This is a genomic window from Streptococcus taonis, assembly GCF_029948085.1.
GTDB classification, from domain to species: domain Bacteria; phylum Bacillota; class Bacilli; order Lactobacillales; family Streptococcaceae; genus Streptococcus; species Streptococcus taonis.
Window position 1 is genome coordinate 1 of record NZ_JARZZP010000011.1, and the last position, 84,053, is coordinate 84,053.

Annotated in this window: 78 protein-coding genes, 2 tRNA genes and 3 pseudogenes; 7 read left to right on the forward strand and 76 right to left on the reverse strand. The window is 39.4% G+C overall.

Annotation, left to right across the window (positions count from 1 at the left end; translation table 11 throughout):
• Positions 1 to 208: 208 nt before the first annotated feature.
• The 13 genes from QEZ38_RS06840 to QEZ38_RS06900 form a co-directional block, all read right to left on the reverse strand.
• Complete coding sequence (locus tag QEZ38_RS06840) at positions 209 to 628, reverse strand: F0F1 ATP synthase subunit epsilon (protein ID WP_049503620.1); 420 nt, start codon at positions 626 to 628, stop codon at positions 209 to 211.
• Positions 629 to 638: 10 nt separating this feature from the next.
• Positions 639 to 2,045 (reverse strand): F0F1 ATP synthase subunit beta, encoded by a 1,407-nt coding sequence (gene atpD, locus QEZ38_RS06845; protein WP_000094353.1) that lies wholly within the window; start codon positions 2,043 to 2,045, stop codon positions 639 to 641.
• A gap of 81 nt (positions 2,046 to 2,126) precedes the next feature.
• Complete coding sequence (locus QEZ38_RS06850) at positions 2,127 to 3,005, reverse strand: F0F1 ATP synthase subunit gamma (RefSeq protein WP_045763457.1); 879 nt, start codon at positions 3,003 to 3,005, stop codon at positions 2,127 to 2,129.
• 15 nt (positions 3,006 to 3,020) lie between these two features.
• Positions 3,021 to 4,526 carry a F0F1 ATP synthase subunit alpha gene (gene atpA, locus QEZ38_RS06855; protein WP_049503616.1) on the reverse strand — a complete coding sequence of 502 codons (1,506 nt, stop codon included), beginning with the start codon at positions 4,524 to 4,526 and terminating at the stop codon, positions 3,021 to 3,023.
• A gap of 14 nt (positions 4,527 to 4,540) precedes the next feature.
• Positions 4,541 to 5,077, reverse strand: coding sequence for a F0F1 ATP synthase subunit delta (locus QEZ38_RS06860; protein WP_281335426.1), 537 nt, complete (start codon positions 5,075 to 5,077; stop codon positions 4,541 to 4,543).
• Positions 5,077 to 5,571, reverse strand: coding sequence for a F0F1 ATP synthase subunit B (gene atpF / locus QEZ38_RS06865; protein WP_281335427.1), 495 nt, complete (start codon positions 5,569 to 5,571; stop codon positions 5,077 to 5,079). The genes QEZ38_RS06860 and atpF overlap by 1 nt, the downstream gene beginning before the upstream one ends.
• A 13-nt stretch (positions 5,572 to 5,584) precedes the next feature.
• Positions 5,585 to 6,298 carry a F0F1 ATP synthase subunit A gene (gene atpB / locus QEZ38_RS06870; RefSeq protein WP_000392856.1) on the reverse strand — a complete coding sequence of 238 codons (714 nt, stop codon included), beginning with the start codon at positions 6,296 to 6,298 and terminating at the stop codon, positions 5,585 to 5,587.
• 34 nt (positions 6,299 to 6,332) lie between these two features.
• Positions 6,333 to 6,533: a F0F1 ATP synthase subunit C gene (locus QEZ38_RS06875; protein WP_001054552.1), complete on the reverse strand. Its 201-nt coding sequence runs from the start codon at positions 6,531 to 6,533 to the stop codon at positions 6,333 to 6,335.
• A 211-nt stretch (positions 6,534 to 6,744) separates the two neighbouring features.
• The gene (locus QEZ38_RS06880) at positions 6,745 to 7,056 is read right to left on the reverse strand and encodes a CHY zinc finger protein (RefSeq protein WP_281335428.1); all 312 of its coding nucleotides are present in this window, start codon (positions 7,054 to 7,056) and stop codon (positions 6,745 to 6,747) included.
• 13 nt (positions 7,057 to 7,069) lie between these two features.
• Positions 7,070 to 8,356, reverse strand: coding sequence for a peptidase U32 family protein (locus QEZ38_RS06885; RefSeq protein ID WP_000169115.1), 1,287 nt, complete (start codon positions 8,354 to 8,356; stop codon positions 7,070 to 7,072).
• A gap of 125 nt (positions 8,357 to 8,481) precedes the next feature.
• Positions 8,482 to 10,692: a ComEC/Rec2 family competence protein gene (locus QEZ38_RS06890; RefSeq protein ID WP_281335429.1), complete on the reverse strand. Its 2,211-nt coding sequence runs from the start codon at positions 10,690 to 10,692 to the stop codon at positions 8,482 to 8,484.
• Positions 10,676 to 11,317 carry a helix-hairpin-helix domain-containing protein gene (locus QEZ38_RS06895; protein WP_281335430.1) on the reverse strand — a complete coding sequence of 214 codons (642 nt, stop codon included), beginning with the start codon at positions 11,315 to 11,317 and terminating at the stop codon, positions 10,676 to 10,678. Before QEZ38_RS06895 ends, QEZ38_RS06890 begins: the two co-directional genes overlap by 17 nt.
• Before the next feature lie 65 nt (positions 11,318 to 11,382).
• Positions 11,383 to 11,952, reverse strand: coding sequence for a GNAT family N-acetyltransferase (locus tag QEZ38_RS06900; RefSeq protein ID WP_281335431.1), 570 nt, complete (start codon positions 11,950 to 11,952; stop codon positions 11,383 to 11,385).
• Positions 11,953 to 12,120: 168 nt separating this feature from the next.
• On the opposite strand from QEZ38_RS06900, the gene ald reads away from it, so the two are divergent.
• Positions 12,121 to 13,233, forward strand: coding sequence for an alanine dehydrogenase (ald, locus tag QEZ38_RS06905; protein ID WP_281335432.1), 1,113 nt, complete (start codon positions 12,121 to 12,123; stop codon positions 13,231 to 13,233).
• 346 nt (positions 13,234 to 13,579) lie between these two features.
• Here the strand turns inward: ald and QEZ38_RS06910 are convergent, their stop codons facing one another.
• The gene (locus QEZ38_RS06910) at positions 13,580 to 20,158 is read right to left on the reverse strand and encodes a S8 family peptidase (protein ID WP_281335433.1); all 6,579 of its coding nucleotides are present in this window, start codon (positions 20,156 to 20,158) and stop codon (positions 13,580 to 13,582) included.
• A gap of 272 nt (positions 20,159 to 20,430) precedes the next feature.
• Here QEZ38_RS06910 and QEZ38_RS06915 point away from each other — a divergent pair.
• Positions 20,431 to 21,409, forward strand: a pseudogene (locus QEZ38_RS06915) (transposase).
• On the opposite strand, the gene QEZ38_RS06920 reads toward QEZ38_RS06915, so the two are convergent.
• The 15 genes from QEZ38_RS06920 to QEZ38_RS06990 form a co-directional block, all read right to left on the reverse strand.
• Positions 21,375 to 22,361 (reverse strand): PhoH family protein, encoded by a 987-nt coding sequence (locus QEZ38_RS06920; RefSeq protein WP_281335434.1) that lies wholly within the window; start codon positions 22,359 to 22,361, stop codon positions 21,375 to 21,377. The pseudogene QEZ38_RS06915 and the gene QEZ38_RS06920 sit on opposite strands and share 35 nt — an antisense overlap.
• A gap of 154 nt (positions 22,362 to 22,515) precedes the next feature.
• Positions 22,516 to 22,731 carry a YozE family protein gene (locus QEZ38_RS06925; RefSeq protein WP_001232087.1) on the reverse strand — a complete coding sequence of 72 codons (216 nt, stop codon included), beginning with the start codon at positions 22,729 to 22,731 and terminating at the stop codon, positions 22,516 to 22,518.
• 7 nt (positions 22,732 to 22,738) lie between these two features.
• Entirely contained in the window at positions 22,739 to 23,593 is an 855-nt protein-coding gene (cvfB, locus tag QEZ38_RS06930) for an RNA-binding virulence regulatory protein CvfB (RefSeq protein WP_281335435.1), read from the reverse strand.
• A 60-nt stretch (positions 23,594 to 23,653) separates the two neighbouring features.
• Complete coding sequence (frr, locus tag QEZ38_RS06935) at positions 23,654 to 24,211, reverse strand: ribosome recycling factor (protein ID WP_001262232.1); 558 nt, start codon at positions 24,209 to 24,211, stop codon at positions 23,654 to 23,656.
• A 9-nt stretch (positions 24,212 to 24,220) separates the two neighbouring features.
• Positions 24,221 to 24,955 carry a UMP kinase gene (gene pyrH, locus QEZ38_RS06940; protein ID WP_000433488.1) on the reverse strand — a complete coding sequence of 245 codons (735 nt, stop codon included), beginning with the start codon at positions 24,953 to 24,955 and terminating at the stop codon, positions 24,221 to 24,223.
• An 86-nt stretch (positions 24,956 to 25,041) separates the two neighbouring features.
• Positions 25,042 to 26,376: a methylenetetrahydrofolate--tRNA-(uracil(54)-C(5))-methyltransferase (FADH(2)-oxidizing) TrmFO gene (gene trmFO / locus QEZ38_RS06945; protein ID WP_281335436.1), complete on the reverse strand. Its 1,335-nt coding sequence runs from the start codon at positions 26,374 to 26,376 to the stop codon at positions 25,042 to 25,044.
• Positions 26,377 to 26,510: 134 nt separating this feature from the next.
• On the reverse strand, positions 26,511 to 27,389 hold the full coding sequence (gene rsmI / locus QEZ38_RS06950; protein WP_281335437.1) for a 16S rRNA (cytidine(1402)-2'-O)-methyltransferase: 879 nt from the start codon (positions 27,387 to 27,389) through the stop codon (positions 26,511 to 26,513).
• A 2-nt stretch (positions 27,390 to 27,391) separates the two neighbouring features.
• Entirely contained in the window at positions 27,392 to 27,709 is a 318-nt protein-coding gene (gene yabA / locus QEZ38_RS06955) for a DNA replication initiation control protein YabA (RefSeq protein ID WP_001034369.1), read from the reverse strand.
• Between the two features lie 24 nt (positions 27,710 to 27,733).
• Positions 27,734 to 28,630 (reverse strand): DNA polymerase III subunit delta', encoded by an 897-nt coding sequence (locus QEZ38_RS06960; protein ID WP_153224999.1) that lies wholly within the window; start codon positions 28,628 to 28,630, stop codon positions 27,734 to 27,736.
• The gene (gene tmk / locus QEZ38_RS06965; protein WP_045763718.1) at positions 28,627 to 29,265 is read right to left on the reverse strand and encodes a dTMP kinase; all 639 of its coding nucleotides are present in this window, start codon (positions 29,263 to 29,265) and stop codon (positions 28,627 to 28,629) included. Before tmk ends, QEZ38_RS06960 begins: the two co-directional genes overlap by 4 nt.
• Before the next feature lie 119 nt (positions 29,266 to 29,384).
• Complete coding sequence (gene proC / locus QEZ38_RS06970; RefSeq protein WP_281335438.1) at positions 29,385 to 30,182, reverse strand: pyrroline-5-carboxylate reductase; 798 nt, start codon at positions 30,180 to 30,182, stop codon at positions 29,385 to 29,387.
• A gap of 3 nt (positions 30,183 to 30,185) precedes the next feature.
• Positions 30,186 to 31,448, reverse strand: a complete 1,263-nt coding sequence (locus tag QEZ38_RS06975; protein WP_281335439.1) for a glutamate-5-semialdehyde dehydrogenase — start codon at positions 31,446 to 31,448, stop codon at positions 30,186 to 30,188.
• Positions 31,449 to 31,457: 9 nt separating this feature from the next.
• Complete coding sequence (gene proB, locus QEZ38_RS06980) at positions 31,458 to 32,567, reverse strand: glutamate 5-kinase (protein ID WP_075231254.1); 1,110 nt, start codon at positions 32,565 to 32,567, stop codon at positions 31,458 to 31,460.
• A 157-nt stretch (positions 32,568 to 32,724) separates the two neighbouring features.
• Positions 32,725 to 33,921: an elongation factor Tu gene (gene tuf / locus QEZ38_RS06985; RefSeq protein WP_001040718.1), complete on the reverse strand. Its 1,197-nt coding sequence runs from the start codon at positions 33,919 to 33,921 to the stop codon at positions 32,725 to 32,727.
• Between the two features lie 411 nt (positions 33,922 to 34,332).
• The gene (locus tag QEZ38_RS06990) at positions 34,333 to 35,442 is read right to left on the reverse strand and encodes an AI-2E family transporter (protein WP_075231255.1); all 1,110 of its coding nucleotides are present in this window, start codon (positions 35,440 to 35,442) and stop codon (positions 34,333 to 34,335) included.
• Between the two features lie 105 nt (positions 35,443 to 35,547).
• On the opposite strand from QEZ38_RS06990, the gene pbp3 reads away from it, so the two are divergent.
• Positions 35,548 to 36,789: a D-alanyl-D-alanine carboxypeptidase PBP3 gene (gene pbp3, locus QEZ38_RS06995; RefSeq protein ID WP_281335440.1), complete on the forward strand. Its 1,242-nt coding sequence runs from the start codon at positions 35,548 to 35,550 to the stop codon at positions 36,787 to 36,789.
• Positions 36,790 to 36,825: 36 nt separating this feature from the next.
• Here pbp3 and QEZ38_RS07000 read toward each other — a convergent pair whose 3' ends face one another.
• The 26 genes and pseudogenes from QEZ38_RS07000 to QEZ38_RS07125 form a co-directional block, all read right to left on the reverse strand.
• On the reverse strand, positions 36,826 to 38,223 hold the full coding sequence (locus tag QEZ38_RS07000; protein ID WP_281335441.1) for an APC family permease: 1,398 nt from the start codon (positions 38,221 to 38,223) through the stop codon (positions 36,826 to 36,828).
• Between the two features lie 282 nt (positions 38,224 to 38,505).
• Complete coding sequence (gene sufB / locus QEZ38_RS07005) at positions 38,506 to 39,918, reverse strand: Fe-S cluster assembly protein SufB (protein WP_000797053.1); 1,413 nt, start codon at positions 39,916 to 39,918, stop codon at positions 38,506 to 38,508.
• A 57-nt stretch (positions 39,919 to 39,975) separates the two neighbouring features.
• On the reverse strand, positions 39,976 to 40,416 hold the full coding sequence (gene sufU / locus QEZ38_RS07010) for a Fe-S cluster assembly sulfur transfer protein SufU (protein ID WP_281335442.1): 441 nt from the start codon (positions 40,414 to 40,416) through the stop codon (positions 39,976 to 39,978).
• Positions 40,403 to 41,629, reverse strand: a complete 1,227-nt coding sequence (locus QEZ38_RS07015; protein WP_281335443.1) for a cysteine desulfurase — start codon at positions 41,627 to 41,629, stop codon at positions 40,403 to 40,405. The genes sufU and QEZ38_RS07015 overlap by 14 nt, the downstream gene beginning before the upstream one ends.
• A 10-nt stretch (positions 41,630 to 41,639) precedes the next feature.
• Positions 41,640 to 42,902 carry a Fe-S cluster assembly protein SufD gene (sufD, locus tag QEZ38_RS07020; protein ID WP_281335444.1) on the reverse strand — a complete coding sequence of 421 codons (1,263 nt, stop codon included), beginning with the start codon at positions 42,900 to 42,902 and terminating at the stop codon, positions 41,640 to 41,642.
• Between the two features lie 27 nt (positions 42,903 to 42,929).
• The gene (gene sufC / locus QEZ38_RS07025; RefSeq protein ID WP_000114489.1) at positions 42,930 to 43,700 is read right to left on the reverse strand and encodes a Fe-S cluster assembly ATPase SufC; all 771 of its coding nucleotides are present in this window, start codon (positions 43,698 to 43,700) and stop codon (positions 42,930 to 42,932) included.
• A 153-nt stretch (positions 43,701 to 43,853) separates the two neighbouring features.
• Positions 43,854 to 44,048 carry a DUF3272 family protein gene (locus QEZ38_RS07030; protein ID WP_281335445.1) on the reverse strand — a complete coding sequence of 65 codons (195 nt, stop codon included), beginning with the start codon at positions 44,046 to 44,048 and terminating at the stop codon, positions 43,854 to 43,856.
• Between the two features lie 22 nt (positions 44,049 to 44,070).
• Positions 44,071 to 45,726: a DNA polymerase III subunit gamma/tau gene (gene dnaX / locus QEZ38_RS07035; RefSeq protein WP_281335446.1), complete on the reverse strand. Its 1,656-nt coding sequence runs from the start codon at positions 45,724 to 45,726 to the stop codon at positions 44,071 to 44,073.
• The gene (locus QEZ38_RS07040) at positions 45,726 to 46,223 is read right to left on the reverse strand and encodes a GAF domain-containing protein (protein ID WP_281335447.1); all 498 of its coding nucleotides are present in this window, start codon (positions 46,221 to 46,223) and stop codon (positions 45,726 to 45,728) included. Before QEZ38_RS07040 ends, dnaX begins: the two co-directional genes overlap by 1 nt.
• A gap of 85 nt (positions 46,224 to 46,308) precedes the next feature.
• Complete coding sequence (rpsA, locus tag QEZ38_RS07045) at positions 46,309 to 47,511, reverse strand: 30S ribosomal protein S1 (protein ID WP_001001618.1); 1,203 nt, start codon at positions 47,509 to 47,511, stop codon at positions 46,309 to 46,311.
• 163 nt (positions 47,512 to 47,674) lie between these two features.
• Positions 47,675 to 47,746, reverse strand: a tRNA-Gln gene (locus QEZ38_RS07050).
• Positions 47,747 to 47,755: 9 nt separating this feature from the next.
• Positions 47,756 to 47,836: transfer RNA gene (locus QEZ38_RS07055), tRNA-Tyr, on the reverse strand.
• A 49-nt stretch (positions 47,837 to 47,885) separates the two neighbouring features.
• The gene (locus QEZ38_RS07060) at positions 47,886 to 48,116 is read right to left on the reverse strand and encodes a DUF2969 domain-containing protein (protein ID WP_000037108.1); all 231 of its coding nucleotides are present in this window, start codon (positions 48,114 to 48,116) and stop codon (positions 47,886 to 47,888) included.
• Positions 48,117 to 48,250: 134 nt separating this feature from the next.
• A complete protein-coding gene (gene pcp, locus QEZ38_RS07065) occupies positions 48,251 to 48,895 on the reverse strand; it encodes a pyroglutamyl-peptidase I (RefSeq protein WP_281335448.1) in 645 nt (214 codons plus the stop codon).
• A gap of 13 nt (positions 48,896 to 48,908) precedes the next feature.
• Complete coding sequence (locus tag QEZ38_RS07070; protein WP_281335449.1) at positions 48,909 to 49,832, reverse strand: DUF979 domain-containing protein; 924 nt, start codon at positions 49,830 to 49,832, stop codon at positions 48,909 to 48,911.
• Complete coding sequence (locus QEZ38_RS07075; protein ID WP_281335450.1) at positions 49,829 to 50,518, reverse strand: DUF969 domain-containing protein; 690 nt, start codon at positions 50,516 to 50,518, stop codon at positions 49,829 to 49,831. Before QEZ38_RS07075 ends, QEZ38_RS07070 begins: the two co-directional genes overlap by 4 nt.
• A gap of 34 nt (positions 50,519 to 50,552) precedes the next feature.
• Positions 50,553 to 52,520, reverse strand: a complete 1,968-nt coding sequence (locus QEZ38_RS07080; RefSeq protein WP_281335451.1) for a peptide ABC transporter substrate-binding protein — start codon at positions 52,518 to 52,520, stop codon at positions 50,553 to 50,555.
• Positions 52,521 to 52,541: 21 nt separating this feature from the next.
• Positions 52,542 to 53,564: a branched-chain amino acid aminotransferase gene (locus QEZ38_RS07085; protein WP_281335452.1), complete on the reverse strand. Its 1,023-nt coding sequence runs from the start codon at positions 53,562 to 53,564 to the stop codon at positions 52,542 to 52,544.
• A gap of 124 nt (positions 53,565 to 53,688) precedes the next feature.
• Positions 53,689 to 56,166 carry a DNA topoisomerase IV subunit A gene (parC, locus tag QEZ38_RS07090; RefSeq protein ID WP_281335453.1) on the reverse strand — a complete coding sequence of 826 codons (2,478 nt, stop codon included), beginning with the start codon at positions 56,164 to 56,166 and terminating at the stop codon, positions 53,689 to 53,691.
• A 186-nt stretch (positions 56,167 to 56,352) separates the two neighbouring features.
• Positions 56,353 to 57,171, reverse strand: a complete 819-nt coding sequence (locus QEZ38_RS07095) for an aminoglycoside 6-adenylyltransferase (protein WP_281335454.1) — start codon at positions 57,169 to 57,171, stop codon at positions 56,353 to 56,355.
• Positions 57,172 to 57,187: 16 nt separating this feature from the next.
• Positions 57,188 to 57,511 (reverse strand): annotated as a pseudogene (locus QEZ38_RS07100) (GNAT family N-acetyltransferase); the annotation flags it as partial.
• A 186-nt stretch (positions 57,512 to 57,697) separates the two neighbouring features.
• Positions 57,698 to 58,624, reverse strand: coding sequence for a hypothetical protein (locus QEZ38_RS07105; RefSeq protein WP_281335456.1), 927 nt, complete (start codon positions 58,622 to 58,624; stop codon positions 57,698 to 57,700).
• 14 nt (positions 58,625 to 58,638) lie between these two features.
• On the reverse strand, positions 58,639 to 60,582 hold the full coding sequence (parE, locus tag QEZ38_RS07110) for a DNA topoisomerase IV subunit B (RefSeq protein ID WP_281335457.1): 1,944 nt from the start codon (positions 60,580 to 60,582) through the stop codon (positions 58,639 to 58,641).
• 147 nt (positions 60,583 to 60,729) lie between these two features.
• Entirely contained in the window at positions 60,730 to 61,572 is an 843-nt protein-coding gene (locus QEZ38_RS07115) for an amino acid ABC transporter substrate-binding protein (protein WP_075231943.1), read from the reverse strand.
• A 9-nt stretch (positions 61,573 to 61,581) separates the two neighbouring features.
• On the reverse strand, positions 61,582 to 62,211 hold the full coding sequence (locus QEZ38_RS07120; RefSeq protein WP_075231944.1) for an amino acid ABC transporter ATP-binding protein: 630 nt from the start codon (positions 62,209 to 62,211) through the stop codon (positions 61,582 to 61,584).
• 10 nt (positions 62,212 to 62,221) lie between these two features.
• Positions 62,222 to 62,863: an amino acid ABC transporter permease gene (locus QEZ38_RS07125; protein WP_153224835.1), complete on the reverse strand. Its 642-nt coding sequence runs from the start codon at positions 62,861 to 62,863 to the stop codon at positions 62,222 to 62,224.
• A gap of 215 nt (positions 62,864 to 63,078) precedes the next feature.
• Here QEZ38_RS07125 and plsY point away from each other — a divergent pair, with 215 nt between their 5' ends.
• Positions 63,079 to 63,720, forward strand: a complete 642-nt coding sequence (gene plsY, locus QEZ38_RS07130) for a glycerol-3-phosphate 1-O-acyltransferase PlsY (RefSeq protein ID WP_281335458.1) — start codon at positions 63,079 to 63,081, stop codon at positions 63,718 to 63,720.
• A gap of 30 nt (positions 63,721 to 63,750) precedes the next feature.
• Here the strand turns inward: plsY and QEZ38_RS07135 are convergent, their stop codons facing one another.
• The 10 genes from QEZ38_RS07135 to QEZ38_RS07180 form a co-directional block, all read right to left on the reverse strand.
• Positions 63,751 to 64,707: an ABC transporter permease gene (locus QEZ38_RS07135; RefSeq protein ID WP_049509105.1), complete on the reverse strand. Its 957-nt coding sequence runs from the start codon at positions 64,705 to 64,707 to the stop codon at positions 63,751 to 63,753.
• Between the two features lie 2 nt (positions 64,708 to 64,709).
• Positions 64,710 to 65,768, reverse strand: a complete 1,059-nt coding sequence (locus QEZ38_RS07140) for an ABC transporter permease (protein ID WP_070888684.1) — start codon at positions 65,766 to 65,768, stop codon at positions 64,710 to 64,712.
• Positions 65,768 to 67,297: an ABC transporter ATP-binding protein gene (locus QEZ38_RS07145; protein WP_281335459.1), complete on the reverse strand. Its 1,530-nt coding sequence runs from the start codon at positions 67,295 to 67,297 to the stop codon at positions 65,768 to 65,770. Before QEZ38_RS07145 ends, QEZ38_RS07140 begins: the two co-directional genes overlap by 1 nt.
• 141 nt (positions 67,298 to 67,438) lie before the next feature.
• The gene (locus QEZ38_RS07150; RefSeq protein ID WP_045763743.1) at positions 67,439 to 68,494 is read right to left on the reverse strand and encodes a BMP family lipoprotein; all 1,056 of its coding nucleotides are present in this window, start codon (positions 68,492 to 68,494) and stop codon (positions 67,439 to 67,441) included.
• Between the two features lie 94 nt (positions 68,495 to 68,588).
• On the reverse strand, positions 68,589 to 68,978 hold the full coding sequence (locus QEZ38_RS07155; RefSeq protein ID WP_248035447.1) for a cytidine deaminase: 390 nt from the start codon (positions 68,976 to 68,978) through the stop codon (positions 68,589 to 68,591).
• Positions 68,965 to 69,627 carry a deoxyribose-phosphate aldolase gene (deoC, locus tag QEZ38_RS07160; protein WP_281335460.1) on the reverse strand — a complete coding sequence of 221 codons (663 nt, stop codon included), beginning with the start codon at positions 69,625 to 69,627 and terminating at the stop codon, positions 68,965 to 68,967. Before deoC ends, QEZ38_RS07155 begins: the two co-directional genes overlap by 14 nt.
• 17 nt (positions 69,628 to 69,644) lie before the next feature.
• Complete coding sequence (locus QEZ38_RS07165; protein WP_281335461.1) at positions 69,645 to 70,928, reverse strand: pyrimidine-nucleoside phosphorylase; 1,284 nt, start codon at positions 70,926 to 70,928, stop codon at positions 69,645 to 69,647.
• On the reverse strand, positions 70,925 to 71,515 hold the full coding sequence (locus QEZ38_RS07170; protein ID WP_281335462.1) for a class I SAM-dependent methyltransferase: 591 nt from the start codon (positions 71,513 to 71,515) through the stop codon (positions 70,925 to 70,927). The genes QEZ38_RS07165 and QEZ38_RS07170 overlap by 4 nt, the downstream gene beginning before the upstream one ends.
• A 107-nt stretch (positions 71,516 to 71,622) precedes the next feature.
• Positions 71,623 to 71,901, reverse strand: a complete 279-nt coding sequence (locus tag QEZ38_RS07175) for a 1,4-dihydroxy-2-naphthoate prenyltransferase (protein ID WP_281335463.1) — start codon at positions 71,899 to 71,901, stop codon at positions 71,623 to 71,625.
• Positions 71,902 to 72,070: 169 nt separating this feature from the next.
• Positions 72,071 to 72,475 carry a hypothetical protein gene (locus tag QEZ38_RS07180; RefSeq protein WP_281335464.1) on the reverse strand — a complete coding sequence of 135 codons (405 nt, stop codon included), beginning with the start codon at positions 72,473 to 72,475 and terminating at the stop codon, positions 72,071 to 72,073.
• A gap of 200 nt (positions 72,476 to 72,675) precedes the next feature.
• Between QEZ38_RS07180 and coaA the strand changes: the two genes are divergently transcribed.
• The 3 genes from coaA (at position 72,676) to QEZ38_RS07195 (ending at position 74,475) form a co-directional block, all read left to right on the forward strand.
• Positions 72,676 to 73,596, forward strand: a complete 921-nt coding sequence (gene coaA, locus QEZ38_RS07185) for a type I pantothenate kinase (RefSeq protein WP_281335465.1) — start codon at positions 72,676 to 72,678, stop codon at positions 73,594 to 73,596.
• 52 nt (positions 73,597 to 73,648) lie between these two features.
• Positions 73,649 to 73,897 (forward strand): 30S ribosomal protein S20, encoded by a 249-nt coding sequence (gene rpsT / locus QEZ38_RS07190; RefSeq protein ID WP_029689628.1) that lies wholly within the window; start codon positions 73,649 to 73,651, stop codon positions 73,895 to 73,897.
• Positions 73,898 to 73,962: 65 nt separating this feature from the next.
• Positions 73,963 to 74,475: a DNA topology modulation protein gene (locus QEZ38_RS07195; RefSeq protein ID WP_281335466.1), complete on the forward strand. Its 513-nt coding sequence runs from the start codon at positions 73,963 to 73,965 to the stop codon at positions 74,473 to 74,475.
• A gap of 193 nt (positions 74,476 to 74,668) precedes the next feature.
• Here the strand turns inward: QEZ38_RS07195 and QEZ38_RS07200 are convergent, their stop codons facing one another.
• From QEZ38_RS07200 to QEZ38_RS07250, 11 genes and pseudogenes are all read right to left on the reverse strand, one after another.
• Positions 74,669 to 75,430 (reverse strand): NAD-dependent protein deacylase, encoded by a 762-nt coding sequence (locus tag QEZ38_RS07200; RefSeq protein ID WP_153224823.1) that lies wholly within the window; start codon positions 75,428 to 75,430, stop codon positions 74,669 to 74,671.
• Between the two features lie 231 nt (positions 75,431 to 75,661).
• Complete coding sequence (gene deoD, locus QEZ38_RS07205) at positions 75,662 to 76,372, reverse strand: purine-nucleoside phosphorylase (protein WP_153224822.1); 711 nt, start codon at positions 76,370 to 76,372, stop codon at positions 75,662 to 75,664.
• Between the two features lie 328 nt (positions 76,373 to 76,700).
• Positions 76,701 to 77,414, reverse strand: coding sequence for a LemA family protein (locus QEZ38_RS07210; protein ID WP_075231958.1), 714 nt, complete (start codon positions 77,412 to 77,414; stop codon positions 76,701 to 76,703).
• Positions 77,415 to 77,426: 12 nt separating this feature from the next.
• Positions 77,427 to 78,236: a purine-nucleoside phosphorylase gene (locus QEZ38_RS07215; protein WP_281335467.1), complete on the reverse strand. Its 810-nt coding sequence runs from the start codon at positions 78,234 to 78,236 to the stop codon at positions 77,427 to 77,429.
• Positions 78,236 to 78,793: a DUF1697 domain-containing protein gene (locus QEZ38_RS07220; protein WP_281335468.1), complete on the reverse strand. Its 558-nt coding sequence runs from the start codon at positions 78,791 to 78,793 to the stop codon at positions 78,236 to 78,238. The genes QEZ38_RS07215 and QEZ38_RS07220 overlap by 1 nt, the downstream gene beginning before the upstream one ends.
• Position 78,794: 1 nt before the next feature.
• Positions 78,795 to 80,006, reverse strand: coding sequence for a phosphopentomutase (locus QEZ38_RS07225; RefSeq protein ID WP_281335469.1), 1,212 nt, complete (start codon positions 80,004 to 80,006; stop codon positions 78,795 to 78,797).
• Between the two features lie 28 nt (positions 80,007 to 80,034).
• The gene (rpiA, locus tag QEZ38_RS07230) at positions 80,035 to 80,718 is read right to left on the reverse strand and encodes a ribose-5-phosphate isomerase RpiA (RefSeq protein WP_061862936.1); all 684 of its coding nucleotides are present in this window, start codon (positions 80,716 to 80,718) and stop codon (positions 80,035 to 80,037) included.
• A 105-nt stretch (positions 80,719 to 80,823) separates the two neighbouring features.
• Positions 80,824 to 81,753, reverse strand: a complete 930-nt coding sequence (locus tag QEZ38_RS07235; protein ID WP_281335470.1) for a peptidase U32 family protein — start codon at positions 81,751 to 81,753, stop codon at positions 80,824 to 80,826.
• 126 nt (positions 81,754 to 81,879) lie between these two features.
• Positions 81,880 to 82,560: an ABC transporter ATP-binding protein gene (locus QEZ38_RS07240; protein ID WP_248035475.1), complete on the reverse strand. Its 681-nt coding sequence runs from the start codon at positions 82,558 to 82,560 to the stop codon at positions 81,880 to 81,882.
• A gap of 13 nt (positions 82,561 to 82,573) precedes the next feature.
• Complete coding sequence (locus QEZ38_RS07245; RefSeq protein WP_281335471.1) at positions 82,574 to 83,629, reverse strand: ABC transporter permease; 1,056 nt, start codon at positions 83,627 to 83,629, stop codon at positions 82,574 to 82,576.
• 325 nt (positions 83,630 to 83,954) lie between these two features.
• Positions 83,955 to 84,053, reverse strand: a pseudogene (locus QEZ38_RS07250) (transposase); the annotation flags it as partial.

An 84,053-nucleotide genomic window follows, 5' to 3' on the forward strand; every position in this document is an offset into this window, starting at 1 on the left:
GGCTTCCGGAACTTTGAAAACTTTAAAACTAGAATCCTCATTGCTTTGAACATCAAAAAGGAGAGAACCATGTTGGTCCTCTCCAGGTTATAACTTTTCATCAACCCACTACAGTTGACAAAGAGCCGTTATAACTTTTTATCAACCCACTACAGTTGACAAAGAGCCCATAAAAAATGAACTTGATTCTCAAATCAAGTTCATTTTTTTATAGTTTATTTCCGACATTGATTCGGTTAATAGCACGTTGTAATGCAATCTTAGCACGACGCTCTTGGTCAATCAAGTGTTTGTCTTGTGCTTCTTCGATTTCACGTTCTGCACGAAGTTTGGCACGTTCTGCACGGCTAATATCGATATCACGAGCACGCTCAGCTGAGTCTGCAATAATGGTAATGACATCATTAGCAATCTCAATGATTCCTCCGTTTACTGCTATCCAGTTGACATGAGAATCATCATCAATACGTTTGACTTTAACTTCATCAACTGCTAATACCGCAATCATATTTTGATGTCGTGGCAAGATCCCCATCTCACCATCCAGAGTTCGAACCGATACAAAGCTGGCATGGTGATCATAGACGAGGCCATCTGGTGTCACGATCTGGACAGTTAACTGAGCCATAGATCACCTCTTAAAATCCCATTTTTTCAGCCTTAGCGATAACATCTTCGATTGAACCTACTCCACGGAAGGCATCTTCTGGGAGATGATCGTGTTTTCCGTCAAGAATTTCCTTAAATCCACGAACTGTTTCAGCTACTGGAACATAAGAACCTGGTTGACCAGTAAATTGTTCCGCAACGTTGAAGTTTTGTGAAAGGAAGAACTGAATACGACGGGCACGAGCAACCAAAGTCTTTTCTTCATCAGAAAGTTCATCCATACCAAGGATGGCAATGATATCTTGCAACTCATGGTAACGTTGAAGAACACGTTTAACCTCAGCCGCAACTGCGTAGTGCTCTTCTCCAACAATTTCAGGTGCCAAAGCACGAGAGCTTGAAGCAAGTGGATCAACGGCTGGGTAGATACCTAATTGAACCAATTTACGTTCCAAGTTGGTTGTAGAATCCAAGTGAGCGAAAGCTGTTGCTGGCGCTGGGTCAGTATAGTCATCCGCTGGCACGTAGATAGCCTGGATAGAGGTTACAGAACCTTTCTTAGTTGAAGTGATACGTTCTTGCAATTGACCCATTTCTGTTGCGAGGGTTGGTTGGTAACCAACGGCTGATGGCATACGACCCAAAAGGGCAGATACTTCTGAACCAGCTTGTGTGAAACGGAAAATGTTGTCAATAAAGAGAAGAACGTCTTGGCCTTCTACATCACGGAAATATTCAGCGATTGTCAAACCAGTAAGGGCAACACGCATACGTGCTCCTGGTGGTTCATTCATCTGACCAAATACCATGGCCGTTTTCTCGATAACGCCTGATTCTTTCATTTCCCAGTAGAGGTCGTTCCCTTCACGAGTACGTTCTCCAACACCAGTAAATACTGAGATACCACCGTGTTCTTGGGCAATGTTATGGATCAATTCTTGGATCAAGACAGTCTTACCAACTCCGGCACCACCAAAGAGCCCGACCTTACCACCTTTAAGATATGGGGCAAGAAGGTCGATAACCTTAATCCCTGTTTCGAGGATTTCTGAAGAGGTAGACAACTCATCAAAAGTAGGTGCTTTTTTATGAATTGGCTGGCGCTCTGCGTCTTCTCCAAAAGGAGCTTCCAAGTCAATGGTATCTCCCAAAACGTTGAAGACACGTCCCAAGGTTTCTTTACCTACTGGTACAGAGATTGGACGACCAGTGTCCAATACTTCCATTCCACGAGTTAAACCATCTGTTGATTCCATGGCGATGGTACGAATCATACCATCTCCCAACTCTAAGGCTACTTCAAGGACGATTTTTGTTTTCTTTTCGTCATTTTTGTAGACGACAAGTGCATTGTTAATCTCAGGAAGTTTTTCCCCTGCTGCAAACAAAACGTCTACAACGGGTCCGATAACCTGAGCAATTTTACCTGAACTCATCTCCTTCTCCTATTCTATATAAGATACTATCGGTTCCTAGTTTTGCTAGGTCCTAAGTTCATTTATTTGAGCAGGATGGCTTTATTCTAAAGCGCTAGCTCCTGCCACGATTTCTGTGATTTCTTGTGTAATCGCCGCCTGTCTGGCACGGTTATACTGAATGGTCAAATCATTAATCACTTTTTTAGCATTATCAGTCGCTGTTTGCATGGCTGTCATACCTGCAGCATTTTCAGCTGTCTTGGCATCAATAATAGCACCATAAATCATACTTTCTGCAAACTGTGGTAACAATTGATCCAAGATTTCTTCACGACTTGTTTCAAGGTCAAAGGTCAAGCTATAGTTATCATCTGCTTCATTTGGATCCAAGTCCACGATTGGAAGCATCTGCTCTACACGCATTTGACTTGTCAATGTATTCACGTGGTGGTTGTAGCAAACGTAGAGCTCATCAAAAAGTTCATTTTGATACATTTCAATCGTTTTTGTGATAATCTTACGAACTTCATCAAAGCTTGGTTGACTTGCAAGTCCACGCAATTCATAGATTGGCTGAATACCGCGTGATTTGAAGAAATCGGCTCCCATACCACCGATACAAATGACCTCAAAGTCATCACCTGAAGGATGGTATTCTTGCTGGATTTCCATGACAGCTTTTAAGATTGAAGAATTATATCCTCCAACAAGACCACGGTCAGATGTAATGACGATATAGCCTGTTTTTTTGACGGGGCGACTGATCAACATAGGGTTAGTTGATCCGCCTGCACCATCTCCGTGGAGGATGTCTGTAACTAGTTTACGCACTTTTTGTGCATACACTTGGAAGTTACGAGCTGCTTCTTCAGAACGACCTAACTTAGCTGCAGAAACCATCTGCATCGCGTTAGTAATTTGACTAGTATTTTTTGTTGAGGCGATTTTTGTTTTAATATCATTTAGAGATACTGCCATCTGACACCTCTATTCTTATTGGAAGCTTGATTGATTGAGAAACTCAGTAATCGCAGCATCCAAGACTGCTTCATCTGGCAAGTCTTTTGTTTCACGAATGGTTTCCAAAATTTCAGGATGTTGAGCATCAAAGAACATATGGAACTCTTCTTCGAAACGAACGATATCGTCTACAGGAATTGTATCCAAGAAACCATGTGTCAAAGCATAGAGAATAGTAACTTGTTTCTCAACAGGTAATGGTTTGTGAACAGGTTGTTTCAATACTTCTACAGTACGACGACCACGGTTCAATTTAGCCTGAGTAGCCGCATCCAAGTCAGAACCAAATTTAGTGAAGGCTTCCAACTCACGGTATGAAGCAAGGTCGATACGGAGTGTACCAGCAACTTTCTTCATGGCTTTAATCTGAGCAGAACCACCAACACGCGATACAGAAGAACCCGCATCAATAGCTGGACGGATACCTGCATTAAAGAGACTATCACTTAGGAAGATTTGTCCATCCGTAATAGAGATTACGTTTGTAGCGATATAGGCTGAGATATCTCCGGCTTGTGTCTCAATAAACGGAAGGGCTGTGATAGATCCACCACCCAATTCATCCGAAACTTTAGCTGAACGCTCAAGTAGACGGCTATGAAGGTAGAATACATCCCCTGGGAAGGCTTCACGACCTGGCGGACGACGGAGCAAGAGAGAAAGTTCACGATAAGCTACCGCTTGTTTAGATAAGTCATCATAAACGATCAAGACATGCTTACCTTGGTACATAAATTCTTCGGCCATAGCAACCCCTGCATAAGGTGCAAGGAAAAGCAATGGAGAAGGTTGTGAAGCTGACGCTGTCACAACGATTGTGTAATCCAAGGCTCCATACTGGCGAAGTGTTTCTACTTGTGTACGAACTGTTGATTCTTTTTGACCAATCGCTACATAGATACAAATCATATCTTGACCTTTTTGGTTCAAGATTGCATCGATAGCGATGGTAGTTTTCCCTGTTTGACGGTCACCGATAATCAACTCACGTTGTCCACGACCGATTGGAACAAGGGCATCAATAGCTTTCAAACCAGTTTGCAATGGTTGTGATACTGATTTACGTTGCATAACACCAGGAGCTGGTGCTTCAACTGGACGAGTTTTGTTTGTGTCGATTGGACCAAGTCCATCTACTGGACGACCAAGTGGATCCACGACACGTCCAATCAAGCTATCACCAACTGGAACTTCCATGATTTTTCCTGTACGACGAATGGTATCGCCTTCGCGGATATCTGTAAAGTCTCCAAGGATGATAATACCAACATCTGTTGATTCTAAGTTTTGCGCCATACCATAAGAGCCGTTTTCAAAAATCAACAACTCTCCACTCATGGCATTTTCTAGGCCATGAGCACGCGCAATTCCGTCACCGATGTAGGTTACAACACCAGTTTCAGTCACATCAAAATTGGGTTTGAAATTTTCAATTTGTTGCTTAATTAAAGCGCTGATTTCTTGTGCGTTAATTGCCAAAAGAACACCACTTTCTATTTCAAATTTTCCTTAACAACTTTAAGTTGTTGTTTAATACTAACATCAATTGTCTTGTGATTGGCGATAATAACAAAACCACCGATTAAACTATCGTCGATTTCTTCTTTAATGCTACGCACTTTTAAAGACATCTTTTTCTCGATAATTGGAAGCAAACGGTCTTTTTGTTCATCCGTTAGAGGATGAGCAGACATAATCGTTACTTCAAAACGATTGGTTTCTCTCTCAAGACGGTTTAAACAATCTACAATCACATCATAAAAAAGATTTGATCGATGATTGTACAACAGAACTTGAATGAAGTTTTGTAATAATGGCGATGCAGAATCTTGGAAATAACTGACTGTTTTTTCCTTGTCAGACTCATCCACATCCACCTGAGCCAAAAAAGAAGGCAAGTCTGTTTCTTCAGCGACTTGCTTAATCTGGGTCAAGTCTGAGAAGATAGAATCTTCTTCTCCTTTTTCAATCACCAATTGGACAAAAGGCATGCTGTATTTTTCAATTACCTTTACTGTCTTTTTGTCCATTAAGCTTCTCCTAGCTGATCGATATACTGATCAATGAGTTCTTTATGGGCATGACCGTCAAGGTTTTGTGAGATGATTTTCCCAGCTAGACTAACTGTCAAATCTGCTACCTCACCTTTAACGCTTTGTAAAGCCTCAGCTTTGTTTTGCGCAATTTCTTGGTTAGCTTTTTCTTTCAAGCGACCAGCTTCTAGCTTAGCTTCAGCTAGAATATCTGATTTGCTCTTTTCAGCTGTCTCCTTGGCATTCTCGATGATAGTTTTAGCTTCGCTTCGGCTACCTGCTAATTCATCTTCACGCTTTTGAGCAAGAGTTTCTGCTTTTTGACGAGCTTGTTCAGCACCATCAATATCAGAAGCGATCTTTTCAGCGCGTTCTTCGAAGACACTTGTCAAGTTTGACCATGCGTATTTTTTGACTAAGACGATCAAAAGGATAAAAGAGCCAGCAATTAAAATAAAGTTACCAATCAATTCACCTACTGTTACGTGCATCATTTACTCCTTTCTACTCTTCATCATTAATTTTATTTCCTAGATACATAGAAGACAAGACTGTGAATACATAGGCCTGAACACAGGAAATAAACACAGAAAATGCCGTCCAGACAAGATTGGTAACAAATGCGACTGGATACCAATAAAGTGCCTGATGAGAGAGAGTAATAAGCAAGCTTGCCATCACTTCTCCGGCAAAGATATTCCCGAACACCCGCAAAGCAAGTGATAGGAAATTCGTGACTTCTTCAAGGAGATTCATCGGTGTCATGAAACCTGGGGTTACAAAACCTTTTAGATATTTTTTAACACCGCGACGACGAATTCCTTCAATATGGGTCATCAGGATAATTCCGAATGACAAGGCCAAGTCAAACTGGAGATTTGCTGTTGGCGATGTCCAAAGGTTTGTCCCATCTGTAGTTTGAAGTTTTGCCATCAAACCAAGATTATTTGCGATAACCATAAAAAGAAATAAACACAAGTAAAAGAGTGAGTAATCTTTCATGTACCGTGAACCTACGTTGGGTTCCGTAAATCCGACTACAAAGTCATAGAGATACTCGAGTACATTTTGCTTTCCTTTGGGTTTTACAGTCATATTACGACTTGCCCAATAGATAAAGCCAAAAATAAGTGCCACAGACAACAAAGTCAATGCTGTCAAGGTTAAATCAAAGGTAACAGGACCAATATTGATGGTTGGATTGATACTTTCTTCCATCTAGAATCCTCCCTTTTCCATTTTATACTTCTCTTTATTTGATGATAAATGAAAATACGAGAGTTACAAAGAATGTTCCTTCGATAAAGGCAATCCCCATGATCATCAAACTACGCAATTGAGGGATGATATCTGGTTGGCGTGCTGCAGATTTGAACAAACCGTTCATCAAAAATCCTTCTGCAAGAGATACACCCATACAGGCAAGACATAGACCGAAAAATGTTAAATTCATGACGAATTCTCCTTTTTTAAATTAAATTTACTTCCCTAGTTTAGTCCTAAAATTTGCTTTTGTCAACTTTTTACTAGCATTGAAAGCGTTTCTAATCATTTATTTCTATTTTTACGATTTTCAAGACAATTATATAGAAAATTTTAATGTCTTTTCTGATTATTTTTCTGAAAAGAAAAATCCAAGTTTGGAAACCTGGATTTATCGTTCTTTATTTGAAATAATGGGAATGGTGACTCTGGCAAGCTGGATTAAATGCAGCATTACAATATGGACAGCTACTTTTCTTTGAATATTCCTCATAAGTTAGGGTTTTCTTACAGGAACCACATAAGCTAGGTTTATTCTGTTTAAGTCTTAAAGGGTAGGGAGAAAATGTGTGCTCCTCTAGCGCATTGTGACACTGATAACAGGCATAGTATTTCTTACACTCATTACACTGGAGTGCTACGATATCTTTATCACTATGGTAATGAACACATCTGCTTTCATCATCTACTAGTAATCCATGAGCTTGAACCATTGACTTTCCTTATCTAGGCACGAACTGTAACGCTGGTTCCATCTTCTTTGTAAAGATTGATCAAGCCTTCTTTCAAAGCACGGACCATATCACCTGCTTGTACTGGTTGTGGAACCTTGATGGTCAAGAGTTCCATTGGGTTTGGTGCACGGTCAATCTTGTTACCTTTGGCATCATGAAGGTCTTCGATATAAGTTTCAAAATGGCGGAAACCTGGGCCATAAAACTCAACTTGGTCTCCTTCGTTGATAACGTTACGTTGGCGAATAGTTGCTGTTTGCGTTGCATCATCATAAGCTACTACTTCAGCAACAAACTTGTATTCTGGAATCTTACGACGAGCACCGAATAGTTGTTCGTTTTCAGATGGTGTTCCGTAATAGAAACCTGTAGCCAATTCACGTTGGGCAACCTTCCACATTTCATCAATCAAGTCTTGCTTGATAGCTTCAAACTTTTCAGGACTTTCAAGGTAGGCATCAACGGCAGCTTTGTAGCAGTTTGTCACTGTTGAAACATAGTGGATAGACTTCATACGACCTTCAATTTTAAGACTGTCCACACCATTTTCAATCATATCTGGAATATGGTCAATCATAGACATATCAACCGCAGACATGGAGAATTCTTCAGGAATTTCTCCCTTGAGGCTCTTACGTTCTTTACCAAATGGCATATCGTAAAGGTCATATTTCCAACGGCAAGATTGTGAACATCCACCACGGTTAGCGTCACGCATACTCATATGGTTAGAAAGGGTACAACGGCCAGAATATGAGATACACATAGCTCCATGTACAAAAGCTTCAATCTCAACGTCTGTACGTTTGCGAATTTCTGCCAATTCTTCCATAGAAACCTCACGCGCCAAAACGACACGAGTCAATCCAAGTTCTTTCCAGAATTCAAGAGTTTCATAGTTGGTCGCACTAGCTTGTGTTGAAAGGTGGATTTCAAGTCCTGGTGCTTCTGTTGCTGCAATCATGATTAAGGCAGGGTCAGAAACGATAACCGCTGCAATCCCAATATCACGCAACTTACGGAACCATTCTCCGGCACCTTCTTCATTCCCCTCGTGCATAACCATATTAGCAGCTACATAAACTTTAGCGCCATACTTAGCCGCAAACTGAACTCCTTCTTCCATTTGTTCGAAAGTGAAGTTTCCCGCACGGCTACGTAGACCATAGGCCTGACCACCGATAAAGACAGCATCTGCTCCGTATTGAACAGCTACTTTTAGTTTTTCTAGTGTTCCTGCAGGTGATAGAACCTCAGGACGTTTCAAAGTTTTTGTCATTTTTTCTCCTATTTACAATATAAAAGTTTGACACCAATCTTAACTATTTTATAGTAAACAGGGTTCAAAATCAAGCCTTGAATGATTGTTTAGACAATTTTAATGTTTAGTTTTCTATGAAAACGTTATTGAACAGTTTCAACATTCCAAGTAGTCCATCCCTTGAAACGAATGGCGCCCTTTTGATTCGTTTGGTATATCGAATTCCCAAGTTCTTGGTTACTTTCCCCATTTTTTTCTTTGAATTTTTTCTTCTTGTCTACCGAAATGACCGTGATTTTAGCTTGTAAAGTTTTGAAGACTTCTACATCTCTCTTTTTCTTCGATGCTTGCTGATGACTTATCACTACATCTGCATGGAGTTTTGGATAAGACTTGGTTAAGAACTTCTCCTCTATATTTCCAGTAACTAGAAAGGTTTGGTTTAGTAACTTTCCATACAAGACCATTGAGTCCTTTTCATCACTATTTTGGCTAGTGATTACTTCTAAACTATTCCCAAAAATAGGTAACTGCTGTCCTGTTTTGATAGCCCCTACCTTGACTTTGCTCTCCTTCAGCTTATCCATAAATTCTCTCTTAGATAAAGTTTCTTCAGTTACTAGAATCTCTCCAAGATTGAAGGCTTTACTAATTTCTAACACATGATCTAGTTGCATAGGTTCACTTTTCGTTAAAACAAGCTGATCAATCTTGGCCACTCCTCGACTTTTCAGATAAGGGATTAAACTACGTTTGGCATTGCTGGTAATAGCTTTCTCCTGCCAGACTTCTTTCTTTTCAACTGCTAGCTTTTCACCAACATCCAGTAGTATGGTCTTTCCTGCCATGTCTCTTAGGAAAATGCTTCGCCCCTGTTCCATATCTAGGACTGTGATTTCATTTTCTAGTGGATGCTTGGTTACTAAAAAGAATGAGATAGCAACTATGACAAGCATAGATAGTTTTTTCACATTCTTTCGATAGTCGTAGATGAGAGCTAAAGTAATCAAAAGAAGGATTAAAATCCAAAGACTCGGCTGACCAAAAACAAGAGGCCTCGTAGATAGCTGAGAAATATAGCGTATGATGTTTTCTAACCATTCAAAGAGAAAGTTGAACTGGGTGATGGGATATATAAATGACAGACAGAAGAGAATCGATAAAAGTGGCAATAGGACCATGTCAAACAAGAATGAAAAGACAAATGTCAAGAGAATGGACCACGGTTGAAATTCTGAAAAATAAAAAGATAGAATTGGCAGAATTCCCAAGGAAATAATACAACTCTCCCTAACCAGTCCTTTTATCCCTACTACTTCCTCACCAGTCATTGTCAGGATAAAGGCATAAGCACAGGAAAGAACTCCCCCAGCAGTTAAGAAAAAGTTCGGCATGATAAGAAATAGAATAAGAATCGTTAAAGCAAAATTATCCAGTGACTTAAAGCCATGCTGAGCCAATAGCTTTTGGAGGAGACTACGAATAACAGAGGCTGAAAATCCTGTCAAACCTGCATAGGCTAAGGAGAAGGGATAGGCTAGCCATTTGAACTTCTCTTGCGTCAAGCCCAATCGCAAGAGTGACTTTTTAAAAGCATTCATGAAAAATCCAACCTGCATTCCTGACAAAGCAAAAAGGTGAATAATCCCTAGACTTGAGTAGAGTTCATTCATTTCCTCAAAATCTGTGTCCAAATGCCCCAATAAAAGACCTGTCATATAATTGCGCATGGGATCGGGAAAATTCCTTTTTATCCAGACAACTGCTTTTCTCCGCAAACTTGATAGATTTTCTCCAATATCCCAACTGGAAATTTGCTTTAATTCCACAATTTCGGATATGGTCATAGTCTGATAAATTCCTTGTGTTTTGAGATAGTTTCGATAATCAAAACCCGCAAAATTACTGGCTCCTTGAGGACTAGCTAGCTTGCCTTTCACAACCATTTCATGTAGTTCAGATAAATCTTGAAATTTTTCCTTTTCAACTTCTGACTGGAGTTTATAATAGACCTGAAAGAGTCTGCCCTCAGCCTTGCCACGAAAAGATAAGCTATCACCATTTACTTTGATGGTATCCGATAATATTCTCACTGTATCAACCGTGTCTACAAGATTCCGACTGGCTTCTTCTTGCTGCCATTTTTGAAATAAAAACCAACTCCCAAATATGCTGCAAATCAAGAGGATCTTAGTCACAGTTTTCCATGGAAATTGGAAAAAGAGGCAGACTAGTAAAAAGACAAAGCCCAAAAGTGCTAGAAAGCTTGCTGAAAAGATTGCATAGTAGAGCCATAGCAAAAGAAAACTGAGATAGATTTTTGGAATTGGAAAGCGACTAATCCACTGTAACATACTCTTTTAACTTTTCTATCGTTTTTGCACCAATACCAGAAACCTTTTTGAGCTCATCTACTGACTTAAACTTACCGTTGGAATCACGATGGTCGATAATATCTTGAGCACGTTTAGCACCTAAACCTTTGACTTGTTTCAGTTCCTCTAAACTGGCTTTATTAAGATTGACTTTCTTATTTTCTTTGGTGTTGGAAGCATTTGACTGTGCCTCTTGACTAGTAGCTTCTTCCTTAGTCGGAACATAGACAAGTGCTTCGTCACTAATTCTCTGGGCAAGATTGATAGACTTACTGTCTGCATTATCTGTCAAGCCACCAGCTTTTTGAACAGCATCATTGATTCGACTTCCAACTGGTAAATCATAGATTCCAGGTGATTTAACAGCGCCTTTGACATCGACAGTAATTAGATCTTGCTCCACAACGTCTTCCTTCTGATTTTTATCTTCTTTTTCATCCGTCGAATCCTTTGGAACAGTGGTAACTTCTGTTTGCACCTTTGTTTCTTTAGCAGGTGTCTGAGCGACTGGTTTTAGGAGGAAAAATCCACCCAAGACTAAACCCAAACTAACACAGATAACGATGATTTTATATTCTTTAATTTTCTCAATAAGTTCTTCCATATTTTCTCCTCTCTTAGCTTATTCGTAAGAGAAAGAAAAAACAGCTGAAAAATCTTTTCAACTGCTTACTTATTTGCAAAATAATCTTCCTTGGTTAAAATGTAATGTACACGTGTTACAATTCGTCCTGGTTCTTTATAGTCCATTCTAGCATATGGTTCTTCGTGGGAGAAGTGCATACCTGATTTCTTCATGACTTTTCCTGACGCAGGATTATCCTTATCGTGAAGGGCCGTCAACTTATTCATCCCAATCTTTTCAAAAGCCAGTTCAATTACAGCTCTGTTGGCTTCTGTCGTCAAACCTTGATTCCAATATTTTTGATGGATAATGTAACCAATGGCTGCCTTCTTAAGAACAGTATCCATCTTGTGCAGATCAATGGTTCCGATAAATTCTCCAGTACTTTTTAGTTCAATTCCCCATCGTCCCAATGGATTGGCTAGATAAAACTGGGCAATATTGTTCTTAGTTTCCTCCAGACTTTGATTGGTTGGAAAAGTGTAGCGCGTATTTTCTTTATTTGAAGCATACTCAAACATGGCTTCTGCATCATCGAGCGTTACTGGTCTAAGTACTAAGCGTTCAGTTTCGATGATTGGATGCTTAGCTAGTTTGATAAATAGTGATTCCATGATTGCACCTCCCAAAATAGGTTGCTAAAAGAATAACATAAAAGAAATAGGTTTACAAGTTTTTCTTGCAATTTAAAGCGGTTTCATATACAATAAAGTCATCACAAAAACTCTGAAGAATGATGTGATACATAAATTGAAACAGCGTAATAGAAAGTGAGTTATCCTATGCTAATTGGAATTCCAAAGGAAATTAAAAATAATGAAAATCGTGTTGCTCTGACACCTGCTGGTGTACAGAGTCTTGTTGGTCGTGGCCACCGTGTCCTCATCGAAACAAATGCTGGTCTTGGATCTGGCTTTGCTGATGCTGACTATGAAAAGCAAGGAGCTGAAATTGTCGCAACTGCTGCTGAAGCCTGGGCTGCAGAATTGGTTGTTAAAGTCAAGGAACCCCTTGCTAGTGAGTACCAGTTCTTGCGTGAGGATTTACTTCTCTTCACCTACTTGCACATGGCTGCCGCTCCAGAATTGGCAGATGCAATGCTTGCAGCTAAAACAACGGGTGTTGCTTATGAGACTGTCCGTGATACTCAAGGACAACTTCCACTTCTCGTTCCAATGAGTGAGGTTGCAGGTCGTATGGCTGTCCAAATTGGAGCCCACTTTTTGACTAAACAAGCTGGTGGTTCAGGAGTTCTACTCGGTGGTGTTCCTGGTGTTCCTAAAGGAAAAGTAACCATCATCGGTGGTGGTGTGGTTGGTACTCACGCAGCTCGTATCGCTCTTGGTCTGGGAGCTCAAGTAACTATTCTTGATATCAGCGCTAAGCGCCTCTCTGTCCTAGAAGATGTCTTTGGTCACCAAATCCAAACACTCATGTCTAACCCATTTAATATCGAAGCAAGTGTACGTGAAGCAGACGTTGTGATCGGTGCAGTATTGATTCCTGGTGCCAAAGCACCAAAATTGGTAACAGATGAAATGGTACAACAAATGCGTCCTGGTTCTGTTATTGTTGACGTTGCTGTTGACCAAGGTGGTGTTATAGCGACAGCTGACCGTGTGACAACTCACGATGAACCAGTCTATGAAAAACACGGTGTTCTTCACTATGCCGTTGCTAACATTCCTGGAGCAGTTGCTCGCACATCTACGATTGCCCTTACAAATGTGACTCTTCCTTATATAGAAGCCTTGGCAGGTAAAGGATTTAAGAAAGCTATCCTTGAAGACGCAGGCTTGCTTGAAGGTGTAACAACCTATCAAGGATACCTCACCAGCCAACCAGTTGCAGAAGGCTTGGATCGTGACTTCACTTCAATCAGTGAACTTGTCTAAAATAATTTATAAATTTAAACTACAAAAATAGAATGCTACGTAAAAACTAGCTTCTAAATCTCAAAAACGAGCATTTCCGTTCTTGGAGATGCTCGTTTTCTGATGTCATGGTTTATAATTTAAATTTTGATAGACTCTATTTGCTAATCAATATTGTCAATACTAACCCTTTCAATCAATTCATTAGTTATCAAAACTAAGTTCATTAATAAATCCAAAAAGAGTACCAATAGTAAAGTAAACTAAATAATTGAATTATTGAGTTATAAATGGCTATTTTCACAAAATTGTTTCATCATCACACTATCTCAATACATAAACCATTTTTTCATCCATAGCTTTGGTCTTAATCTTGATCTTTTTTCTTCAATCCAAGAAATGCACCTAAGGTAAACATTATTCCAGCAATGAATGGTGTAAAACCTTCTCTAACTGTTCCGGTTTTTGGCAATCTATCAGAATTGTTAGTATCCGATTTACTATCGATATTGGTATGTTTATTAGCTATATTCTCTGGTTCATTAAGATAAACTTCCTTCTTATTTTCAAAGTTTTTATCATTTTTATCAGGAACTGGAGCTGTAACATCCTTAGTTGAATCAGATCTTTGACTTTCATCTAATTGACTATAATTTACTTGTACAGGAACTGTAGTTTTGATATCTTTAGTTGAATCAGATTTGTGTGAATGATTTTCTCTTTGTAAATCCTCTTTTCTGTGACTTTCATCTAATTGATTATTATTTGCTTGCACCTTATCTTTCTTTTTCGATAAATCAAAAGTAGGTTTATTCTCCTCTTCCTTTTTCTCCTCTATTTTCTTGAATACAGGTTTTATAAGGGTATCTTTTGATAGATTAATAACATAGCCAGCGTCTTTTTTCCCTTCGAAACCAGAAATTTCCCAGCCATCAAATTGATAGCCTTCTTCTAATTCACCCTTATAGACAGGTAAAATGAAATCTTCTTCCGCCACTATCGTTGAACTCATTTCTTTTCCATTTTGAATGGTCACAGTTACTGTATGAGGTTTTAGTTCGCTTACCTCTCCCGTATCTTTGTTTAAAATGAATTCTTTTACGGTCGTATTTCTTGCAAAATCTTTTACAAGAATCTTAATGTTTAGTGTCTTATCTGTTATTTGTTTAATATCATCAAATGATTTGTATTCTTTTCCATTTACATAAATATGTTTGTCTTGAATCTCACCATCGAATCTATTATTTCTTTTATCATTGATGTTAAAGACTACAGATTTTCCGTCAGCATATTCGATACTAGTATTTCCCTTAGGATCAATGTTTACTTCTGGTTTTACATTATCATATAAAAATTGATAGTGTACTCCAACCGCTTTCGCATTCAAATCGCTATAGCCAGTTTGAAGATAAACATTTCCATCCATATCTGTTACCTTATCTGGGAATCCGTTTGCTTTATAGTCTTTCATTCCCCAGTCCATGATGTCACCGTCTTTAACATTGAGCTTAATGTTAAAATCTCTAGTGTTATCAATGTGTAAATCTCCGTAGATTAAATAATTATCTACAACCGATTCATTAACTCTCAACTCCCAGTTAAAACCACCCTTATCAGAAATCTTACCTCTTAAATAGAATTCTGGATTTCGTACATAAATTTTATTAAATTTAGATGGATTAAAGTAGTTCTTGTCCATTGAAAGATTTACTGGTTTTGCATCAATAAATAACGTAGAGCCATCTTCTTTTATAGCTTCTACATTGGACTTATCCTCTCCTGTGTACTCTTTACCATCCTTACCAAATAATACAAGTTTAGAAGAATCTGTCACAAGATTTCCATCTTTATCGATTGCTTCCCCTTTATCATTCATTTTAAATGTAAACACTTGATACCTTACAATGTTAAAGCCGTCCAAAGCCGACATTAATACGGATTGAGTACTTCTTCCATCTTCAACATTTCTACTATCAGCATAAATTATTTTTTCTGATAGGACTCTTAGATTAGGATTGGTCTTTTGGATTTTTGCTATATCTTCCTTATTATAGACTCCATTTCCTTCTAACATATCCGTTTTTCCAGGATTATAGGTAGTCACTTTTAGTGCATAGCCTTTTCTCAGAATGATATTATCCTTTAATAGATATTGTTGTTTTTCTGAATCAGAATAGATTTTACCAGATTCCATGTCCGTTAAATTGTTTGGTTTATTTTTTGAAAGATCTCCTTCTCCTAATTCTATTACATTCCCATAACTTGATGCATAGGGATATTCTGTTTTAGTTTCCTTATTTTTTTCAGGCATTCTAATCTTCGTTTCAGCTTTTATCTGATCATCATCTTTAACAAAGAATCTCATATCTCCTGCAAAAGCTAATCCATCCACAATATCATTAATATTAGCGTATAAATCAAATGTCATCGTTTTTGAGTGGGAATCATACTTGGTCGTTTTGATTTCTATAGATTTATAGTTATTTCCATAATATACCTTAGCATTTTTAGAAACATTACTGATCTTTCCAAGAATTTCAAAGTGTCCATCTTTAGACGGGCTTAGAACACCATAAATTTTTGATTTGATTTCGTCAAGCTTTTCAGTTTCATATTCTAATTCACTACCATCGTCATAAGCAATGATATTTCCCTTATCATCGTATTTATAATCGTATTCTTCTGTCCTCTTACCAGTTTCACTTGTAAAGTCATCAACTTCTCTAAATTTCTTTTTAATGAGTTTCTTTAAGTCTTTGCTTTCAAAATCTCTAATTGTTGAAATAGTTTTATGAATAGTCAAGCTAGATTTTTCTTCGATAGACTCTTCATTTTCTTGATGATGATGTTCTACCTCAGTTGTATCTTTTTTAAGATTATCCTCTTTTCTATTTTCTAAATTTTTAAATTTAGATTCGGAAATCTCGCCAAGTTTTTGGTATTTAGATGAATCTTGATCAGGATCTACTAAATAATAGGAAATCATCCCCTTTTCATCAGCATGATCAGCAAATTTAATTCTATGAATCTTTGTGAAATTGCTAGAACCATCTAATGCAATGACTTCAATGATTTTTCCTCTTAAATCTCCTGCACCATTAATTTCATAAATGGTATTTCCGTCTTTGTCAAGTTTCCTATTTCTTCCTTGACCCTCACCTGCGTAAGTTACTTCAAGATTTTTCTCAACCTCTCCATCTTCATTAACCAGAGCGGCGCCAGCATACCAAACTTCGTTTGCAATCTCGTCAAATTTTTCAGGATGTTCTTTCTGATCTCTCGCAAATAGAGTTTCATTCTTGTATTGCTCTTTTACCTTGTGATAAGTATCCTTTGTAATCAACTTAATTTTTTCAGGATTTGAAAAATCAATTGAAACAATCTTAGGAGCTGTGTTATCAATTTTTACAGGAATATAGGAAACCTGCCATGGGTAATCCTTGGTTAATCTATATTTAAATTTATAGAAATATTGACCTTCTGCAATCGGTTCAAATTGACCTCTTATCCTAGTAGCTGGATCTTTGGTATCCTTGATTTCTGGTGCATTTTCTTCTTTCCCTCTAGGATTATAAATGAGTCCATCCCATTTCAAGTCGCCCCAAACTTTTAGCTTAGAAGATTTGATTCCCTTTGCATCATTTCTTTTAGAGTTTAAAATTCCTTTAACAAAGTGTTCTCTCGAAATGACTTTTAAGTCTCTTTGATTTTCTCCCTCTTTATTTGTATTTACTATTGAAATCATTCCTTCTTCTGCACTTCTTAATACAAGTGGAGAAGGTGTTAATCCTCTCTCAAGTTGAGCATCTTGAGGATTTCCATTTGAATCTAAAGGATAAATTTTAGCAATATTAGAACCACTTGATGATGGTGCGTTGATCCCTTCGTTATTGAAAGCAAATAATTCTGGATTTTGATCTAGGGATGTTGTATTTTTATCTTTTCTATTTTGTATAACTCCTGCTGGATTAAATTTATCTATACCATGTTCTCCACCAATCCCCTTATTTAAGGTTCCTGGAATTTTTGGTTTACCATCATCATCATAACCTTCCATTGTTTTTGATTTTGAACCTTCTTCCCAGGCCCATTTATCAAGGATTGGTTCGTGGTTCCAATTTCCAGCAAACCCCATTAGAGGCATCGATAAAGAAGGTTGGAAATTTGTTTTCTTCCCATTGGAGTTTAGAGCTTCCATTTCTTCCACTGACTCAAAATGAATAAATGATTCTACAAATTTATTTTTATTTTTAGCCTCTCCAACGTTTATAACCGCATTTAAATCAAAGCTAGAATTTGGGCCTATAGTGAAAGTGTCATGCTCAAATGTAATATTTGCATCTTTTACTTTCTCTGGGTGAATTTCTGGAACAATTTGCTTACCATCTGGAGATTTTTCATCTTTGTATGTTTCATCCAGTTTTAGTCTATCAGTTAGAGCATCTGTAGTTACTGCTGATGCTGAAACTTTAAAGGTTAAAGGTCTGTTTGATGTATTGTGAAGCTTAATTGTAAAGTATTTTTTATCTCCTTTTATTTCTTTAAGAGAAACAGAACCATAAGAGTTTACCAAACCTTTAGAATCCGTGTTTTTGAAAGTCGCTACAACTTCATTTCTCAAAGCATTGGCAACATTAATTAGACCTGCTCCCTGTTGTCTAGGTGATGCAAAGTATTGACTTTTTTCTTTCCAAGAAGTCGCATCCATCATAGGCCGTGCAGTATTTTGTAGGGCTATTTTTGTAAGACTTGTAAGGTCTATTTTGTCATCTCCCTTAAGATTTTTCAAGGCAGGTCTTTCAAGCATTTCCTTTAACTTTGGTCTAATCAAAACAGTAGAAGCTGCCACGATTGGAGTTGCCATACTAGTCCCTGACATATAACCATAAGTTGATTTCCCATTAATGACATTGAGAGTGGATTTAATATTTTTACCTGGTGCTGAGACATCAGGCTTTAAAAGTAAATCTGTTCTCGGTCCCCAAGATGTGGATCCTGCTGGAACGATGATATCTTCTTTATACAATTCTTTGTCTGTGTCAGGTGCAAACTTAAAGTCAATCTCTTTTTCGTCACCTACATTCGGTTTATTAGAATTATAGCTGGCCATATCAATTGGATAGTATTGCTCCAATTTATCTTTGAAATCTTCCTTACTATTTCTTTTTATCTCAGTTTTTTTATCAGGATTAATCATGTTCCATAGCTTTACACCATCATCTCCTGAAATTGAAAATACTTGACTAGTAGTTCCTTCATCCTCCTCATATCCCATAGCTGGAAGCTCTGTCCAATTATCTCTATTGTAGTAATTTACAGTATTTACAACCATAATGCCACGTGCGCCCTTATCCGTAGCTCGTTTAAAAGCATCTTTTAAATCCTTGGTATAAATTCTATCCATTACTGCAATTTTGCCTCTAAGATCCAATCCTATCAAATCTTGGTCTTGACCCTTGCCTATATATACAAATTTCAATTTATCAGGAGCTTTTGAACCGTCTTCATTTGTTGTGATTTTATTCTTATCGAAAAAGGCCCCTATATTTCTGTATTTAAAATTTTCTCCACCTATATTGACTTTATCAAACTCAACTGTCTGATTTTTAGCAGAAGCGACCGCTATCGCATCTTCATGTGCTGCAGTTCGCGTTACATTTCCAGTATCTGTCATTTTCAGATTATTATTTGCCACTAAATCCCATGAAGAACTTGAAGCAGAAGTCGCATAGTTACCCGTAGCTACAACCATTGGAATGCCTGCTTTTCTTAACGCTCTAATAGCTTCCCAATATTTCTCACCTACAAGACCTGTTCCTGTAAAGCCAGATGATACCGAAACAACATCGACATTGTGTTTGATCGAATCTTCAATAGCATGAAACATTGTTTCATCTCCTGCGAAGCCAGATCCTGCGTCAGAGTACATTTTATAAGAGAAGATCTGTGCATTAGGAGCAATTCCATCTATGCCGTTAAAGTTTTTAATATCTTTTTCAGTATCATTTCCCGCAAGAATCCCTGCAATATGCATTCCATGTGGATCAAAATAATCGCTTCCATCATCAGCTTTTTCTACAGTAATTTTACCACCATTATAATAATTGAACGCATGAGGGATTTTATCACTCAACCAGAAATTTTTATCAGTACCTTTTAAGTCTTCTTTTTTAAATCTCATTGAGCCTTTAGCATCATCATCAATCCTCATGGCCTTATGCCTATAATCTGTCCCGGTATCGATATTTGAAATGACCATACCTCTACCATCAAAATTTTTACCAAATGGAGCATTGATAGACTTTAGGTAATCAATTGCCTCTTCAACTCCAATTTCCTTCCTAGCATGATTCATCATTGGCTGGACTTTTTGTGATCGTTCAACCGATGAGATACCTTCTATTAGTTTAATTTTGTCCAGATTATCTGGAGTTGTTTCTATTGCAACACCATTAAAAACCGTATCATAAGTATATAAAACGTTTGTATCCTTAAGATTGGATAATTCCTTGATTGCTTTTTCTCCAGATTCTTTATCTTTAAATTCAGCAATATAGACAAGTTTATCCTCTTTTTTGGGACTTTCTGGGTCTTTACTTGCAGACGAGTCCGCTTTATCTCCTTGGGATTGATTGGAATCTTCTTTGATTGTTGCTTCTTCATTGCTAGTTTTATTATCAATCTCAGGATTTTTACTAACAACTTCTTTTGCCTCAATAACTGTTGTTTTCTTCTCTTCAGTATCCTTTGAAGTTTCTATAGCATTATGAATATTTCCATGTTTTTCTTTATTTTCTGCTTCCTTATCTACTACAACTTTTTCTGTATCAGAGATATTTAAAGCATCTTCAGAGCTAGATATGTCTGCTAAAACTACCTCATTAGGGACATATGCTGCTAAAATAACTGCAGCTGTGGTTAGTGACAATACTGTACTTTTTTTCATTTTAATTCCTTACATATTTATTTAACTTCCGATAGATAGAAAACTTTAACTTTGCTAGCCTTTGTTATAAAAAGTTTTATGAAGTATTATCTAGGAAATAGAGTAGTACATTTATATATAATTGTTAGCTCTCTGAAAAATAGTATATCAATTAAAAAAATTTAAGTCAAGAAAAAATTAACATACATTAATTTTTTTATTAACATGTGTTAATTTTATAGAACCCAAAGCTTTCGTGGTTAACTGGAATACATTATAAATACATTCACACCATCAAAAGTAGTAGCAATCAAGTTGAACCACTACTAAAACCACCAAAAACTCAGTTAAGTTTGGAAGTGAATCTTGCCTACGATATTCCATCAACTCACGAAGCGAGAATGATTAGCCCATTTGTTGACAATATCCCTTAGTCAAGTATTACTGAAATAGACCTCTCACACTGGCCGCCCTGCCTTTCATCCAACCATGCTCATGAAGATGACCATATTCGCTTATGGTCGTCAAGTGTTCTTTGGACGTAAAATCGTTCAAATGAACGAAGAAGTCATTCCCATGAAATGGTTGAGCCAAGATACCTATGTTAGCTATAAAACGATTAATAACTTCCGCTCCAGTAAACATGCCAACAACCTAATCAAAATTGACTAAAAAGTACTAAACGAGCACAGATACGCCAATGAACTGGGAATATCTTGAGGACACGGACCAGTTTATAAATCCCGACGACCTAGTTTATTCCTTTAAGAACTACTCTAGTCAAACCGATAAGTATGATTTTCAACGTGATTTCAAGATTTATGAGGCGGATAAAGTTCAAGACACTCCTGAGTTAGAACAGTTGGCTAAAACAGATAGTGGGAATCAGAAACAAATCCATTATAATCCAACTTGGAATTGCTTTAAGGAACTCCTTACGCAAACATTACATAGTGAAGAAGGCTCTCAAATTTACGCCAAACGGAAAATTGATGTTGAACCCGTTTTTGGTAGTTTTCGGCGTGCGCAGAGTGCATGTCAGAGGCAAACAAGCCGTCTCAATAGAGATAGCATTCATCTTCATGAGCATGAATCACACCAAATTAGCAAAGCATCTAGCATCTAAAACGTCCACCTATTCAAAAACCACACAGTGTTTCTTTCAGCTTGATTGTATTCAAGACTGAAATCACTGTGTGGTTTTATTGGAGAGCTAGTTTTTGCCCAACCTTTCTCTTTATTCTGTTTCTTCTTCACTTTCTTCAGCTTTGACAGGTAGAGGTTCATAGGCTCTAATAATCTGAGCAACGACTGGATGGCGAACCACATCCTTGGCTGAGAAATGAACAAAGTCAATCTGATGAATGTTCTTGAGTTTTTCTTGGGCATCAATCAAACCAGACTTTACATTACGCGGTAGGTCAATCTGACTAATATCCCCATTGACAATCATCTTAGAATTAAATCCAAGGCGTGTCAAGAACATCTTCATCTGCATGATGGTCGTATTTTGCGCCTCATCGAGAATGACAAAGGCATCATCCAAGGTTCGTCCACGCATGTAAGCAAGGGGTGCAATCTCAATAATTTCACGTTCCATGAGACGGGTTGTTTGATCCTTCCCAAGAATCTGGTACAAGGCATCATAAACTGGACGAAGATAAGGATCTACCTTTTCTTTCAAATCACCAGGTAGAAATCCTAGGCTCTCTCCTGCTTCTACTGCTGGACGTGTCAGTATGATTCGCTTGACTTGTCCACGCTTGAGGGCTGTTACGGCCAAAGTCACTGCTAAGAAGGTCTTACCTGTTCCTGCCGGCCCAATACCAAAGGTCACATCGTGTTGCTTGACACTATCCACATAAAGCTTTTGACCCAGGGTCTTAACACGGATGGGCTTACCTGTATTATCCTTGATAATTTCTTCTTCATAAAGGGCGACAAACTTATCGATTTCATTATTCTTAACCATTGTAATGGCTGTCACCACATCCGGAGTTCCAACAGTCATTCCACGATTGACCAAGACCATCAAGGCTTGGATAACTTGGCGGGCTTCCTCACAAGCAGGCTCTTCACCCAAAACCTGCACAATCTCCGTACGAGCATGAATCACCACATCGAGCTCTTCTTCCATCAAACGAAGATGGCGCTCATTGGAACCAAAAAGATGAAACAGGTCATCTGGATGACTCAGTTGAATGTCAATTGAATGTTCCTTCAAATAAAGAACCTCTCTAACTCTTTTAATTTTATATAATGTTTCGTTTGCTTTTAGTAGTTAAAAAGTCGATTAGGACCTAGTAAAAGTTAAACTGAATGACTATATTATAGCAAAGAGGCTGAGAAATTACTATTCCCAACCCCATCTAGTGGTCTTAATGTTCTAGATATTCTTGCCAAATTCGATCAAAGTCTCCCATATTAAAGGAAAAGCTAGCATGTTCCTCTAAGAAACGACTGACTTGATCGAAATCATCTGTATGCTTTGGGAAGGCAGACTCCTCAAAAGCCAAATCCGCTAAAATTGCTTTGGGACTATTGCTTTTAGGATTGCGCTCGGTCATCAGCCAAGTATAAAATGATTTTCTCATAAGCCTCCTAAATCAACTCTGTGCCGAACTGATCTTGCTTGATTTTGCCAGCCTTCATCAAACCACCGAGTGCTTTTTTAAACTGACCTTTTGAAATACCGAAAGTAGCCTTGATATCATCTGGTGATGACTTATCATTCAAGGTCATGAAGCCACCATTGCTTTCCAAATAAGTCAAGATCATCTGCGCATCATTTTCCAACATCTCAAAAGAGCGTGGTTTTAAAGAGAGATTAAGCGTTCGGTCAACCTCACGGAAACCAATGACACGCGCATCTAGCACTTGGCCCAAACGTGGTTCTGCATAGCGCTCACTTGGATGGATAAATCCAAGCATGTTGTTCTCAGGTAAATAGACAAAGGTTCCTGATAATTTGAGACGGTAAACAATGGCAGGCCAATTTTGATTCTGCATGTTATTGTAGGCAGGACGTGCCAATCGTTGGAAATCTTCCTGATAAGCTAAGATTCCCCAGATACGGTCCTTCTTATCCACTTCTAGACGAATATAAAGTCGATCACCTTTCTTTGGCCAGAGCTCTTTAAGTTCAGGAAGAACATCTAGTGACACAACGATTTCCTTGTCAGGAAGTCCTGTATCGACAAAAACCCCAAGGTCCTTACGAACCTCTGTTACGGTTCCCCAACCAAATTGTTCCTGAGTTGCAGTCACTTCTGTAGTAGTGAGGCGCAATTTTTGCTTCATATCTGTGTAAGCAAAACCTTTGACCGTATCACCAACTGTATGCTGACCTTCTTCTTTAGCTAGGGCATATGTTTGACCATCCTTTTGAACAAAGTAAAAACGGTCATTTTCATCGATGATGAGTCCAACGATAAAATTTGCAAGATTTGTATTCATATTTCCTTCTTTCGAATAAAACTCAGCCAGCAATGCCAACTGAGTTTTTCTGTTTATTTCTTAGACTTCCAAGATTTCTTTTTCTTTGTTGGCAGTCATTTCGTCGATGTGTTTAACAGCATCGTCTGTTGCTTTTTGAATATCTTTTTCAAGAGTCTTCAATTCGTCTTCAGTGATTTCTTTTGCTTTTTCTTGTTTCTTAGCTTCGTCCATAGCATCACGACGGATATTACGGATAGCAACTTTAGCATTCTCACCCACTTTTTTCACTTCTTTAGCAAGGTCGCGACGAGTTTCTTCTGTGAGAGCTGGGATTACCAAGCGAATAACAGAACCATCGTTAGCTGGTGTGATACCTAGGTCTGAAGCATTCAAAGCACGTTCGATGTCTTTCAAAGATGATTTGTCAAATGGTGTTACCAACAAGACACGCGCTTCTGGGATTGTGATAGAAGCAATTTGGTTAAGTGGTGTTTCAACACCATAGTACTCAACGTGGATGCGGTCAAGCAAGCTAGCATTAGCACGGCCAGCACGAATACTTCCAAACTCACGAGCAAGTGAGTGGTGAGATTGGGTCATTCTCTCTTTTGCTTTTTCTACGATTGCGTTTGCCATAATGATTTCTTATTCCTTTTCTTCGATATTATTTGAAACTGTAGTTCCGATATTTTCACCAAATACAACACGTTTAATATTTCCTGGTTGGTTCATGTTGAAAACAACCAAGTCAATATCATTGTCCATTGAAAGTGTTGAAGCTGTTGAGTCCATGATACGGAGACCTTTATTAATGACGTCACGGTGAGTCAACTCTTCAAATTTAACAGCTGTCTTATCTTTTTTAGGATCAGCATTGTAGACACCATCAACCCCATTCTTAGCCATCAAGATAGCGTCCGCTTCAATCTCAGCTGCACGAAGAGCCGCTGTTGTATCTGTTGAGAAGTATGGTGAACCAATTCCCGCACCAAAGATAACAATGCGTCCTTTTTCAAGATGACGAAGGGCACGACCACGAACGTAAGGTTCTGCTACTTGTTGCATGGCAATGGCTGTTTGAACACGTGTATCCACACCAACTTGTTGCAATGAATCTGCCATCACAAGAGCATTCATAACGGTTCCAAGCATTCCTGTATAGTCTGCTTGTACACGATCCATTCCAGCTTCTGCTGCAGGTTCTCCACGCCAGAGATTTCCTCCACCAATAACAAGGGCAATCTCAATACCTAAGTTATGTACTTCTTGAATTTCTTGAGCCATTGCTTGAACTGTTTTAATATCAATTCCGACACCACGTTCGCCAGCAAGGGCCTCACCTGATAACTTAATCAAAATACGTTTATATTTGGGTTCCACCTGACTTCGCTCCTTTATTTTATTCAAACTATTTTATCACATTTTTTGAGAATTTTATAGTCTCATGAGTTATTCTTTTGAAAATTTTAAACGGATAAATAGTTTTCCAAATCAGCCAAGGCACGCTCTGCAATTTTTTCATAACGAGCCTTCTTATCACGAATGCGGTCGCCTTCCAATTCCTTGATAATTCCGAAATTGACGTTCATTGGTTGGAAGTGTTTACTGTCAGCATGGGTGATGTAATGGGCTAGACTTCCAATTGCAGTCGTTTCTGGGAAAATAGCAGGACTTTCTCCCTTGAAAAGACGAGCTGCGTTAATACCAGCTACTAGACCTGATGCCGCTGACTCAACATAGCCTTCCACACCCGTCATCTGACCAGCAAAGAATAGATTTGGCTGTTTCTTAGAACGATAAGTCTGCTCAAGAAGATTTGGTGAATCCATGTACGAATTACGGTGCATAACACCATAGCGAACAAACTCAGCGTTTTCAAGACCTGGAATCATTTGGAAGACACGCTTCTGCTCTCCCCATTTGAGGTGAGTTTGGAAACCAACGATGTTATAAAGACTACCTGCTGCATTATCTTGACGAAGTTGAACGACTGCATAAGGTGTTTTAAAGTCACCATCGCGTGGTCCTTCGTAATCATCTGGATACTCTAGGCCAACTGGTTTCATAGGACCATAGAGCATAGTTTTGATACCACGTTTGGCCATGACTTCAATCGGCATACAACCTTCAAAGTACTTTTCTTTTTCAAAAGAGTTAAGAGGTGCTTCTTCTGCATTAACCAAGGCTTCATGGAAATCCATAAACTCTTGCTTGGTCATCGGAGCATTGAGATAGGCAGCTTCTCCCTTATCATAACGAGATTTGAGATAAACCTTGTTCATATCGATTGTATTGACATCCACAATAGGCGCTGCAGCATCGTAAAAATAAAAACCGTCACCGCCATTAAGAGCGTGAATTTTCTCAGCAAGAGCATCACTAGTCAAAGGACCAGTCGCTACAACTGTAATAGCATCCGTTGGCAATTCTGTAATTTCGTCACGAACGACCTCAATCAAGGGATGGTTGGCAATCTTTTCAGTAACCATTTGAGAAAAACCGTCACGGTCCACCGCAAGGGCCCCACCTGCAGGAACACGTGTAGCTTCTGCTGATTCCAAGATAACAGAACCCAAGCGACGCATTTCTTCCTTGAGAAGACCAACAGCATTGGTCAAAGCATCTCCACGAAGAGAATTAGAACAAACTAACTCAGCAAAATTGTCTGTTTTGTGCTGGGGTGTAGGCTTGACACCACGCATTTCATAAAGTTTAACTGGAATACCACGTTCTGCAATTTGGTAGGCTGCTTCAGACCCTGCCAAACCTGCTCCGATAACATTGATATAAGATTGAGACACGACACTAATACCTCTTTGGGTGGAACCTAAGTTCATATCAAAACAAGGCACTAACTTGTTTAACACCCACAAATCTTTCTAATTTTTTCTTCTACTAGTATAACAAAAAAAGGGAAGAAGGCAAACTTCCCTGTTTAGTCATTGGATTGATTGTCTTCCCATTCGTGATAAGCAGCGTAGAGCTGACTTTTGTTCCACTGATAAATCTTCGCAACTTCCTTAATGGCTTGATTTTTCTTCATGCCTTGCTGGATACGTTCTTGGATTTCTGAGAACAAGTCCTCTTCATCCTTATCCTCTACTTCTTGACTAGCTCCTTCTACAATGAGAAGACACTCGCCCTTAAGTGGTGTTTCAGAAATACTTTCTAGTAGCTCTGAAATCTTTCCTCGTTGGTATTCTTCATAGATTTTGGTCAATTCACGAACCAAGACCACCGAGCGATCACCATAGACTTCTAGCATATTCTCCAGTGTATCTGCTACACGGTGAGGAGATTCATAGAAAATCTGAGTTTCTGGATAAGCTTTTTTCGCTTCGAAAAACTGCTTTTGTTGACCTGACTTTCGTGGTAGAAAACCATAAAAGATGTGGGGTTGGGGTGCCAAGCCACTAGCAATCAAGGCAGAAATCCCTGCACTAGCTCCTGGAACTGTGACAACTGCGATATCTTCTCTAATGGCAGCCTTGACCAAATCATGACCCGGGTCAGAAATACTAGGCATCCCTGCATCAGATACTTGGGCAAGATTTTGACCTTGTTTCAACAAACCAATCAAATCAGGAATTTTTTCCTTGGCATTATGTTCGTGAAAACTGATTTGCTTGGTTGAGATCTCAAAATGCTTGAGCAAAAGTCCCGTATTACGAGTGTCTTCTGCCGCAATCCAGTCGACCTCTTTCAAGGTCTGAATGGCGCGAAAAGTCATATCATCTAGATTACCAATTGGCGTTGCGACTAGATAAAGCTTGCCATAGGGAGATTGTCCCTTAAAACTCTTTTGAATCTGCATACTTACTCCCTAAACAACAGTTCATCACAGAACATACATTCTGCATCTTGCTCTCGACGTTGGCCATAAAAGTCACGGCAAACATGAAAACCGTCCTCATAAATGCGACGGACATTTTCCCTCACATGTTTCGTTTTGGCTGGAGCTGTCTCCTCAACCTCTCCCAAACGTTCTCTCAGTTTATCATTTTCTAAACGAAGAGCTGTATTTTCCTCTACCAGACTCTTGAGATTTTTCTTGATAGCTTCGACGTCTGCCAAGGTTACCAACAATTGCTGTGAAAAGTCATCTAAAGCATCAAATAATTCTTTTTTATTCATTACAGCCCTTTCTATAATCTATCTTTACTTTAAATTTTTTTGTAAAACGAGGTATTCCAAAGCGTTTTGAAAGCTAACATTGGCCCGCCACATTTTACGAGTTTGGACGAAATTTTGCAAAATATTTCGAGCTGAAACATTGAGAATCTCTTGACCAGCTAGTACCTCTAAAATCCTGAGCACTTGATCTTGCTTTTCTTTATCATCAGCCAAACTCGTTAATTTTGCAACTTGCAAATAGGATTCTTTTTTATGGGCTAAAAGCCAAGAAAAGAGGCGTTCACTTTCATCTACTAGTGTCCAAAATCCTGCTTGATGGACAAGCTTATCAGCCTCTGCCTGCGATTGACTAAACTGAGCCAATAGCTTAGCTTTATTTTTTACTAAACCAGCCTCTTCAAGCTGTGACATTAAAGTAGAGACTTGCTTCTTAAATTGGAAAATCTGTGTCCGACTTCGAATTGTTGGTAACATCTGTTCCTCATCATCGGTCAAAAAGAAAATATAAATCTCACTTTGTGGCTCTTCAATAACCTTCAAGAGTGAATTTGCAGCATTCACATGCATTTTTTCTGCTTGTTCGATAATAAAGACCTGACGTTGATTTTCAATACCAGACTGGGAAAATTGACCAACTAATTCTCGAATACGCTCCGTCTTAATGACTTGATTCAGAGGTTTAATTATGGTCACATCAGGAAACTCTTCCTGCTCAATCAATTTACAATTCCGACATTTTTCACAAGGAAAAATACCAGTTTTCTCACTACAAAAGAGACTTTTAGACAAGAAAAGGGCCATCTCTAAACTTCCAAAATTACCTGAAAAAAGATAGGCGTGATTGAGTTGTCCTTGCTCCAAGATATGAACAAAACGTTCAAATTGTAGAGGTTGACAAGCTCTTAATTGCTCTTGTTTCATCTCCTTAATCCCATCCTGTCAAAAAGTAGCTGCTGCGTATTTTCAATCACTTGATCAAGTGGTAGGCTAGCATCGATTTTTTCGATGCGATTTCCTTCTCTTTCAATAAGAGAAAGGTAACCTTGACGAACTTTTCGGTGTAGATCCAGACCTTCCATGTCCAAACGATTGACTTCCCGATTACTGTTGGCAGCAATACGTGCCAGGCCCTCTTCGACCTCAATATCAAAATAAAGAGTTAAATCAGGTTTCAGTCCATCAGTCGCAAACTGATTAAGCCAATCAATGGCATCGATATCTAAACCACGCCCAAAGCCCTGATAAGCAACCGAACTATCAATAAATCGATCCATGATAACCAGTTTTCCAGCTGCAAGTGCTGGTAAGACCTTTTCCACCAAGTGTTGTCGACGACTAGCAATATAGAGGAGAAGCTCAGTCTTAGGATCCATTTCAGTATGACTAGGATCTAGGATAACTTCGCGAATTTTTTCTCCAATTAAGACCCCACCTGGTTCACGGGTTGTTAAAACTTCTACTCCCCTATCCTCTAGTACAGGGATTAGGGCTTCAAGAACGCTTGTTTTTCCTGCTCCCTCTGGTCCCTCAAGAGAGACTAAAAATCCTTTTGACATGTCTGACTCATTTCTATTTTTCTCTCTTCTATTCTATCAAAAAAATGGGGATTTGTGAAAAGCTTTTTTCATTTCCTTCTTTGTAAGAAAAAAAGAGGGTGAGTTTTAACACTCACCTCTTATTTACCTAATTCTTGAGTTTTTTTGTAGGCTTGGTTGACAGCATCCATAACGGTTCCTCTAAAAGCATGTTCTTCTAGACTTGCTACACCAGCAATGGTCGAACCTCCAGGGCTGCAAACTTGGTCTTTTAAGACTCCAGGATGTTGCTGACTTTCTAGTACCATTTGACCTGCACCAACTACTGTTTGAGCCGCCATTTTCAGAGCCATTTCTCGTGGCAATCCTGTCTGAACACCTGCATCCGCCAAGGCTTCGATAAATAGATAGACAAAGGCTGGTCCACAGCCTGCAAGCCCTGTTGCTGCATCTATTAAAGCATCGCTTAATTCAACTAACTGGCCAGCCTTGGCTAACAGTTGACAAAATAGTTCATTGTCTTCTGGATGACAATTTGCAGACAAGGCATAACTAATCACTCCTTGCCCAATAGCAACAGGGGTATTAGGCATAATACGAATAATCCTATGGTGACTTGGAAGAAGACTAGCAAGTTTTTCCAAGGTCAAACCAGCAGCCATGGAAATCAAAAGAAGACTTTCTCGTTTCTCAAGGACTGGCTGATATTGAGAAAGCAGTTCTGAGAACTGTGCTGGTTTAACTCCTAGAAAAATCACATCTGCTTCTGCAAAGATTTCGTCATTGCTAGAAGCCAGACCACCATAATTGGCAATAAAAGCATCCACCTTAGCTTGACTACGATTAGCAAGGAGAATCTGATGACTAGTTTTTGCCTGCAAGACTACCTTAGCTAAACTAGCACCCATATTTCCCAAACCTATAAATCCAATCTTCATCTCTTACTCCCTTATCTGTCCGTCACCAGTAACTACATACTTATAGCTAGTCAATTCTTTTAAGCCCATTGGACCACGCGCATGCAGTTTCTGAGTAGAAATCCCCATTTCACAACCAAGACCAAATTGGCCACCATCGGTGAAACGAGTTGAAGCATTGACATAAACCGCTGCCGAGTCCACTTGATCTGTAAAGTAAGTTATAGCATCAGCATTTTCTGTCACAATAGCATCCGAATGATGGGTACTGTGGGCTTCAATATGGGCAACCGCTTCTTCTAAACTGCTCACGACCTTAACCGCTAGGATATAGTCTAAAAACTCGGTGTCAAAGTCTTGTGGCTCTGCTGCTATACCTGAAATAAATTGACTAGCTTTTTCATCTAAACGGAATTGAAGCGGTTCAAGACCAGCTTCCTTTCGATCGGCAACCAAAACTTGCTCCAAGCGAGGAAGGAAGCTTGCCGCCTTGTCTTGATGAACAAGCAGCACTTCCATGGCATTGCAGACTGAAGGACGACTAGTTTTAGCGTTGTTTATGATCGATAGAGCCTTATCGTCGTCTGCGTCCTTATCGACATAAACATGAACAATCCCTGTCCCTGTCTCGATAACGGGTACAATAGCATTCTCAACCACTGCATTGATTAAGCCAGCCCCTCCACGAGGAATGAGAAGGTCTAGATAGCCCTTGGCCTTCATCATAGCATAGCTACTTTCACGGCTAGTATCTTCCACCAGTTGGATCACATCAGGATGAATGGTCGTTGTCTCCAAGCCCTTCTTCAAGGCTTTAACAATAGCATGGGCAGTTTGATAGGCATCCTTCCCACTACGAAGAACAACCGCATTTCCACTCTTGAGAGCCAAAGCAGCCGCATCAGATGTCACATTTGGACGGCTTTCATAGATAATGCCAATAACCCCCATAGCCACCCGTTTCTTGGTAATAACCAAGCCATTTTCAAGCTGACTCGTTTCTAAAACTTCACCGATTGGATCTGGTAAAGCAACCACTTCACGAATCCCTCTTGCCATTGCTTCAATACGTCCTGCATCCAAATAAAGACGATCCAACATAACATCTGAGATTTTTCCCTTGGCCGCTTCCATATCGAGGGCATTGGCCGCTAAAATCTCCTCAGTAGCAGCCACTAAGTGATCAGCCATGGCTAGCAAGGCTTGATTTTTCACATCTTCACTAGCTGTGTTGATTGATTTTTTAACAGCCTGTACCTGTTCAAATTGTTCTTGTGTACTTACCATAGTTTACCTCTAAAATTCTGTAAAGAGTAGTTGGATTTCAGGAGTAATGGAAATCCAGTCATCACGGTGAATCAGGACTCCCTTGGCTTTTTGAGAACGAAGGACATCTTTCAGCCCCGATGCACCTAGTTGTACTCTACCTTTTCCAAGTGATTTTCCAGTTTCCTTATCAAAAACAGTAACAATATCGCCATAAGAAAAGTTGCTCTCAACATCTACAACCCCTGATAAAAGGAGACTCTTTCCATGTTGAGAGAGGGCTTCTGCCGCCCCTTTATCAACCCAAATTGCTCCCTGACTTTTGGCATAAAAGGCCAGCCACTGCTTCTGGGTACGAAGTCCCTTTTCCTGTGCAACAAAGTAAGAACCATCCAAAGTCTTCTCTGCCGCCTCTATCATAGCATCAGCTTTCAAGGATGAACAAATATAAACCGGTACTCCTGACTCTGTCGCAATGGTCGCTGCCTTTATCTTAGTCAGCATTCCACCAGTTCCATTAGATGATCCTGATCCACCAGCCATATCAATAATTTCACGATTGATGGTCTCAATTCTCTCCAGACGTTTAGCTCTTGGATCCGAGTTAGGATTACCAGTATAAAGACCGTCTACATCTGTTAAGAGGACCAAAAGATCTGCCTGCACCATTGCTGCAACCTGGGCACTAAGTGTATCATTATCTCCGACCTTGAGCTCATCAATAACGACACTGTCATTTTCATTGATAATAGGAATCGCACCACGATTAAGCAGGACTGACAAAGCTTGATGGGCATTTTTATAACGTCGCTTATCGACAAAATCATCCTGAGTTAGCAAGATTTGCGCTGAAACAATCTGTCTTAAGAGCAAATTGGTTGTATATTCTTCCAGAAGCAATCCTTGACCAACCGCTGCTGAAGCTTGCTTATCCGCAATCTTGGTCGGTCGTTTTTTAAATCCTAAGGCTCCAAAACCTGCTGCAACAGCCCCAGAAGATACCAAAATCAGCTCATGACCTGCTTCATGCAGCATTGCAAGCTGTTGTGTGATAGCTTTTACTTTACTGCGAGATAAACTTCCATCTTTATGTGTCAAGGATGAAGTTCCAACTTTAAATACGATACGCTTGTACTTCATATTTTTCTCCAAATTTAATATTTAACCATTTTACCATGATTTTATGAAATTGTAAAAAAGTAACTCTCTCACTTTTGATCACAAAAAAAGAACCTTGCATAGCAAGATTCTTTTAGTGTCTGACTTAAATAATTGTTCTTCTGGGAACTAAATCGAATTAAGCTTCGATTTCTGTAACCATACCTGAACCAACAGTACGTCCACCCTCACGGATAGAGAATGTAGTACCTTGTTCTACGGCGATTGGGTGGATCAACTCAACGTCGATTGTCACGTTATCACCAGGCATTACCATTTCAGTACCTGCTGGAAGTTCGATTGAACCTGTAACGTCAGTAGTACGGAAGTAGAATTGTGGACGGTAGTTGTTGAAGAATGGAGTGTGACGTCCACCTTCTTCTTTAGTAAGGATGTAAACTTCACCTTTGAATTTAGTGTGTGGGTTGATTGAACCTGGTTTAGCGATAACTTGTCCACGTTCGATTTCGTCACGTTGAACACCACGAAGAAGGACACCTACGTTGTCTCCTGCAAGACCTTCGTCAAGTTGTTTACGGAACATTTCAACACCAGTAACAACTGCTTTTTTAGTTTCTTCTTTGATACCAACGATTTCGATTTCGTCGTTGACACGAACAGTACCACGGTCGATACGTCCTGAAGCAACTGTACCACGTCCAGTGATTGAGAATACGTCTTCGACTGGAAGAAGCAATGGTTTGTCAGTGTCACGTTCTGGTTCTGGAATGTACTCATCAACAGTGTTCATCAATTCCATGATGATGTCTTCGTATTTAGAGTCACCTTCAAGAGCTTTAAGAGCTGAACCTTGGATAACTGGAAGATCGTCACCTGGGAAGTCGTATTCTGAAAGAAGGTCACGGATTTCCATTTCAACCAATTCAAGCAATTCTTCGTCGTCAACCAAGTCGATCTTGTTCATGAAGACGATAAGGTGTTTAACACCAACCTGACGTGAAAGAAGGATGTGCTCACGAGTTTGTGGCATTGGTCCATCAGTTGAAGCTACTACAAGGATAGCTCCGTCCATTTGAGCGGCACCAGTGATCATGTTTTTAACGTAGTCCGCGTGTCCTGGAGCGTCGATGTGAGCGTAGTGACGTTTTTCAGTTTCGTACTCAACGTGCGCAGTGTTGATTGTGATACCGCGTTCGCGTTCTTCTGGAGCAGCATCGATAGACGCATAGTCTTTAGGTTGGTTAACTGCTGAAGGCAAGCGACGTGCCAAAACAGTTGTGATAGCTGCAGTTAGGGTAGTTTTCCCGTGGTCAACGTGTCCGATAGTACCAATGTTAACGTGTGGTTTACTACGATCGTATTTTTCTTTTGCCATTTGAGTAAAAGCCTCCAATAAAATATATTTTATAGATAGACAGTAGGCAATACAGTCTAACTTTCCTTACTATTTTATCAAATTTCAGCTAAATTGCAAGTGTTTTACAAAGTTTTTGTGAATTATTCTTATTCTTGCTCTACTTCCTCTACCAATTGATTTAAAATATCTATAAATAGGCTTATTTTCACAAAAAGCGATAGACCATAAATCAATAACCCAAGTCTGAATTTCCTATATTCAGCCCCGAAAGACTTCAATCATTCAGTTGTTTGTAAAAAAATATGTATTGAAAAATTAAAGTTTCATCATAAGAGATTTGAGAGTTTAAAACCAATAAAAAGTTTGATCAACTACAGCGCCAAAGATACAATGATCAAAAAAAGGTCGGGATTTTTTATCCCGACATCTTTATTCTGATAGATGTTTCTTAACTTCTTGTGCTTCCTTATGATTTTCATACAGTCGCGCTAAGAATTTAGCAATCTCTTTTAAAATGGAATAGGTTGGAACAGCAACAATCATCCCAATCACACCATAAATATTACTTGATAATAAAAGCAAGACTAAAATAGTAATCGGGTGAACCTTCATAACTCCACCCACGATACGTGGATATAAAATATTTCCATCAACTTGCTGAATAATCAACATATAAATGACAGCAATAATCATTTTATGAGGATCGGTGAAGAGATTTGAGATAATCATTGGAATCAAGCCAATGCTTGGTCCTACATACGGAATCAAATTAGCCAATCCAGAAAAAATGGCGAAGACCAAGGCATATCTTAGACCAATCACACTATAACCGATAAAAGCTAAACATCCAATAATAACTGCATCTATAGACACTCCACTAATGTAACGAGAAATAGTTGTATTTAGGTTTGTCAATAAACCAGATATGTTCAATTTATCTCGTTTTAATATAGTTCTTTCTAGCATGGGTAAAAATTTATGCCCATCAAGTAATAAGTAAATCAAGAAAACTGGTGTCATGATGATAATCAATACAGTGCTTACGAGTGCAGATAGAACACTTCCAACACTATTTGTCACACTGTTCAAGATATTTTGCAAAATATCAACATAAGAGAGGTTCAGTTGCTGAATAGTTTGTTGGATATCTAGATTTTGCTGGGCTGGATGTTTTGATAACTCAATGACTAAATCTTGAAGACGACCGTAAATGTTTTGACTCGAGTAAATTAAGCTACTTAACTGATTAATCAAAATCGGCAGCAGATAAACAAAACTAAGTACGAGTGCACAAACTAAGGCACAAAGGGTTAACAAAATCCCAATGATTCGATTGATTTTACATTCCTTCTCTAAAAAGATAACAATTGGGTTGGTTAGATAATACAAAAATCCTCCCAGTAAAAAAGGAATCATGATTGTATTTGCAACACTGACAAAGGGTGTAATAATAGCACCCATTTCTTTCCATAGATAGAAAATTAAGGTTATTAGTAGAATTTCAGTTGTCCAGAAGAATAGTTTGTTTCTCCGAAACATAGGCCACCTCCTCTTTTCCCTATTTTACCATATTTCAAAAAAGATTGATAGCCTTCATCATAAAAACAAGAATATTTTTTGTCTTTATGATAGAATAAAGTTACTATGAAGAAATTATTTTTAACATTAATCACGCTTATTTCATTTGGTTCTGCTACTACTGTTTTTGCTCAGGATTTTGATGTCGCAGCAAAACATGCCATCGCTGTTGAGGCTAACAGTGGTAAGATTTTGTATGAAAAAGATGCGACCCAACCGGTTGAAATTGCCTCTATCAGTAAACTACTTACCGTTTACCTAGTATATGAAGCTCTAGAGCAAGGCAAAATCACTCTTTCTACTCCTGTAGAAATCTCAGATTATCCTTACCAGCTCACTACTAATTCTGAAGCGAGTAACGTTCCTATGGAAGCTCGTAACTACACAGTTGAGGAATTGCTAGAAGCGACTTTGGTATCTAGCGCTAACAGTGCTGCTATCGCTTTAGCTGAAAAAATTGCCGGTTCTGAGAAGAACTTTGTAGATATGATGAAGGCCAAACTAGAAGAATGGGGAATCCAAGATGCTACACTCGTCAACACAACCGGCCTCAACAATGAAACTCTCGGCGCTAATATCTATCCTGGTTCTAAGAAAGATGATGAAAACAAATTAAGTGCTTATGATGTAGCTATCGTAGCTCGTAATCTGATTCTCAAGTATCCTCAGGTCTTAGAAATCACTAAGAAGCCTTCTTCTACTTTCGCTGGCATGACCATTAATTCTACCAACTATATGTTGGAGGGAATGCCTGCCTACCGTGGTGGTGTTGACGGACTTAAGACTGGTACGACTGATAAGGCTGGAGCATCCTTTGTAGGTACTACAGTCGAAAAAGGAATGCGCATCATTACTGTTGTTTTAAACGCTAACAACCAAGATACCAATCCATATGCACGCTTTACAGCTACTTCTTCTCTTTTAGATTATATTTCTTCAAACTTTGCTCTCCAGACAATCGTCAAGCAGGGTGAAAGTTATGAGGATAGTAAAAGTCCTGTCTTAGATGGTAAAGATGATAGTGTTACAGCAGTCGCAAAAGAAGATATCAAGATCGTACAACGTCTAGGCAGTCGAGCTCAATCAACTATCAACTATACCGCTGATACTACTGAACATACTGCACCACTTGAAGCAGGAACAGTGGTTGGGCACCTCACTTATGAAGATAAAGATCTAGTTGGTCAAGGATACATTACAACTGACAAACCTAGTTTTGAGATGGTCGCAGAAAAAAATGTCGAAAAAGCCTTCTTCTTAAAAGTTTGGTGGAATCGCTTCGTTCGTTTTGTTAACGAGAAGTTATAAAAAATCGAAAAATCGCGAATTTCGCGATTTTTTTCTTTATTCATTTTTAGCTACAGTCGAATGGTTATATCCATAAACAAAGTAAATAATAACGCCTATTAATAAAGCTAGTCCAAATGCCATCCATGTTTCAAGGGTATATTGAAGCATAAATGAAAGGCAAATCAGAATAGACAAGATTGGTAAAAAAGGAACCAGAGGAGTTTTAAATTCTCCCTCTTTTGGCATCCCCTTATCTTTTCTCAATTTGATGATCCCATAGGCTAGGAGAATAAGATAGGCTAAGGTGCAGATATTGAGAAAGGCTGCAATACTTGCAAGTGGAAAGATCCCAGCTGCAATTGCTGAAACAACACCAGTTAAGATAGTTGCATTCTTAGGGACACGACTGGTCTTAGTCACTTGTTTGAAACTCTGAGGCATGAGCCCATCACGTGCCAAACTATAAATCATTCGAGACAAGGCGTAAGTCATGGAAATACATACCGTAATCAAAGTAAAAATAGCAACGAGAGAAACGTAATTAGCTGCCCAACCAATACCAATACTTCTAAGAGCAAAAGCCACTGCATCATCAACATTGAGCTTGCTATAATGAACGATACCTGTCAATATCAAGGTAACCAAGGCATACAGAATGGTTACAATGGTTAAGGATAAAACAATCCCACGTGGAATATTCTTTTGTGGACTTTGAATTTCATCAACTGCCATAGAAATGGACTCAAACCCTAAGAATCCAAAGAACATGAGTGAAGCACCTGCCATAATTCCAGTGCTTCCACCATAAATTTGACCAAAACCAAATGGTGCAAAATCTGACCAATTTTCAGGTTTAATGTACCAAATTCCAACTAGGATAAATAAAGCAAGAGCAGAAAATTTTAAAACAACAAGAATAGAATTAAAACGAAGAGCTGCTTTCGAATTTAAAAGTACAACGCCTGTAACAAGTAGAATTACTAAAATTGGTAAAAAATCGATATAAGTACCATGTTTAGGATTAAAAGTTCCATTTAAGGCTTGTGGCAAGGAAATTCCATAATGGCTAAGCAAACCCTTAAAATAGGCCGCCCAACCAGAAGCAACACCTGAAACTGCTGTCATAAATTCCATAATGGTTAACCAACCAGCTATCCAGGCTGGAAATTCTCCCAAAATTGCATATAAATAACTATATGCTCCACCCGTTGCAGGAACACGAGAAGCAAATTCTGCAAAAAAGAGAGCAGATAAGGATACACAGATAGCAGAAATTACAATCGATACCACAAGGGCAGGTCCTGCTAGTGTTGCTGCAGCTGTTCCTGTAATGGTAAAAATACCTGTTCCCACCATAGCACCAATTCCCAAAAGAATTAAATCCCATAATTTCAAATGGCGGTGCATTTCCGTTTTACCTAGACTAACGTCTTTGGTTCTAAAAATATTCATATTTCATCCCCCACTTTATGTGATTGTATTATTTTACCATACAAAAGACTTTTTGTGAATATTTATAAGTATCTTTCGTCAAAAAAACTGAGAGTGGGACAGAAATCGGTAATTCGTTAGAATTCGATTTCGTCGTCCCACCTCCGCACAGTTGAGTAGGGCTGTAAAAGCTGATGAAATCAGCGAAGTAGAGCCCACTCAACCACTGCGTCTTGCTCGACAATCCAAAGACAATTGAGAGGCTAGGACTTTTGTCCCAGCCTCAGTTTCTGTTCATAAAGTTTATCCGACTGATCCTTCCATCTCGTAGCTAATCAAGCGGTTGAGCTCAACTGCATATTCCATTGGAAGTTCTTTTGTGAAGGGCTCTACAAATCCCATGACAATCATCTCTGTTGCCTCAGATTCTGACAATCCACGGCTCATGAGGTAATAGAGTTGTTCTTCAGAAATCTTAGATACCTTGGCTTCGTGCTCCAAAGCAACTTGCGAGTTATGAATTTCATTAAATGGAATAGTATCTGATGCTGACAGGTCATCCATGATAATAGTATCACACTCAATGTGAGAAACAGATTTCTTAGAGTTCTTATTAAAGGTCACTTGTCCACGGTAGTCAACCTTTCCTCCGCCTTTGGCGATGGATTTAGATACGATAGACGAGCTTGTATGTGGAGCATTGTGGATCATCTTAGCACCAGTATCTTGGTGTTGCCCTGCATTAGCAAAGGCAATCGAAAGCATAGTTCCACGTGCTCCTTCTCCATCAAGGTAAACAGATGGATATTTCATGGTTGTTTTGGCACCTAAGTTTCCATCAATCCACTCAACAGTCGCATCTTTCAAGGCCTTGGCACGTTTGGTTACCAAGTTATAAACGTTATCAGACCAGTTTTGGATGGTTGTATAACGCATGTAAGCTCCGTCCAAGGCAAAGATTTCTACAATGGCAGCATGCAAACTGTTACTTGAATAAGTTGGCGCTGTACATCCTTCTACGTAGTGGACACTTGCACCCTCATCAACGATAATCAAGGTACGTTCAAACTGACCTGTATTTTCGTTGTTGATACGGAAGTAAGTTTGAAGTGGGATATCTACCTTGACCCCTTTTGGTACGTAAATAAAGGTTCCACCCGACCATACTGCTGAGTTGAGGGCTGCCAACTTGTTATCTGTCGGCGGTACCAACTTGGCAAAGTATTGTTTAAACAAGTCTGGGTATTCCTTGAGGGCAGAATCCGTATCTGTAAAGATAATCCCCAATTTCTGGAACTCTTCCTTCATGTTGTGATAAACGACTTCTGACTCATACTGGGCAGAGGCCCCAGCTAGATAAGCACGCTCAGCTTCTGGAATCCCGATACGTTCAAATGTTTCCTTAATCTTTTCAGGAACTTCATCCCAAGAACGGGCTGGTTTATCAGATGGTTTTTGGTAATAGATCAGGTCATCAAAATCAATCTCTGACAAGTCTGCTCCCCAAGTTTGCATGGGCATTTTTTTGAAGGTTTCATAAGACTTCAAACGGAATTCTAACATCCACTCAGGTTCTCCCTTTGCAGCTGATAGTTCACGAATGACATCTTCATTCAATCCTTTTCCTGTCGATAGGACAGGCTCTACATCGTCATGGAAACCAAATTTATATTCACCAAGATCAATTGGTTTTGGTTCTACTCTTTCTTCAGCCATAATATCCTTTCTTTCATTCTTCATTACTTATGATTAATAAAACAAAGAAACTTTGTCTTATTTGTTTTCTTGGTCTTCAATTGTTTTTTTAAGGGCATTCCAAGCTAGGGTTGCGCATTTAATTCGTTGCGGAAATTTGGCAACTCCTGACAAGAAAGCTGCATCTCCAAGTTGATCTTGACGCTCATTCTTTTGACCTTGCACCATTTCAGAAAAGATGGTTGCAAGCTCTAGGATTTCTTGCTTGGTCTTTCCTAAGACTGCATCTGTCATCATACTAGCAGAGGCAGTTGAAATCGTACAACCAGAGTTTAGAAAAGCGATATCTTCCAAACGATCATCTGCATCAAACTTGACAGAGAGATTAATCACATCACCACAGGTTGGATTGTTGAGACTGATTTGTTCAGCGTCTTCTAACTTCCCTTGGTGATGGGGATTTTTCGAATGGTCCGCTACCACTGCCATATAAAGGCTATCTAGTTTAGAAAGTGCCATTGAAAAACTCCTTTGTCTTTAGTAAGGCATCGACTAGCTTGTCGCAGTCTGCCTTGGTATTATAGATATAAAAACTTGCACGAGCTGTTGCTGGAACGTCCAAATACTGGAGCAAAGGTTGAGCGCAATGGTGACCCGCTCGAACTGCTACTCCTTCATAATCCAGAGCAGTCGCAAGGTCATGAGGATGAAGGTCTCCTAGGTTAAAGGCAATGACACCTGAACGTTGAGCCAAATCTTGCGAACCGTAAATGGTCAAACCTTCAATTGCCTGTAATTTTGGAAAGACATATGCGATCAATTCTTGTTCATGGGCTTCAATCGCATCCATACCAATCTTTTCAAGATAATCCACGGCAGCTGCAAGTCCGATCGCTCCTGCCATATTAGGAGTTCCAGCCTCAAATTTCCAAGGTAATTCCTTCCAGCTTGCAGATTGTTCATAAACGAAATCAATCATCTCGCCACCAAACTCCACCGGTGACATTTGTTCCAGATACTTTTCTTTGCCATAAAGAACACCGATGCCTGTCGGACCAGCCATCTTGTGACCTGAGAAAGCAAAGAAATCTACATCCAAGTCCTGGACATCAATCTTCATATGCGGTGTAGACTGAGCACCATCTACAACCATAATAGCTCCAACTTTATGAGCCATTTGCGTGATTTCTTTGATAGGATTGACCACTCCAAGAACGTTGGAAGCATGTGCTAGTGAAACGAACTTAACCTTATCCGTCAATTTAGATCGCAAGTCATCCATATCCAGAGCGCCATCTTTGAGATAGACATAGACAAGCTCTGCCCCAGTCTTGCGACAAGCTTCCTGCCATGGAATTATATTGGAATGGTGTTCCATGACAGAAATCAAAACTTGGTCTCCCTCAGTCAAGATTTCCTCAGCGAAGCGTGCCACCCAGTTGAGACTGGTTGTGGTACCTCTAGTAAAGAGGACTTCCTTGGTAGAGCCTGCATTGATGAACTTACGAATAGTTTCACGAGCAGCTTCATAGGATGCTGTCGCTCGTTCTGCCAAAGTGTGAACTCCACGGTGAACATTGGCATTGTCCTGCTCATAGTAGTGATTAATGGCTTCCAGAACTGCTAGTGGTTTTTGTGTCGTCGCAGCATTATCCAGATAGACCAAAGGCTCGTCGTTGACAATCTGGTCTAAAATTGGAAAATCCTTACGAATCACTTCTACATCTAACATAGGCTTCCCCTTAGCGTTTTGACAATTTTTCTTCAATAGTTGCAATCATTTCATCGCGAACTTCTTTGACTGGAATCTCAACGATAACAGATCCAAGAAAACCACGAACAACTAAGCGCTCTGCAGTTGCCTTGTCCAAGCCACGGCTCATGAGGTAGTACATATCTTCTGGATCTACTTGTCCGATAGAAGCCGCGTGACCCGCAGTAACATCATTTTCATCAATCAAGAGAATTGGGTTGGCATCTGAACGCGCTTGGTCAGAAAGCATGAGAACACGGCTCTCTTGTTGGGCATCTGCTCCCTTAGCTCCTTTGATGATGTGACCGATACCATTGAAGGTCAAAGTTGCTTTTTCAAGGATAACCCCATGTTGTAGGATATTTCCGATTGAGTTGCAACCATAGTTAGTCACTCGTGTATCAATCCCTTGTACCTGACGACCACTTGATAGGGCAACGACCTTAAGATCTGCATGGCTACCATTACCAATCAAGTCACTATCAAAGTCTGCAACGACGTTTCCTTCGTTCATGACACCGATAGCCCAGTCAATATTTGCATCGTTGCCCAATTTACCACGGCGGCTAATGTAGGCTGTAACATTTTCGCCTAGACGGTCAATCGCTGCAAACTTCACTTGCGCGCCAGAACGAGCGATGACTTCTACTGTGATATTGGCAGTTGCCTTAGCACTACCTTGGCCACGTGACTCAAGACGTTCAAGGTAGCTAATCTTACTATTCTTACCCGCGATAATAAGGATATGCTTGTTAAACGGCACATCGCTATCGCTGTCTTGGTAGAAAATACCTTCGATTGGTTCTGTGATTTCTACGTTATCAGGAATGTAGAGAACAGCACCACTGTTAAAGTATGCTGTATGGTAGGCCGCCAACTTGTCATCATCATATTTAACAGATGACATGAAGAATTCCTCAATAAGCTCTGGAATTTCTTCTAAAGCTGAATGGAAGTCTGTAAAGACCACCCCTTGCTCAGACAATTCAACTGGAATTTGCTCAAAAACTGTTTGTGTTCCTACTTGAACCAATTTTAAGTGATTATCTAGAGCTGTGAAATCCGGAACATTTGCTGATGGCTCATTTTTTGTAATCGTTCCGTCACCCAGATTCCAACGGTGGAATTTGACACGCTCAATAACTGGTAATTCCAAAGTCTCAATCTTGTCAAAAGCTTTTTGACGGAGATCAGCCAACCAGCTTGGTTCAGCGTGCATTTCTGAAAAAAGTTTAATATTTTCTTTAGTCATTTACTTCTCCTAAAAGATACGAGGGAATTACAATTCTTCCTTGTAGTCGTAGCCAAGTTCTTCAGCTAGTTTTGCGTATCCTTCACGTTCCAAACGCGCAGCCAATTCTGGACCACCTGAAAGGACAACACGACCTTCCATCATCACGTGTACCACATCAGGTGTGATGTAGTTCAAAAGACGTTGGTAGTGAGTGATAATCATAGCACCAAAACCTTCACCACGCATGGCATTGACACCTTTAGACACAACCTTAAGAGCGTCAATATCGAGACCAGAGTCAATCTCATCCAAAAGGGCAAAAGTTGGTTCCAACATCAAGAGTTGAAGAATTTCATTACGTTTTTTCTCACCACCAGAGAAACCTTCGTTGAGGTAACGCTCTGCCATTTCTTCTTTCATGTTGAGCAATTCCATCTTCTCATCCAATTTAGTGATAAACTCACGAACTGAAATCTTCTCATCGTCTTCTTTACCAGCATTCATAGCTGCACGAAGAAACTCAGCGTTGGTAATTCCAGGAATTTCTGATGGGTATTGCATAGCTAGGAAAAGTCCCATACGCGCACGCTCATCCACTTCCAATTCAAGGATGTTCACACCGTCAAACAAGACTTCACCTTTAGTGACTTCATAGTTTGGGTTCCCCATAATAGCAGCTGAAAGAGTAGACTTACCGGTACCATTTGGTCCCATGATAGCTGCAATTTCTCCTGTTTTAAGAGTCAGATTAACCCCTTTTAAAATTTCTTTTCCTTCAATCTCAACGTGAAGATCTTTGATCTCTAATACTGACATGATAGTTCCTTTCTTTTTCAATCCGTTTTACCATTTTTGCTAGAAAATTGTCCTTATTTTTCTAGTAAAAAACGATAAAATGTCAATAAATATACTTTAATAGTATAACAAAAAAAAGCCTAAAAGGCTTTAATTTTGTCTAGAAGCTGAGGGTTACTTCTTTCCTTTAAAATGGTCATCTATAGCATTGACAATTTTCCCCATGATATAGCTTACTCGAAAATTTCTCAGGATTAAAATAGCCCAGAGCAAGGCCATAATATACCGTTGTGCCATGATAGACTCATTGAAATAATAAGTCTCGGCAGCAGTAAAGAAGGCCATGATTATAAATTGTTGTCTGTTCATCGTATTATGTCACAATATCCTTTTAATCTTCTGCCATGGTTACTTTATCAGCTAAAAATTCAAATCCTTCTGGAATCAGACTCTCTTCTGCTTCTTTTTCAGTTTGAGAAGATTTGGCTTTGGCAGAAAAGGCTGCGCGAACTTCTTTCCATTCTTCCATGGAAATAGCAAGAATCTCTGGTGAAAATCCCGCTGCTTGACTAAGGATATTGCCAAACATGGTGTTCAGATTATCACGTTTCATGGTCTGGCCAGCATTGAAGTTAGATTCAAAAGCAAGAATCGCATGATGTTCATTGGCCGCAACAGGTTGAGAGCCAACTAAAAGTGCCTTATCAGGACCTGATAAGCTTTCAATAACTTCTCCCCAAGCATTTTGAAGACGGATTAGATTTTGACGTGCCAAATCAGGATTTTCAACAGCTTCTTGAAGAATAAATTGAACCTTATTGCGATCTACACGGTAGACTGACTTGGTGTTAACTGGGCGACTTGGTGTTGGTGTAGCCTGCTTGGGACTCGTATTAACATTTGCTAGGGCCTGTTTCAATCGCGCAACTTCTTCTCTTAGTGATGCCAATTCACCAGCGACTTGACCTGTTATTTCAGGCTTAACTTCAAGCTCAGCTAGACGAATAGTCATCATTTCAGCATAAATCTTAGGTTGTAAACTAGCCTTGATATCAGCTAAACTACTTGTTGCAATTCCAATCATCTCGAACAAAACAGCCTGTGAAAGACCTAGGTTATCCTTAAAGAGATCACTATAGTGAGTATTCTCCCCACCAGTTTGGACAATCAAAATATCTCGTAAATATTGCAACAAATCTGTCACAAAACGGGTCATGCTCTTTCCGTTATCAAAAATCAAATCAAGATTTTCCAAAGCACGAGCCACATCCTTTTGTGCCAAAGCAGCCACATAATCATCCAAAGCACTTAGACTAATGGTTCCAGTGATTTCCTCAGAAACTGCTGTCGTCAATCTAGATTCCTGCGTCAAACTCAAGGCCTGGTCTAAGATGGACAAGGCATCCCGCATACCACCTTCGGCTCGGCGAGCAATAATCTCAACAGCTTCAGACTCATAATCAATCCCTTCCTTCTCTAAAATATGGAAGATATGATCTCGAATATCCTGAGTTCTAATAGATTTGAACTCGAAGCGTTGAACCCGAGATAAAATGGTTGCAGGAATCTTATGGAGCTCTGTCGTTGCTAGGATAAAGACAACATTTGGAGTTGGTTCCTCAAGAGTTTTCAAAAGAGCATTAAAGGCTCCTGTTGAAAGCATATGGACCTCGTCGATGATATAAACCTTATAGTGGGCAACACTCGGAGCATAAGTTGATTTATCACGGATGTCACGAATTTCATCAACCCCATTGTTAGAGGCTGCATCCATTTCGATAACATCCTCTAAACTACCGTTTGTAACTGCCTGACAGATGTAACAGTTATTACAAGGTTCTCCCCCTACTTGATTAGGGCAATTCATGGCCTTAGCAAAAATCTTAGCTACACTGGTTTTTCCAGTTCCGCGGGGTCCTGAAAATAGATAGGCGTGGCTTATTTTTTCCTGTTCAACAGCTTGTTTGAGAGTTTTTGCTACCACCTCTTGACCTACTAGCTGTGAAAAGGTTTGGCTTCTATATTTTCGATAAAGGGCCTGATACATTACGCTTTCTCCTCAAACATTGAAAAGTTCCATTCAGTTTTATCTAACAAAATAGCTACAAACTCTTCTAAATACTTCTGATCCAGTTCATCATAATCATCGACAAGAGATGAATCCAAGTCCAATACACCCAGAAGTTGTCCATCTTTGACCATTGGCACAACAATTTCACTACGAGCACTACTATCGCAAGAAATATAGTTTGGATAGGTCTTTACATCACCAACAATAACTGTTTGAAGACTAGCCGCCGATTCTCCACAGACACCTTTTCCAAGAGCGATTCGTACACAAGAAACTCCGCCTTGAAAGGGTCCCAAGATCAGTTCATTCCCATCGAATAGGTAGAAACCTGCAAAAACAGTATTGGGAAAGTTTGTTTTTAGGAGGGCACTAGCATTTGATAAATTAGCCAAAACATTGGGCTCTCCTTCTAAAAGATAAGAGAGCTGTTCATTTATTGTTTGATAAAGTGATTCTTTTTCTGAATATAACATAAAACCATTATATCAAAAAATACTAGTAGAAAAAAGAAAAATCCTCTGTTTTAAAAACAAAGGATTTTTTTCAAATTCGAATGAATTAAAGTTCGATGTCTCCGAACAAGTCAGCCATTGAGAATCCTGTTTGAGTTTCAGGAAGTTCAAAGTCACGTTTTTCTTGACGTTTTGGACGACGTGGACGTGGAGCACGTTTTTCTTCTTTTTGTCCTTCTTCTTGAGCTGGACGTTCTTCAAGAGCTTTGATAGAAAGTGAAACGCGTTCTGCATCAGCGTTAACTTCAAGAACTTTAACAGTAACTTCTTGACCAACTTTAAGAGCTTCTTTTGGATTTTCAATACGTTTGTGTGAAATTTGTGATACGTGAACAAGTCCATCGATACCTGGCAATACTTCAACAAATGCACCGAAGTCAGTCAAACGTTTAACTGTACCTTCTACAACATCACCTTTAGCCAATTTTTGCTCAACGCCATCCCATGGTCCAGGTGTTGTAGCTTTAAGTGAAAGTGATACACGTCCTTCTTCTTCGTTAAGATCAAGGATTTTCACTTCAACTTCTTCACCAACAGTTACAACTGATTTTGGTGAAACGTTACGTTCGTGTGACAATTCAGTCAAGTGAACCAATCCGTCAACACCACCAAGGTCGATGAAAGCACCGAAGCTTGTGATACGTGCAACTTTACCAGTTACAACATCACCAACAGCCAATTTACCGAATACTTCAGCACGAGCTGCTGCAGTTGCTGCTTCTACAACTTCACGACGTGAAAGGATGAAGCGGTTTTCTTTAGGATCAACTTCTTTGATTTTAGCATCAAACTCTTGACCTACAAAACGCTCAGTGTTACGTACAAAACGAGTGTCCAACATTGAAGCTGGGATAAATCCACGTACGCCTTCAAATTCAACTGAAAGTCCACCTTTAACAGCGCGAGTTCCTTTAACTGTAACAACTTCTTCTTCGCGCCCTACAAGTTTGTCCCATGCTTTGCGAGCTTCAAGGCGTTTTTTAGATACAAGGTATGTTACTGTATCAGTATCTTTACCAACCACTTGACGAAGTACAAGAACATCCAATACTTCACCTACTTTTACAAAGTCATTGATATCTGCATCGCGATCGTTTGTCAATTCGCGAAGAGTCAAGACACCTTCAACACCAGTTCCTGAGATTGCAACGTTAGCTTGAGTAGCATCAACTGTCAATACTTCAGCACTAACAACATCACCTGGCTCAACTTGGCTAACGCTATTTAGCAAATCTTCAAATTCGTTCATCTAAAAAATCCTCCAACAATCAAGTTTTTCTTAAACTTGACATACTTATAATTTTTTTCCTAAGCACCCGCAAGGACATGTTCATATCGTTCACGTCTTTCAATTATAAAAATAAAATACCCTAAGATATTTTTCTTTTTATCTTGAATTTATTACCTAAGAACTGGGGTAGCTGGATTCGAACCAACGCATGAGGGAGTCAAAGTCCCTTGCCTTACCGCTTGGCTATACCCCAAAAGTGAAATGGAGAGAGAGGGATTCGAACCCCCGAACCCGAAGGAGCGGATTTACAGTCCGCCGCGTTTAGCCTCTTCGCTATCTCTCCAATGTTCAACAAAAACTATTATATCATGAAAATTCACAAAAAACAAGCTTTATTTTGCTAAATTATAGTTTTCAATCAAAATTTCCACAGCTTTTTCAAGTTTTTTATAAAAACTATCGACATTTCCATTCTTTATGATTGCAAATTGATTATCTAGTTCAGCAATTTCACCAATAACCTTTTTACCAATCGTTAAAGTATACCCTTCATACTTTTCCTTACCAACTAAAACAGTTGCGTCTGTTAATTGAATTTCAATTTTTTTATCTTTTTTACTCATACGATACCTCTTTTCACTCTTCCTATTGTACAAGAAATTTAAAAAACTGGCAAGAAAAAACTCTTTATAAGGGCAGCCTTGATAAAGAGTTTTTGTGAGAGAATCTAATTTTTTAATCTAGGGAAGACTCATTGTTAGTGGGTTGTTCCACCCACTAATTTTATGTCCTTATCTTTATAATCTACGATGGCACCAATCGCAGCTTCGATACCTCTGACGATATCAGTTAAATTCATAGATGCTGTATTAGATTTATTTATCACCTGTTCTGTCATATAGGGAATATGCATAAAACCTGCTCTCATATGGGGAAATTTCTTATCCGCTAAATAGAGAGCCTGATACATCAAATGGTTGCAAACAAAAGTTCCTGCTGTATTTGAAACTGTAGCTGGTAGCCCTTCTTCTTTTATGGCTTGTACCATCGCTTTAATAGGGAGTGTGCTAAAATAGGCAACTTCTCCATCAAGGCGAATTGGAGTGTCAATCGGCTGATTTCCTTGATTATCTGGAATTCTAGCATCATCTTGATTGATAGCGACTCTCTCAGGAGTTAGACTAGCTCTTCCTCCTGCCTGTCCGATGCAAAGCACAGCATCTGGATGATATCGAACGATTTCCGCTTCTAAAACCTCTGCTGATTGATAAAAGACCGTTGGGATTTCTGCCCAATAAACCTCAGCCCCATGGATTTCTTTCGGTAATAATTTAACAGCTTCCAAGGCTGGATTGACCTTTTCACCACCGAAAGGGTCAAAACCTGTTACTAATATTTTCATTTTATTTCCTTTGCTAAAATGCCAAAAAGTACATCAAAAATACATGGATGATAATCATGATAACAGCTACTCCTATTTGCGCTTTGATAACCCCATTTGGATCTTTCATATCCAGGAGAGCTGCCGGTAAAGCATTAAAGTTAGCCGCCATTGGAGTCAATAAGGTTCCACAGCAACCTGCCGTCATCGCTAGAGCTGCAGCCACGATTGGATCAGCTCCTAAGGCAAATACAAAGGGAACACCAATTCCAGCAGTAATAACTGTGAAGGCTGCAAATGCATTCCCCATTATCATGGAGAATAGAACCATCCCAAGGACATAAGCCACTACACCCATAAAACGACTACCCGAAGGAACTAGACCGCTGATTAAATGCGAAATCAAGTCTCCAACGCCTGCAACGGTAAAAATTGCTCCCAAAGCCCCTAAAAGTTGAGGCACAATCCCACTAGTAGAGACTTGCTGAACCATGCGATTATTTTCTGCTAACAAGTTTTTAGGAGAACTCTTAGTAATCAATAAAAGAGAGATGGTTGCAGAAAATGCTGCAAGGCTGATAGCAATCTTACTAAAGTCAGGAATCATTTTTGCTAATACCAAAGCAATCAAAGCCATTAACATGACCGGAATAAAAATTTTATTCTTTAGTCGTTTCGCTTCAATGTTTGCCTTGACTTCATCCAGAGACGGTAAGGTTCCGATACGAACCTGTTTAAAGAGAGTTAGTAGTGCTAATAGCACTACGATAACTCCAATACAGATAGAAGGTAGATAAGATCCACCGATAAAACTGATGCCCAATAAAGCCCAAAACCCAGCTGTTCCAAAGCGAACTGGGTTTGTTTTATCTTTATAGCTACAATAAGCCGTATGAAGGAATTGACAACCAATCACAATATAGGTCAACTCTAATAACTGACTTGCTAGATTGCTCATTCTTCTTTTCCTTTACTAAGCTTTTTCACTAGCAGTTTTCTATCAAACAGGTAATTGTAAATTCCTACCACAAGTAGGGCCACTCCTGCAACAATAAGCGAAGCCGAAGCGATGCCTGCATAATTACTTTCATAACCTAATTGGTCCAGAGTGCCCCCCACCAAGAGGACACCACCTGCACCAACGAAAGTGTTCTGAGCAAAGAAATTTGCAAAATTATCATTTGCTGCTGCACGCGCTTTTAGCGCTTCACTCTCCTGCTCCGTTAATTTTCTACCTAATTGAGACTCTGCTGCTGCTTGTCCCATGGGTTGAACCAAAGGCCTTACAAACTGCGGATGTCCTCCTAGACGGATGGCAAAGAAGCTATCGAGTTCCCGAAAAAAGAAATACACTGTATAAAAACTTCCTACGGTCAGACCTTTAATCTTTTGAATCAAATCAATCGAACGTTGCTTGAGGCCAAAAGTTTCAGATAAACCTACCAGTGGCAAGGTTACCATAAAAATCGTAAGAACTCGTTGATTACTAAATTCTTTTCCCAAAATTTCCAAGAATTCAACAAGAGAAACTCCAGAAACTAGAGCGGTAACTAAACTAGCTAAGACTACCGTTGCGATTGTATCTAACTTATAGATAAAACCAACCACAATGATAAATATCCCTATTAGTTTAATCCATTCCATATAGGCCCCTTTATTCCAAAAGTACTAGTCTGTTTTATTTGACATGACTTTCTAATTCTTTTTGGTATTTATTGTTTGATTCCAATTTTTCTTTTTGCCATTTTTCAAGAGCTGCTTGATATTCTTTAGCAGTTACAATCTCTTTTTGCAATTTCATTCCCTTGAAGATGTATGGATCCCCCTTAATACCTACTTGTGAGTATGGTTTTGAGAAAGGAACGATGTTGCTAACAACAGGTGAACCACCTGATGAAGCTGTCGGTATCAAGAGAGAACTATCTGTGAGCCAAGCTTGGGCTTTAGCATATTTTTCATATCTCTTGTTCAAGTCGTTTGTCTCAGAAACTGCATCATCTAAGAGTTTCTTATATTGGTCCAAACCAAGTTGAGCTACTACTTCCTTATCTTTTCCTTTAGTAATACCAAGGTGTTTCATAGCAGAACCGGTCTTAGGATCCATGATATTGAGATAACTTGCCGGATCTTGATAACTTGGAGCCCATCCAGTACTGTTCAAATCATAGTCTTTTTGAGCAGGTACACGCGCTTGTGATGTAATACTTTCCTTTTCATTGTCAGTCATTTGAAGAACATCGATTACGACATTTTCAGAACCAAGAGTTGATTCGATTGATTGCTTGAAGGAATTGCTTTGCTGAACAGCAATTGTATTTGTCTGTTCAACTGGGACATCCAAGTGAATTGGGAAGGTTACACCTTTTGATTCCAATTCTTTCTTAGCTTTTTCAAATGAAGCCTTGGCTTTGTCAGGATTGTAGATGGTATCTTTTCCGTCTACAAGCTCAACACCTTTCCATTGGTCTCCATAGTTGATCAATTCTTTTTGAGCAATATCACCAAAGTTTTTACCACCAGATTGTACAAAGTTATCTGGTACTAAGCTATTACGAATAATCTTGTCCGCACCATCTTCACCATTGAGCTGGGCAGCATAAGAATGACGGTTGAAGGCAAAGTTGATGGCTTGACGGAAGTCCTTGTTCAACATTGCTTCTTTTGTAGAAGTTTTCTGTTCTTCACTTGTTTTCGCTGTCTTATTGAAAGATTGACGGTTTACATTAAAGGTAAAGTAGTAACTAGTTGAATCCTGTGGACTATATGTAATTTTATCCCCGTATTGTTCCAAAGTAGAAGCAAAGTTTGAGCTACTTGGGAAGAGGCGAGCTGTTGTGTAAACACCCGAAGAGAAGCTACGGATCAAGGATTCTTGGTCTGATCCATCATAGTAAGTTAATTTAACTTTCTCGATTTTAACCTTCTCTTTATCCCAATAATTTGGGTTCTTTTCATATTCGATTAAAGATTTTGAAGTCAATGTCTTCAAGATATATGGACCATTATAAAGAATACCTGCTGGGCTGACCGTTCCATAATTCTTACCTGATGCTTTGAGGAATTCTTCATTTACTGGCAACATAGTTGCTGAAGTTACTTTTGAATTCCAGAAAGTTTCAGGTGCGTTTAGAGTGTACTCAACAGTATAATCATCCACTGCCTTAACTCCAACTGTTGAGAAGTCGTTAGTCTCACCAGTCATATATTCATTCAAGCCCTTGATTGAGTTTTGAATAAGAGTGACACCGTCTGATTTGCCATCTGCTACGTGTTTCAACCCAGTAACAAAGTCATGCGCAGTAACTTCAGCGTATTCTTCACCTTCTGAAGTATACCATTTAACCCCTTTACGAAGTTTATAAGTATAAGTCAAACCGTCTTGTGAGACACTCCAATCCTCAGCGAGGGAAGGAATCAAATTCCCATATTCATCGTTTTCCAACAAACCATCAACGACGTTACCGATGATATCAGTTGTTGAAGTACGAGTTGCGATACTGTAGTCCAAAGATGATGGGTCTACTCCATAGACATAAGAGAAAGTTGTAGGCGCATCTGCTTCCTTGTCAGCTTTCCCACAAGCTACAAGAAGAACTGCTGTACTCAGGACCACTCCTGCTGTTAACATCCACTTTTTCGTTTTCATAAAGAACTCCTTTAATAATTTTTAATCTACTTTTACAATCCAGCCTTCTGGTGCTTCAATGTCACCAAATTGGATACCTGTTAATTCATCGTATAGTTTACGAGTTACTGGACCAACCTCTGTTTCACTGTAGAACACATGGAAGTCATCACCGTGTTGGATTCCCCCAATAGGTGAAATTACTGCTGCAGTACCGCAGGCACCTGCTTCTACAAATCGATCCAAACTATCAATTGGTACATCCCCCTCAACAGGTTTCAAGCCCAAACGATGCTCTGCCAAGTAAAGCAATGAGTACTTGGTAATTGATGGCAAGATTGATGGACTCAATGGGGTTACAAACTCATTATCAGCTGTAATTCCAAAGAAGTTTGCTGAACCAACTTCTTCAATCTTGGTGTGAGTTGATGGGTCAAGATAAATAACATCTGAGAAATGACGGGATTTAGCCATTTTTCCTGGCAAAAGACTAGCTGCATAGTTCCCACCGACCTTGGCAGCCCCTGTTCCATTTGGTGCAGCACGGTCATACTCATCTTGAATCAAGAAATTTGTTGGAACCAATCCACCCTTAAAGTAATTTCCAACTGGCATAGCAAAGATGGTAAAAATATACTCCTCAGCTGGTTTTACCCCAATGATATCTCCAACACCAATCAAGAGTGGACGGAGGTAAAGGGTTCCACCTGTCCCATAAGGCGGTACGTATTCTTCATTGGCACGAACAACTGCTTTACACGCCTCTACAAACATTTCTGTTGGAACTTGTGGCATCAAGAGACGATCACAGGTACGTTGCAGACGTTTAGCATTTTCATCTGGACGGAAGAGTTGAATACTGCCATTCTTTGTACGATAGGCTTTCAATCCTTCAAATGCTTGTTGTCCATAGTGAAGGCTTGGAGATGATTCTGAGATATGCAAGGTTGCATCTTCTGTTAATTCTCCTTGAGTCCATTGTCCATCTTTAAAATAAGCGATATAACGATAAGGTAGTTTCATATAGGAAAAACCGAGATTTTCCCAATCGATCGTAACTGTCATGACAATCTCCTTTATTCTAATCAAGCTTTGTGTTCTATTCTACACTATTCTCCTAAAAATTCAAGTATTATTTGTAATTTTCTGAAAATTTTACTTATAAAAAATCAGTCACTAGGACCGATTTTTAATTTTCTTTGATTTCTTTAAAGATTTCTTTGAGATAAGCATCAAAAACTTCTTCATCAGAAATAGTATCTGAGATAAAGCTTCCATTGCTTGTACGTTCTGATAGATTCAAATCTTGTAGGATTGATTCGTAAATCGTTCCATTATTTGATTGAATCACAAGTGTTTGTTCTCCATCTTCTACTTCTGTACTAAAGAGATCTCCAACAAATCCTTGTTCTGAGACCGCTCCAGCCAAGAATACGCGATGGGGTTTACTCTTTAATTCTCTCAAGACTTGAAGGCCACGATTGGCACGACTGGTTGCTGGAATTTCCTCTGTTGAAACACGTTTCAAGCTTCCACGTTGCGTTAAAAGATAGAAAGAAGATGTATTGCAGATAAAGGCTGCTTGTATCACATCATCTGCTTTGAGATTCATGGCTTTGACCCCTGCAGCTTTGGCACCGATAACTGGCACTTCTTCGATGTTAAAGCGGAGGGCATAACCGTTTCGACTGATCAACAGAACATCATCCAATTTAATCGGAGCTACTGCTACAATCTGGTCAGTATCGTCTTTCAACTTAGCGTACTTGACAGATTTAGAACGATAGGTTCTCCATGGAGAGAATTCTTTGCGTTCTACCCGTTTGATTTGTCCAAGGCGAGTCGCTGCAAAGTAGGTCGTCGCATCGTCAAACTGATCCACCACTTCGACGTAAAGTACTTCTTCAGTGGTTTCAAAGTTTGTAATAGACTGGCTCAGATGCTCCCCGATATCCTTCCAACGAATGTCTGCCAATTCATGGATAGGACGGTAGATGACATTTCCAAGAGTCGTGAACATCAAGAGATGCTGGGTTGTCTTGGCAGATTGAACAAAGATCAAACGATCATCATCACGCTTGCCAATTTCTTCCAGCGTTGAAGCTGCAAAGGAACGAGGGCTAGTACGCTTGATATAACCTGCCCTAGTCACGCTGACATAAGTATCTTCTTCAGCGATAAGACTTGCTGTATCAATCTCAATGACTTTTGCTGTATTTTCTAAAGTACTCAATCGAGGTGTCGCAAATTTCTTCTTAACCTCACGAAGCTCTTTTTTCATGAGATTGTACATTGTTCGTTCGTCACCAATGATAGCTGCAAGCATAGCAATCTTTTCACGAAGTTCTGCTTCTTCTTCCTGCAAGACAACCACGTCTGTATTGGTCAAGCGGTAAAGTTGCAAGGTTACAATAGCCTCAGCCTGCTCTTCTGTAAAATCATAGCTGACCTTAAGGTTTTCCTTTGCATCAGCCTTATTCTCAGAAGCACGGATAAGAGCAATGACTTCGTCCAAAATCGAAATAACACGAATCAAACCTTCCACAATATGGAGACGTTTTTCAGCCTTTTCCTTATCAAAGCGAGAACGCGCCAAGATCACTTCACGACGGTGGGCAATATAGCTAGACAAAATTGGCACAATTCCAACCTGACGAGGTGTGAAATTGTCAATAGCCACCATGTTGAAGTTGTAGTTGATTTGTAGGTCAGTATACTTGAAAAGATAGTTGAGAACAAGCTCAGTGTTTGCATCTTTCTTTAGCTCGATAGCGATACGAAGACCATCACGGTCAGACTCGTCACGAACCTCAGCAATGCCTGCCACCTTGTTATTGACACGAACTTCATCAATTTTCTTGACCAAGTTAGCCTTATTAATTTCATAAGGAATCTCAGTGACAACGATTTGCTCCTTACCACCTTTAAGCTTCTCAATTTCTGTCTTAGAACGAACAACCACGCGCCCTTTACCAGTTTCATAGGCCTTTTTGATCTCGTCACGACCTTGGATGATAGCTCCTGTAGGAAAGTCTGGCCCAGGCAAGAATTCCATCAACTTATCGACCTTAGCAGTTGGGTGATCAATCATGTAGACTGTAGCATCGATAACTTCTGCCAAATTATGCGGTGGAATATCTGTGGCATAACCAGCTGAAATACCTGTTGAACCATTGACTAAAAGGTTTGGAAAGGCTGCTGGCAAGACAGTTGGCTCTTTCTCGGTATCGTCGAAGTTCCAAGCAAAGGGAACTGTCTTTTTATCGATATCTTGAAGAAGGTAGCCTGCAATCTCTGATAAACGAGCTTCCGTATAACGCATAGCCGCAGGTGGATCTCCGTCCATTGAACCGTTGTTTCCGTGCATTTCAACTAGAATCTCACGGTTTTTCCAGTCCTGAGACATACGGACCATGGCATCATAGATAGAAGAATCTCCGTGTGGGTGGAAATTACCCATGATGTTCCCGACAGACTTGGCTGACTTACGGTAGCTCTTGTCAAAGGTATTGCCATCCTTATTCATAGAATAAAGAATACGGCGTTGAACCGGCTTCAATCCATCCCTAATGTCTGGCAAAGCCCGGTCTTGAATGATGTATTTGGAGTAGCGACCAAAGCGCTCTCCCATGATGTCCTCCAAGGACATATTTTGGATATTACTCATATAAGATACAAAGGGACGATTCGGCCTGCCGAAAATTTCTGTAGAAAAATAGGAAATCGATGCAGGGTTCAATGAACCCAAAGCGATTTATCTTTTTTCCTAGGTCTTAGTCCCGTGTTCAGTTACTACAAATAACTAAACGATCCTTTCTGTAGTTTAAAGTTATAATTTGTGTTCTTTATTTGCTTAGTGATCAGGAAGTTTTTCCTTAGCATATCTCATCATCTTCTCAGCTACTTCCTTATCATAGTCAAAGCCCATCTTTTGAGCAAGAGATTGAGCCTCTTGGTGGAAAAATTGCATCGTAGCAAACAATGACTGAGTAAGTTTTTCTACACTTGAAAAATCAAGGAGAGTAGAGATTTCCTTCTCTTTCTCTGTAGGTAAATACTGGAAAAGATACTTGTAGTTCTTACCAATATCGACTGTTCCCCTATCACTTGCGACCAGCCAAGCCAAGACCTTCAAGAGTTCTTGCTGGCAAATATCGTAGAGATGGTCAGTCGCATAAAGAAGTTGCTTGCGACAGATTCCCTTGACCACATAGGCGGAAACCCACCAAAATTCATTGCAGGCTTTTTCAAAATCTGTCTCACTAGCTGGATTCGTCCAATAGCGCTTAGGTGTCGGTGCATAAGAGTCAAAAAGCCCCTGCGGGTCATCCAGCACCGTGAAATCCGCTTCGCTATCCACCCACTCTTTCATGTGTTCTTTTGGGCAGAGGGTTAGATCAATTCGATTACCATCATCAAAAAGCATGAGGAAGAGACGACGGTTGCCTAGGATATTATGCTGCTCAATGATACGTTTGCCAAACTGGTCCAACCAAGCAAGATTGCTTGTTAGATTATCTAAGTCGTCCACGACATAGACCACATCGTAGTCTTGAAATTCATCTTTTGTGACATTTTGGTTTGTCCGTGAACCAGACATAGCGACAGCATCTACTTTTAAAGTTTCGGCAGTCTGTAAAATTACATCGAGCATTTCTGTTTCAGTTCTCATGGGAATACCTGCCTTTTTAGTGAAAACTCTTGATTCTGTAAAGAGTATGTCTATAAAGCGGACTGACTGCTGGAACTTTTTCATTATCAAATTCTTTGACAAATTCCACGCCTAGCTTTTGCATGACTTTTTGCGAAGGGAGATTGAGCAAGGTTGTAAAAGAGTAAACTTCTGATAAGCCAGCTTGCTGGAAAGCGAAGTCTAGACAGGCTTGGGCATCCTCCGTCGCATAACCACGATTCCAAAACTCTTTTCGCAGACACCAGCCTATTTCTACAGCTTCTTTTCCAGCAAAAATCTGTAAATCCGAATGGTGCAGACCTACCAAGCCGATAAACTCCTAATTGTCTAAGTCACTCAGGGACAAACTTTTTACTTCATATACTTTTTTCATTTTTCTTTTCCTTTTCTTTTTAAAAATTTTTGTGCCAGTCTCTCCCATGAGACAGGTAAGCTGACTTTTTTCTGCCAGTCACTTTTTTGAAAATAAATCGCTGGTAGGTTTTTAATTAGATGATTTTTGGGGTTAATAATCTGGTACTAATGGATCCTGCGGTAAAATACGGTATTTGTGTAATAATTTATAGGCTATCGAGTGAAAATTATCCTCATCAGGAGTTTTCAAAATATCCATGAAATTATTTATTGTTTCTAATTTACTTTTTAGTGTATCAGAGTCAAGCTTCAAACCAGCCAATGCTAATAAATTAACTTTGTCATCATCTGAATTTATCCTCTTAAACTCATTTACTAAATAGTTATGTGCTGTCTCATAGATGCTTTGTTCCCCATTTATTTTAACTTCATTTCCCTTTATTGAATCTATATTTTTTGTATAATTTTTTAAATCCTCCCATTCCTCTTCACTAATCTCAATTTTATCTCCTACACTCATTGAAAGAAAAGTAATTTTTTTCAAATCTTTTGGATTATCTTTATATGAATATTGAACCTGTGTACCAATGAGTAGAGATGGATAAGTTCGTATTTTTACATCATTACCTAAATGACTTTCATTCACATCTCGCATTCCTTTTTTTGCATAGAAATTTTTTGGAAGAGTAGAAGTCATCACCTCATCAATAGTTTTTCCTGTTAAAGTTTGACTTTTTACATTCTCATAAGAAATTGGTAAAAGAACAAGAAAAATTGTCTCCCCTCTTTTTATGACTGACGGAATATACATCAAATAAGTTGGGTGCGGTGGAGAAGTTAGTGGCTTAGTTGACTCATTGTAAAGAGTATAGCTGGGGTTTTCCTGCCAAAAATTTTGTATAATATGAAAATTGGTAGTATCCATATATTTCGTTCTATTATAATTTATCCAAAAACTATATCCAGATAAACCAAGTGCTAATAAAGAAACTATTATAGGAATTATTTTTAGCCAATCAATATTCGCTAAATTACTATTACCATTTCCAGCAAAAAATTGAGTTTTCTTTAAAAACATTAACACTCCTTTCCTTAAAACACTGTAGCTTCTTCCAGCGTAAACTTGACATTATCCTCAATCCACTTACGGCGTGGTTCGACCTTGTCTCCCATGAGGACATTGACGCGGCGTTCGGCGCGTGCTAAGTCTTCGATGGTGACACGAATGAGAGTTCGGGTTTCTGGGTTCATGGTTGTTTCCCAGAGTTGGTCCGCATTCATCTCACCAAGCCCCTTGTAGCGCTGTAGGGTGGCGCCTTTGCCAAACTGCTTGCGAAGTTCTTCTAGTTCGCCATCCGTCCAAGCATAGGCTACTTCTTCTTTCTTGCCTTTACCTTTGGACATCTTATAAAGAGGAGGGAGGGCGATATAGACATGTCCTGCCTCGACTAGTGGACGCATGTAGCGATAAAAGAAGGTTAAGAGAAGGGTTTGAATGTGGGCACCATCGGTGTCCGCATCGGTCATGATAATGATCTTGTCATAGTTAGCATCTTCAAGGGAGAAATCTGCCCCAACACCAGCCCCGATGGTATAAATCATGGTATTGATTTCTTCATTTTTGAGGATATCCGCCATCTTGGCCTTGGCTGTATTGATGACCTTACCACGAAGAGGCAAAATAGCCTGAAACTTACGGTCACGACCTTGTTTGGCAGATCCACCGGCAGAGTCCCCCTCGACCAGATAGAGTTCGTTCTTAGCTGGATTTTTAGATTGAGCTGGAGTCAATTTTCCAGACAACAAGCCTTTGTCTTTTTTATTTTTCTTACCATTTCGGCTCTCATCACGCGCTTTACGTGCTGCTTCACGGGCATCACGGGCCTTGATGGCTTTACGAATCAGATTCGAAGCCAATTCCCCATTTTCCATAAGGAAGAAAGTCAACTTATCAGCCACAATCCCATCTACAACTGGACGAGCTAGTGGACTTCCAAGTTTGTCCTTAGTCTGTCCTTCAAACTGAAGATGTTCTTCGGGAACTAGGATAGAAAGAACAGCCGCTAACCCTTCACGGTAATCTGAACCTTCAAGATTTTTATCTTTTTCTTTGAGAAGCCCCGTCTTACGTGCATAGTCATTCATAACCTTGGTAATGGCTGACTTGAGTCCTGTCTCATGCGTTCCACCGTCTTTGGTACGGACATTATTGACAAAGGACAAGATGTTATCTGAAAATCCATCATTATACTGGAGGGCTACTTCTACTTGGAAACCATTATCTTCGCCTTCAAAGTAAAGGACTGGCGTCAAGGTTTCCTTGTCTTCATTGAGGTAAGAAACAAAGTCTTGTACCCCATTCTCATAATGGAATTCAATTGCTTCATCTGTTCGTTTGTCCGTTAATGACAAGGTTACATTTTTCAAGAGAAAGGCTGACTCATTGAGACGCTCTGAAATGGTATTGTACTTGAAGTCTGTCGTAGAAAAGATACTAGCATCCGGCATAAAGGTCACTTTGGTACCTGTTTTAGACTTAGGTGCCGTTCCAACCTTTTCAAGAGTGGTTACTGGCTTCCCACCATTTTCAAAGCGTTGCTTGTAGACTGCACTATCACGAGTGATTTCTACTTCGAGCCAGCTAGAGAGGGCATTCACAACAGAAGAACCAACCCCGTGGAGACCGCCAGAAGTCTTGTAACCACCTTGACCGAATTTTCCTCCAGCGTGGAGAATGGTAAAGATGACCTCAACCGTTGGAATCCCCATAGCGTGCATCCCAGTCGGCATCCCACGTCCGTGGTCTTGAACCGTTAAACTTCCATCTTTATTAATCGTTACATCAATGCGATCACCAAATCCAGATAAGGCTTCATCGACTGCATTATCGACAATTTCCCAAACAAGGTGATGTAGCCCAGCACCGTCAGTCGATCCGATATACATCCCTGGACGTTTACGGACTGCATCCAACCCTTCTAGCACCTGAATGGCGTCATCATTATAATTGTTAATATTGATTTCCTTTTTTGACACAAGGAACCTCCTATTTGTTCATCTTTTCTATTTTACAGGTTTTCTAAGGATTTTGCAAAATTTTCAAGTTAAAAGCCTATTCACAAGTCCTATTTAGTAAAAAAATCACTCATTCCCGCCCTAAAAAAAGAAACCAAGACGAGAGTCTCAGTTTTCTTTTCCTTTAACTTGACTTGTTGCAATATCTTCACCAAACCATTTTTGGCTAATTTCTTGGAATTTTCCTTCTTGATAGAGTTCCACAAAAGCCTCATTCAAATTGGCTAATAAGGTCTTATCCGCTGGTCTTACTCCGACCGCAAATGACTCACTCTCAAAACCGGCTGGAAAAATCTCATATTGGTCCAAGATTCCTTCCGTTTTAAGATAATAGTTGGCATAAACACGGTCAATTAAAAGAGCATCAATCCGATCATTTTGCAGGTCAATCAAGGCTTCTGTAAAACTTTGATATTGGTTTGCCTTCTTATCTTTTACAATATTTTTTAAGAGTTCCGGTTGAGCTTCAAAATCTATATAACCAGAGGAACCTGCTTGGGCTCCCAAAACCTTGCCTGTCATATCAGACACTGATTGGATATTTTGCGATTTTTTAGAAACGAGAACCTGCTGATTCTCCATATAAGGAATGGTAAAAGCTACTTTCTCACGGCGTTCATCAGTCGCCGAATATCCATTCCAGATTGCATCAATGGTCCCGTTTTGAAGTTCGGTTTCCTTCATATCCCAATCAATGGGTTGAAACTGTACCTTGAAACCAAGTTTCTCAGAAACAGCTTGGGCTAAATCAATATCAAATCCAGCATACTGACCATTTTTTTCTTCAAACCCCATGGGAACAAAGGTATTGTCAAATCCAATGGTTATCGTGCCTTGTTTTTGGTACTTGTCCCAATTATCAACTTTGGGATCACTAGCTTTTTGTGTGCATCCTACTAGGAAAAAAGCAAGTAAGAATACCAAAACAAGTGTGATTTTCTTTCGATTCATAGACACCTCCTACTTAGGCTCTACTTTGAGAATCTGATCTGCAATATTTTCTGCAAACTGGAGATCGTGGGTTACCACAATCTGAGTCATGCCTAGTTCCCGATTTTGTAGAATCAGTTTTTCAACCTCGAGACGCAACTCTGGGTCAAGGGCTGAAGTTGGTTCGTCATAACCAATCACTTCAGGATCTATCATCATAGCGCGTGCTAAGGCAACACGTTGCTTTTGACCACCAGATAATGAGTATGGATAAGCATCTGCGTGAGCTTCGAGCCCCAGACGAGCGAGTAAGTCGGTTGCCTTCTTCTTGGCATCTGCTTCAGACAGCCCCATAGTTTTGATGGGTGACAAAATCAAGTTCTCCATAACGGATAAGTGAGGAAAAAGCTGAAAATCTTGAAAAACAAAACCTAATAAGTGACGCTTTTCAAGTTCATCCAAAGGTAGGGATTCTCCATTATAAAAAATCTCACCTGAATCAATGGTTTCAAGTCCAGCTAACATTCTAAGCAAGGTTGTCTTCCCACCACCAGAAGGTCCAACGATGGCCAAAATCTGCTTTTCAGGAATTGTTAAACTGAAATTGGATAAAATTTCTTTTTTTCCAAATTTTTTGCTGATATTTCTTAACTCTAACATGGATAACCTCCTATCTATAGTAGCTGAACTTCTTCTCAAGTTTCTTAGCTATAATCGTAACAATACCAATCATGAGAAGATAGATAGCTCCTGCTAGAAACATTGGAATCAAGCTGGCATCACGATTGGCTGCAGTACGACTAGCTAGAATCAGATCAGAAATACCGAGCGCATAGACCAGTGAAGTATCCTTAACCAGACTCATAACTTCGTTAAATACACTTGGCAAAACAATCTTGGTCACTTGTGGCAAGATAATATAGCGGACGGTATCGATAGGTTTGAATTTCAAAACCTTAGCTGCCTCATATTGCCCTTGAGGAATGGTTGCAATCCCTCCACGGAATATTTCTGCAAAGTAGGCCGCATAATTAAGCGTGAAGGCAATAATCGCTGCTGGTACCCGATCAAGTCGAATTCCGATACTTGGGAGGACATAATAAATAAAAATCAACTGTAGGAGTAAGGGTGTTCCACGCATCACCCAGATATAGATGTCAATCATGTAATGGAGGGGTTTCCAATGCACCTGTAAGCAAAAAGCAACCAAAATGCCTAAAGGGATTGAAAAAAGTAAGACCAGTGCAAAAACTTGTAAGGTCATTGTCGCACCGCTCAATAAACTTGGTAATATCTCAAATAAGTAAGACATATTCCACCTCCTAAAAATAATTGTTCTCATTATAGCATAAATAAACACAAAATCAAAGAATTTCAGAAACTTTCATGAATTTTTAAAACTTTAACCTTGATTTCCGAACAATAGTGTTCATGAGAAAAATTTTCTACTTACATAAAGAATCAGATGTCACAATTTGAGAAGAGATTCCTTTCCGTTTCTCTCCTATTTCATGATATAATAGAAGCATGATGACAATAGTATTATTAATTTTAGCTTATTTATTGGGTTCAATTCCTTCAGGCTTGTGGATTGGACAAATATTCTTTAACATCAATCTAAGAGAACATGGTTCTGGCAATACTGGAACAACCAATACCTTCCGTATTTTAGGTAAGAAAGCGGGTATGGCAACCTTCGTGATTGATTTTTTCAAAGGAACCATCGCAACCCTGCTTCCCCTTATCTTCCATGTACAAGGAATCTCTCCTCTCATTTTTGGTCTCTTAGCCGTAATCGGACATACTTTCCCAATTTTTGCAGGATTTAAGGGAGGTAAGGCTGTCGCAACCAGTGCTGGAGTCATTTTCGGATTTGCTCCTCTATTTTGCCTCTATCTAGCAGTTGTCTTCTTTGGAACTCTTTATCTAGGAAGTATGATTTCTCTCTCTAGTGTTACTGCTGCCCTTGCTGCTGTACTTGGGGTTATTCTCTTTCCACTTATCAGTTTCCTACTGCCAAGTTACGATTTATTATTTGTAGTGATTATCCTAGCCCTCGCAAGTCTAATTATCATTCGCCACAAGGATAACATCAATCGTATTCGTAATAAAACAGAAAATCTTGTTCCTTGGGGACTAAATCTTACCCATCAAAAACCTAAAAAATAAAGCGTCAGTTTCAAACCGACGCTTTTTTGTTTATTTAGATTTGATATAGTTGATACCATCTGCCTTCGGTGCAACAGCTTTACCAAAGAAGGCTGCTAGTACGACAATGGTCAAGAGATATGGTGCAATTTGCAAGTAAACGGCTGGGACTCCTTGCAAGAAAGGAAGTTGAGAACCGATAACTGCTAAACTTTGTGATAGTCCAAAGAAGAGACTTGAAAGCATAGCACCAACAGGATTCCATTTACCGAAGATCATAGCAGCAAGTGCGATAAATCCAGGTCCAACGATAGTTGTAACTGAGAAGTTAACGGAAATTGACTGAGCGTAGATAGCTCCACCGATTCCTCCAAGGAAACCTGAAATCACAACTCCAAGATATCTCATCTTGTAGACATTTATCCCCAAAGTATCTGCTGCTTGTGGATGTTCACCAACTGAACGGAGGCGAAGCCCAAAGCGAGTTTTAAAGAGGACAAACCATGCTAAGAATGAGAAGGCAATTGCTAGATAACCAAGTAAACTTGTTGACTTGAAGAAGATATCTCCGATAACTGGGATATTAGCCAAAAGAGGGAAATCAAAACGTCCAAAAGTTTGCGTTAAGTTATCCGTTTGTCCCTTGTTATAAAGCACCTTCACCAAGAAGACTGCCAAGGCTGGCGCCATCAAGTTAAGTACGGTACCACTGACAACATGGTCAGCACGAAAATGAACTGTAGCTACTGCGTGAATCAGTGAAAAGATAGCTCCGACTAATCCACCAACTAGAAGAGCCAACCAAGGAGTTAATGCTCCCAAATCTTGTGCAAATTCAAGGTTAAAAACAACTCCAGAGAAGGCACCCATGACCATGATTCCTTCAAGTCCAACGTTAACAACTCCACCACGTTCAGAGAAAACGCCTCCGATACTTGTAAAAATAAGTGGTGCTGAGTAAATCAACATTGAAGAAACCATAAGGGTTAGCATTGTTGTAATCGACATCCTTATTTACCTCCTTTAAGTTGTTTTCTTGGTTTGACAAAGCGTTCGATGATGTAGTGAACGCTGACAAAGAAGATAATTGAGGCTGTAACAATACTTACAAGCTCAGATGGTACTTGAGCAGCATTCATACCAGGGGCTCCAACTTGAAGTACTCCGAACAAGAAGGCTGCAAATAGAATTCCAACTGGTGAGTTTGCAGCAAGTAGGCTGACCGCCATACCATTAAATCCGACTGCCAATGATGAACCTTGAACATAGACGTTTTGGAAGGTACCAAGTCCTTCTACAGCTCCACCTAGACCTGCAAGAGCACCTGAGATAATCATTGATAGAATAATGGTTCGTTTAGCTGAAATACCTGCGTATTCAGAAGCATTTGGATTGAGACCAACTGCACGGATTTCAAAACCGAGAGTTGTCTTCTTAAGCAAGAACCAGATTACTGCAACTGCAATGATAGCAAAGAAAATCCCAATATTCATACGAGAGTTTCCAGTTAACTCAGCAAGCCAAGGTGTTTGATAAGTTGCGTTTGCACTTACTCGAATTGATGAGTCAGTACTTTGCATGATATCTTTAGGGAAAGAGTGGATAAAGGCATTACTTGTATAGAGAACAATGTAGTTCATCATGATGGTTACGATGACTTCAGATGTTCCAAGATAGGCTCTTAAAATACCAGGAATGGCACCAACTATTCCTCCAGCCACCAGCGCAATGACAACTGTCGCAAGAATCAACAATGGACGTGGCAAATCTGGATTTGAAAGAGCGAACCAGCCACTCATAACCCAACCAGCGAGTGCTTGTCCTGGAAGCCCGACATTAAAGAAACCGGCACGACTCGCAACTGCAAATCCAAGAGCAATCAAGACTAATGGCCCCATTGCACGGAAGATTTCACCAATACCACGAACACTACCAAAGGCTGTGTAGAACAACTCTTCATAACCCCAAATAGCATCATAGCCAAAAATCCACATGACGATGGCTCCAAGCAAGATTCCAAGGATAACAGAAATCAAGGGAACCGAAATTTGTTGTAATTTTTTAGACATCACTCTACTCCTTTTTCCAATTCACCACCAGCCATCAAGACACCAAGTTCTTGCTTGTTGGTTGTTTCTGGCGTTACAATCCCTTGAATCTTACCATCATGGATAACAGCGATTCTATCTGATACGTTTAGAATCTCATCTAGTTCAAAGCTGACTACAAGGACAGCTTTCCCATTATCACGTTCTTGAATCAAGCGTTTGTGAATGTACTCAATGGCACCGACGTCCAAACCACGAGTTGGTTGGCTGACGATGAGGAGATCCGGATTTCGATTAATCTCCCGAGCGATAATTGCTTTTTGTTGATTTCCTCCAGAAAGGGCAGAAGCAGGAACAATCTCACTAGCAGCACGAACATCAAACTCCTGCATCAATTTTTTTGCATAGTCAAGGATATTCGTATAATTTAAAATTCCCTTCTTGCTAAGAGGTTCTTTATAATAGGTTTGAAGAGCGATATTTTCAGAAATCATCATTTCCAAGACCAAACCATCACGGTGACGGTCTTCCGGAACGTGACCAACGCTCAGTTCAGTAATTTGACGTGGATGCAATCCTACAATGGACTGGCCTTTCAATTCCACACTACCAGACTCAATCTTACGAAGTCCTGTGATAGCTTGGATCAATTCAGACTGACCATTTCCATCAATTCCGGCAATTCCGACAATCTCACCAGCTCGAACATCGAGTGAAAGATTTTTAACAGCAGGAACGCCACGGTTTTCATGAACAAGCAAGTCTTTGATGGAAAGAACGACTTCTTTAGGTTGTGGTGCTTGCTTCTCAGTTTTGAAGGAAACAGAACGTCCCACCATCATCTCAGCCAAGTCAGCGTTAGTCGCACCAGCAATCTCAACTGTTTCGATTGATTTCCCACGACGGATAACTGTAACGCGGTCAGAAACCGCACGAATTTCATCCAACTTGTGGGTAATCAAGATAATTGATTTGCCTTCTTTGACCAAGTTTTTCATGATAGCCATCAACTCATCGATTTCTGATGGCGTTAAAACAGCAGTTGGTTCGTCAAAGATAAGAATATCGGCACCACGATAAAGTGTCTTCAAAATTTCAACACGTTGTTGAGCACCAACAGAGATATCTGCTACTTTGGCAGAAGGATCCACAGCTAGTCCATAACGCTCTGATAATTCAAGAATCTCTCGACTTGCTTGAGCAATATCTAGGACACCATTTTTAGTCAATTCACTTCCTAAAATGATATTCTCAGCAACAGTGAAAGCCTCTACCAACATAAAGTGTTGGTGAACCATTCCAATCCCTAGACTAGCGGCTTTTGATGGCGAGTCTAGTTTTACAACTTGACCGTTAACCACAATTTCACCACTAGTTGGTTCTAGAAGCCCTGCTAGCATGTTCATAAGAGTGGACTTACCAGCTCCATTTTCTCCTAAAAGTGCATGAATTTCACCTTTACGAAGTTCTAGGTTAATTTTGTCGTTAGCGACAAATTCACCAAAAACTTTGGTAATTTCACGCATCTCAATGACATTTTCGTGTGCCATGTGCTCTTCCTTTCAGAGTTTTATTTTGTTTCAATAAAACCTGCTAAAGAAACTTAGCAAGCTCTATTGAGACAAAACACTTTGTCTCAATTCTTAAAGAAGCGGCCACAGGCCGCTCCCCTAAGAAATGACTTTCATCCATTATTTTTCAGGAACTTTTACACTTCCATCAAGGATTTTAGCTTTTGCATCTTCAACAGCTTTTTTACCTTCTTCAGAAAGGTTAGTTGTTACTAGATCAACCCCTTTATCCTTCAATGAGTAAACGATCACTTGACCGCCAGGGAATTCACCTTTTTCAGTTTTGTTTGCGATATCTTGAACTGTTGTTCCGACTTGTTTCAAAGTAGAAGCAAGTACGAAGTTTGATTCTTTACCATCTTTAGAAGTATATTTACCTTCTTCAACTTGGTCACGGTCTACACCGATAACCCAAACTTTTTCGCCTTCGTTTTTGCTTTCATTCAAAGATTTAGCTTCTGAGAAGACACCTGCACCAGTACCACCAGCTGCTTGGTAGATTACGTCTGCACCTGCAGCGTATTGAGCTGCAGCGATTGTTTTACCTTTAGCGGCATCACCAAATGAACCAGCGTAGTCTACTTGTACTTTGATAGATGGGTCAACTGACTCAACACCAGCTTTGAAACCAGCTGCGAAACGAGAAATAACTTCAGATTCCATACCACCTACAAAACCAACTTGTTTTGTTTTAGTAGTTTTAGCTGCTGCTACACCTGCAAGGTAAGCTGCTTCGTTATCAGCAAATGTTACACTTGCTACGTTCTTTTGATCTTTAATCACATCATCAATCAAAACATAGTTCAAGTCTGCATGTTCTTTCGCTGCTTCTTCAACTGCATTGTGAAGGGCAAAACCAACACCATAAATCAAGTTGTAGCTTCCTGCTGCTTGGTTCAAGTTGTTAGCATAGTCAGCTTCACTTGTTGATTGGAAGTATGTGTAGCCTTTATCTTTTGCAAGATTGTGCTCTTTACCCCAAGCTTGAAGACCTTCCCAAGCTGATTGGTTGAATGATTTATCATCAACACCACCAGTATCTGTAACGATAGCTGCTTTAGTCTTCAAATCAGAAGATGAAGATGCTGCGTTACGAGAAGAGCGATTACCACATGCAGCAAGTCCAAATGCTGCTACTGCAACTAGACCAAGGCCTAGCCATTGTTTCTTGTTCATTACTGAACCTCCTAAATAAGATGCGCAACGAAGTTGCAAGTATGGATTGATTGGTCACAAGGACCCTTGTCACTCAGGGAGTGACGCAGACTAACTAATGCAAGTCTGTAAATGAGTATGGAAGTAATTCCCCGACCGTCATCTCGACCGTCGATTTATCTTTGGCAACTAAGGTCACCTTTAGATCTTGTTCAAAAAATTCGACCATAACTTGGCGACAAGCTCCACATGGAGAAATAGGTTTCTCAGTTTGACCATAAACAATCAATTCTGAAAACTCCCGTTGTCCTTCAGAAACAGCTTTAAAAATAGCTGTTCTCTCACCACAGTTGGTCAAGGGGTAGCTAGCATTTTCAATATTGCATCCTGTATAGACGCTTCCATCCTTAGCAACCAAAACGGCACCGATTGGAAAGTGTGAATAGGGTACATAGGCGTTTTGACTAGTCTCAATCGCTAAGTCAATCAACTCAGTAGTCGCCATCTGCTAACTCTCCTTTTAAGATTGCTACACCAGAAGATGTTCCGATACGAGTAGCTCCAGCTTCAACAAAGGCAACAGCATCTGCATAAGAACGAGCACCACCAGCAGCTTTAACCCCCATATCAGGTCCAACTGTTTGGCGCATTAATTTAACATCCGGTAGGGTTGCACCACCTGTTGAGAAGCCTGTTGACGTCTTGACAAAGTCTGCTCCTGCTTTCTGGGCTAGCTGGCAAGCCTGAACTTTTTCTTCATCAGTTAACAAACAAGCCTCAATAATAACCTTAACCAGTTTGTCTCCACTTGCTTCAACAACTGCTCGAATATCTGACTCAACTAAATCAGCATTCCCAGACTTGAGTGCTCCAACATTGATGACCATATCAATCTCATCAGCACCATTTTGGATAGCTTCTTTAGTTTCGAAGGCTTTAACAGCAGATGTTATGGCTCCAAGAGGAAAGCCTACAACCGTACAAACCTTGACATCAGTATTTTCTAGACCAGATTTGGCATGAGCAACCCAGCACGGATTGACACAAACACTGGCAAAATCATAGTCTTTGGCTTCAGATAACAAACGATCAATTTGTTCCACTGTTGCATCTTGTTTTAAAAGCGTATGATCAATGTATTTATTTAATTTCATTTCGGTTTTTCCTTAAATTAGGAGATGATTTCGATAATTTCACGCGATTTTATCACTTCATCACTTATTTTAATTTTAACATATTTTTGGAAATCTGTAACTAGTTCCGGAGAAATTTTGCCATTTGTATATACTTTTGCAACAATTTCACCCTTTCTGACAAAGTCTCCAACTTTCTTCTCAAAAACAATCCCCGTCTCATAATCAAGGGCGTCTGTTTTCACTGCACGACCAGCACCCAATCTCATGGCAAAAAGACCAAACTCCATGGCTGGAAGTTCTGCTATAATACCATCCTCCTGAGCAGGAATATCAACTATATGGTCAACTTTTACTGGACGATAGAGGTCTTCTAAATCTCCACCCTGAGCTACAACCATTTCTTCGAATTTCTGGAGTGCCTTACCATTTTCAAGATGTTCCCTTACTTCCTCGACTGTTTTTTCAACATTTGCTAAAGATAGCATAATCTGGGCTAACTCGCAGATAAAATGACTAATATCTTCACGTCCCTTTCCTTGAAGAATTTCCAGTGCTTCTAGGATTTCCAAGCGGTTTCCAATGGCACGTCCCAATGGTTGACTCATGTCCGTAATGACTGCTACTGTCTTGCGACCTACAGCCTTACCAAGATTTACCATAGTTTGAGCCAATTCACGGGCCTCGTCCACTGTTTTCATGAAGGCGCCTTCACCAACAGTAACGTCCAGTAAGATAGCGTCAGCTCCAGCAGCAATCTTTTTACTCATGACCGAACTAGCAATCAAGGGAATAGTATCAACCGTTGCCGTCACATCACGGAGGGCATAAAGCAACTTATCAGCCTTAACCAGTTGATCGGACTGGCCAATGACTGAAACACCAATATCTTGAACTTGTTTGATAAATTCATCCTGATTTCGTTCAATCTGAAAACCTTTGATGGATTCTAATTTATCGATAGTACCGCCGGTATGACCCAGACCTCTACCACTCATCTTAGCAACTGGAACACCGAAACTAGCTACTAAAGGTGCTAGGATTAAAGTTACCTTATCACCAACTCCACCAGTAGAGTGTTTATCCACCTTAATGCCTTCGATTGGCGATAAATCAAACTCCTGACCTGTCTTAACCATGTTCATAGTCAAGTCAGAAATCTCATCTATAGTCATTCCCTGGAAATATACTGCCATAGCAAAAGCAGCCATCTGGTAGTCAGGGACGATTCCAGATACATAACCTTCAATCAGCCATTGGATCTCACTGGAGCTTAGTTCTTGGCCGTCTCTTTTTTTCTGGATTAGATCTACTGCTCTCATTCTTTCACACTTCTAAGGATATAATATCCCTTATCTTTCTTTACAACCTCGCAATTGCCAAAGATTTCTTCCATCTTGCTTTTGGCACTAGGAGCTCCTTGTTTTTTCTGAATAACGATCGTCAAATCCCCACCATCTACTAAAAAGTCTATACTTTTCTCAATGATTTCGTGGACTACTTGCTTGCCAGCGCGTATAGGTGGATTGGAAATGACATGGTCAAATTGTCCTTCTACCTGCTCATAAATATTAGACTGGAAGATAGTCGCTTGAACCTTGTTTTTTACTGCATTTTGCTGGGCTAAATCCAGGGCACGATTGTTGATATCCACCATCGTTGCTTGGGCACCATAAGCCTTAACCAAAGACAAACCTATCGGACCATAGCCACAACCAACATCAAGAATTTTTTCACCTTTTTCAATATCTAGACATCTTAACAACAACTGACTTCCAAAGTCAATCATTTTTTTACTAAAGACACCAGCATCTGTCAAAAAGGTCATCTTTTGCCCAAGTAGCTCAACTCTAAGCTCATGAATATCATGGGCTGCATCTGGATTTTCTGCATAATACATTTTACTCATGATACTATTTTACCATAATTTGACTTAAATTGTAAATCGTTTACAAAGGTATCAAGCCCTTACATCACATTGTATTTTCTCAAAAATAATATAAATTCGGATTAACATTAGGGACCTAGTAAAAAGCTCCCAACTGCCATGGTAATCGGAAAAGCAAAAATGCAAGCAAGACCAAAAAAGAAGAGCCAACACTTTCGTTTAAAGAAAGCTAGCACAAGGTAGCCAAGACCTAAGAGGGGTAATAAGATAAACAAAACAAAAGTGGTCCAGTTATGGCTCTGAGTTCCTATCGTAAAAGAAAAATTCACCCAGTTTGGTGATAACCATAAAACAACTACAAATAGACTGATAAAAAACAGCGCCTTTTCTCTTAATCTAGCTTTCATCTTAACACCTCCTTTATAGGTTTTCCCCCTTATATTTTAACAAAGAAAGCGCTTTTCTTCAATCTCTATCAATTATTGGAAACGAATGACAAGTCATTGGGTGCTACAAGGTATCACAGTCAGGATAAAACAACAAATTTATTGTCTATAATCAGACGCATTTTGATTACTATTGCTTCACCTTCAAATACTTAATTATCAACAGGATTCCCAACAAGATGTTTAGATAAAAGCCCAACTGATAAGTTTGTGTCAGGATTTCCAAACTTGTCCACAAGCGTATCAAATCTTCTATTGACATGCGAAATAAATAACCCTCTGTAGCAATCCACAAAATCAAAAATAGATAACTACCAGCAGCAAGGAATTTTGTCCAACCTTTCCTTAACAACCATGCAATGAGGAGTGAACAAATGAAAATAGTTGTTACAATGGCATAATCCATTAAAAATGTAAAACCGTAATAAATTTCCACAAAACGTCTACCATTATCCACATTGACTCCTTTTATAAAAGGTAAAGCAAAACTTAAAATAAAACAGAGTTCCAATATGTAACTTTTTAAGATTTTCATAGTACACCTCCTATGAGTTTTGAACTAAAAGCCCCCTTTATTAGCTGATAAAATCAGGAGAAAGCAGCTCCTACTTCATCAATAAATTGTTCATTCTCTATCTACTTATAGTATAAACTACTGACTTATCACATTCAAGAAACCGCTTTATTTTTTTAGCTTTTTATGGTATGATAGACAAAATATCTAGGGGAAAATAAATGACCAACGAATTTTTACATTTTGAAAGGATAAACCGCGAAACTTGGCAATCCTTGCATCGCAAAACAACTCCTCCCTTGACCGAGGAAGAGTTAGATTCTATTAAGAGTTTCAATGACCAGATTAGCCTTCAAGACGTTACAGATATCTATCTGCCACTGGCACATTTGATTCAGATTTACAAACGTTCCAAAGAAGACCTTGCCTTTTCAAAAGGTATTTTCCTTCAAAGAGAGAGCAAAAAACAGCCCTTTATTATCGGAGTTTCTGGGAGTGTTGCTGTCGGTAAATCAACCACTAGTCGTCTCTTGCAAATTTTGCTTTCTCGTATCGTTCCTGGAGCAAGTGTTGAACTAGTTACTACGGATGGTTTTTTATACCCAAATAGTGTCTTAATTGAGCAAGACATTCTCAACCGCAAGGGTTTTCCTGAGAGTTACGACATGGAAGCTTTGCTCAATTTCCTAGACCAACTCAAAAATGGACAGGATGTTGATATCCCTGTTTATTCCCATGAAATCTATGATATCGTGCCAGGTCAAAAACAACGAGTAGAAGCCGCTGATTTTGTCATTGTTGAGGGAATCAACGTATTCCAAAATCCACATAATGCCCGTCTCTATATTACTGATTTCTTTGACTTTTCAATCTATGTCGATGCCGCAGTCGAGGATATTGAAAGCTGGTATTTGGATCGTTTCTTAAAACTTCTTAGCTTTGCTCAAGATGATCCAGGCAACTATTACTACCGTTTCACTCAACTTCCTCTTAGTGAAGTCAAGGATTTTGCCCACCAAGTTTGGACTAGTATCAACCTCACCAATCTCCAAAATTACATTGAACCGACACGAAATCGTGCCGAGGTCATTCTCCATAAATCTAAAAATCACGAAATTGATGAAATTTACTTAAAAAAATAATTTTCCCTTGTCAAAACGTAAGTTTTCAGATATAATGGTATAGTTAGTAAAAATGGAGGTAAGAACATTGGCAAACATTAAATCAGCTATCAAACGCGCTGAATTGAACGTTAAACAAAACGAAAAGAACTCAGCTCAAAAATCAGCTATGCGTACTGCTATCAAAGCTTTTGAAGCAAACCCATCTGAAGAACTTTACCGTGCTGCCAGCTCAGCTATCGATAAAGCAGAAACTAAAGGTTTGATCCACAAAAATAAAGCTAGCCGTGATAAAGCACGTCTTGCAGCTAAACTTGGTTAATCTTTAACTGCATACAAAATGAGCTCTTCGGAGCTTTTTTTGTACACATTTTTCTGGAGGTCATTATGAAAATAGCTATCATCGGATATTCAGGATCAGGTAAATCTACTCTTGCAGAAAAACTAGCCAAGCACTACTCTATCCAAAAACTTCATATGGATACTCTCCAATTTCAGCCAGGTTGGCAGGACAGTGACCGTGACTGGATGCTTAAGGAGATGAAGGATTTTTTATCCACAAATGAAAATTGGGTGATTGATGGCAACTACTCGTGGTGTTGCTATGAGGAAAGAATGGAGCAAGCTGACCAGATCATCTTTTTAAACTTCTCATCGTGGACTTGTTTGCTAAGAGCCTTTAAGCGCTATTTAAAATACAGAGGCAAAGTCAGAGAAAGTATGGCAGCAGGATGCCCCGAGCAATTCAACTGGGAATTTATCCGTTGGATTCTTTGGGATGGACGAACAAAAAATGCTAAGGATAGATACCAATACTTAAACAATACTTACCCAGAAAAGATGCGTATTCTCCATTCTCAAGCAGAGATTGATTGTTTTTTGCGATCTTTAAAAAAATAAACAATATAGTAGCATTTCATTAAAGTCAGCATGGACTGAATGACTAAAAATAACTCGAGCAATTTATAAATCAACAATATAGTAGATTGAATTTAGAACAGTACACTACAACTGCTAAAAATATTTCTAGAAATTAGTTTGACTTTTCTAATCTCTCTGTTCACATCTTATTTCAATCCACTATAATATTCCCCTAGAAATGAAGAGAATCTTGTTCATAGTTTCTGAGTTCGTAATACAAAAAAACTTCTCCGATATTACCTTCGATAACTAAATCAGCTTGGCTATCTTGAGGAGTGCTGGACTTGTTGATAACGACAAGATTTGACCCTGAAAAATAATTGATTAGGCTAGCTGCAGGATAAACGACTAAAGAAGTTCCACCAATGATCAATAAATCTGCTTGCTGAATGGCTCGAGCTGCTCGACTAAATACGTCCATATCTAGTGATTCCTCATAAAGGGTTACATTAGGTTTGACTACCTTGCCACAATCTAAGCAGTGGGGAACTGGACCTTCAAGTGCCAAAAATGCATTCAAATCATAAAAGCGATGACAGCCCAAACAGTAATTACGATCTGCACTACCATGCAGTTTCAAAACTTTTTCAGAACCCGCCATTTCATGGAGACTATCGATATTTTGCGTCACAATCGCCTTTAATTTACCAGTCTTTTCCAAAAATGCTAGATAAATATGTGCTAAATTTGGCTTGGCATCTGGATAGACGAGATACTTTTTGTAGAAATCAAAAAAATCCTCTGGATAGCGTTCAAACATGGTGCGTGAAACCAGTTGCTCGGCAGTAAAATGGCTCCCCAACTTAAGACTATAAACACCATCAGAACTTCGAAAATCAGGAATATTAGACTCTGTTGAAACCCCTGCACCACCGAAAAAGACAATTCTTTGACTTTTATCTATCAGTTTCTGTAATTGTTCAATCTTATCCATTTCACCCCTCCTTAAGTTTTTTGTTCTAAAAAAGTTGAAAGCCTTGACTTCTTGTCAACTTGGCTTCCAACTTTATTTGATTATGATTAAGATATTAAACTGACTAGTCTAGGTCCTTTGACATAATTTGACTTTCTTCAAAGTCCTTATTCTCATCTATTTATAGGATTGAAGCAATGAACATGCTTATCATTTTGAGAACAAGAGTAATCACATGAATGGAATCTAACTTTAGTCTGCAATCAAGGTTTCTAGACCAACTTTCATCATATCTGTGAAAGTATTTTGGCGCTCTTCTGCAGTTGTATCTTCATCTGGATTAACCAAACTATCTGAAATAGTCATGATAGCAAGAGCATCAACATGGTGTTGGGCAGCAAGATAGTACAGCGCAGCTGCTTCCATTTCTACAGCCTTGACTCCCCATTTACCAAGTTCGATATTTTTTTCAAAGTAGTTTGAGTAGAAAACATCTGAAGACAAGACATTACCAACGTGAGTGGTCATACCAAGATCTTTGGCAATATGATAGGCTTTATCAAGTAAATCAAAGCTAGAGATTTGTGGAAAATCATATTGAGGCCAGTCATTGCGGATGATGTTTGAGTTGGTTGCAGCTGCTTGTGCCAAAACTAATTCACGAACATGAACATCCTCATTCAAAGAACCAGCAGTTCCGACACGGATCAATTTTTTCACACCGTAATCGACAATCAATTCACGCGCATAGATGGAGATTGATGGCATTCCCATCCCTGTTCCCATGACAGATACACGATGGCCCTTGTAAGTCCCAGTGTAACCAAACATGTTACGGACTTCGTTAAAGCAAACAGCATCTTCTAAAAAGTTCTCAGCGATAAATTTCGCACGAAGAGGATCTCCAGGAAGAAGAATTTTATCAGCAATTTCACCCTGCTTAGCAGCAATATGGATAGACATAGTTTATGATACAAAGAGCGACCAGAAAGCGACTGAAAATTAGGAATCTGACGAGAAATCCTGATTTCACAGTCAGATTATCTATTTTCCGAGCTTTCCGCTCGTGTTCAAATCTGAACACACGCTCTACCTTTCTTTTTTGATATACAAGACAGGCGACAGAGAACAAAGTAAAAATAGGAAACTGGCGACGCATTGTAAATGCTAGACAGTTTATCTTTTTTACACAGTTCTCCGCCCGTATTCAGTTCAGCGAATACAGTTAACCCATCCTTTCTTTATTTTACATTGTTTGACTATAGTTTAGTCTGAGCGATTTTGTTAAATATTATAAATAGTTTTTTTCTGAATGACCTAAAGTTATTCTTAAAAAGGCAAATGGCAAAGTGTAAATTGCTTTGTTGTATTGCGAGACCGTTTCATTATAGTATAATTTTTGATTAGCAACTAGCACTTCTGACTCTTTGATCTCAGCAATCAGATCCTTTATACTTTGATCAGCGGTAACACTCGTATCTCTTTCAATTTCTTCTATAATTTTATTCTTCGTTTCCTCTACTTTAGTTGAGTATTCGTGTTTAGAAGAATTTCCAGATTCACCATAAAATTTACGCTTAGATTCTGAATGATTGGCTTTATTTTCGTCGTTAGTAAAATTGTTGACAGACTTTTTTTCTTCTAACAATTCTGAAACATTTTTCCTAACAGACATTTTTAACTCATGGTCAACAATCTTATCTGTCAATTCACGAAGTTGTACAATTAACTTTTCCACGTACTCTTCTTTAATTTCAATTGCACTGTATGAAGATTTAATTAACTCTTTTAAGGTAACAACTTTATGGTACTGTAATATAAACACTATTACAATATAGCTTAAAACTGCAAATACGATAGATGCTCCTTGAAAGGGTTCATAGTCTATTTCACTACCACTTGTGTCTATGGCAGAAAATATAATCAACCAAATAAAAGTTAGGAGAGCAACTATAAAAACTCCACGAATGATACGAAATAATGGATTATTCATCAAATTTGACATCAATTAATCCTTTTACAATTCTGCAAGAATCGCTTTCAGCAAGCCTTTAAAGTCGCCTTTGACACGTTCGGTCACCTCTACCACTTCTTCGTGGTTGAGTTCTTCTTGGAAACCAGCAGCAAAGTTGGTAATACATGAAATACCAAGAACTTTCAAGCCAGAGTGTGCTGCAACGATAACTTCAGGAACAGTGGACATACCAACCGCATCTGCTCCAAGTATCTTATAGGCGCGAATCTCTGCTGGTGTTTCATAAGTTGGACCAGTAACACCGATATAAACCCCATCATCCAGTTTAATGCCCAATTTGTCTGCTACTTGATGTGCAGTCTCACGGTATTCTGGAGTGTAAGCTTTCGACATATCAGGGAAACGTGGACCAAAGTCATCCAAGTTTTCACCAATCAATGGGTTTTGACCAGTCATATTGATGTGGTCTGAGATAGCCATCAAGGTGCCAGGACCGAAGCCGATACCGCCAGCAGCGTTGGTTACAAGCACTCCTTCACATCCCAAGACTTTCATAACACGGACAGGGAAAGTCACAACTTCAAGAGGATTTCCTTCGTAGAAGTGGAAACGACCTTGAAGTGCTAAAACCTTACGTCCTGCAAGTTCACCGTACACCAATTTTCCAGCGTGTCCAACAACAGTCGAACGTCCCCAGTTTGGAATCTCAGCATAGTCTACCACAACTGGATTTTCAATTTCTTCAGCAAGTTCGCCAAGTCCTGATCCAAGAATCAAGCCGAACTCTGGTGCTTCTACTCCTTTGCCCTTCAAAAATGCTGCTGTTTCATTTATTTTATCTAAAAATGTCATTAGGTATCTCCTTCTTTATGTTTTAAAAATTGACCGATTTTGTCAAAGGTTTTTGCATTGCGAATCGTAATTTGGCGATAGAAAGGCATCTTTAGCAAGTGCTTATGATAAGCTGTTTTAGAGTAGCTAGCTTCTGACAATTTACCCCAGAAGATCCCTAATTTCCCAAAATGAAGCACTTCATCGACTAGTTCCAAACTGTTCACTTTCTCGATGACTTGATCCACATCCAAGCCCTCAGTGTATAAGAGGATGTCCTTTCTTGCTAGGTCTTGCGACCACCAGTTTGGTAGATGGCTACATTCCTCTTCGTAGTCTTCTTGACTTAACAAGGAAAAATATCGGATAAATGGATAATGTTCTTTAAAGAAATCCTGTAGACTCTCAACCAACTGAATTCTAGGCATGCTAGTATCAAAGAAAATATTGCCACTATTGATGTAGATTTCAACATTTTCTAATCCCAACTCTGTCAATTCTTGACGCAGTTGGGCCATAACCACCTTATGTTTCCCACCGACATTGATCCCTCTAACCAGTAATGCAAAGCGAGTCATCTTAAACCAATTTATCTAAGAAACTTTCACCAATCATAGCCTTATCAACGCCAAAGTTATCAGCGATTGTTGCCGAAATATCAGCAAAATGACCAATTGGTAAGTGTCCATTTCCTTTTAGTGATGGGCTGTAGGCCAAAAGTGGAATGTATTCACGAGTATGGTCAGTACCCGCATAGGTTGGATCGTTCCCATGGTCAGCAGTAATCAAAAGAAGATCATCTTCTCTCATTGCTGCCATAATTTCTGGCAAGCGCTCATCAAACTCATGCAAGCAATCACGGTAACCGTGTGGATCACGACGGTGTCCATAAAGAGCATCAAAGTCGACCAAGTTTGTGAATGAGAAGCCTTCTTTGAAATCCTCAGATTTCATTGCTTTAATCAAATTATCAATTCCATGGCTATTTGACTTATTGTGGCCCATATCATGGTTCACCCCAGCACCATTAAAGATATCGCTAATCTTACCTACTGAGTAAGTATCAATACCTGCTTCGTTGAGTTTGTCCAAAACTGTGGGAGCAAATGGTGATACAGCCAAGTCACGACGATTTGCAGTACGTGTGAAGTTCCCAGGCTCACCAACATAAGGACGTGCAATAATACGACCTAGAAGAGCTGGACGTTCTAATGTAATCGAACGAGCGTACTCACAAATACGATAGAGTTCATCTAAAGGAATAATGTCTTCGTGGGCCGCGATTTGAAGAACCGGGTCAGCTGATGTATAGATGATCAACTCGCCTGTTTCCATTTGACGTGGTCCAAAATCATCGATAACAGCAGTTCCTGAGTAAGGTTTGTTTGCTTCACGGATTACTTTACGACCTGAAAATTCTTCAATCTTTGTAAGGATTTCTTCTGGGAATCCATTCCAGAAAGTATCGAAAGGTTCAGTGATATTGAGGCCCATGATTTCCCAGTGACCTGTCATGGTGTCTTTACCTAATGATACTTCCTCAAGTTTAGTGTAGTAACCACTAGGATTTGCCTCTGTGGGAACCGTTTTAAGGGATGTCTCACGCTCGATGTTCCCAAGACCAATCTTAGCCATGTTAGGAACATTCAAACCAACTGATTTTGAAATATGGCCAAGTGTATCAGATGCTCCATCTGGAACCCCTGCATTGACAAAGTTATTAGCATCTGGTGCTGCACCGATTCCTACAGAATCTAGTACCACCAAGTGAATACGATTAAATTTTGGCATAGTGTGTCTCCTTTTTTGATTATTTTGATTATTTCCCTTTTGTTGAAGTTAAAACCTGAACGCCAGCTTGCCCTGCAACAATCACTTTATCAACCATTTGATTAAATAAACCGTGCTCAACAATACCGACCTGAAGATCCAGTTGATGACCAAAAGCAATCGGGTCTTCAATAACACCTAAATCAAGATCAATGATGAAATTTTTCATATCCGTCACAAAACGTTGGCCATCTTTTTCACGAAAACTTGGCTTATAACCAGCTTTTTCAAAACGACGGAAAACCTGTTCTGCTCCGTATTGGACAACTTCGACAGGTAGTTTGAAAGCGCCCAGTTTCTCAACCATTTTGCTCTCATCTACCACCCAGATATACTGTTTGGTTGGTGTTGCAACTACTTTTTCCATTAGAAGTGCACCACCGCCTCCTTTGATACCATTAAACTGGCGATCTACCTCATCAGCTCCATCAACAGTCACGTCCACCTCATCCACCTCGTCAATCGACTTAAGTGGGATATTCAATCCTTGTGCCTGTTTTGTCGTTACACTCGAGGTCGTTACGGCTGTAATTTGAAGTCCTTCTTCTTTAATTCTACGTCCGATCTCCTCTACGAAATAATAGGCAGTCGAGCCTGTTCCAAGTCCTACAACCATTCCGTTGGTTACGAACTCAGCAGCCTTGATGCCTGCTATTTTTTTCAGATTTTCCACTTAAACACCTCCAAACAAAAAGCTACTTTTATTATAACATGAATACGCTTTAAATTCATCCTTGCACTAGAAAAACCCGAACATTTTATTTCGGGTTTCTGATTCTTATTTAACCATGTCAGGATCGTAGTCATAAAATCCTGTGTCAAGGAAACGATTTTTTGGATGGAGTTTACGGACTTGCTCATCCAACAAGAAGGCTTGGTCATGCGTAAAGCTTCCCTCTTGAATCAAGCTACGAGCTTGGATGAAGAGTTTTGCAATCTCAACAAAATCTTGCCCTGGAGTATATAGTCCCTCTAGTTTCCAATGAGTGAAACCATGCTCTACCAACTCTGGCAATTTGGTCATCAAATCAAGGTCGTTATTGGCAAAAATGTGAGTTCCATGATTGTCTTCAAAAATAGAGTAATGGCTATCTGGATCACTAGGCTCTGCTAAGAAGAGGTCGCGTTGACGTGTTTTTTCATCATCAATCTGAGTAAAATTATAGTAATTCTGCAAGAGTGGACGCTTAGAGTGGTGGATAACACTTGCTCCATAGACCAAAATTTCAGCAGGAATTTCCAAAATTTCAGGCATTTTAAAGAGTTCAGCTGATGGAATTTCACGAGCCAATACTGCCTCAGAAGCGCCAGCCTTTTGTCCCCAGAAATTGATCTGACGGCTGCTAGTTACCATCGTTGAGGCGTCATAGATGGTTTTAAAAGAATAACCATCGCGATTGACAACATAAAAGACACCTGCATCCCCAACAGTAATGTAGTCTGTTTTAATATCTTCCAAGAAATCAAGGAAGGGCTTGATACGATCCATCATATCCTGATGCATAAGGGCATTGACCGCTACGATCAATTCCTTACCTGCATCATGAACCAGACCAGCGATGGTTCTCAGTTCATCATAAGAAAAAGTCTTTGGCAAACGAAGTCCAAAATCTTTCTCACCAACATAGATGCGGTCAACTCCCGCCTCTAGTAATTCTTTTACTTGTTCAATGCTTTCAGCAGTTGCTGTAATAATAATCTTTTCCATAAGAAAAATTATACCACATTTCTGAAAAATCAGCTATGGGCAATCTATTTTTTAAGAAAAGTTATACTCTTCACTTTTATAAAAAGAAAAGTGAACTACCTTTACTAGAGTTCACTTTATATTCTTTTATGCTTGTATTTCTTCAACAAGGTGACCATCATTCATGATAAAGACACGGTCCACCTTATCTAGAAGTCTGGTGTCATGAGTAATCATTACCACTCCTCTTCCCTGCTCATGGGCTATAGATGCCAGCATATCCGTTACTTGATAAGCTCTTTGGGTATCAAGACTGGCTGTTGGTTCGTCAGCAAGAACGATGCTAGGATTGTTATAGAGTGCTCTGGCAATTGCTGCTCGTTGACGTTCTCCCCCAGATAAGGCCTTAGGATAATGATTTTGAACTTTGTTCAGATCCAGCAAATCAAATAACTCTTGACGGTCACTTTTCGAAGATTCGTCTTTATCTAGTCGATCAATTAAGTCTAATTGTTCCTTCACTGTTAAAAAAGGGATCAGATTTGAAGCCTGTAATATAAAACCAAATTCCTTAAACCGAAGATCTGTTTTCTCTTTTTCAGTCAAATTACCCGTTTCTGTTCCCTTTACTAAAATCTTCCCACCTGAAGGCTCCTGCAACTGTCCTAAGGTGGTCAAAAAGGTTGTTTTACCAGATCCAGAAGGACCAACTATGGCAACAAATTCACCTGCATTTAGTTGAAAGTTCGTCTCGTGTAGTGCAACGACTTTCATATTTCCTTCTCCATAGCTTTTCGTCACTTGCTTCATTTCTATCAATGGTGTCATGTAGGTCTCCTTATCATTCTGCAATAGCTGTTATTGGATCAACTTTGAGCAAACGAGGGAGAGAAATCACTCCTCCAAGTAATGCCATCAAACAAATTCCCAAACTCAATCCTAAATATGCTAACCAACTTGAATAGAAAACGAAGGTTGCAGGTAAAACAAGGATGACAGCTACAATTGCCAATAATGCTAGACCGATCCCAAAACCTGCCAGCAATATAATTTGACAAAAAAGCGACCAAACAATAGTTTTAACCTGAATTCCTTGGGCTCTCATAATTCCATAGAGGCCTAGTTTTTGAATGGTAATAATATAAATAAAAATACCAATAATAAGACCTGATATGATAATCATCGCTAAAATCATGCCTGAAAATACGTTTACTTGAGGTGTATAGCCCGGAATATGGGCAATCATGTTTTGAATGGTTAATTGACTTAAACCATCAGCAGATAGCTGAACATCATTTTTTAAGACCAAAGCAGAAATCGAGCGACCTGCATTTAGCGTACCTTGTAAGATCCAATAGCTAGTCAAATTTGTAAATACTACAGGTTCTGTAAAAAATTTATTCCCTTTCGTAAGTCCAACGATGGTATAAGAATTTTCACTTCCATTCAGTTGAACGGCATCACCAAGTTTAATTCCATAGTTTTCTAAAGACTGATCCACGACAAATTCATTATCACTTTCTGGATAATGTCCCTCAATCAAGGAAGGAGAGATAAAACTGTTCCAATCCTGTGCAAAAATAGAGATGTTTTCCTTCTCACTATCATTGACGAGATTGGTCACCGCAAACATATACCCCAAAGGTGCTGCATCTTCGGAAACCTGATCCTTATAATTCTTTTCTGGAATAAAGGAAGCTGTCAGATTATCATTTGCATAATCTGATAAAACAATTCCTGTCGCTTGCCAATTATCCACGGCTGCTCTATTATTTCTAACAAGCCCCAGAGCTAAACTTGTCATAAAAAAGACCATAAACGCTATAAGAAAGATCGTCGTTAAAATCAAACTATAACGAAGTTTATTTTTTAAAATTTCCTTGATTGCAAGATACACTGCAAATCTCCTTTTACTTTTCTAAGAGTGGAAAAAGCTCACTCAGCATCAAAAATCATAACCACCCGTCTAACGGGTGGTTTGCACCAGGGCTATAAGCCCAAATTACCAGCCAGCGCCTAAAGACGCTGGCTTTCACGTTGTTCAAGCCTCATTGCTCTTGACTCGTCACTTGCCTCTTAAAGAGGCGTGAGTATTACTTGCCACTATCCCTAAAGGGATCCTCATATTCTTTTACACTTAATTTATCTAGTGCTATATCATGCTTTACTCGTTCTCAAATTTTCATACTCGTGAAGAAATCATCCACTGGATAATTTCTTTAATCTTGAATATATTTCTTAATTGTGGCTTCATTAAGCCCTACTGTACTCACATAATAACCTTCTGCCCAGAAATGCCGATTCCCAAACTTGTACTTGAG

What these genes read in the sequence shown, in the direction of transcription:
- QEZ38_RS07060 (WP_000037108.1), bottom strand. Translation starts at nt 48,116, where the DNA reads ATGAGTAAAAAAGATAAAAAAATTGAAATTCAATTAACAGACGCAACT.
- QEZ38_RS06990 (WP_075231255.1), bottom strand. Translation starts at nt 35,442, where the DNA reads ATGTTTCGGAGAAACAAACTATTCTTCTGGACAACTGAAATTCTACTA.
- QEZ38_RS07200 (WP_153224823.1), bottom strand. Translation starts at nt 75,430, where the DNA reads ATGGATAAGATTGAACAATTACAGAAACTGATAGATAAAAGTCAAAGA.
- tuf (WP_001040718.1), bottom strand. Translation starts at nt 33,921, where the DNA reads ATGGCAAAAGAAAAATACGATCGTAGTAAACCACACGTTAACATTGGT.
- tmk (WP_045763718.1), bottom strand. Translation starts at nt 29,265, where the DNA reads ATGTCAAAAGGATTTTTAGTCTCTCTTGAGGGACCAGAGGGAGCAGGA.
- QEZ38_RS07175 (WP_281335463.1), bottom strand. Translation starts at nt 71,901, where the DNA reads ATGAAAGCTAGATTAAGAGAAAAGGCGCTGTTTTTTATCAGTCTATTT.
- QEZ38_RS06925 (WP_001232087.1), bottom strand. Translation starts at nt 22,731, where the DNA reads ATGAGAAAATCATTTTATACTTGGCTGATGACCGAGCGCAATCCTAAA.
- QEZ38_RS07155 (WP_248035447.1), bottom strand. Translation starts at nt 68,978, where the DNA reads ATGGCGACTACTGAGTTGATTGACTTAGCGATTGAGACTAGTCAAAAC.
- QEZ38_RS07180 (WP_281335464.1), bottom strand. Translation starts at nt 72,475, where the DNA reads ATGAAAATCTTAAAAAGTTACATATTGGAACTCTGTTTTATTTTAAGT.
- atpF (WP_281335427.1), bottom strand. Translation starts at nt 5,571, where the DNA reads ATGCACGTAACAGTAGGTGAATTGATTGGTAACTTTATTTTAATTGCT.
- QEZ38_RS07220 (WP_281335468.1), bottom strand. Translation starts at nt 78,793, where the DNA reads ATGACTCGCTTTGCATTACTGGTTAGAGGGATCAATGTCGGTGGGAAA.
- proB (WP_075231254.1), bottom strand. Translation starts at nt 32,567, where the DNA reads ATGAAGTACAAGCGTATCGTATTTAAAGTTGGAACTTCATCCTTGACA.
- plsY (WP_281335458.1), top strand. Translation starts at nt 63,079, where the DNA reads ATGATGACAATAGTATTATTAATTTTAGCTTATTTATTGGGTTCAATT.
- QEZ38_RS07030 (WP_281335445.1), bottom strand. Translation starts at nt 44,048, where the DNA reads ATGAACAGACAACAATTTATAATCATGGCCTTCTTTACTGCTGCCGAG.
- QEZ38_RS06890 (WP_281335429.1), bottom strand. Translation starts at nt 10,692, where the DNA reads ATGTTACAGTGGATTAGTCGCTTTCCAATTCCAAAAATCTATCTCAGT.
- parC (WP_281335453.1), bottom strand. Translation starts at nt 56,166, where the DNA reads ATGAGTAATATCCAAAATATGTCCTTGGAGGACATCATGGGAGAGCGC.
- QEZ38_RS07095 (WP_281335454.1), bottom strand. Translation starts at nt 57,171, where the DNA reads ATGAGAACTGAAACAGAAATGCTCGATGTAATTTTACAGACTGCCGAA.
- QEZ38_RS06910 (WP_281335433.1), bottom strand. Translation starts at nt 20,158, where the DNA reads ATGAAAAAAAGTACAGTATTGTCACTAACCACAGCTGCAGTTATTTTA.
- deoD (WP_153224822.1), bottom strand. Translation starts at nt 76,372, where the DNA reads ATGTCTATCCATATTGCTGCTAAGCAGGGTGAAATTGCTGATAAAATT.
- QEZ38_RS07210 (WP_075231958.1), bottom strand. Translation starts at nt 77,414, where the DNA reads ATGTCAAATTTGATGAATAATCCATTATTTCGTATCATTCGTGGAGTT.
- QEZ38_RS07125 (WP_153224835.1), bottom strand. Translation starts at nt 62,863, where the DNA reads ATGTCTTACTTATTTGAGATATTACCAAGTTTATTGAGCGGTGCGACA.
- deoC (WP_281335460.1), bottom strand. Translation starts at nt 69,627, where the DNA reads ATGAAATTAAATAAATACATTGATCATACGCTTTTAAAACAAGATGCA.
- QEZ38_RS06960 (WP_153224999.1), bottom strand. Translation starts at nt 28,630, where the DNA reads ATGAAACAAGAGCAATTAAGAGCTTGTCAACCTCTACAATTTGAACGT.
- frr (WP_001262232.1), bottom strand. Translation starts at nt 24,211, where the DNA reads ATGGCAAACGCAATCGTAGAAAAAGCAAAAGAGAGAATGACCCAATCT.
- cvfB (WP_281335435.1), bottom strand. Translation starts at nt 23,593, where the DNA reads ATGAATACAAATCTTGCAAATTTTATCGTTGGACTCATCATCGATGAA.
- QEZ38_RS07235 (WP_281335470.1), bottom strand. Translation starts at nt 81,753, where the DNA reads ATGGAAAAGATTATTATTACAGCAACTGCTGAAAGCATTGAACAAGTA.
- QEZ38_RS07215 (WP_281335467.1), bottom strand. Translation starts at nt 78,236, where the DNA reads ATGACATTTTTAGATAAAATAAATGAAACAGCAGCATTTTTGAAGGGC.
- QEZ38_RS07075 (WP_281335450.1), bottom strand. Translation starts at nt 50,518, where the DNA reads ATGGAATGGATTAAACTAATAGGGATATTTATCATTGTGGTTGGTTTT.
- QEZ38_RS07080 (WP_281335451.1), bottom strand. Translation starts at nt 52,520, where the DNA reads ATGAAAACGAAAAAGTGGATGTTAACAGCAGGAGTGGTCCTGAGTACA.
- dnaX (WP_281335446.1), bottom strand. Translation starts at nt 45,726, where the DNA reads ATGTATCAGGCCCTTTATCGAAAATATAGAAGCCAAACCTTTTCACAG.
- QEZ38_RS07225 (WP_281335469.1), bottom strand. Translation starts at nt 80,006, where the DNA reads ATGCCAAAATTTAATCGTATTCACTTGGTGGTACTAGATTCTGTAGGA.
- QEZ38_RS07140 (WP_070888684.1), bottom strand. Translation starts at nt 65,768, where the DNA reads ATGTCTAAAAAATTACAACAAATTTCGGTTCCCTTGATTTCTGTTATC.
- sufD (WP_281335444.1), bottom strand. Translation starts at nt 42,902, where the DNA reads ATGACTAAAGAAAATATTAAACTTTTTTCAGAAATGCACGCTGAACCA.
- sufU (WP_281335442.1), bottom strand. Translation starts at nt 40,416, where the DNA reads ATGGCACTTTCTAAACTAGATAGCCTTTATATGGCAGTGGTAGCGGAC.
- coaA (WP_281335465.1), top strand. Translation starts at nt 72,676, where the DNA reads ATGACCAACGAATTTTTACATTTTGAAAGGATAAACCGCGAAACTTGG.
- QEZ38_RS07085 (WP_281335452.1), bottom strand. Translation starts at nt 53,564, where the DNA reads ATGACAGTTACGATCGATTGGGAAAATCTCGGTTTTTCCTATATGAAA.
- QEZ38_RS06975 (WP_281335439.1), bottom strand. Translation starts at nt 31,448, where the DNA reads ATGGTAAGTACACAAGAACAATTTGAACAGGTACAGGCTGTTAAAAAA.
- QEZ38_RS07070 (WP_281335449.1), bottom strand. Translation starts at nt 49,832, where the DNA reads ATGAGCAATCTAGCAAGTCAGTTATTAGAGTTGACCTATATTGTGATT.
- QEZ38_RS06885 (WP_000169115.1), bottom strand. Translation starts at nt 8,356, where the DNA reads ATGACAAAAACTTTGAAACGTCCTGAGGTTCTATCACCTGCAGGAACA.
- atpB (WP_000392856.1), bottom strand. Translation starts at nt 6,298, where the DNA reads ATGGAAGAAAGTATCAATCCAACCATCAATATTGGTCCTGTTACCTTT.
- QEZ38_RS07015 (WP_281335443.1), bottom strand. Translation starts at nt 41,629, where the DNA reads ATGTTAGATGTAGAAGTGATTCGTAAGGATTTTCCAATTTTAGACCAG.
- QEZ38_RS07145 (WP_281335459.1), bottom strand. Translation starts at nt 67,297, where the DNA reads ATGGCACACGAAAATGTCATTGAGATGCGTGAAATTACCAAAGTTTTT.
- QEZ38_RS06895 (WP_281335430.1), bottom strand. Translation starts at nt 11,317, where the DNA reads ATGGAAGAACTTATTGAGAAAATTAAAGAATATAAAATCATCGTTATC.
- QEZ38_RS07240 (WP_248035475.1), bottom strand. Translation starts at nt 82,560, where the DNA reads ATGACACCATTGATAGAAATGAAGCAAGTGACGAAAAGCTATGGAGAA.
- QEZ38_RS07170 (WP_281335462.1), bottom strand. Translation starts at nt 71,515, where the DNA reads ATGAGTAAAATGTATTATGCAGAAAATCCAGATGCAGCCCATGATATT.
- QEZ38_RS06900 (WP_281335431.1), bottom strand. Translation starts at nt 11,952, where the DNA reads ATGGAATCACTATTTATCAAACTAGCTAAGCATCCAATCATCGAAACT.
- QEZ38_RS06875 (WP_001054552.1), bottom strand. Translation starts at nt 6,533, where the DNA reads ATGAATTTAACATTTTTCGGTCTATGTCTTGCCTGTATGGGTGTATCT.
- QEZ38_RS07105 (WP_281335456.1), bottom strand. Translation starts at nt 58,624, where the DNA reads ATGTTTTTAAAGAAAACTCAATTTTTTGCTGGAAATGGTAATAGTAAT.
- QEZ38_RS07165 (WP_281335461.1), bottom strand. Translation starts at nt 70,928, where the DNA reads ATGAGAGCAGTAGATCTAATCCAGAAAAAAAGAGACGGCCAAGAACTA.
- QEZ38_RS07150 (WP_045763743.1), bottom strand. Translation starts at nt 68,494, where the DNA reads ATGAACAAGAAACAATGGCTAGGCCTTGGTCTAGTTGCAGTAGCAGCA.
- QEZ38_RS07135 (WP_049509105.1), bottom strand. Translation starts at nt 64,707, where the DNA reads ATGTCGATTACAACAATGCTAACCCTTATGGTTTCTTCAATGTTGATT.
- sufB (WP_000797053.1), bottom strand. Translation starts at nt 39,918, where the DNA reads ATGGCTGAAGAAAGAGTAGAACCAAAACCAATTGATCTTGGTGAATAT.
- sufC (WP_000114489.1), bottom strand. Translation starts at nt 43,700, where the DNA reads ATGTCAGTATTAGAGATCAAAGATCTTCACGTTGAGATTGAAGGAAAA.
- rsmI (WP_281335437.1), bottom strand. Translation starts at nt 27,389, where the DNA reads ATGCAGATTCAAAAGAGTTTTAAGGGACAATCTCCCTATGGCAAGCTT.
- QEZ38_RS06850 (WP_045763457.1), bottom strand. Translation starts at nt 3,005, where the DNA reads ATGGCAGTATCTCTAAATGATATTAAAACAAAAATCGCCTCAACAAAA.
- QEZ38_RS06860 (WP_281335426.1), bottom strand. Translation starts at nt 5,077, where the DNA reads ATGGACAAAAAGACAGTAAAGGTAATTGAAAAATACAGCATGCCTTTT.
- rpsT (WP_029689628.1), top strand. Translation starts at nt 73,649, where the DNA reads ATGGAGGTAAGAACATTGGCAAACATTAAATCAGCTATCAAACGCGCT.
- pbp3 (WP_281335440.1), top strand. Translation starts at nt 35,548, where the DNA reads ATGAAGAAATTATTTTTAACATTAATCACGCTTATTTCATTTGGTTCT.
- pcp (WP_281335448.1), bottom strand. Translation starts at nt 48,895, where the DNA reads ATGAAAATATTAGTAACAGGTTTTGACCCTTTCGGTGGTGAAAAGGTC.
- yabA (WP_001034369.1), bottom strand. Translation starts at nt 27,709, where the DNA reads ATGAATAAAAAAGAATTATTTGATGCTTTAGATGACTTTTCACAGCAA.
- QEZ38_RS07120 (WP_075231944.1), bottom strand. Translation starts at nt 62,211, where the DNA reads ATGTTAGAGTTAAGAAATATCAGCAAAAAATTTGGAAAAAAAGAAATT.
- QEZ38_RS07195 (WP_281335466.1), top strand. Translation starts at nt 73,963, where the DNA reads ATGAAAATAGCTATCATCGGATATTCAGGATCAGGTAAATCTACTCTT.
- ald (WP_281335432.1), top strand. Translation starts at nt 12,121, where the DNA reads ATGCTAATTGGAATTCCAAAGGAAATTAAAAATAATGAAAATCGTGTT.
- QEZ38_RS07000 (WP_281335441.1), bottom strand. Translation starts at nt 38,223, where the DNA reads ATGAATATTTTTAGAACCAAAGACGTTAGTCTAGGTAAAACGGAAATG.
- atpD (WP_000094353.1), bottom strand. Translation starts at nt 2,045, where the DNA reads ATGAGTTCAGGTAAAATTGCTCAGGTTATCGGACCCGTTGTAGACGTT.
- proC (WP_281335438.1), bottom strand. Translation starts at nt 30,182, where the DNA reads ATGAAGATTGGATTTATAGGTTTGGGAAATATGGGTGCTAGTTTAGCT.
- QEZ38_RS06840 (WP_049503620.1), bottom strand. Translation starts at nt 628, where the DNA reads ATGGCTCAGTTAACTGTCCAGATCGTGACACCAGATGGCCTCGTCTAT.
- QEZ38_RS07115 (WP_075231943.1), bottom strand. Translation starts at nt 61,572, where the DNA reads ATGAATCGAAAGAAAATCACACTTGTTTTGGTATTCTTACTTGCTTTT.
- QEZ38_RS06880 (WP_281335428.1), bottom strand. Translation starts at nt 7,056, where the DNA reads ATGGTTCAAGCTCATGGATTACTAGTAGATGATGAAAGCAGATGTGTT.
- rpsA (WP_001001618.1), bottom strand. Translation starts at nt 47,511, where the DNA reads ATGAACGAATTTGAAGATTTGCTAAATAGCGTTAGCCAAGTTGAGCCA.
- QEZ38_RS07040 (WP_281335447.1), bottom strand. Translation starts at nt 46,223, where the DNA reads ATGTTATATTCAGAAAAAGAATCACTTTATCAAACAATAAATGAACAG.